Source organism: Parvimonas sp. oral taxon 393 str. F0440 (assembly GCA_000223315.2).
Taxonomy (GTDB): domain Bacteria; phylum Bacillota; class Clostridia; order Tissierellales; family Peptoniphilaceae; genus Parvimonas.
Genome location: AFUS01000004.1, coordinates 576714 through 692056, shown reverse-complemented (window position 1 = coordinate 692056; position 115343 = coordinate 576714). Strand labels below are relative to the sequence as shown.

Sequence of the window (115343 nt, the reverse complement as noted above, 5' to 3'; positions counted from 1 at the left end):
CCCACTGAGGCTCGCCGATATCACGTCCCTTTACTCTTATCGGTAGAAAAGCATCATGCTGACAATAAGGCAACGGATCATCTATATAAATCCAACCTTTTTCATCAATAAGTTCATTCCAATCCTCATAGACATCTTCAACCGTTTTATACCAATAGTCAAACGAACATTGAACAGCATCCTTTTTACAATACATAAACAAACATACTCCTTCTTTTTTCGTTTGGTACAGCATAATTTTATATAGATAATCTTTTTTGTTTATTTTTACCGGTTCTTTTAAATACGCATATCTTCTAATTTGTCTTCCTCCTTATAAATATTAATTTATCACCCACTATTTCCACAAAAGCCTCCCACCAAAATTATGAAAGGCTTTCTTAAATTTTTTACATACCTTATTTCCCTTAGGTCAATAAGTATCGCTCGTAAAACTCGCTTAATTCAACAACTCCCTTTTGAACCTACTATTTCAGCTTTTAAGTATAAAAATAGTATCACTCAAGAGTTTTTTGCTTCTACATATCGCTAAATCCCAGTGTTTTCAATTGCTTTATAACAGTAACATATCTGCTTTAGTTATTCCCACTCGATATATCCATTGATGTTGTTTTGTATAAATAGCATAAAATCAAGGTTTTTGTTATCAGCTTTAGCCTTATTATCCGTTTTATTTCTGTTTATCCGATTTTTTGCAAGCATATTGCAAGCATGGATATTTTATTGAAACACATTCATGACAGTCAACAAAAGCACACGGTAATCATAATATAAACAACTACTTATTTATTTCTATAGATAGAGAATATGAGCTTTATTCCAAATTTTTTATATTTTGATATAGTTTATGTAACTCAATAATATCCATATCTAATAATGGTTCGTACATAAAAGAATTTAAATGAATATTCTCTGGAGTCATTATATTTACTTCATCAAGTATTTTAACTATGTCCTTTTTTGCAAATTGTTTTATACCATTATATAATTCTCTAGTTTGATTTCCTGAATTATTTATATGAGTTATAAACTCACTTACCGTTCCAATTTTCATATTTCTTTTTATTGACCATGTTAATTGTCCGGTATGTTTACCAATTTCAGAAAACATATACTGTTCTGCTTTATGCCTTATAGCCATCGCCATAATAATTTTATGTTCTAATTCCGCATTTTCTAAGTTTATTGCTTCCGCTTGTTTAATTAACTCTTCTAAGACTATGGTATTTCCATCGACTTCTTCTTTAAATTCTATTGACTTCAGATATTTTTTATAAATATCTTCAATGTCAGAAAATGTAATCAAAGTATTTCCATCCTTTTTATGCAGTAGACTAGTCAATGTCATATAATCTTCATCTTTGTTCAATTCAGATTCCTTGCTTCTATACTCTATTATATTTCTCACAAATGGAATAAGAGCAAGGATATTAATATAACCTAAATTATTTTTCCAAAATTTAAACGGTTGATTTTGATATTTTTCTTCCTTAAGTATTATTTCTCCATTGCTATGTTCAGCACATAATCTTGCTTCTCTTTTTAGTGAAAGTCTACTGGCAACGGTTCTATAAAAATCAAAATTGTGTGATAAAATCAAAAGTCTAAAATTATCAATCGTAGACATTTCATATAAATATTCGACTATAGCATATTTGTTTTTATAGTCAAACGAATCTGCAATATCGTCTACAATAAATAGAATATCGTTGTTAGAGTCCTTTAGTTTTTCAACATCGAAAATAATATTCAGTAAATATAATGCTCTTTTTTCGCCTTGACTTAAAACATCTTTATCCTCCAACTCTCCTCTTTCCAATGTAACAATTTCTCCATTTTTTTCAAAGTAAAAACTAACCCTTGGCACACTCTCTCCAATGATTGCACTCTTTATGTTTGAAATTTTCATTTTATATGGAACGGTAAATCTTTCTTCAAATATTTCTAGCGCATTATTCCATTGTGTATCATCAAAATCTATATTATCAATTTCATTTTCCAATAGACAATATTGTTTCTGTAATTCTTCAAAAGCTTCTTTGTTTTTTTGAATATAAGATATCCATATTTGTTCCTTTAATGTGTCAAGTTTATCAATTTTTAAATATGGTATTATATCAGAATTATTCTCAATTATATCTCTTAGAACTATCCCTTTTGCATCGCTTAATAATTTTTCAATTTCCTGAAATACAGGAACCTCTTTAATTTTTTCTTCTATTTCTTTAATCTTATTAGATAAAGAATTCAAGTCTTTTATTTCAAATCAGCCATCTAAATATATAAAGTTTTCTTTTACAAAAAATCTATCATTCTCTAGTGATTTTGCAATATTTTTCAATTTCGGTAATGTAAACTTTCCTTTATCCAGAAAATCGTACGCTTTATATATTTCATCACTTGCTTTGCAAAACTCTGTTATTTTATTTTGGAATTCATCCGTTTTAATTTTTCTAATAATAGAACTGTCAAATATGCTGCTATATCTAATATGACTACAATCATACTCAACTTTAATATCATTGATTTTATTTATATTTAATAAAAAGCTATCCTCAGGGAACTTCAAATCTTTAACTAAAGTTGGCTCTAATTCATAAATTTTCTTACCGGATGATGTTTTAGATATCTTTAATCCAGAATTTTTTTCAAGTTCTTTCAAAAATCTATCACGTAATTTTAATACATTTTTAATTTGTGTTTTGATATTATCATTTACTAATAAATCAGTTATACTATTTGATTCATAATAACTCTCAAAACTTTTTATAACAAAAATCGAACTTGAATCAAGCGCATTACCGTCTTCCAATATATTTGCGACTCCAGGTTTATTAAATATTTCATCTCTAATTTCACTATTTTTGTTATCTTGAATTTTTTTTAATGTTTTTGAAAATGATGTTTTCATTAAACCATTTCTTGCATAAATTGCTATAGCATTATTCTCTGAAAAATCAAATTCATATTCCATCTTTTCAATGCCATAACAATTTGCTAACTTTACATTTAACTTATTCATTTACTCTATACTCCTTTACGTTTTATTTTATTATTAAACAGATATCTAAATACGATTTGATTGCAAGAAATTATTATAGTTCAAATCATTTACATCGCTATATAGACATTATCAAATAAACTCCTTGTTATTTTTAGGTTTTTTAGCCTATTGAACGGCATTGATACTTCGTCATTTTTATTATAACTTGATAATCTCATGTACAAGATTATCTACTTTCTTCGTAGCAATTACTTCATCTTTCATCATCTGTTTAATTTCACATCCCCAAACTACTATTACTTTAATTCCGATACTTTCAAGCTGAGCATAATTTTTCTTGTCCCTTTTAACATTTCCTTCGAGTTTATTTTTCCAAAAATCATAATTACTCTTAGGGATAGATGAATATTTGCAGTTTTTGTGCATATGCCAGAAACATCCGTTTACAAAAACAGCCGTCTTATATTTAGGCAAATAGATATCGGGGCTTCCCGGTAAATTCTTATAATTCACCCTATATCTGAACCCCTTATGCCATAAAAGTTTTCTCAAAAAAATTTCAGGCTTTGTGTTTTTGCTTTTAACTCTTGCCATGTTTTCACTTCTGGTCATAGGCTTATTTTTCTTCATTATCTGAATCTCACCTGCAAATTAAGTTTTATAAATTCTTCTCCGTTTTCACTGTATACTTCCCCGAAATCATGCCTTGATGTGGATGCCGTTTCATATTTTGTATTCTTCAACAAATATTCTTCAAAGTAGTTTCTGTTATATATATGATATGCAAGAACATTGCCTTCCTTTGTAACTACAATGTATCCTCCTGTAGCCTCATCTAAACCGTCCCAAACCGTAGCAGGCTTCATGCCCAATGCTACAGCTGTCAGGAATTTCTTGAACTTATACTTATAAGCATTTACATTACCGTAGTTCATAGGATTTTCCCGTTCAAGTTTTTCAACCATCTCATCGCAGTTAGTGATTCCGTCTTTATAAAAATATAAAAGAGTTTCGGCGATAATTTTATCCATATTACTGTCAATCAATACCAAATTGTCCTTAAAAATTTGATTGTTCATTTTCCAATATTTAAGAATTCCATTTTCTTCAATTATTTTATTTATACGTCCTCTAACATCTGTATGACTTTTGCCGCCAGCTACTTTATATATTTCATTCGCTTCTCTAACCAAATCAGGATAGCTATGACTTATTTTATAAATAAAGTTTGTAGTTTTTCCTGCATTCAACAAAGTGGGAGATGAGCCTAATTCCGATTTTATTGAAAATCCCACGGTCGGACTATACCCGGTGTTTATGTCAATTATTTTTACTGTGATATCACTTTTATCCGTTGCAGGTGCAGAAAGCTTATAACACAAAATTTTATCCATAAAATTCTGTGTGCTTTCTACTGAAAATGCACCTTTTGAAGCTTTACTGTTAATTTCGTTCAATAGATATTCAGATTCTATTTCAAATTCTGTTGCAAGCAACTCTTTAACTTTTGATCCGTTAATATATATTGATATTATTTCTCCGGCGGCATATTCTTTAATTTCACCTTTGTTTTCTTCTCTAATTATTTTAATAATAGGGAAATATACATCCTCCAATTTATTCAATTCACTGTCGGCTGCATATATCTTTCCGTCAGCCAAAAGTCTTAACAAAACATATATTTCCGACCATTCTCCTTTATTTCCTGTAAGCATAATTACCTCCATGCAACAGCGACCTGTTCAAATATTTCTTCTCTTTTTATTGTTTCCGTCTTTCCCTTTTCAAGTTGTACCTTTATCTGTTCGGCAATTGCACGTATAACCGGTACGGTTACCGAATTACCGAATTGTTTATACAAATGTGTATCGGCAACTACCAACTTAAAATCATTTGGGAATCCCTGAAGTCTTGCCCATTCTCTCGGAGTCATCTTTCGAATATACTCTCTATTAACCTCGCCTTTTATATGAGTAACAGGTGTAAAATCAGTTAAACGTTTATCAATTATAAGATTTCTTTCTCTTCCCATACCTCCACAGACAATAGCACCTGCCACGGAATCAAGTTCTCTAATTTCATATCCGAATCCGTTTCCCTTTGAAACATGTCTCTCTTTGTGCCTTTTTAACGAAGTTAAATAAGCGGTAGATAAATAATATTTTGAAGACACTTCCTTTTCTTCAACAATATCTTTTATAACTTTTGTATCATCGGTTTTTTGAGGGAATACAAAATCCGAAGGTGCTATATCATTCCTGAATGCTACAATATATATCCTTTCTCTGTTTTGTGGAACTCCGAAATCCTTACTGTTTAAAACTTGATAAAACACCGCATATCCCAATTCTTCCAAAGTATTTCTAATCACCTGAAATGTACGCCCTCTATCATGGTTGACAAGGTTTTTGACATTCTCACAAAATACAATTTTCGGTTTATGTTCCTTTATAATCCTTGCAACATCAAAAAACAATGTCCCTCTCGCATCCTCAAACCCTCTTTTATGTCCTGCAAGAGAAAACGCCTGACAAGGAAAGCCGGCAAGTAATATATCGTGATCTGGAATATCTTTTTCATCAACTTTTGTAATATCTCCAACTACATCGATACTGTCATTAAAATTTGCTTTATAAGTTTCTACCGCTTTTTCATCCCATTCGCTTATAAAAACGGTCTTGATATTTTTTCCGAATGCCTGGTCAAATCCAAGCCTGATTCCTCCAATCCCTGCAAATAAATCAATCGATTTATACATCTTTTCTTCCTCTTTCATATTCAATAATGTCTTCTATATTGCAATCCAACTTCTCACATATTCTACCTAAAATTTCAAGTCTTACAGGCTCATTACGTCCCATTCTTGAAATTGTAGACGGTCCTGTTTCTATCAATTTTTGTAAATCTCCTTTATTCATATCCCTATCAATTAACAACTTCCATAGTTTATTATATGAAAATTTCATAACACTCCTCTTTCCTATTTGTTCGCATAGAAATTCTACACAATATTATAGCATATTTTCTTTTAAAATAAAATCCAGTTTTATCTTTAAAGCTTCCCTCATATTCTGATACAATTAATATGAGACCAGGGTACAAAAACCCCCAAATTCTTTGTCCAAATTTAGGGGTTCAAATCAAAATTAAAATTCAACTTTTGATTCAATTAGTTACTTTTCATGTTGTTTAGTTAATTATAATTATTCCCACTCGATTGTTGCTGGTGGTTTGCTTGTTATGTCATAGACAATTCTGTTAATATTTTCTACTTCGTTTACTATTCTTACGGAAACTCTGTCCAATACTTCGTAAGGAATTCTTGCCCAGTCGGCTGTCATAAAGTCTGTTGTTGTAACTCCTCTTAATGCTAGAGTGTAATCATATGTTCTAAAGTCCCCCATTACTCCAACTGTTTTGTTGTTTGTAATAACTGCAAAATATTGACTTATATTTTTATCTTCTCCTGCTTTTGCTATTTCTTCTCTAAATATTGCATCGGCATTTCTTAAGATTTCCAATTTTTCTTCTGTTACTTCTCCCATTACTCTTATTCCTAAGCCAGGTCCCGGGAATGGTTGTCTGAAAACTAAGTATTCAGGCATTTTAAGTTCTAAACCTAATCTTCTAACTTCATCTTTGAATAAATCTCTTAAAGGTTCTATCAAATCTTTAAAATCTACAACATCCGGAAGTCCACCTACATTGTGATGTGATTTTATAACTTTTGCATCTCCAAGTCCTGATTCAATAACATCCGGATATATTGTTCCTTGTGCTAGGTAATCTACTTGACCTATCTTTTTAGCTTCATCTTCGAAAACTCTAATAAATTCTTCTCCGATTATTTTTCTTTTTTGCTCAGGATCTGTTATTCCTTTTAACTTTTCTAAAAATCTGTCTTTTGCATTTACTCTTACAAAATTTAATTCATCATTTTTAAAAGCTTCTTCTACCTCATCACCTTCATTTTTTCTCATAAGTCCAGTATCCACAAAAACACAAGTCAATTGGCTTCCTATGGCTTTTGAAAGTAATGATGCACAAACAGAAGAGTCAACTCCACCTGAAAGAGCTAATAAAACTTTTTTATCTCCAACAGTTTGTTTTATTTTTTGTATTTGTTCATTCATAAAGTTTTGCATTGTCCAATCACCACTTGCATTACAAATATCATAAAGGAATGATTTTATTAATTCTTTTCCTTCTTCTGAGTGATTAACTTCGGGGTGATATTGAACGGCATAAATTTTCTTTTCTTCATTTTCTATTCCGGCATAAGGACATGTATCAGTATGTTGAATACAATCAAATCCTTCTGGAAGTTTTACAACTTGGTCTTGATGACTCATCCAAACTGTTGTTTCAGATTTCATATTTGAAATAAGTTTTGAATTTTTATCTTTGATACATAAAGTTTTTCCAAATTCTTTTTTATCAGCTTTTTCTACTACACCTCCAAATATTTGAGATATTAATTGCATACCATAGCATAATCCTAAGATTGGTATGTTAAATTCAAAAATTTCTTTTTCAATTTTTGGTGCATTTTCGTCATAAACACTATTTGGTCCACCAGTAAATATTATACCAATTGGTTTTTTATTTTTATTTCATTAACTGCTTTATTGTAAGGAATAACTTCACAATATACATTAAGATCTCTTACTCTTCTGGCAATTAATTGATTATATTGTCCTCCAAAATCAACAACAAGAATTAATTCATTTTTCATTTGATAATCTCCTTAATTTTATTTAATAATAATATTATATAATATTAGTAACAAAAGGTAAATATCAATAAAGTTATTTTAAATGAAAAAGGAAGCTTTCGCTTCCTTTTAATTAATAATTTATTTTACTTCTGTTGGTACTGTAATTTTACCTTCAGCAATACTCTTCTTTAATTCTTCAATTTTTTGTTTTAATTCATTTGGAATTTTAATCTTTAATTGATCTTCTTTTCCATATGCAACATCAACACCATTTGTTTTAAGTGAAAATTCAATAGTTTCTCCACCTCTGAATTTTCCTTCATATAAATCTTTACCAACGCTCTTAATAGCTTCATTTACTTTTTTGATTGTAGAAGCTACAACATATTCCGGTGCTAAGTAAGATTGATCTCTATCTACACCGAATACAAATTTTTTATTTTCTTTTGCTGATTCGATAACACCATTACCTGTACCACCTGATGCGTGGAAAATCATATCAACCCCTGAAGAGTACATACTATTTGCAATAGCTTTACCTTTAGTTGCATCTCCAAAACTTTCAGCATATTGAGCAACAACTTCTACTTTTTTATTGTTGTCTTTTGCTGCTTGTTCAACACCGGCTCTAAAACCTGCTTCAAATTTTTTGATTAATGGAGATGTAATACCACCAATAAAACCAACTTTGTTTGAAGTAGTTAATGCTCCAGCTAAATATCCAACTAAAAATGAGTTTTCATTATCTGCAAAAATTGTTCCAATTAAGTTCTTTGGAGTATTTTCAAAAGCAGAGTCAATAATTACATACTTTTGATCCGGATTAGCTTTTGCTGCCGCTTCAATATCTTTTTTTAATGCAAAACCTATACCTGCAATTAAATCATGTTTAGCATCAAGTAAAGTTTCTAAATTTGTTTTGTAATCAGAAGCTTGTTTACTTTCAACATAAATAGGTTTTTCAATTATACCTTCTTTTTGTAATTCTTTTAATCCTTCATAAGCAGATTGGTTAAATGATTGGTCATTAACACCACCAGTGTCAGTTACCATTGCATATTTGATTGGTTTTTTAGTATTTCCCTTATTTTCTTCTGTTTTTTCACTAGGTTTAGAAGAACAACCTGTTAAAATCATAGCACCAACTAAAAGTGCTGCGAAAGCCTTTTTAAATTTCATATAAAACCTCCTAAATTATTTAGTCTAGTACATTATATATCATAATAACTAAAATTTCAATAGTTTTTATGCTAATCTCCTATTAAATTATCATTATTTTCTGAATTATTGTCATTTTGTTTATCTGATTGAATATTTTGACCTGATTCAGCTTTATTATCAATATATTGTCCAACAATATCTCTTACTATAGGTCCACAAAAAGCACCAGCTCCACCTTGAAATATTACTGTCGCTATAGCAATTTCAGGATTATTATAAGGTGCAAATGAAACATTCCAAGCATAGTTATCATACGCTTGACCAGTAACCGGATTAGTTCCACTTTTTTGTGCAGTACCTGTTTTTATACCGATTTCTATTGGTAAATTTTTAAAGATTTTAGCATTTTCTGAAGTTTTAGAAGCCATATTCATTCCTTCTAAAATATATTTCAAATTTTTAGGATTAAAAGTTGATTTTTCAGTTTCAGGATTGTTTTGAAATGAAACAGTTTTATTATCATAACTTACAATCTTTTCAATTACTGAAGTTTTTACTTTTTGACCACCATTAGAAATCATCGCCATATATCTTGCCATTTGAATTGGAGTATAGGCATTTTGACCTTGTCCAATTACAGTATTTAATGAATCCGCATTAGACCAAGAAGCTTGATTTAAATAGTCGAATTTTATCATATCAGCTAAAGAAACTTTTGAATTACCAATTGGTTCTTCAGCATTTAATTCCATTTGTTTTAATCTTTTAATTACTTCTGTTCTTGATGGAACTGATTCTTCTTCAGTCCAATTTACTATAGTATCAATTATTTTATTAAAGTCATAATCTTCCTTGTTTTTATCATCTAAAATATACTTTTCGATTTCTTTTTCCAATTTATTTTTTAACATAATTTTCGTTAAAGATTTTTTTGTATTAGAATCTGGTACAACCCCTTTGCTTTCTCTAGGTACATTAATTTCTATACCTGTTCTTTCTCCAAGACCTAATTCCTTTACAGTTTTGGATAAATCTTCAATAGTTATTTTTGTTCCAGTTTTCTTATTTGATTTAGGATTTTCTCCTAAAGCCAAAGCATAGAAATAATAGTTACAACTATCTCTTAATGCCGTTCTCAGATTTTCATTACCATGTGTTCTTTGATACTGATTCCATATCCAACATCCAAATTTAGTATCTCCAACATCCATAATCCCTTGACAATTAATATTTTCATTAGGATTTAATCCTTTTTCAAGGGCTGTTAATGCACTTGCGAGCTTGAATGTAGAACCAGGTTGAGAAACACTTTGTGTTGCGATATTATACAGCGGTCTAGGAGCAAGAAAATCTCTTGGATCTTCAGGAAATAAACTTATCCAATCGCTGTTTGAAATACCTGTTACAAAAAGATTTGGATCATAAGACGGATAACTTGCAAGTGCTAAAACTTTTCCAGTTTTAACATCAAGAACTACTACCGCCCCACTTGTTGCATTTCTATGTCTTTCATGCGGTGTATAGCTTCCCCATTTACTCTTGTACTCACTTCCATTTCTTATAGATTCCAAAGTATTCTTTAAAGACTCTTCAGCAACTTTTTGTAAATTCGAATCGATAGACAAATAGACATTTTTTCCCGGAACTGCCTGAGTTTCCGAAATTGTTTCAGTCCTATTTCCTCTATTATCCACCATTACTTTTTTAAAGCCATCTTTTCCTTTTAGTGAAACTTCTTGACTTTCTTCAACTCCAGTTTTTCCAATAAAACTATCTGATGAGTATCCTTTATCTTTTGTATATTTATCAATTTCATCCTGTTGTGAAATTTTCCCTATATATCCTAAGATATGTGATGCTAATTCACCATTAGGATAGTATCTTATGGGCTCCATAGAAACAGTAAATCCATTATTATTTTCAAATTTTTCTTTTATATGAGATATACAAGGTTCAGATATTCCATAAGTTAGAGTAATAGGAATATATGCCTTATCACCTTGCAACTCAACTTTTCTATTTAAAACTAAATAACTATATGCAATATAATCATCTAAATTATCAATAGAATATGTCTTTTTTAATGTTGAAAATAAGCTCTCAGCTGTATAATCTTCTTTTATTTTATATCTATTTTTTATTTCTGTCCTATTGATATTATAAACATAGTCAAATGATTTACTCGTTATAGAAATTCTTAAAATAATATTATTTTCAGTATTTACTTCTTGAGCAACAAACTTAATATCATCAGATAGAACAAAATCATAAAGTAGATTATTTTCTTCTGCAATAGAAATTAAATGAGTTAAAGGTTCAATATCTTTTTTCTCATTATCTTTATAATTAAATTGTACTGTTTCTTTGTCTTTTTCATCTTTAACTAAAGTATATTCAACATTTGCATCTATATTCTTTTCTTCTAATTTTTTTAATAAAACCTCTGCCGGAATTACTTTATTTCCATTTTTATCAACTTTAACATAACTCAATAATTTATCCATAGTAAATTTTCTTACCATATTATAAAAATCATCTTTTGCATCAGTTTCCAAAGTTACTTTTGAATTCTGTTTATTTAATTCCGACTTTATTAACAACAAATTATATCTATTTAAATCTACTAATGGTCTTAATTCAATATTTTTCAAAAGGTTTCTACTTTTCAATTCCTCATAAACCAATTTTCTAGCCAAAGGTTGATCTAATATTTTTCTTATTATTGACTTATCGTCTTTTACTAAATTTGCGACATGTGAATAAATCCCTTTAGAAAGATCTTTATCCTTTGCGTATTCATTATATTTATCTCCTTTAGTAAAGGTGATGTCTCCACTATCTACATCAAAGAAATCACTTGGAACATATATTCCTTTAAGTTGTAAATCTCTTATAACTTTTTTTATGATATAGTAGGAAAATTAGAAGAAGAATTTTTTTCAATTCTTAGTTTTAAAATATCTTCGACTAATTTGTTTTCCAAAATTATATCCAAAACTTTTTCTTTAGGAGATTTTAATTCTGTGAAATAATCAACATCTGAAGAATATACAAAGTAATTAATTCCTAAAAAATAATCATCAGTATCCCAACTCGCTCCATCTTTATTAAGTATTTTAGTTAATTCTTCAATTTTTTCAATCTTTTCATCTTTACTCAATCTATTAAACTCATCTTTTAAAATTTGAACAGCCGGACTTGTTTTTACTCCCGCTAATAATTTACCGTTTCTATCATAAATATTACCTCTCGGAGCAGTTATTTTTACATCTTTAAGTCTATTATTATCTGCTTTATTTCTATAATCATCTCCATTTATTATTGTTAAATGGAATAATTTTAGAACAAGTGCACCCATCAAAAAAAATAAAATAGAATAAACTATCTTATATCTCAATTGTCTATCATTAATTTTCTCTAATTTATTCTTATCAAAAATTTTCATATAATTACCTACTAAAATCTAAATTTTCTCTTTTTAAATACTTTTTTCAAAGCATAATTACATACCAAATATAATAAAACATTTAAAATCAACTCTATAACTATTGGACCTTTTAAATATTTTATAAGAACATTTACAGAAGAATTTTCCAAAAACATATAAATTATTGTATTCATAATCCAATAAAATAATGTTGCTACAATAGTAATTATAGAACCTGAACGTATATCTCCTTTATTTATAGAATCTTCACTATACCCGACTATGAAGCCTATCATATAATATATCAACGCTCTTATTCCAATTACTCTAGAAAATAGAATATCTTCAAAAAATCCAAGTACAATTCCACAATATCCAGAAACATAAGATCCAAAATTCATAGCTATCGCTACAACAAGTGCTATACTCATATTAGCTTTAGAGTTAAATATACTAAAATTTGGCAATATAGCTGTTTGTATCATTATACTTGCAAAAAACATCAATACAACTTTTAATCTATTCATTAGCTCCACCATTTCCTTTTAAGACAAATACTCTGAATAAAGTTGTAAAATCAACAGGAGATTTAACACTAACCTTTTTTTCCAAATTATTATCTGAAGATTTTACTTCTGTAACTTCTCCAATATATAAATTTCCGGGAAAAACTCCGCCTCTACCGGAAGTAACCAACTTATCTCCGACTACAACATCTGCATCCGATTTGTACATAAAACCTGATAAAAAATTGTTTTCTTGACCATTTATAGCTCCATATGATTGGGTTCTCACGACATTAAAAGAAACATTACTCGTTGAATCCAGTAAACTTGAAACTTTACTCCAATTATAACCAACCTCTACAACTTTTCCTACAACAGCAGTTATATAAGTATTTTCTTTATCACCAACAGTTCCCTGTACTATAATATCTCCAACTTTTACACCATCTTTACTTCCTTTATTAATATTAAATCTTATTAACAAATTATTATTATCTAAAGCAATAACATTAGCACTCAACAAATTTTCTTTGTTTTTTAAATACAAATTATATTCATTTTTCAAAAAATCTTCTTTTGCTATTATATTTTCCATACTTACATTCTTTTCTTTTAGTTCTGCATTTTCAATTTTTAATTTTTCATTCTCTTCTCTAATAGTTCTTGATCCAAAAATGTTTTTAAAAACTTCTTTTGAACTTGCAATAGAAGAATATACAATCCTTGAAATTGAACTTGTAACAGTCCCTATCGCATTTTCTCCTATATTCATAATAGAAGAATTGTTACTGAAAAAAATTATAGAACTTAAAATTATTACTGTTGTAAAAAAAGAGATTTTCTTTTTACGGGATTTAATATTTCTAAATCTATTCATTATTCTTTCTCCTATTACTTTTACCTTTCATATTATTAGTTAAAATACTTGCTCCTTCACAGGTACAAGTCAGTGGACTTTCGGACACATTAATCCCTATTCTTAACTCATTTTGTAAATATTCAACACAACCATTTATTTTTGAGCAACCTCCAGTTAAAAATATTCCATTTCTTAAAACATTTCCTGCCATTGAAGGTGGTGTTTTCTCCAAAATAACTTTTATTGCATCAGATACAGCATTAAAAAGTGGAAATAATGAAGATGTTATATCTTTACCATATATCATAGCATTTCTTGGCATTCCACTGTTTATATCTCTGCCAAAAATTGATAGATTATTACTGATATTACTACTAATAAATGAAGATAAATTTATTTTTATAAATTCGGCAGTTTCTTTATCAATCATTAACTCATATTTATTTTTAACAATATTTACGATATCATAATCAATAGAATCTCCCCCAATATCTACAAATTTAGATGCAACGACCCCACCTAAACTAACCAATGAAACATCTACAGTTCCTCCACCTATATTTACAACAATATTTCCTGAAGGATCTAAAGCAGGAAGTCCCATTCCTATTGCAGATGCAACTGCACTGGGAATAAATTCAACACTTCTAGCTCCAGAATATATTACACAATCTTCAATAGCCCTTCTATCAACTTCAGAAATTCCACTTGATATTGCAATATGCACCTTTGGATGAAAAATTGAAAAACTTGACTTTGCTTTTTTTAATAAATTTGTAAGCATTACTTGAGCAATCTCAAAGTTTATTATTTTTCCTCCCTTAATAGGTGCTAATGTTATTATATTATCAGGAGTTTTTCCCTCCATACTTTTTGCCTTTTCCCCAACTGCAACTATTTCATAATTATTCAAATCGACAGCAACAACAGAAGGTTCAATAACTTTACCGTCTTTTCTTTTTGAGTATATCAGAGTGTTAGATGTACCTAAATCTAAAGTTAAATCTTCCCCTAAAATCCACGAAAAACCCATTTTTCTACCTCTCTTATCTCATTAATCCCTTTTCTTTTAAACTTATATATTTATTATATCCGATTATAATATGATCCAACAATCTTATTCCTACCAAATCTCCGACCTCTTCCAATCTTTTTGTTATATCTATATCTTGAGAACTTGGAGTTGGATCTCCACTTGGATGATTATGCAAACAAATAATACTGTTTGCACTGTATTTCAAAGCATATTTAAAAACTTCTCTAGGATGAACTATTGATGAATTTAAATCACCTTTTGATATTTCGTCCCAAGAAATTATTTTATTCTTAGTATCTAGCAAAAGAACATAAAAATGTTCTTTCATTTCATCCCTTAATATATTCATAAAAATATCTGCAACACTTTTTGGAGAACAAAATGAAAAATTATCAACACATTCTCTCATATTCAGTCTTTTAGAAAGCTCCAATGCAGAAATTATAGAACATGCCTTAGACAATCCTATTCCGTCTATTTTCATCAAATCATTAATTGTAATTTCACTTATCCTATGAAATTTATTCATATATTGCCATAATTTCTTTGAAAGAGTTAAAACATCCTCTTTTTTTGATCCGCTACGAATTAAAATTGCTATAAGCTCGTATTCACTTAATTTTTCAGATCCGAATTTATAAAGTTTTTCTCTTGGTTTATCAGTTTCTTGTAATTCTTTTATAGAAATAGTAAAAGTATCTATATCTTTATATTCTATATTTTTTACACTATTAACTTCATTTACAGTTTTATCTACAAAAGACAACCCTTCTTCTTTGATTTCTTTTTCAAATATTTTTTTATCTTTTAGTTTCTCATCATTCAAAAATATTTTTAAATCTTTTAAAAAATCTTCATAATTATAGCTTGACATAATTACCTCTTAAAATTTTATACATATAATTAGAAATAATCCCAACTAAAATTCCGGTAAAAATTCCTATTATACCTAGGAAAGGAATAAAATTAACCAAAGTATTTGTATTTAAAAGTATCATAGAAACTAATATTTGAACCATAACATGAGAAACAGACCCTAAAACACTTATTCCTATTAAACTTAAAAATCTACTACAAAACTTATTTGATATATACATAGTAACAATGCTTGTAAATCCCGCTGAAAAATTGTATATAAAACTTACCGGATTACCTAATATTATTACCAATAAAACCGCCTTTAAAAACGAAATAAAAAATGTTTCTTTAAAACCGAAAAGTATAATTGAGTTTATAATTATTACATTTGATAAGCCCAATCTTACATTTGGAATGGGTATTGGAATATAATACTCAAGCAAAGATACAACTAAAGCAATTGAAACAAACAAAGAAATTAAAATAACTTTTTTTACATTCATTAATTTACCACATCCAAATCATTATTTTGTCTTGATTTAATTTGTATAACCAATCTATTAGGCATACAAATAATTGCCTGTCCAACTTTACTAATTTTACCAAACTTAACATCCAGTTTATCAGGACAATTTGCCTCAATAACTCTAACCCCGTCATTGTCAACTTCTAAAACATTAATTCCAAAAGATGTTCTTATAGGGTAAACTTTCTTTTCGTTGCCAAATGTTATCTGTTTAATTTCCTCTCCGTTTACTTGAACACTTATATATTTATCTTCAGTTGTTATAAAACTTTTATTTATATATACAAATGAAAAGAAAAAATAATAATCAAACTAAAAATAACAATAATATCTCCTTTTTTCATATACACTTCCCTATTTTTATTATAAAATCACAAAATTCTTTAATTACATACTTTATAAAACATATCTTAAAAAGGTATACTTTTCACCTTGACATTAATTTTATCAAAAATTTATCCATTTTTCAATGTTTTAAAAATTTTTTCATAAAACATAGTCCATTTTTATTAAAATATTACTTTTTACTTAATACCGGTTTTCCATATTATAAGTAACTAATTGTTTTGTTATCATTCAATAAAAAAAGTAGTATTTAAAATTTTAAAAATACTACCTTTGTATTAGTTAACTGAATTTATATAATGGCCTTTAAAAGCATTTGTATCTTTTATTTTTTTGAATATTTTATACATTCAATACATTCTTTTAAAATTTTATAGAGCATATCAGAATCTTCATAAGTAAAATCAAGTCTTACTCTGTCAACTCCCAATTCAAATATTTCTTTTATATTTTCTCTTAAATCCAGCGCAATATGATTTCTTATTTCAGTTCTGCAAAACATATCTTGAAATAGTCTAAATTTTCTATTCTCCATATCTTTTAAAACATAATCACTTCTTGCACATTCAGCACAACGTCTATCTTTATGACAATCTTTTGTCAAAACTCCCATTGCACAATATTCTGTAAGCATTGATCTTGTATGTCCATAAATAATCATATCGACATTTGAATTTCTTTCTTTTGACTTATCCAACAAGTTTTTTATTTCAAATTTATTTATTTCTTGTGAAATTGTTATATCTTCAGCATCAAAATATTTTTCAAAAAATTTCAATGAATATGAATTATAGATATTAAAATATGTGTCTATATTAAATTTTTTAGTACCAAATTTTGATTTAAAAAAGTTTTTTGAACCCCAAGTTGATATTTGAACTTTATTAAAAATTTCATCATTTATTTTGGATAAATATTTTTCTAATAGAGAATACTCTTCGTTTCTTATAACACCTGGAGCACTGTAAATTATATTTATCCCCATAGTTTTAAATTTATTATAATATTTTTCAAGCAAAGTAAAATCTTCAGTGTAAATTTCTTTTATAAATTCTGATATATTTGGATTTTCAATAATTTTTTCCAGTTGAGTATTTTTACGTACTTTTAATGTAATCTTTTTATTAAATACCTTTTTACCATTTTGATAACTAAAATTTTGAGAAGGACATATAATTCTTTTTGTTGAAAAATTCAGTTTATATTCCTCATATTTTTCAACTGCTTTTCTTCTCATATTATTTAATACTGAAACCGGAATAAAGGCATCTTTATCGATACAAATATTCTTAAAAACAAAAATATAAGGTGTTCCTCCAGTTTTAGATAATTTTTCAATAATCTTATCTATTTCAACTTCTTTATTCTTTGATTTTTCTATTTTTTCATCTGAATAAACTTCGATATTTTCTAAAACAAACCTTGCTTTTTCACCAACTTTTATAAAAATTTCACATTTTAAATTTATTTTTTTATTTTCAATTCCTTCTCTAAATGATTTATTAGCACTATCTACTAGTAATTTATCGGAAGTTTTGTAAACTGGAGTTTTTGGCTTTATATCTTTTAAGAAATCAATTTCTATTATTTCTCCAGCTACTCCAAAGTCAAAACTTTCTCCATTTTTAATTATTCTACCAATATTTCCTCCACCTAAATTAATGCCGTCTCCCTTTGAAAGTTTACCGGATAATATTATTTTCAATTTCTTTTTTTGGTATTGAAATTTAAAACTTCTCCTACTTTAACTCCAACATTATTAGGCTTATCTAAATTAATAATATCAGAACCGTTTTTACTCATAAGGTATCCTGATGTGAATTTTCTATTAAAAATAGCTTCTAAATCTTCTTTTAAAGCCTTTTTATCATCTGTAATTTTATTATTTATGTAATTGTCTATAGTTTTTCTGTATCTTGATGTAACAACTGCTACATATTCTGGTCTTTTCATTCTTCCTTCAATTTTTAAAGATTTAACACCCGTATCTAATATTTTTTCGATATTTTCTATACTACATAAATCTTTTGGACTCAATAAGTAACTTCCATTTACATCAATTGCCTTTCCTGTTGTTTTGTTAATCAATTTATAACTTTGTCTACAAGGTTGAGCACAACGACCTCTGTTTCCTGAACGATCTCCAATCATTGAGCTCATAAGACATTGTCCTGAGTAACTTACACAGATAGCTCCGTGAATAAATACCTCAATATCTATATCAACATTATCACAGATTTCCTTAATCTCTTCTATACTAAGTTCTCTTGCAAGAACTACTCTATCAAATCCAACTTTTTTTAATTCTAAAACGTCATTTAATGAATGTGCAGATATTTGAGTTGATGCATGAAGTTCCATATTTGGATATCTTTTTCTTAAAACTTCTGCAACTCCAATATCGGATAAAATTATTGCATCCACACCAATTTTATATAAAAAATCTGTATAAGAAATCAATTCTTCAACTTCAGTTTCTTTAATAGATGTATTAACAGTAACAAATATATATACATTCCTAAGTTTTGCATATTTTACAGCTTCTATAAGCTCATCATTGTCAAAATTTGTTGCAGAAGCTCTTGCTCCAAAACTGCTACCACCTAGATAAATAGCATCTGCTCCATTTTGAATTCCGGCTTTCAAGGATTCCATAGAACCCGCCGGAGATAAAAGTTCAAACATAAAATCCCTCACAATAAAAAATATATCTTCATAAAATGTGTAAAGATATGATTATTATACCACATTTTTTGCAATATAAAAGGAGAAATTAAAATTCCTCCTTTTAAAATATTCAATCATAATTAAATTTTATAAGAAATGTATTAATAAAAATCAAAATAAAATGAATTATTATTATAATTATAAACAAGAATATTGATTTAGAGCCTAATAATTCGACTTTCCCGAATACAACTGGATACAATATTACTAATAATTGAAATATTAAATAGCATAAATTTATAATTAAAAATTTATAATTTATCTTATACAAAATTGAAAATGTCATATATAATAAGAGTATGACAATGAATGTCCCTCCATTAAGTTCATCAATTATCGGCAAAACCATTAGAAATAAATATTTATCAACACTGTATATATACTCATTATTTAAATCGACATAATCCAGCATAAACATCAGAACAATAAATATAACAAAATTTACAATCCATAAATATTTTATAAAAAATTTTTAGCAATATTCATAACCAACACCTCAATATAAAATCTGTTATTTATTAAAACTTAATTTTTAAGATGTTTAAATTGGTATAAATTAATAAGATGTAGCAAAATTATTATCAATATATTTGTAAAAAAATACATCATTGAAATATTATCTTCAAAACCGGCACGTCCTATAGTTATTGGATATATATTGAGAATAAAATATATACTCAAAAATATTTGATTTATAATTAAATATATTTTGTTTGAACAGAAAATTAAATTTAAAATCGAATAAAGTAATATGCTGTAAAAAATATATGAGTCAAACCATATTCAGGTGGTGACAATATCTTATTCACTCTAAAAATATTAATTAATATATATCTATAATAATTAAATGTAAACTCTTGATTTAACATTATATTTTCTAAAAGAAAAAATGATATTATAAACAAAAATATGCTTAAAACAGAAATTGTTCTCGATTTCATAATAATTTCCTCCTATTTCACTGTACAATGTATACTTTATAAAAGTATTATAATACAGCAAATTAAAAAAGTCAATCATTTAGAATTTATTTTAAAATTGGAAAGTGAGTTGCCATATCTTAATTCTTTTCTTAAATCTTGAATAACATTATCCATTTTTTCAAGTTCTAAAAGTAATTCCTTTTCTTTTTCAGTTGTTTTATGTATCGCAACTATAGCTCCATTATTTATTACAATTCTCTTATCAGCAATCAAAGCTAATATCGGGTCATGTGTTGCCATTAAAACAATTTTATTTTCACTTACTAGTAAATCTAAAGCTTTTTTCCTATCAATTCCTGCATTTTCAATCTCATCAATCAAAACAATCGGAGATGAACTTAAAATTGCTGTATCTGCAATCATTAATGCCCTTGACTGCCCACCACTTAATGAAGTAATAGGAGTATTTAAGTCAAATTTTTCTCCTGCTAATTTATTCGCCTCTACAATGATTTTATTAATAACTTCTTCTTCATTTTCAACCATTCTACTTTTAGCGTGAAGTTCTATAAATTCATAAGCGGATAAATCCATAACAAAATTCATATTTTGAGAAAGTTGAGATACTAATTTATTATTAGCACTTAATCTCCATTTCTTATCAGCGTCTTTCCCATTTATTAAAATTTTTCTATTAGTGGGAGTATCTCTATCTGCTACCCATTCAATATCTCCTAATAGTCTTGATTTTCCACTTCCTGTTGGTCCAACTATTGAAACTATTTCTGATTTATTAATTTTAAATTCATCATAGTTTTCTCTATTACCGAACTTATCTGTACCGGCAAGTAGAGTTATTGAATTTACTTCATCATCTTCTAGTCCTAAAAAACTTTTCATTTGATTTATATATATTTCTAATGAATCACAAAGCAGTTCTTCGTCTATCGCAAGTTCTTCTTTTTCTTCTTCAGAAAATGAATGTAAATACTCTGCAAATGATAAATGTTTACTATTTGAAATATCAAAGTTATTTTCTTCAAAAAAAACTTCAACAAAAGGATATTTTTCAATTAATTTTTCAATTTTTAGATTACGCATTTTTATCCTCCAATTTCATTTTTTTGATATTTCCCATTTGATATTTTGCTCCTATTTTCTTCTCTCCCAAGCAGTAAGAACACAATGCAGTCGGCATCGCAAATTTTAATTCCATACCATTAACTGTATTTATTGAATTCTTTTCATCATACAATAAAGTACTTAATTCATAAGTTCCTTGTCCTGTAAGTCCATTTATATTCATAACTATAGAACTTGGATTAACAGAAGCAACTCTTGAAGAAAAAACTTCTCTTTCAGCCTGGGAAACAATATCTCCTTTTGTTATAACAACATAATCCGCACTTTTTAACATTGGACCAATTTTTTTAGGTGTATTTATACCAGATAAATTATCAATAACACAAACAGCTTTTATATTTTTAATATATGGTGAACATCTATTGCAAAGTCCAGCTGATTCTGTTATTAAAATGTCCAATTCATTACTAATTCCCCATTGAACAACCTCTTCAATATTTGAAACAAAGAAGTGATCCGGACATAAGGCGCCCGAAAGACCTTTTCTAACTAAAATATTATTTTTTTTATAAATTAAATCGTCATCAGTATATAAACAGTCAAACTTAACTACTCCTGCTTTAATACCTCTATTTTTTAAGTTTTCAATTGTCTTTACTATTACACTGGTCTTCCCTGATGAAGGAGGACCTGAAAATACTACTAAATTCATATAAACCTCTATTTTAATATTTCTTCATTAAAAATCCTTTCAGATTCTTCCATAACCTTTACTATATCATTATTATGAATATAATCCCAACCACAGAATAAAAATCCATAGTCTTTATTCATCATATTATCTACACCATAAACTGTAGTAGGAAATTTTCCATTTGAAGAAAGTAATTTTCCAACATCTTCATTTCTAAAAAATTCAACAACTTTTTGAGCTTTTTCATTATCCTTTTTAGCCATTATAAACACAGGGCTGACAATTGCACCATCTTTTGGCCAAACAACTTTTAGTGCAGAACTTCTTGATACCATTTGTGTAAAAAAATATGGTGTTATACTAACAAGTGGATTATTTTTTGAATCTCCTTTTTTCTTAACCATTTCTGCAGGATGTAAACTTTTCTTATATATTTTTGCCAATGCCTTGATTCCTTTAATTCCCCATTTTGCATAAATGTTTACAACTAAAGCATTAAACATATCTAAATCAGATAACGGTATCGCTACACTATCAATATAATCTCCGCTAAAAAGTAAATCTTCCCAAGAAGTAGGAATTTTTCTTCCATTAAGATTATTTTCATTCACTAAAAATACACAAGGAACTACTGCAATAATATTGTAGATATTTTTTGGATCTCTTAAACAGATTTTTTCATTATCAAAGTCTTTATTCATCTGCTTATTTTCTATATAAAATTTATCCTCTTCAAAAAATTTCCCAAATTTATCTTTATCAAAAAATAACTCAAAACCTGCTGAAATCATAATATCTGCAACCTTATTAATATCTCCGGAATCAATATCATTTTCAATCCAATCTAAACCTAAATTTGCTGACTTTAGTTCATATCCAATTGTTAAATCTTTCGTCTTTTCATCTTCAACAAATTTATCAAGAGCATCTAGAATAGGAATTTTTAAAGGACATGGTAAAACACCTTTTACAATAACATCCCCTGTTAATGAGTTTTCTTCTTCAAGTGATTTATCAACAGAACTATGTTCGTCATTCAAAAACAAATCTAGCTTTTCTTCGAAAGCAGCTTTATTAATTCCTCTAACTTTTAAAGCCATATTTAAAGAAACCATTTTACCCATTGTTTTTAACATTTTTTCATTTTTTAATTGATCAAAACCATTATTAATAAAAAATTGTAAAAGTTTTTCATTTCCATTTAAAATATTATATAATTTATCATCAAAATTTATTTTATTCATATTTACCTCCTTATAATATATTTATATTACTATATTTTTTACTTATTTTATGTTGCAAATGCAATAAAAAGAAAAAAAATCGAAAATGAATTTCGATTTTATCTTTTTCTTCTATTAATTTTTTATCTTTAAAATACATATTCTTTAAATACAAAACTCCAACCACTTCAGAAATTCCTAATATGATTAATGCATAATTAGTATAAGATTTTGCATCTTTTTCACTAATTCCTTTTACATATTTTTCCTTATAAATTAAGTTTGTAATAAGTTCTAAATTAGACTTTTTTAATGTTATTTCTGAACCGTTTTTAGTATTAATATATTTTGTATTTGAATTTATAATATACTTGTAATCATCATTACCTAAAAATTTATATTTAAAACTTTTAAAATTATCAAAAGTAGAAAGTGAAGAACTTTCTAAATTTAATTTCATTACATTAATATTATTTACAGTTGTAAGAGTCGCTGAAATTGGATATTCAACACTTAATTTTTTTTCAACTTTAGGTTCAATTGAAGTTTCAAAAGTTACAACAATTTGTTTATCTGCAGTTGATTTCAAAACTCCTAAACTGTCATATCCACTACCACCTAAAATTTTATCAAAATTTTCAACAAATATTTCATATAAATTATCCTCTGAAAATCTTTGTCGAACATTTTCAGGAACTTCTCCTAAAAAAATAGTCTTTAAAAAATTTTCAACATTAATTGTTGATTTTTCAATATTTTCTTTATATCCTGAGTTAACTTGTTTATCTCCTAAAAATACCTTTGTTGTTATATTTACATCATTTCCAATTGTATATAAAATAGGAGTTTTGCTTTTACCGCTAAACTCATGCGTTAATATTAAAGTTTTATTATTTTTATTTTCTTCAACTTTGACATCTTCACCACCTGACAAAAACAACTTTGTTTTATCAGTTGAATATTTAATAGTAATCTCATATTTTAAATTTTCTGCATTGCTTGACTCTAAATTAAATTTTCTAAGAGTTCCAACATCTTCTTTTTTAAAATTAACAGGTTCATAAATTGGAGAATCTATATTACTAACTATTTCTTTATAAAATTCACTTCCTGTTGGCGTCTTAAATTTATCATTTAAAAATTTAAAAGAATATGGTACCTCTGCTCCATCTATTTTAATTGAAAAATTACTTAGCTTTTCGATGCTACTATTAAATGTTAATCCCATTTTTAAAGTTGAATTTCCATTATTTGTACTTTTAAGAGTATAATTTGCTTTATATATTCCATCTAATTTATTTTCATTTGAATTTGCATTTGAAAAATCTATTATTGAATCTCCAGTTAATTCTAAATTTTTAGTATCAGATAAATTAAAGGGTTCATAAATTCTATAGTTATCAGTTAAATTACTTCCTTCAGCTTTAGTTATGTAAGAATTGCTCAATAAAAAGCAAAGTAACGTTATCATGAGTAAAAATTTATTTTTCATATTTTCCTCCAGTCCTATATACGAGTATTATACCATTAATAAATACTATTGTAAAGATTAAAACATCTTATAAAAAAATCACAGAATATTTTATCTGTGATTTTTAAATTTATAATAATTCAATTGTATGAAACTGTTTTATATTCTTATCAACAGCTAAATTTACGGTGCATATTTTATTTGCAAGATTAATTACTCTATCAAGTTGATCGATGCTTGCATCTGTTTTCAAAGAATATTTTGTTCTTATTTCTGAATATTCTTGATTTTTAAATGGAGTATCTCCTATATTATCAGTACTTACAACATAAGCTTCAACTTCAATATTTAAATCTTCAAATTTAATTTTATAATACTTTGCAGATTTCATAAAAGTTAAAACCTTACAGCCTGCAAGGGCTCCCATAAACATAGCACCCGGTGACATATATCCGGAATTTATTTCTTTACATTTTAAACTATGTGTTATTATCTCCTGTCCATTACTGGATAAAATCATCTCTCCATTTTTATCTAATCCTATATTACAAATCATAACTAGAACAACTTCAATATGTTACCAATAAATACACCGTAATAGTTACCGATAACATATCCTAAAATACCAACTAACATTGCAGGAACAACTAATTGATTCCAGCCTCTCGCTATAGCAAGTGCAGCAGCTGTTGTTGGGCCACCAATATTAGCATTTGATGCAATACAAACTTCCTCAATTGAAAATTTGAAAATCTTACCGAAAATAAATGAAACAAGCATATTTATAACTACAATAAGAATACAGAATACTAATAACCAAGGTGCTTTCTTTAAAATAATTTCAATTGAAGCAGGTGCTCCGATAGCTCCAAAGAAAATATGAATTAAAAATGTTCCAATTTCTTCGGCACCGGATACCTTAGCTAGAACTTTAGTATAAGTAGCTAAAAGAACAGTAATTGTAGTCATTAACAGATATTTACTACCTATTAAACCAAAGAATAAATCAACTATAAATTTCAATCCTGTACCCATACTATTAGTATCAGGCTTAAATCCTGAAATATATGCACCTAATTCTGTAGAAATTGCAACTATTGCAAATGAAAAAGATACTACTTTTGCAACATCCAACAAAGAAACATCCTTTTTTGACCAAAATTGAGCTGCCTTGTTTTCTCCGGCTGAGCCTAATTTTTCCATTTCATCTTCATAAGGATGAGAATAGTGTTTTCTAAAAAATTTCATTGTAGGAATAATTGTTAAACTCACAAAGTAAATTCCCATAAACAAGTTATCAGCTACAACTGCAGAACCAAGTAATCCTTTATCATCTAAAGGAAATGCATCTGCCATAGCAGTTAAGTTCATACTACCACCGGTATAAGTACCAACCATCATTGCACTTAATTTATAAAGTTCCGGAATAAAGTTTTTTAATAGGAAAAATGCAGCAAATGCTCCTAAAATTGTTCCAAGACCACTAAGTAAATAAATCCATATAAGTCTTCCGGATTCTTTCCAAACTTTCTTCAAGTCCGCTTTAAATAGCAACATAGGAATTGCAAGCGGAACTACCCAACCCCATACTATATCGTATGCTTTTGTATCTTCTGCCGGAATAATTTTAGCATTTGATAAAACCATTGTAAAAGCTAATGCCAAAATACAACCTGTAATTTTACCAGCCCAGCTGTAAGTTTGTTCAAGATAAATACTGAAAGCGGCTATTGCACATAAAATAGCTAATAACACCAATGTATTATCTGTCTTAATAAGTGACCAATATTGTTGTTTTGTCACTTCTTGAGCAAAATATAACATATAAATACCTCCTTAAAAATATATGGAATGCTTTTCACATCCTTCTTTATTATATACTCATCTATTATATTTGTCAAACTCAAATTTTTAAGATATATAGTATTCTATAAGTGTTTTTTCTCTTATTTTTAAAGGTTTCAAAATCTAAAATATCTGAAATTTTAAAATTATTTTTCTCAATTAATTTTAATATATCATTTTCTGAATGGATGTACTGTCTTTGTCTTTCTTTAATTTTTTCATAGATATTTTTTCTTTTTTATAAAAAATCAATTTCAAAATTTATATATTTTTTATAAAGAGAATTTCTCCAAACATAATAAATATCATCTTCTTCAACTACAAATGTATTGTTTCCTAAATATTCTCTAAGTTTATATTCTGAATTCACATCAAACATTAAAATAGAATTCTCATTCATCTGTTTTTTTGCATTTTGTAAGAATAACTCAATTTCATCCAGATTTTTTATATAATTTAAAACATCAAAAAACAACATATTAAATTATATTTTTTATTAGATACAAAGGTTCTTATATCCCCCTTCAGAATATTAACATTATTATAATCTATCAATTTGTTATAAGCGATGGATAACATATTATCTGAAATATCAAATCCATCAACATCAATTTTTCTTTCTAAAAATTGTTCAGTTAAATTCCCGCTACCCATTCCGCATTCTAAAATATTTTTTACATCAATATTATTATCATTACATATTTGTATAACATTAGAGGCAAGTAGATTATAATCTACTTGCCTTTTCATAAGCTCATCATAAATATAAGAAAATTTATCGTACATATTTAATCCTCATAAGAAAAAATGTAAGGAATATTCCTATACTTATTTCCATAGTTAAGACCGTATCCAACTATAAACCAATCTTCAATTTCAAATCCAAAATAATCCGGAACTATATCTACTTCTCTTCTACAAGGTTTATCAAGCATTACACAAGTTTTAACACTTTTTGGATTTTTCTTTAATAGATATTCTTTAATATTTTTTAAAGTATTTCCTGAATCCATAATATCATCCACAATAAGAACATCTTTTCCCTCAATATCTTCTCTAAGATCAGAAATAATATTAACTGTACCTGTTGAAATTTCAGAATGTTCGTAAGATGAAGTTGTTATAAAATCAACTACTATCGGATTGTCTATCTCTCTGACTAAATCCGCAAGAAAAACGAAACTACCCCTCAAAAGACCTATTGCAACTAACTCTTTTTCAGCATAATCTTTAGAAATTTGTTTTCCAAGTTCTTTCACCCTATTTGCAATTTCTTCTCTTGTAAATCTAGTAACCTCTCTTTTGTTCATCAAAATAGTCCCCCTTAGCAATTTTTTTATTATTTTTATTTTTTTCAAATTCTATTTTTTCTTTTCAGTATCCTTAATTTCCTTTAAAATTATCAATATTTTATTTAAAGTATATTGAATACTAACAAGTATTACAATTAAAAAAGTCATAAATATAACATTAAAATCTATATTCATAAAATCACCTAATTATTCTTTATTTTTTCAATACTTGACAATATTTCATCATAAATATTTTGATATTTTTTCAGTTTTTCTCTTTCTTCATTTACAACCTTTTCAGGAGCATTATTAACAAATTTTTCATTTGAAAGCTTAGAAGATGCTCTTTTTATTTCTGATTCATATTTTTGTAAATCTAAATTTAGTTTTTCTAATTCTTTTTCATAATCTACAAGCCCATCTAATGGAATATAAATTTTTTGATTATTACAAATCACAACCATAGAATTTGTAATTTCTTCATCTTTATCCATTACTATAACTTTAGAACAAGAAGCCAAAAATCTATATAAATGTTCTAATGATGAAGTATATTTTTTTGTTACTTCGCTACTTGAAACAAAATACAAGTCGGATTTCTTTGAAGGTGGAATATTTTTTTCGCTTCTCTTATTTCTAATTGCAGTAATTGTTTCTATTAAGTTTTCAACTTCTGTTTCTTCTTCTATAAACATACTATTTTCATTATATACAGGAAAACTTGCATTAATCAATTTTTCATTTACATTAGGCATAAAAGAATAAATTTCTTCTGTTATAAATGGCATAAATGGATGTAATAGTTTTAAAATATTATTTAAAACATAAACTAAAACAGATTTCGCAACTGTTTTTTTGTCAATATTATCTCCATATAATCTAGTTTTAGAAAACTCAATATACCAGTCACAGAACTCATTCCAGATAAAATCATAAATTTTTGCAGAAGCTAATCCAAATTCAAATTTTGTAAGATTCTCTGTTAATTCTTTGATTGTTCTATTCAATCTTGTCAAAATCCATTTATCTTCTATTTCTATCTTACTAAAATCAATTTCATAAGACTCATCATCATTTAAATTCATAAGAACAAATCTAGATGCATTCCACAATTTATTTGCAAAGTTTCTATTAGATTCCACTCTCTTTTCATAGAATCTCATATCATTTCCTGGAGTATTACCGCCAACTAATGTAAATCTTAAAGCATCTGCACCATATTTATCTATTATTTCAATCGGATCAATTCCATTGCCTAAAGACTTACTCATCTTTCTTCCAAGTTCGTCTCTAATTAATCCTGTAAAGTAAACATTCTCAAAAGGAACTTCTTTAAGATTATATAAACTTGAAAATATCATTCTAATAACCCAGAAAAATAAAATATCATAACCAGTAACCAAAGTATTAGTTGGGAAAAAATATTTTAAGTCTTCTGTTTCACTAGGCCATCCTAATGTTGAAAAAGGCCATAAAGCTGAAGAAAACCAAGTATCTAATGTATCTTCATCTCTAACAAAAGTTTTGCCTTCTACTTTTGGTTCTGTTCTACTTACAACAACTTCTCCTGTTTCTCTACAGTAATACACAGGAAGTCTATGTCCCCACCATAATTGACGTGAAATACACCAATCTTTTATATTATCTAACCAATTTATATAAACTTTTCCAAATCGTTCTGGAATAATATTTAACTTTCCATCTAAATAGGCTTGTTTAGCAGGTTTTGCTAAATCTTCCATTTTTACAAACCATTGTTTTGAAATAATTGGCTCTATGATTGTCTTACATCTTTCGCAATGTCCAACAGCATGATTATGTGGTTCTATTTTAATTAAATATCCATTTTCTTGAAGTTCTTTTATGATTTCTTTTCTTGCAATATTTCTATCTAAACCAGAAAACTTACCAAAGCCATCAGCAATCTTACCATCATAATCCATAATTAACTTTTGACCTAAATTATGTCTACTTCCAACTTCAAAGTCATTTGGATCATGAGAAGGTGTAATCTTAACACAACCTGTACCAAATTCCATATCTACATATTCATCTGATATCAAAGGAATTTCAATATTTAAAATAGGTAAAATTAAAGTTTTTCCTACCTTGTCTTTATATCTCTCGTCATCAGGATGAACAGCAACTGCAAGGTCACCTAACATTGTTTCAGGTCTTGTAGTTGCAATCGTTAGATATTCTTCACTATCTTTAAAAAAGTATTTAATATGATAGAAATTTCCATCTTCATCATTATGTTCAACCTCAGCATCAGAAATAGCTGTACCACAATTACAACACCAATTAACTATTCTATCTCCTCTGTAAATTAATCCATCATTATACATTTTTATAAAAACTTCCTCAACTGCTTTAGATAAATTTTCATCTAAAGTAAAAGCATCTCTTGTCCAATCACAAGAAACTCCTAAAGTTTTTAATTGATTTTTAATATTTCCACCATATTTAGCAGTCCAATCCCATGCTTCTTTTAAAAATCCATCTCTACCAAGTATTTCTTTAGAATTTCCATCTTTTTTTATTTTTTCAACAACTTTCGCCTCTGTAGAAATAGATGCATGATCAGTGCCAGGCACCCAAAGTGCTTCAAAACCACACATTCTTTTCCAACGAATTAAGATATCTTGAATCGTATTATTAAGAGCATGACCTAAATGTAAATTACCTGTTACATTTGGAGGTGGCATAACAATTGTATATGGTATTTTATTTGGATTTACTTTAGCAACAAAGTCTTTATCATTTAACCAACTATCATAGATTTTTTTTCAAAATCTTTTGGATTATAATTTTTTCTAAATTTTTCATAATACCTCCTATAAAATAATAATATAGATATAATCATTTTATTTTTATAACAATATTTCATAGTAATAAAAAAACTTCATCCAATAAATAGGACGAAGTTATCGCGGTACCACCTAATTTTCATAAAATGACTCTCTAAATTTATAACGAAATTACCCGTTTTTCAAAGCTAAAAAGCTACCTTCACAAAAAACAAACTGAATTTTTACACCAAACAAATTCTCTCTTAAAATTCCTTTTAAGTTACTCCTCTTTTATATGCCTATATTTAATTTTTTATATTCATAAAAATATTAGATATATTATAACACGAAAATAATTAAATTTCAATAAAATAGTGTCATTAATTTGAATGTTTTCGTATAATTATAATCAAACTATTTCTAAAAAATTAGTATTATATAATAAGAACCCCACCCTTCCATGATGCTTCGCATCAGGTGAGTACCCGGGAACCTTGTTGCTTCGCAATAAAAAAGATCGAAATTAAATTCCGATCTAAAGTAATTTATAATTATAATTTACCTACTAAGTCTAATCCTGGAGTTAAAGTTTCATCACCTGGTTCCCATCTTGCAGGACACACTTTATCACCATGTTTAGCAACAAATTGTGCAGCTTGAACTTTTCTTAATAATTCTTTTGCATTTCTTCCAATACCATTAGCATTTACTTCATAAAGAACTATTTCTCCTTGAGGATTTACAACGAAAGTTCCTCTTAAAGCTTGTCCTTCGCCTTCAATTAATACGCCAAATTGTTCTGAAAGAGCTAAAGCTCTATCTGAAATCATTGGATATTGAATTTTTCTAATAGTTTCAGAAGCATCCCACCAAGCTTTATGAACAAATTCAGAGTCAGTAGATACTGAATAAATTTCACAACCTATTGCTTTAAATTTATCATAGCTTAATGCTAAATCTTCTAATTCAGTTGGACATACAAATGTAAAATCTCCTGGATAAAAGAAGAAAAGACTCCATTTGCCTTCTAAATCTTTGTTTGATACTGTTATTATATCCCCATCATAATATGCAGGAACTTGAAATTCTTCAATTTTTTTTCCAATTAAACTCATTTTAATACCTCCTATATTTGTCTTTTTTACTAAGACATATTTATTATACCACTTTTAAATATTTTCAAACAAAAAAGAGAGTAAAAACTCTCTTTTTATTTTTTATTAAGCAATATAACCTTCTTTTGTTAAGATTTCTTTGGCTTTTTCAAGATTTGCATCATTAACCATTACAACTGGTCCAGTACAACCCATTCCAGTTTTTGCAAATATATTATTTTTCCATAAAGCAACCTTAGCATCTTCAAGTTTAAGAATGTCAATACCACCAATTGTAGCAGTAGCTTGTTCTTCAGCAGGACATTTAACTTCTTCTTCTGGTTCAGCTTTTTTAGCACCAGCAGAAGTTATTTTTTCTAAAATAGCCTTTAAACCAGCTTTGTTTGCTTTTTCAAACTCTTTCTTTGAAACTTCTTTGATATTACCTTTAACTAATTGTCCGGCATAAGTCATTGCGTTAGCAATTACTGGGAAACCTGAAGCTCTTGATACTATAAGAACTAATCTTTCGTATCCTTCACCAATTCCAGGTCCATATCCATAACCCATAGCTTCAAATCCACCACCAGTAGTGTATGATGAGAATACTTTCATCAATAGATTTCCTGTTAAAGTATCATTAACCATAACATCAGGAACTCCTTGTAATAAGTCATTTCCTCTCATTAAAACTCCACCGTCAGCTCTATTAGATTCAGCAAAGTTCATATCATATCCATTTTCTTTTAATTCTTTAAATGCTCTTTCAACTGAAACTGCATTATCAACATTCAAAATTCCAACTGTTGGATTTTGAATTCCTAATGCTTTAGCAACTATAATTCCATAAATACCATTTTTAACCATACCTTCTACTCTATGTGCAGAAGAAGTACCAGTAGTAGTTGCAATAATCATTTCTTTCGCAGCAGCCGGAGTAACAACTCTACCTACAGTAGAAACTCCAATTGGAAAACTATAATGCATTGTAACGCAGCCATCAATTTCTCCACTATCTAAAAGTGATTCCATTTTTTTGTAACCTTCTTCTTCATTTGCAACAACATATTGTTTTAATGAAGTATTAACTTCAGGTCCAATTATACAATATTCAACACTTTTATCTCTTGATTGAGCTAATTCAGCTCCTTTAACAACATTATCTAATCCATGTTCACTGCCTAAAGTTGTAACAGCAATTCTTGGTCTTTTTCCAAATGCTCCAGTTTCTAAACCAGTAGCTATTTCTTCAAAGACATTACCAATTACTTTTTTAATATCAGACATGAAATCACCTCTATTCTTCAATTAAAGAAGATGCAAAATTTCTCATTGCTTCAGCAACTAATTTCTTAACTTCTTCCTTAGAAACTCCAGAGTTGTCTTCTAATTTACCTGAATTTCTTTCTAAAACAATTGATACACCGTCAAATAAGTTAGTCATTCTTCCTAAGAATAAAGAACCTTTACCAATAATCATAGCTCTATTTAGTTCTCCTGTAGTTAAGTCTTCACGACAGAATCCTAAATAAGGAACTCCTGAAGGAATATGTCCTTGTGTTGGAGCCCATCCTTCCATACCATGATTTTCAATAAAACTTGCAATTTCAGCTTTTTCTAATTGTTTTTTCATTACTCCTAATGCACCAATCATCTTGAAGTTTGCGTTTGGAACATCTCCTGCTCCTGCAGGTTTAGTAATATCAGGATTTTGCATTTCTGCTGAATATTTATCAACATCTTTAACTGTTAAATTAGCTTTTTCTAATGGTGCAGTAACTAAAGCAGACATTACAGCTTGTGGTGATGAACCAGTTCCTACTGTATGTCTTCCAACTATATCTGTTCTTAATACAGGGTTAACTCCATCGTTTTCAGAAATTAATGCAGCAAATCCTCCGATACAATCTTCTAGTATTGGTAATCCTTTTTTAAGATGGTCTTTACCATTCATACCCAACTTAGCTGTACATCCTCCAGCAACAATAACAACATTCTTAAATGTTCCAGCATGAACATGGGAAGATGCAGCAATTAAAGTATGAGTTGGAGCAGCACAGAATCCTCTTAAATCAGAACCTGAAGCACTATTAAATCCAGCTAATTCAGCTATAGATTTTGCAAAGTTACCACCACCTCTTTGGTTCATATCTCCGCATGCTTCTTCTGAACATTCAATAATATATTCAACATCATTAGGATCTAAATCATTTTTATCTACTAAATGTAAAGCAGCTAATAATCCAGATGCTTTAGTAACTAAATTTTCTAACATAACATGTGCTGACAAGTTAACATCAACATCATGTGCTCTAGTAACTACACCTACTAATTTATCTTCAAAATATAAACCTTCAGCATGGTTATCCATATGTCCTTCAAGTACAGATTGTTCAACACCTTCTTTTAATCTAGCTACTAATGCTTCACTTACTAATGGGTGTTTTTCCAAATCAGCTTTTACAGATTCAGTAAATTCTTTGTTAAGATAGACCAAATCAAAAGCATCACAAATCTTCATAAGGCCAATGAATTCATTTTCAGGCATTATTTCACCATATTTACCAACTCTTGGAGAATCAGTCAAATATTTTTCTTTATCTGACCAAGGTTGTGGTACAGCCTTTAAATCTTCAGGTCTTTTATTTCCAATATAAACTTGATTTGGTAAATAATTTAATACTTCTTCATATTTTCTAATATGTTTTGGTATTTCTTTTAGATATTCTGAATTAGGATTTAAAGCCTTTTCAGTAGTTTGAGTTGTTCCATTTTGAATTATCATGTCTGGCGCATGAACTAATACGTAAGAAGTTCCTTTTAATACAGGAAAATTCATCTTAATTACCTCCTTTAATATAAAAAACAGATAGCACAGTATGTATTGCATATAAGCCAACTACCCTTACATAATAGAATACCACTAAATTAAAAAGGTGTCAATACCTGACACCTTTTTTTACTTAAAAATTATTCAAATATTGTTTGTCCATCAACTTCAGTTGATAAAGCTTTTAATGCTTTTTTAACAATACCCATTCTTAATGCATATTCTTCTTCATGGCTCAATTTAGGATTACCTAATGGATGAGGAATTGCTATAGCAGGAACAATTCTGTTAGCTCCTACTGTTAATGAAATTGGAGTTACAGTACATACATGTACTACTGGAATTCCAGCTCTCTCAATTTCTTTTACCATCGTTGCACCGCAACGTGTACAAGTACCTCAAGTAGATGTTAATATAACTGCATCTACTCCATCAGCAACCAATTCTTTGCTGTATTTTTCTGCAAATGCTTTTGCAGAAGCTACAGCTGTACCATTTCCTACTGTAGTATAGAAATATCTATGAAGACTTCCAATTTCACCCTTCTTTTCAAGTTCTCTTAAAACATCAACAGGTAAAACTCTATCTGCATCTTGGTTAGCATAAACAGGGTCATAACCACCATGTGCTGTTTCCCATTCGCCTTCTTTAAGATCCATTACACCTTCAATATCATATTTACCATATTTTGAAGCTGATGAAGACTCAATATGATCCGGATTTCCATGTGGAACAATACCACCTGATGTTACCAAAGCAATCTTAGCTTTTGTAATATCTTTAACAGCTGGATTTGGATCTACTCTGTCAAAGTGTGGCATTGGAAATTCTGTTTCGAATTCCTCACCTTTTAACTTTTTAATCATCATATTTACAGCTCTCTTACCACCAAAATCTTCTCTAAATATGTTCTTTCTAACTCCTCTTTCAATGTAACCTTCTTCAGCTGGAGAACCAATTTCTTCTCCTTTAACAAGTTTCATTGCAAGTGGAACCATTTTGCTTACAGCATCTTTCATACCTGCAGCACTATTTTTAGTTGAAACTATATATATGCTCTTTTTGAACATATCTGCACCTGGGTTTTCAATATACATACCAGTTAAAGCCGGAATACCCAATTCATTTTGAACAGCTTCAGTAATTGTACCAGCAGCAACTCCATAACGACCAGCATTAAATGCAGGACCTGCTATGAATAAATCTGGATTATACTTTTTAACCATTTCTAAAACTTCTGCTTTAGCTTGGTCCATATTTTCACCAAAATAGCTGTCTCCGCAGATAACTGTAGCAACTATTTCAGCTTCACCCTTAAAACCGGCATTTAATGCTAAACCAGGTCCAATTTTTTCTTCTCTGACTTCTGGTTTATAATCTGCCTTTTCTTCTCCACCTATACCAGCAAAGAATTGGTTTATATAGTGAACTACTCTTAATTTTTCCACACTAATCACCTCTCTATCATATATTTATATATGATTTTTTTCTTAATTACAAATTATAATGAATTTCTAATTTCACTTACAGCTTCAATGATAGCATCACAGTCAAGAACCATTTCCATCATACCAATTTGGTCATCATAAACTGATTCATCAACTTCTGCTTTAAATTCAGGTTCAACTGCGTGATATACTTTAAGTCCTAACTGAACTCCTGCTAATGGACCTGCAAAAGTAGGGTCTCCTGTAGTTACAGTTTCAGCTGCTAATGCTGCTGATTCTGCTTCAGATGCTCCTAAAAGAACTAAACAATTTTCTGCACCGTATTTTTCTGCTAATTCTTTTACCCTTCTTTGATTTTCTAAGTCCATTGCTCCTGCTGCAGTTCAGACAAAACATTCAGTTGCTGAAAATACTATTTCTGCAGGAGTTGTAGCGACACATTCTTCCATAGCTGGTCCTGGTATACCATCTCTATCACCGATTATGATTACTTTTGTATTTTCTGTAAAAAGTGCCATATCGCTAACACATCCTTTCTATATATTTTATTTTCGTTTAATTTTATATAATATTCCGTGTATTTAATAAATTTTAATAGCCAGTAGCTGATAATCTATTAAATCCTAATTCATTAGTTGCTCCAGTTATTGCTTGTAATTCAACCATGATTGAACCATCTTCTCTTAATGATCCATCAAATCCACCAGCAATAATGTCAACATAGTCTAAAGTTCCGATAACTTTATCCATCTTAGGTAATACGATAGTTTCGTTAGCATTACCACCTGTTACTACTGCATTTGCAGCTACGTCAGCATCAGCTAATGATTGGCTAGCACCGTCTCTTCCTGCATATTCGTCAGTGATAATAACAGTTTTAACGCCCTTACCTTCAATTTTCTTACAGTTCATTATTAAGTCTGTATCTGGGTTACCGAATCCTTCTTGAGATACGATAGCTCCATCAAGATTTAAAAATTCACATAATTTAGCAGTCCAGTTTGATGATCTTTCTTTATCTGCTAAATATACATTTTCGTTAGTGATAATAACACCAACAAAGTTAATTTCTTTTCCATGTTGTTCATACATTGCTCTAACAACAGGGTTATTTAAGTGATGATATGTTGTATTCTTATCACAAGCAGATACACAATTACCACTTAAGATAGCTCCATCCATTAATTCTGTTGGATATAATATTGTTGGAACTATTTGTTTTGCATCTACACCGTAAACATATGTATCATGTAATAATCCTTGTGATTGTAACATTTGTACATAAGCTACTTTTGGTAAATGTTTTAATTCTTCAGCTTGTTCAAATAATGGTTTAGTTTCAAATACTTCTACTTCATCCGGTTCAACTTCTTTTCCAGCTAATCCTAAATAAGTAGCAGCCTTTAATCCAGCCATTCTAACAGCCTTTTCATAAGCATGAGTTGCAACTCCTTCAGCTGGTTCCACAATCAATACTATATTATTAGTTTTTGAGAATGGTGTATATTCAGCCCCCGGTCCTTGCATATCAACAATACCTTCTTGGAAACCAACTATTTTACCAACTGTCATTACTGCTGCTCCCTTAAGAACATGAGTTCTTCCTGAACCAACTACATCAACTTTTGAAATCATTCCAGGGAATACTCCACCTGCTCCGTTAACCTTTACTCTTGGTTCTACAACATCCTTAATTGGAGTAATTCTTACACTTTCACCTGGTTTTGCAAGATCTACGTCTACTGATTTTAAGTGTTCATCATCCATTAAATGAGCTATTAACTCTTCTTTATTAATGTATAAAACACCTTTGTCAACTTTTGTTTCTGAACAAAATTTAACATCGTTAATTAAGATTTTTCCTAATTCTAGACGCATATACTCACCTCCTTAAAATTTATATATTTAATCCTTTCGGAATTAAATTCAATTATTCTAAACTCTCGACATATTTTCTAGCATTAATTGCTGCTATCGCTCCATCATTAACCGCTGTAACAACTTGTCTTAGTTCTTTAACTCTAACATCGCCAGCGACGAATACACCTTCAACACTAGTTTTCATTGTTTCATCTGATATAATATAATTTCTATCAGTATCAATCTTTCCGCTGAAAATTGTACTTTCTGGAATGTAACCTACAAAAATAAATACACCGAATATCATGTCACCTTCTCTAGGAACAATTTTAGTCTTTTCACCAGTTTTATTATTCACTATGTTCATAGCTCCCAACAAACCAGTCCCCTCAAAACTTTCAACTTCAACATTCCACATGATATTTAATTTTTCACATTTTAATGCTTTTTCTTCAATTGATTTAGCAACAGATAATTTATCTTTTCTAGCCAACAAAGTAACAGTTCTTCCGAATTTTGTAAGATACATTGCTTCCTCAACAGCTGCTTCTCCAGCACCAACAACATAAATATCTAAATCTTGAAAAAATGGTGCATCACAAGTTGCACAATAAGCTATACCTTTACCTGTAAACTCCTTTTCTCCAGGAACATTTAATAATCTTGGATTAGATCCAGTAGCAATAATTACTGATTTTCCTTCATAAGTTTTATTTTCACCATAAACCACTTTATTAGTTCCCGAAAAATCAACATCTATAACAGTATCAGTAATAAATTCAGCTCCAAAAGATTTTGCTTGTTTAACCATTCTTTCAATTAACTCTGGTCCTGTTGGTACGTCTTCTGCTCCGGGATAATTAGCTATCTCATCAGTTTTAGCAATTAAACCACCCGGTGTACCTCTCTCTATTATTATAGTCTTCATACTAGCCCTTGCTGCATATATTCCAGCACTAATTCCTGCAGGGCCTGCACCGATTATTATACAATCGTACATAATTTACCTCCAATTACAGTATAAAAATAATAAACTGTAATGAAACCATATCCGTTTATTATTATATATTATGTTTACCCAATTGTAAAGCATTTTTTGGTAAAATCATAATAAAACTTTTTTATAACTTTAAGTATTTGTATATAAATTTAACAATCTTTTATAATTCCTTTCCTAATGTGTAATTTGCAATATTTACACCGTGGTCTGCAATTCTTTCTAAGTTAGATAATATATCCAAAAATTTTACACCTGAATTTGTATCACATATACCTCTATTAATTCTATCCATATGATTTCTTCTATAACTTTCTTCCAAGATATCCACTTCTTCCTCTATATTTATACAATTTTTTGCCAATTCAAGATCATTATCTTTATATGCATTTGTTGTATCAACAACTATTTTCATTACATCTGATGATATTTTATCATATTCATCAAAAGCGGTCTTACTGAATACTGAATTTTCATCTTTTATTTCCTGAATCAACTCAATAATATTCTCACAGTGATCTCCAATTCTTTCATAATCATTTATTGAATACATCATCACAAAGACTTTATGCTTTTCTTCATCAGATAAATTTTTATCTGCTAATGGAACTAAATAATCAATAATTTCTTTTTCAAGTCCATTTATCATCTTTTCCCTATTGAGAACAAACTCTATATTCTTACTACTCTTAGTTTTAAATGCATCTATAGTTTTTTCAAGAGATTCTATTACAATTTCACCCATTCTTATAACTTCTTTTTGTGCTTGAATAATTGCAATACTTGGTGTTTCAAAAAATCTCTTGTCCAAATGTTCAGAATAGCGTTCTTCAACTATATCATCACCCTTAATAACTAATTGAGAAATTTTAACTAAAAAATTTGAAAAAGGCAATTGAATTAAAACATTAATTATATTAAAAAATGTATGAGCATTAGCAATCTGTCTTTGAACATTTCCTGGCGAGATATATTCCACTAAATATTGAACAGGTATTCTTAATACAGTCATAAATATTAAAGTTCCAATTAAGTTAAATAGAAAATGTATAAACGCAGCCCTTTTAGCATTTTTGCTAGCTCCTATACTTGAAATCATAGCGGTTGTAGTTGTTCCTATGTTATCTCCAAATAGAATACCAAATGCCTGATTTATATTTATTGCTCCCTGCATTCCTAACGCTTCCAATAAACCTATTGAAGCTGATGAAGATTGTAATATTGTAGTTAACATCAGACCGGCTAACACTCCTACAAAAGGATTATTCAATTTCATAAGTATCTCTTTAAACCATTCTTCTTGAGCAAGTGGTGCTAAACCATTACTCATAATGGACATACCTAAAAATAAAATACCAAATCCAATTAAAATTTCAGATATATCTTTTTTTCTATCGTTTTTAGCTCTCATCCATAGAAAAACTCCTATGGCTATAACCAACGGTGCATATTTTGCAATATCAAATGCAATAATTTGCGCAGTAATAGTTGTCCCTACATTTGCACCTATTATTATTCCAACAGATTGAGCTAAAGTCATAAACCCTGCATTTACAAAACCAATTGTCATTATTGTAGTTGCTGAACTTGATTGAATAATCATTGTAACAAAAATACCAACCAAAACAGCATAAATTCTATTTTTAGTTATTGCAGCAATTATTCCTTTTAATCTTTCACCACAAGACTTTTGTAGTCCTGATCCCATTAGATTCATTCCATACAAGAACAAACCTAAACCTCCTAAAACAGAAATGAAAATAGACATATTTCCTCCATAATTGTTAAAAATAATCAAAATATTAGCTCATATATTTTATATAAACATATCAATAATAGTATACCATAAAACCAATTAAATTTATTATTTATTTAAAATAATTTTATGAAATAATCCTAGCATTTATATAAATAATGAGCTAAATAAAGTTTATTATTTTCTATCAATATTATAGAATGCAGACAATCCCAAAAATTTAGAATTTTCCCCTAATCTATCTTCAATTCTCAATAGTTGATTATATTTACAAATTCTATCGGTTCTAGATGCTGAACCAGTTTTTATTTGTCCTGCATTTACAGCAACAGCTAAATCTGCGATAGTAGTATCTTCTGTTTCTCCAGATCTATGTGAAATTACACAAGTATAACCATGAGTCTTAGCAAGTTCTATTGCATCTAATGTTTCAGTTATTGTTCCTATTTGATTTAATTTTATTAAAATTGAATTAGCAATTCCTTTTTCAATTCCCATATTTAATCTTGAATAATTAGTAACAAATAAATCATCACCAACTAATTGTACTTTATTTCCAATTTTTTCAGTTAAAAGTTTCCATCCATTCCAATCATCTTCTGATAATCCATCTTCGATAGAAATAATAGGATATTTTTCAACCAAATCACAATAATAATTTACTAATTCTTCTGAAGAATAAATTTTTCCTTCTCCTTTAAAATTATATTTTCCATTTTCATACATTTCACTTGATGCCACATCTAAAGCTAAAAATATGTCTTTTCCTGCAATATATCCTGCTTTTTCAATAGCTTCCATAATTGTTTTTAAAGCTTCTTCATTAGAATTTAAATTAGGAGCAAATCCACCTTCATCACCAACAGCTGTATTATATCCCTTTGATTTCAAAACAGATTTTAGATTATGAAAAACTTCAGTTCCCATTCTTAGAGCTTCTTTAAATGAGCAAGCTCCTGCAGGCATAACCATGAATTCTTGAATATCAACATTATTATCAGCATGTTCTCCACCATTTAAAATATTCATCATTGGAACAGGTAAAGTTTTTGCATTAACTCCACCTATATATTCATAAAGAGGAGTATCTGATTCAATAGCTGCCGCTCTTGCAACTGCCATAGAAACTCCTAAAATAGCATTTGCACCTAATTTTGATTTATTATCTGTTCCATCAATTTGAATCAAAGCTCTATCAATTCCAACTTGATCAAAAACATCAAATCCAATCAATTCTTCAGCTATAATTTCATTAACATTATTAACTGCATTTAAAGTTCCTTTTCCTAAATATCTTGTTTTATCACCATCTCTAAGTTCAACAGCTTCATGAACTCCTGTTGATGCTCCTGAAGGAACTATTGCACTTCCAACCGTACCATTTTCAGTTGTAACCTCAACTTCAACAGTAGGATTTCCTCTTGAATCTAAAACTTCTCTTGCATAAATTTCAACTATTAAGCTCATAATCTTCTCCTTATAAATTATAATTTATTAGTGCACAAAAACTTGTACTTTCTAAACATGCTCCACCAACCAAAGCTCCATCTACATTTTCTTTTTGCATTAAATCTTTTATATTATTCGGTTTAACACTGCCTCCATATTGAATTCTTACATTATCAGATACTTTTCCATAAATATCAAATAAAATTTCTCTTATAAATTTAATCATATTTTCGGCATCGTCAGAAGATGCAGTTAGACCAGTACCTATTGCCCATATTGGTTCATAAGCAATTATTACTTTTTCAATGTCAGTTTCACTGATACCCTCTAGAGTATTTCTTATTTGTTTTTCAACAACATCCTTTTCTACTCCTGAATTTCTTTCTTCAAGAGTTTCTCCGCAACACAATATTGGAATTAATTTATTTTGTAATGCAGATTTTACTTTTTTGTTTATAATTTCATCAGTTTCGTTAAAAATAGTTCTTCTTTCGGAATGTCCTAATATTACATATGACACTCCACAACTTTTCAACATTACAGGAGAAATTTCACCTGTAAATGCGCCTTTAGTTTCAAAGTACATATTTTGAACTCCTAAGCCTACGTCTGTACCTTCTAATAATTTTCTAACTTCAGTAACATAAACAAAAGGAACACATACTACTTTCTCAACATTATTATCTAACTTTTCTGATATAATTTCTTTTACTAAAATTTTGGCTTCTTCCAAATCTTTATTCATCTTCCAATTTCCAATAATAACAGGTTTTCTCATATTACCTCCAACTATTTATTATCTATAGAATCAATTCCAGGTAAAATCTTTCCTTCTAGAAATTCTAAAGATGCACCCCCTCCGGTTGAAATATGAGTAATTTTATCTTTATAACCGGATTTTTCTGCAGCGGATGCACTATCTCCTCCACCAATAATACTAATTGCATCAGTTTCTGCAATAGCCTTTGCAATTTCAAATGTACCCTTTGCAAAATTTGACATTTCAAAAACTCCCATAGGACCATTCCAAACAACAGTTTTTGCATTATAAATTTCATCTGAAAATAGTTTAACTGTTTTTTCACCAATATCAAGACCCATATAATCATCTCCAATTGAATCCATACTAACCGTTTTAAATTCAGAATCATTAGAAAATTCCTTACTAACAACCACATCTATTGGTAATAATATCTTAACACTTTTACTTTTTGCTTTTTCAATCAACTCTTTTGCCAAATCAACTTTATCTTCTTCCAATAAACTTTTACCTACTGAATAACCTAAAGATTTTAAGAATGTAAATGCCATTCCTCCTCCGATTATTATACTGTCAACTTTTTCAATTAAATTTTCAATTACAGTAATTTTATCAGATACTTTTGCTCCTCCTAAAATTGCTATAAAAGGTCTTTCTGGATTAGAAAGAGCTTTTCCCATTATAGAAATTTCCTTTTCTACTAAAAATCCCACAGCTGATGGTAAAAATTTGCAAAGTCCAACATTTGAACAATGTGCTCTATGGCTTGTTCCAAAAGCATCATTAATATATAAATCACCAAGTTCAGCCAATTCTTTAGAAAAATCATCGATATTTTTTGTTTCTTCGTTTCTAAATCTTGTATTTTCTAATAGAGCAACTTCTCCATCTTTTAATTTTAAAACTTCCGTTTTTACATTATCATCTACTACTAAATTACTTTGTAAAAATTTAACATCTTTATTTAAAAGTTTAGATAATTCTTTAGCTACAGGTGCTAATGAAAATTCTTTCTTAGCTTCTCCCTTTGGTCTCCCCAAATGAGATAATAATATTACTTTTGCATTGTTTTCAATTAAATATTTAATAGTTGGCAATGCTGCTACTATCCTAGCATTATCAGTAATTTTACCTTCTTCTGTTTTTGACATTGGAACGTTAAAATCAACTCTTACAATAACTCTTTTTGAGTTTACATCTAAATCAGTAATAACTTTTTTATTCATAATTACTCCTTACTATACAATATGAGGTGAAAATCTCCACCTCATATTATTATGAAATAATAAGATTCCAAAGCATCATTGGATGCAAAAATAATTAAATTTTGGAAATTCTTATTTATAAACTATTTTGAAAGATTAACTAAATATTGGAAAGTACGAATTAGGTTAGCAGTATAAGACATTTCATTATCATACCATGCAACTGTTTTAACTAATTGTTTACCGTCAACTTCAACTATTCTAGTTTGAGTAGCATCAAATAAAGAACCGTATTTTATTCCGATTACATCTGTAGAAACTATAGGATCTTCAGTATATCCAAATGACTCACTTGATGCTTCTTTCATCGCATTATTAATTTCTTCAACTGTAACAGGTTTTTCTAAAACTGTTACCAATTCAGTCAATGAGCCTGTAGCAACAGGTACTCTTTGAGCAGAACCATCTAATTTTCCTTTTAATTCAGGAATAACAAGTCCAATAGCTTTAGCTGCCCCTGTTGTATTAGGAACTATATTTATTGCTGCTGATCTTGCTCTTCTCATATCACCTTTTCTATGTGGAGCATCTAAAGTATTTTGATCTCCTGTATAAGCATGAATAGTAGTCATAATACCTTGAACAATACCAAATTTATCTTGTAACACCTTAGCCATTGGAGCTAAACAGTTAGTTGTACATGATGCTCCTGATAAAATTTGTTCTGTTCCATCCAATATATCATGATTTACACCATAAACTACAGTTTTCATATCGCCTTTTCCTGGAGCAGATATAATAACTCTTTTAGCACCGGCATCAATATGGAATTGTGCTTTTTCCTTTGCAACAAAGAAACCTGTACATTCCAATACTACATCTATATTCAATTCTTTCCAAGGTAAATTCTTAGGATCTGCATCTGAGAAAACTTTAATTTCTTTTCCATCTATAGAAAAGCATCCTTCTTTTACAATTACTTCCTTTTCAAATCTTCCTTGAGTTGAATCATATTTTAACAAATGAGCTAACATATTTACATCTGTTAAATCATTTATAGCTACAACTTCAACTCCTTCTAAATCATGCATTAGTCTAAATGCCAATCTTCCTATTCTTCCAAATCCGTTAATCGCAACTTTCATTTCGATTCCTCCTTAAAATTTTATAAAAAGCTTTCGCTTATAATATATTTAAAATCTTTTTAGCTGTTTCTTTATCTGTAACTAAAGTCATATCTTTTCTGATATTACAAATAGAAACTATCGCCTTATACTTTTCTCCATAACCTGCTATTGCAATTACTTCTTTGATTTTTAAATATTGTTCCATATCTAATCCTATAGTATTTGAACTATATACTATATTTCCATCAATATCAAAGTAATTTCCAAACGCCTCGCTTACCGCATTTTTTTCATTTAATATATTTATTTCATCTTCAGTTAAAGAACGTCGTTTTGCCATAGCATCAGCTCTTCCTATCCCAAAAACTAATATATTTATTTTATTTAAATACTCAATTAATGTTTTTACTTCTTCTAAATCCTTTAATCTATCAAATGTTAAATCATCTAAATAATCTGGTAAAAAAGTTCCAAAAAAATTCGCACCAAGCTTTTTTGATAAATTATTAGCCACAACATTTGACTGATATTCCAATCCATTACCTAGACTTCCTCTAGCTGGAATAACAGAAATATTTTTAAAGAATTTTTTTACATTCATTATATCGACAAAAGATTTAACTGTAGTTCCTCCTGATATTCCAATAACGTCATTTTCAGAAATGATATTTAAGAAATATTCAGATGCAACTTTAGCAATTTGTTCTTTTCCAAGAAATTCGTCCTCATAGGAATCACAAATTATAACTTTCTTTATTTCTAATTTTTTTCTTAAATCATCTGCAATAGCTTGATTTTCATTGAAAATATTAATTATTTCTCTAAGTTCTTCTAGCATAGATAATCCAAGATTAGTTATAAATGTTCCTGATTTTATTACTTCAACAATTTTTTCATCAGTAAAAAAATCCAGCTCATTTCTAACTATACGTTCTCCAACTCCTAAATAGGCTGATATATTTCTTCTCCCGACAGGGGCGTTTAGTGAAATATATTCTAAAATTTTATATCTAAAAATAAATTTATCTACTAAGTCAGGAGCAAACTTTTTTATATAATCTATATCTTTTTGTCCCATCATTTTTTTTGTCCCTATATTATATTTTTCATTAATTTTACAATATCTATAATATGATTATACTCCTATTTTTTAAAAAATGCAATAATAAATAATATTTTTATATATATTACTAAATATTTATCATACTATTCATACAATGATTGATCTGTTAAAATTAAAGGACCATTTTTTGTAATAACAAATGTATGTTCATATTGACAAGAAAGACCACCATCAATCGTTCTTGCTGTCCAACCATCATCATCAATAGTACATCTCCAATCACCTGTATTAATCATAGGTTCAACAGTTATCACCATACCTTCAACAAGTCTAACTCCTCTTGTAGCAGTAATATAATGAGGAACTTGGGGATCCTCGTGCATTTCTACTCCTATTCCATGTCCACAAAAATCTCTAACTATTGAATATCCTTTAGGCTCAACAAAACTTTGAATCGCTTTTCCTATATCAACAATCCTATTACCAATTACAGCAGCTTCAATTCCTCTATACATTGCCTCCTTTGTAACATCCATAAGATTTTTAACTTCATCAGACACTTCTCCAACTGCATAACTCCATGCACTATCTGATAAATAACCATTTAAATCTACAACCATATCTACAGTAACTAAATCTCCCGATCTCAAAACTTGTTTACTTGGAAACCCATGACATATTACGTCATTAACAGATGTACAAGTTGCATAAGGATATCCGTGATATCCTATTTGTTTAGGCTTGGCTCCATGTTTTAACATAAAATCATGGCAAAATTTATTTATTTCTAAAGTTGTAATACCAGGTTTTATTATATCTCTTAGACCAATATGAATTTTTGACAAAATTTCACCTGATTTTTTCATACCTTCTATTTCATGTTTACTTTTTATTGTTATCATAATTATCTCCTTGTTTTTATAAACTATATATAATTTTTATTAAATACAAATTTTATATAAATATAAACATTTATATTTCACAACAAAAAGACATACCGAACAGTATGCCTTTCTTAATTAATCTTCCAATTTTATATATGGAACTCCCGCTGAAGAAGGTCCTTTTGACTTTCCAACGAAGAAAATAAGTACCAATAATGTACTGATATATGGAACCATTGGTAAAATCGGCTCCGGAATATTAATATTTAATCCAGGCAATAAAATCGCCAATTCTTGAGCTGCACCAAAAAACAGGCATGCTCCTAAAACACCATATGGTTTCCATTTCCCAAAAATAACAGCAACTAATGCTATAAATCCATGTCCTGAAACAAGTGACTGTGAAAAGTTTGAAACAGTAGCCAAACTCATAGTTGCACCACCAAATCCAGCTAATAGTCCAGAAATTATTACGGCAAAATATCTATACAAATAAACATTAACATTTAATGTTTCTGCAGCTTTTGGATGTTCTCCAACTGCGATTAATCTCAAGCCGAATTTTGTCTTATATAAATATATTGATATTAATACAACCAATCCTAAAGCTATATAAGTAGTAACATATTGTCCTAATATTTTATCTATAAAGTCAACACCTGTTAAATTATCAAATATTTTTAGCATTTTTCCTTCACCTTCAGCTACAGGAATAGTTTGCTTTGCCCCATCAAATAGAAGTGAACAAATAAATAATGCAACTCCTGGACCAATGAAGTTTATAGCAATCCCCGAAACTACTTGATCTGCACCAAATGTTATACTAACAATAGCATGAATAAGAGCAACTAATGATGCTGCAATTCCACCTGCCAAAAATCCTAATAATGCACTTTTTGTGAAATATCCAACCGCAGCTCCAGCAAAAGCCCCTATCGTCATCATACCTTCCAAACCGATATTAGTAACACCTGCTTTTTCTGTAAACATTCCACCTAAAGCAGTAAATAATAATGGAGTTGCAAATAATAATGTATCAGATATAAATAAAGCTATTTTTAATAAACTCATTACTTTTTACCTCCAATTTTTTTAAATTTACTTGATATAATTTTTATAACTAAAGGCATTGAAATGAATAAAACAATAATACCTATAATAATTTGAACAATTTCATAAGGAACACCTAATAATTGTTGAACCCTGAATCCCCCTCTTTTCAAAACGCTAAAGAAGAAGCCTGAGAATACTGATCCTATCGGATGACTATTTGCTAAAAGAGCAACTGACATTGCATCAAAACCATTACCTTCAGCAACAGTCAATCTTGCAACATTTCCCGCAAATCCAAGTACTTTAACCGCTCCCGCTATGGCACATAATGCTCCAGATAACCCCATTGATAAAACTAAATTGCTTCCAACATTTATACCACCAAATTCTGCAGCATTTGGATTTAAGCCTACAGCTTTTAATTCATAACCTTTCGAAGTTTTATTTAATAGATAATAAACTGCAAAAGCTAAAATAATAGCTAATATAATTCCAAAATTTATATCAGCTGAAAAGAAATCTTTTATAAACGGAATAGAAGAATTCTTTAAACCTTGAAACATTTTTATACTTGCAGTTGATTGAATATCATTTGAAGTTTGTCCTGTTTCATTATAAAACTTCCCAAAAGTTACAACTAAATTAGAAAAATATAATGCTATCCAATTCAACATAATTGTAGTTATTACTTCATGAACTCCAAATTTTGATTTAACCCAACCAGCAAATCCACCCCAAGCCATACCTGCTAAACCAGCTAATATAATACATACTATAGGATGAATAATTGGAGGTAATTTCAAAAAGTAACCAAAGAATGCAGCTGTTAAAGAACCAATTATAAATTGACCTTCTGCACCGATATTAAAGGCACCAGTCTTAAATGCCAATGAAACACCTATACTACCAATTATTATAGGTACAGCATCTACTAATGTTCTAGCAAAAAATTTTGGTCTTGAAAAAGTTGTTTCTATCATTATTTTATAATATTCAATAGGATTAAATCCGGCTATCATAATAACAATAGATCCTACAACAAATCCAATCAATACGGAAAATAAAAGCATTAATATCTTTTTTCTACTGTTCATTATTAATAACACCTCCAGCCATCATAAGTCCTAATTCATTTTCGTTGGCATCTTTTGCTAATCTTTCTCCAACTATTTTTCCCTTGTAGATAACAGCGATTCTATCTGATAAGTCCATAACTTCATCCAATTCAAATGAAATTAATAGAACAGCCTTACCTTTATCTCTTTGTTCTACAATATATTTATGAATTATTTCAATAGCTCCAACATCAAGACCTCTTGTAGGTTGTGCAGCTATTAATAAGTCGGGATTGTTATCAATTTCTCTTGCTAAAATTACTTTCTGTTGATTACCACCAGATAGTCCTCTTGCAGTAGCATGAATATCATTCGGTCTTATATCAAATTTATCAATCATTTTTTGAGTATATGATTCAATTTCTTTAAAATTTAAAATTCCTTTTTTAGAAAAAGGAGCTTTACCTCTTTTTTCTAAAATCATATTTTCAGAAACAGAAAAATCTAATACTAAGCCATGTTTATGTCTATCCTCAGGAATTGTACTAATTCCACTTTCAATAATATCATAAACAGATTTGTTTGTTATATCTTTTCCAAGAATAAAAATATTCCCAGACTCTACTTTTCTTAAACCAGTTATAGCTTCAATAAGTTCTGATTGACCATTTCCATCAACCCCCGCTATTCCTAAAATTTCACCTTTTCTTACATTTAAACTCAATCCACTTAAAGCTGGTAAATCTCTATTGTTAAGAACATTAATATCTTTAACATCTAAGACAACTTCCCCTATTTCAGTTTCTTTTTTATTTACACTGAAACTAACTTCTCTACCAACCATTTTTTCAGCAAGTTCTTTTTGTGAAGATTCAGAAACAGTAACTTTATCGATAAACTTTCCACGACGAATAATTGTACAATAATCTGCCATCTTTTTAATTTCGTCCAACTTATGTGTAATTATTATAATAGATTTTCCTTCATTTCTTAAATTATTACAGATATTTATAAATTCCTCAATTTCTTGTGGTGTAAGAACAGCTGTAGGTTCATCAAAAATAATAATTTCAGCACCTTTATAAAGAGCTTTTAAAATTTCAACTTTTTGTTGAGAACCAACTGTAATATCCTGAATTTTAGAATCTAAATCTATATTAAAACCATATTTTTCAATTATAGAAAGAACTTTTTTACGTGATTTTTCAAGGTCAATAAACAAACCTTTAGTATCCTCTGTTCCTAAAACGATATTTTGGATAACAGTAAAAGGCTCTATTAGCATAAAATGTTGATGAACCATTCCAATACCATTTTCAACTGCAATCTTCGGTGTCATATTGGTATATTTGTTTGACTTAATATAAATTTCTCCAGAATTTGGTGAATATAAGCCATAAAGAATATTCATTAAAGTAGTTTTACCGGCACCATTTTCTCCTAGAAGAGCATGAATCTCTCCTTTTTTTAATTCAAAATCAACTTCATCTAAAACTTTGTTCTTGCCAAAAATTTTAGTAATGCCTTTCATAACTACAATGTTGTCATTTGTTTTGTTATCAGACAAGTCAAAACCCTCCTCAAAATAATATTCAAATTTTATATCATTACTAGATATTATACAATAAAAGTTATTTTAATACAAGGAATAATAATGTAAATCTTATTAAATAATATATAACCAAACACTTGTTTAATCAACTTGTAAAATATTTATATATAATTAGATAAAAACTGAGCCATAACTTTCTCCATTAATCTTTATAATACAATTGTCCGATGTTTCATTAGTAATAATATTTTTTAACCTTTTAAAATTTTCTTTTTTAACCGACAAATTGATTTTAACTTGTTCAAGGTATTCAATATTTATAATTTCAAGTCCGAAATTTTTTAAAATATTTTCAATTTTCCCCCAAAAAACATAATCTAAAATTATGTCTATATTATAAAAAAGTTCTTTTTTTACAATTATTGATTCTTCCAGTGCCCCAACAGTGGATTTAGTATATGCTCTAACAAGACCTCCTGCACCAAGTAAAATTCCACCAAAATATCTTGTAGAAATTACCAAACAATTAGTTAGGTCTTTTTTTCTTAAAACTTCCAGCATTGGAATCCCTGCTGTTCCTGATGGCTCTCCATCATCAGAATATTTTTGTATTAACTTATCAACTCCAATTATATATGCAAAACAATTATGAGTTGCATCTTTATATTTATCTCTTATTTCAGAAATATACTTTTCTGCCTCATCAACACTTTCAACATAAAAAGCATGTCCGATAAATTCTGATTTATTTACTATAAAACTATATGATTGATTACTATAAATACTTAAAAAAGTTTCGTTATTTTCCATTTACTTCATATCCTTTATAAATTGAATAGTCTTCCGCTTTTAAAAACACTTCTAAAAAACTACCATTTTCCCCATGCTCAACAAACTCCGGTGTATAAACATTTAAAATATTACTCATAATTTTTTGCTTATCATAAGGAATCAACAATCTTGTTTTAACTAATGATGAAAACAAATTTTTCTCGATTTCTTTTAGAAGCAAAACAATATCTTGTTCTTTTTTTGCACTTATAAATACCTTATTTTCAATATTCGCATATTGTAGTTTAATATTTTCATCTATTAATTTATCTACTTTATTAAAAACATAAATTACATTTTTATCTTCACATTCAAGTTTTTTTATCATATCATTGGTTATTTTAATTTGCTCATCCACATTAACATTTGAAATATCAACAACATGCAAAATCAAATCTGAATATTTTATCTCTTCAAGTGTTCCTTTAAAACTTTCAACTAAATTATGTGGAATATCTGAAACAAATCCTACAGTATCTACATACATTACTCTTGAACCATTTAAAAGTGAACCTTCTCTAACAAAAGTATCCAGTGTTGCAAACAACATATCCTTAACAAAAACTTCTTTAATTTCAGAATTTTCATCTTTACCATATGAAATCAACTTATTTATCAAAGTTGACTTTCCAGCATTTGTATATCCTACTAGAGAAATAATCGGCTCTTTTGAATTAATTCTTTTTTTTCTAATTTCATTTCTATTTTTCTCAATCTCTTTAAGTTGCGAAGTGATACTTGAAATTTCTCTATTTATAGTTCTTCTATCCAATTCTATTTGTTGCTCGCCTATACCCTTACCACCAATTCCACCTTGTTGTCTTGAAAAGCCACTTCTAAGTGCAGATAATCTAGGTAAAGTATATTTTAATTTTGCAAGTTTAACTTGAAGTTTAGCCTCTTTAGTCCTTGCTCTTTCACTAAAAATATCTAAAATTAAATTAGTTCTATCAATAACTCTAATCCCTATAATTTCTTCAAGATTTTTTACTTGAGAACCTGTTAATTCATTATTAAAGACTACAAATTCTGCCTCTAATTTTTCGCAATAGTCTTTAATCTCTTCTACTTTTCCTTTTCCAATATAAAAAGCCTTATCTACATAGGATTTATTTTGAGTCAAACTTAAAACCACTTCCCCATCTAACGCTTCAACTAATTTTTCAAGTTCAATGACTTTATCTTCTAAAGTCTTTTCATTCATATCTATATTTACAGTAACAGTAATAACTTTTTGATTCATAAAAACTCCTTAATTTATACTAGTTTAATTGTATCATAAAATAATATATAAAAACAAATATAATCTAAGCTATTTATCAGAGACACTTTAAAAATTATTATTATATAAAAAATACACTCATGCGAGTGTACTTTAGTTAAAATATTTTACAATCAATATTGAAGAAGAAAACCTCTCCAAATTTTTTATTTAATGCAGTAGATATGGTAAGAGCAAGTCTTATGTCAGGAATTAAACTTCCATTTTCTATTGAAACGATAATATCAGTTGAAACTCCAATCAAATTAGCTAATTCCCTTTGTGAAAATTCCTTTTCAACTCTAAATTTTTCAACATTATTCTTTACGGATAATTTATTATTCATAAGCTCACCTCTTTCTCAATAAGCATATTATCAAATTAAAGTCTTATTATACATTCATTTTATCATTAATAGTTTTAAAAGTCAATTGATTTAAATATCAATATATTTATAAGCTAAAAATAAAAATGAAATTCCGCTTAGTGATAGTGCAAATCCTAATCCTGTATAGAAGAATTCAAAGAAAAAATTTGGTAACAAACCACTAAATCTTAATACCATTCCAAAAGTCATCATTGAGATCATCAAAATATAACTTGTTTTATCAAAAAACTCCCAAATTTTCATTAGTTCTCTTTTATCATTTAAAATCCTATTTTTGTGCTTATGTACATATTTTGAAAATATCATTATGTAAAATATTAAAAATATAGCTATTGCTCCCAATAATCCAAATATGAACATTTTATCATCACTAACTAAAAAAGGTATTCCAACTTTCATAACCATTATTCCTGCAAATAACCATAATAGTCCTGCAATAATAAATAAATTTCTTTTTTTCGTATTCATAACTTCTCCTAATAATATTAAGTGCCATTATCACAATAAAAAAGGGAGACTTCATCTCCCCTTAATATCTATTATTCTGCACTATATGGTAATAGCGCAACTTGTCTAGCTTTTTTTATAGCTGCTGTAATTTCTCTTTGTTGTTTAGCAGTAGCACCAGTCACTCTTCTTGGTAAAATCTTACCTCTTTCGCTAATAAATTTCTTTAGAGTGTTTACATCTTTATAATCAAGTGGTTTACTGTTATCTGAGAAATATGCAACAACTTTTTTTCTTGGTCTAAATTTTCTTTGCATATTTTTGTCTCCTTTAAAAATTAAAATGGAATTTCTTCATCTGATGCATCTTGAAAAGGTAAATCGAATCCATCATCCATACCTGTATCAAATGAACCAAATCCTTGTGTTGTAGCAGATTTTTGAACTCTATCTCCCCAGTCAATAAACTGAACTCTTTCAGCCCAAACTTCTGTAACAAATCTTCTAGTTCCATCTTGAGCAGTAAAACTTCCAGATTGAAGTCTACCTTGAATTGCTACATTTCTACCTTTTTGCAGATATTTTTGGCAATTTTCAGCTTGTTTTCCCCAAACTACTATATTTATAAAATCAGCAGTTTGTTGACCTTTAGCTTCTAATTCTTGTTTTTTTCTTTAGACATTCCCTTATCTACTGCAATGGTAAATCTAGCATAACTGCTACTAGATGTTTGAGTATATCTTAATTCTGGATCCTTAATTAATCTACCTATTAAAATTACACTATTCATAAAGTTCCTCCACTAAGCTTCTTGCTTAACAACCATATATCTAATGACAGCATCAGATATTCTTGATCTTCTTTCTACTTCAGCAACTACTTCAGCAGCAGCTTCAAAATTAACTATAATATAATATCCTTCTCTAATGTAGTTAATTTCATAAGCAAGTTTTCTATTTCCCCATTCGTTAATTTCTGTAATAGTTCCATTAGCTTCAATAGCAGCTTTAATTCTATCAAATGCTTGGTTTCTTACTTCATCTTCTAAATTTGGTTTGAAAATAAAAACTCCTTCATATTTTCTCATTACATTCACCTCCTTATGGTCTCTGGCTCTTTTTATCGAGCAAGGATTTACCGATATATTATATCACAAAAAAAATATATGTAAAGTTTTTACTTAAAAAATCACATATATTTTTTAGAGATTTATAGAATGCTACATTTTTCCGATATCTTTTCTATATTGTTTTGTTTCAAATGATATTTTTTCAATGTTTTTATAAACTTTTTCTCTGATTTCATCATAGCTGTTACCAAGCGCAGTAACTGATAAAACTCTACCTCCATCAGTCAATATTTTACTTCCATTAACCTTAGTATTATTATGATAAACATAAATATCTTTGTCAACTAAATCTATTCCAGATATCTCTTTTCCTTTTTCATAATTTTTAGGATAACCTCTAGAAGTTAAAATAACTGTTAAGCATTTTTCTTTTTTCCATTTTAAATCTTCTTTTTCTAAACTGCCATCTAAAGATTTTTCTATAGCTAAGAGTAAATCACTTTCCATTCTAGGTAAAACTACTTCCGTTTCAGGATCTCCAAACCTTACATTAAATTCCAATACTTTAGCATCTTCATCAATCATAAATCCAATAAAAAGTATTCCTGAATATTCTAAATGCTCGTTTTTTAATCCATTTGAAATTTTTTCTAAAGTTTTTTCAATTTTTAATTTTAATTCTTCATTAAATAACTCACTTGGCGAATAACAGCCTACACCTCCTGTATTTTCACCTTCATCATTATCAAAAATTCTCTTATAGTCTCTTGCACTTTCCATAGGAATTAAATTTCCTTTAGATACAAAACAAAGTAAAGAAGCTTCTTTCCCTTTTAAAAATTCTTCAATAACAACTGTGGTTCCTTCTTTTCCAAAAATCTTATCTTCAAAAAGTTCTTTGAAATAATCTAAAACTTCGTCTTTAGTATTACAAATTCTAACACCTTTTCCTGCACAAAGTCCATCAGCCTTTATAACTATTGGATATGAAAAATTCTCAATAGCTTTTTTTCCTTCTTCTATCGATTTTATAGTTTCATATTTTGCAGTTGGAACATCATATTTTTTCATAAATTCTTTTGCAAAATCTTTACTACCTTCAAGTCTTGCACTTTTTTTATCAGCTCCAAAAACTCTTATATTACTACCTTTAAAAAAATCAACAATACCTTCACAAAGCGGAGCTTCCGGTCCTACAACTACTAAATCAATATCATTATTCTTTGAAAATTCAAAAATTTCTTCATTTGTATTTAATTCGACATTTTTAGCATATCTAAGAGTTCCTGCATTACCTTTTGAACAAAAGAGTTCAGTACATTTATTACTTTCAGATATTTTTTTACAAATAGCATCTTCTCTTCCACCATTACCAATAACTAAAACTTTCATGACTTCCTCCTAATGTCTAAAATGCCTTGTAGATGTAAGTACCATTGCTATGCCGTATTCATCACATAATTTTATTACGTTCTCATCCTTTATAGAACCCCCCGGTTGAATTACTGCTTTAATTCCATTCTCTTTTAATAATTCAACAGTATCTTCGAAAAAGAATGCATCTGATGCTAAAACTGCATCTTTAAGATTTTCTTTTGATCTTTCCAATCCTTCTTCAACAGCCCAAGAACGTCTAACTTCTCCTTGTCCTATTCCAATAGTAGCATTATTTTTTACTATTACTATTCCATTTGAAGAAACTGTTTTACAAGCTTTAAAACCGAAAATTAAATTTTTTAACTCTTCTTCAGTTGGTTTTCTCTTTGTAACAACTTTTAAATTTTCTTTAAATAAAATATTATCATAGTCTTGAACAACAATACCATTTAAAACTTCTTTTATTGTTGTTTTTGGAAGTTTGAAATCTGAAATATTTCCTACTTCAATTAATCTAATATTTTTCTTTTGAGTTAAAATTTCTATAGCTTCTTTAGAAAATTTATTTGCAATTACAATTTCTACAAAAAAACTATTAATCTTTTCTGCTATATATTTAGTCACTTCTCTATTTAAAGCAATAATTCCTCCAAAAATCGAAACTGAATCACAAGCATAAGCCTTATCGTAAGCATCATCAATATTATCTGAAATTGCAAGTCCACAAGGATTGTTATGTTTGACCGCAACTACACAAGGTTCATCAAATTCTTTAACAATTTTAATAGCTGAGTACATATCAGTTAAGTTATTATATGACAATTCTTTTCCATGTAATTGCTTGAAATCAGCTTTTTCATCATCCTTAACATATACTTTTTCGTAAAAAGAAGCATTTTGATGCGGGTTTTCCCCATATCTCAAATCATTAACTTTTTTATAAGTCATTGTTAATTTTTCTGGAAAATCAATATTCAATAAATCATTGAAATAAGATGAAATCAAAGCATCATAGTATGCAGTATAATTAAAAGCCTTACAAGATAGATACAATCTAAAATCTTTATCCAATTTATCTTCCTTCAATCTTTCAATAATCTCAGAATAATCTTTAGGATCAACAACAATAGATACATCGTTATAGTTTTTAGCAGCAGCTCTAATCATTGACGGTCCACCTATATCAATATTCTCAATTAAATCTTCATGTGTTTTATTTTCACTATTTAAAACTTTTTCAAAAGGATATAAATTGTTTACAACCATATCTATTGAAGAAATACCAAGATTATCAACCGTTTCAACATGACTTTGTTCATTACGTTTATATAAAATTCCACCATGTATAAATGGATGTAAAGTCTTAACACGACCATTTAAAATTTCCTTGAAATTAGTTACTTCATCAACTTCAATAACATTAAGTCCACTTTCTTTTAAAATTTTATAAGTTCCTCCAGTTGAAATAATTTCCCATCCTAATTTTACAAGTTCACTTGCAAATTCAACAATATTTTCTTTTTCAAAAACACTTATTAACACTCTTTTTGACATCTTATTCCTCCACTATGAATGCTCTATTATCTTTAAAAACAATCTTATTATCACAAAATGCCTTTACTGTCTTCACCAATATTTCATGTTCTATTTCTAAAACCCTTTTAGCAACAGTTTCAAAGTCATCATTTATAAAAACCGGAACAACATCTTGCAATATTATAGCTCCGGTGTCTACATTTTCATCAACAAAATGTGTTGTAGCTCCGGTAAATTTAACACCTGATTTTATAACTGCCTTATGAACATTTTCTCCATAAAATCCGTCTCCGCAAAAAGAAGGAATCAAAGATGGATGAATATTTATAATTCTATTTGAATACTTTGAAACCAACTTTGAAGATAAAATATTCAAATAACCTGCAAGTACAATCAAATCAATGTTATTTATTTCTAGCTCTTCAAGTATTCTTTCATCATATTCTTCATTACTAAAAAAGTTCTTTCTATTCAAATAAAATGTATAGATACTTTCACTTTGTGCTCTTATTAGCCCATAAGCATTTTTTCTGTTTGAAAAAACCAATTTTATCTTTCCATTAATTTTATTTTCTTTGACAGCATCAATTATGGCTTGTAAATTTGTTCCTCCACCGGAAATAAAAACAGCTATATTCAACATAATTTACCTTTCCTTAAATTATTTAAAATTATTTATTTTTTCTTTCTAAAATTCTTCTTTGAATATCAGTTAAAGAATTATTAAAATCCTCTTCATAATCGTACAATCCTGCAGGATAGTCTCCATTAAAGCAATCCATACATAATCCATTATATGGAGCATCAAATTTAAGACCTATTGAATCTACAAGTCCTTGCTCACTCAAATACCCTAATGAATCAGCTCCTATTATTTCTTTTATTTCTTCCAATGTTTTATTAGCTGCAATAAGTTCTCTTGAAGTAGAAATATCTATTCCATAAAAACTAGGAAATGCAAAAGGAGGAGATGCAATTCTAACATGAACTTCAGATGCTCCTGCATCTTTTAAAAGTTTAACAATTCTTTTACATGTTGTACCTCTAACTATTGAATCATCAACCATAACAACTCTTTTTCCTTTAACAACCCCTTTAACCGCAGATAATTTCATTCTTACACCTTGCTCTCTAAGCTCCTGAGTAGGCTGAATAAAAGTTCTTGCAATATATTGATTTTTAATCAATCCCATTTCATAAGGCAAACCACTTTCTTCTGCAAATCCACTTGCTGCAGAAAGTGAAGAATTAGGTACACCAACAACTATATCTGCATCTGCAGGGCATTCTCTTGCAAGAGTTCTTCCTGTATTTTTTCTTGCAGTATGAACATTAATTCCTGCAATATTAGAATCCGGTCTTGCAAAATAAACATATTCCATAGCAGCAATTGAAATTCTATCAGGAGTAGTGTAATTTTCTATTCTAAGACCATCTTTATTTATAATAGCCAATTGTCCTGCTTTTACATTGCAGACAAATTCAACACCAATATTATCAATAGCACAAGTTTCGCTCGTCATAACATAAGTTCCATTTTCTGTTTTACCAATAACTAGAGGTCTTAAAGAATTTGGATCAACTGCTCCATATAAAGTATCCTTAACTAGAACTAAATAAGTAAAACCACCTTTAATTTTACTCAAACTTTCTTTTAGTTTTTCTTCGAAAGATTCTTTTTTACTCCTTCTGATTAAGTGAATTAACACTTCAGTATCTGATGAAGAATGAAAAATTGCTCCTTTTTTTTCTAACTCTACTCTCAAGCTCTTAGCGTTTACTAAATTTCCATTATGACAAATAGCAACACTCATATCATAAAAATCAAATAGAAATGGTTGAACATTTCTTACACTATTATCTCCCGCTGTTGCATATCTTACATGTCCTATCGCAGATGTCCCAACTAAACTATATAAAAGCTCTTTATCTTTAAAAACTTCAGAAACCAATCCTAAATTCCTATAACTATATAATTTTTCTCCATCAGAACTAATTATTCCTGCCCCTTCTTGTCCTCGATGTTGTAAACTATGAAGTCCAAAATATGTTAACTTTGAAGCATCTTTATGATTCCAGACACCAAAAACTCCACATTCTTCATTTATTCCACGCACTTGTTATTCTCCTTAAAAATCTTTTTTATTATCAATATTTTTATATAAAAATATTAATTTTATGCTAATATATATTATTTATTTCCTTTAAAATAGTTTACACCATTTTCAAATATATTTTGAATTTCTTTTATAGTTTTATTTTTATATAAACCGGTTCCATAACGCTCACTATGTCCCATTTTCCCTAAAACCAATCCGTCTTCACTTATCATACCTTCAATGGCATATAATGAACCATTAGGATTAAATTTTCCATTGCTACTTGCATTACCTTCAAAATCACAGTATTGGAAGGCACATAAATCCTTAAATTTCTCAATATTGTTTCCAACAAGTTTTCCTTCACCATGACTAAACATAATTTCATGCAATTGTCCAATTTCAAAATCTTGAGTCCAAGGAGAATTCACATTTGCAACACAAGTTATAGCACTTGTTGAAATATGATGATAACTGTCATTTCTGTATAATGTCAAGTCATCTTCAGTTAAAGACTTTATTCTTCCGTAAGGTATAAGTCCTGACTTAATTAATGCTTGAAATCCGTTACAAATACCCAAAATTAATTTTTATCATCTAAATGTTTATGAATTGCATCTTTAACTTTTTCGTTTTTTAAAACATTTACTATGAACTTTGCACTTCCATCAGGCTCATCTCCACTTGAAAATCCGCCTGGTATCATAATAATGTGTGCATCTTTTATTCCATTTACCAATTCATCAATTGACTTTTCAATATCATCTTCCTTTTTGTTTCTAAATATAACAGTTTTTGTTGTAGCACCTACGTCAATAAATGCTTTTTCTACGTCATATTCACAATTAGTTCCAGGAAATACAGGAATTAAGACATTTACATTTTCAATATATTCTTTAAAATATTTTTTTTCAATTTTATAATTAGATAAATTTTCACAATTTCCACAGTCTAAATTTTGATATAAAGGATAGATTTTATCTAATGTTTTTGTATATGCATTATATATTTCATCATAATCAAATTTAATTCCATTTATAGATATTTCTTCACTAACCATTCCAATTTTTTCAAAATGTAATTCACAATTTGATTCTACAACAATTGATGCAGGATCAAAATTTAAAATATTTTCCTTATTAACTGTAAAACCTAAACCATTTCCAACTGCCATTTTTACTAGAGAACTTACTACACTACCTTCTTCCTGAACATATGCTGATAAAATTTTACCTGATTTTATAAGTTCATTTATCAGTTCATAGCTTTTTAATGTTTCCTTAATTTCAGGATATCCTTTCGAATTTTTTACAATAGGAACATAATATATATAATTTCCAATTGTTTTTAATTCCGGAGAAATTACATTCTTAATTTTAACAGGAGTACATGCAAAAGATATCAATGTTTCAACGACATTTAATTCGTTAAATGTTCCAGACATACTATCTTTTCCTCCGATACTTGGACATCCTATCTCATTTTGAGCATAGATAGTTCCTAGTAAGCTTTGAGTAACTTTTCCCCATTTTTTACTGTCTTTTCCAAGTTTTTCAAAATATTCTTGGAAAGAAAAATATAAATTACTTTTATCTCCACCAACAGCATAAACTTTGGCAACAGATTCTAAAACAGCATAAATAGCTGATAAGAATGGTGAGTAATGAGATATCTTTGGAATAAATCCATAACTCAAAATTGTAGCTGTATCACTTGTTGAATGAATTGTAGGTAATGCCTGAATACCAGCTTGAACAGGAGTTAATTGATTTTTACCTGAGAAGGGCATTAATACGGTTGTTGCACCTATTGAAGCATCAAATCTTTGAGCAATTCCTTTTTGACAAGCTACATTTAATGATGATAATTCATTTAATACATTTTCTTTAGAAATAAGCTTATTTTCAAAAGGATTGCTTCCATTATTATCGCATAATAATGCTTTTGAGTGTTGTCTTACTCCACTTGTTGCCAAAAAGTCTGCGCTTAAATCCATAACCTTATCATCATAATAATACATCTCTAGTCTTCTTCTATCGGTTATAGTTGCTACTTTAGAATATTCTATATTTTCTTTTTCACATTCTTTTATAAAAATTTCATAATCATTTGGTGATATTACAATTGCCATACGTTCTTGTGACTCACTTGTGGCAATTTCTGTCGGATTTAACCCTTCATATTTCAATAAAACTTTATCTAAATGAATTTCAATTCCATCAGATAATTCTCCGATTGCAACACAAACACCACCCGCACCAAAATCATTACATTTTTTAATCAATTTTGTAACTTCAGGTTTTCTAAATAATCTTTGAATTTTTCTCTCTTCAATGGCATTTCCTTTTTGCACTTGACTTGATGCTGTTTCAAGAGAATCATTTGTATGAATTAAACTTGAACCGCTTGCTCCTTGAATACCGTCTCTACCTGTTCTTCCTCCAATTAAGATTACAATATCATCTTTAACAGGAGTTTCTCTTTTGAAATCTCCGTATTTGACTGCTCCAACAACCGCTCCAACTTCCATATGTTTAGCAACATAAGAGTCATCATAGAGTTCCTTTACATAAGTTGTTGCAAGTCCAATTTGATTACCATAAGATGAGTAGCCACTTGTGGCTTTTGTAGAAATATCAACTTGAGGTAACTTATGCTTCAAAGTTTCTTCTCTTTTTTGTAAAATATTACCACAACCTGTTACTCTCATTGCTTGATAAACATAACTTCTTCCGGACAATGGATCTCTAATTGCTCCTCCAACACAAGTACTCGCTCCACCAAAAGGTTCAATCTCTGTAGGGTGATTATGTGTTTCGTTTTTAAATTGAATTAACCATTTTTCTGTTTCTCCATTATTTTCAATATCAGTAAAAAATGAACAAGCATTAATTTCTTCACTAACCTCTATATTTTGATCATTTAATACTCTTTTATGATATTTACCGAATATACTTGCCATATCCATTAGAGTTATAGGCTTAGTAATATTTAATTCTTTTCTAATATTTAAATAAATATCAAAAGCATTTTGCATTTCTTTTTGGAAAAGCTCAGATTCAATTTTAATATTATCTAACACAGTTTCAAAAGTTGTATGTCTACAATGATCACTCCAATAGCAGTCTAAAACGTAGATTTCAGTTTCAGTAGGTATTCTTCCTTCATTCCTAAAATAATCTTGAATGAAAATTAAATCCTCAATATTCATCGCTAGAGACATTTCTTTTTTAAATCAATTAATTCATCTTTTGAAAAAGAAGAAAAGCCTTTTAAGTCTTTCATTTTTTTCATTTCTGAACTCATTGAAAAACTCAAAATATTCATATCTTTAACTCTTGATTCAATAGGATTAACCAAATATTTTTTACTTTATCCATTTCATCTTGATTTAAAACTCTATCAAAAATTATAAGTTTTCCGCTTCTTACAGTAATTTTTGAATTATTATCTAAAAGAGATACACATTGAACTGCACTATCAGCTCTTTGATCATATTGAGCAGGTAATGTTTCATAAGCAAAATATCTTCCATCTTGTAGTATTATGTTTTCAACTACTTCATCAATCATTACTTCTGAAAAACTGAATTTTTAGCTAATTCATATGTTTTTCATTGATATTGTAAATGTCATATATAATATAAAGTTCTAAATCTTTTATTCCTAAATTATATTCTATATTTAAATTGTTTTTAAGATCTAAAGCTTCCTTATTATATCCATCTCTCTTCTTAACAAAAATTCTCTTATCCATAATTCCTCCAAAATTTACTAACATAAAATTACTTTAGAATTTCCTTCTACAACTTCTCCAACTTCGTAAATTTCCTCATTCATTTCTTTAAATAAGCCTTTTATTCCTTCAACATCTTCTCTTTCTACAAAAATTAACATTCCTATTCCCATATTAAAAGTGCCATACATTTCTTCTTTTGAAATCTCTCCCCATTTTTGAAGAAGTGAAAAAATTTCTTTTTGCGGAATATTTTTTTCAATAATTTTGGCATCAACATCATCACCTAAAACTCTTGGTACATTTTCATAAATTCCTCCACCTGTTATATGACAAAGACCATTTACCTTAAATTTTTCTAACAAATTAACTATTGATTTCGCATAAATTTTAGTTGGAGTCAAAAGTTCTTCCCCTAAAGTTTTTCCTGTTTCTATCATATCGTTTAATGAAAAGTTTTTATAATCAAAAATTATCTTTCTGACTAAAGAAAAACCGTTACTATGAACCCCTGAAGATGGTAATGCTAAAATAACATTTCCTTTTTTACATTTTTCTTACCATCAATTATTTTATCTTTTTCGACAACACCTACACAGAAACCTGCAATATCATAATCTTCTTCTTTATATATTCCTGGCATCTCAGCAGTTTCTCCGCCAATTAAAGCACTTCCTGATTGAATACATCCTTCTGCAACACCTTCAACAATACTTGCCATTTTTTCTGCAACAAGTTTTCCGGTAGCAATATAATCTAAGAAGAATAAAGGTTTAGCACCTTGACATAAAATATCATTAACACACATTGCAACACAATCTATTCCAACTGTATTATGAACATCCATCATTTGAGCCAATTTTACTTTCGTTCCAACCCCATCAGTTCCGGAAACCAAAACAGGATTTTTAAAATCTTTTCCAAGTTCAAAAAGTCCTGAAAAACCGCCTAAATCAGAAAGAACACCTTTTGTATATGTGTTTTTAATAAATTTTTTTATTAAATTTACTTCATTATATCCTTCATGTTTATTTACTCCTGCAGATTTATATGTTAATGCCATTAAAATATCCTCCATTTATATATCTAAATCATTATCCATTTTTTTTACTTGTTCTTTCATCTCAAGCTTATATTCTTTAAGTTTAACTTTTAACTCATCATATTTTAATGATAAAATTTGTGTTGCTAAAATACCGGCGTTTTCAGCTCCATCTATTGCTACAGTTGCAACAGGCACTCCTTTAGGCATTTGAACAGTTGAAAGTAGAGCATCTAATCCATCAAGTGTTGAAGCTTTAACTGGAACACCTATAACAGGTGCCGTTGAAATTCCAGCTAAAACACCTGCTAGATGAGCTGCTTTACCTGCAAATGCTATAATTAATTCAATCTTATTTTCTTCCATTTTATTAACAAAATCTATTGCAAATTCTAAAGAACGATGAGCAGAGATAACTCTTGCATCATATTCTATCCCAAATTTTTTTAAAATATCACAAGTTTTTTTAGCAATATCTTTATCAGAAATACTGCCCATAATAACTGCCACTTTCATAATTACCTCCAAATTATTTTAAATATTAATCCCTTTCTCAATTCTTATCACCTGGTTGGCATCTAAAAGCCTTGTAGTTTCACAATATAAAAAGCCGGAATATTCTCCGGCTATGATTATTTAAGCAAAAAGAATATAAATCAGTTGGTGCAACAATTTTATCTCCATTATAGACTCTCATATTGCCACCAGATATTTCGTCAATTAATACAACTTCTCCATCAACTTTACCAAATTCCAACTTAATATCGTATAAAGTAAGTCCCTTTTCTTTTAAAACATCTCTAATAATAGTACAAATTTCTTTAGTAAGTGCTACTAAGTCTTCATATTCCTTTTCAGTTAATATATTTAACATAATAAGTGCATCCTTAGTAATTAAAGGATCACATCTTTCATCATCTTTTAATGTAATTTCAACATAAGTATCTAAATCATCATTAGGTTTTGCATATAAACCATATCTTCTTATAAAACTTCCTGCAGCTTTAAATCTACAAATTACCTCTATACCTTTACCAAAAACTTTGCAAGGTTTTACGGTCATAGTATTCTCTTTTAAATCACAATCTATATAATGAGTTCTAATTCCCTTTTCCTTTAAAATTTCGAAGAAATATTTAGTAATCTTTAAACCTTCATGTCCTACACCTTCAATTGATAAACCAACAGTGTTAGCACCAGGATCAAATACTCCATTTTCTCCTGTAACATCATCCTTAAACTTTAAAACGTAATTTCCATCTTCGCTCTTGTAAATATCTTTTGTCTTTCCAGTGTAAATTTTTTCCATAAAATACCTCCTAAAATTAAACATAAGAAATAAATAAGCCCAGCAAGTAGGCTTCAAGCGAAACCTACCTCCTGGGCTTTTCTCCCTTAGGTGTAATACTTAAAAAGTATTCGTATCGCTCGGACCAGCAAATAGATTCGGAACCCTAGATACTCTTTCTCTCATTAATTTTATTTCATTTAAGTTATCATAATTAACTTACAACTAAATGATAGCAAGAAAATTGTATTTTGTCAATATGATTTTTAAAAATAATTTTATCATAAATTGTTCTACATAATTTATTATTTATAATACTTTAAATAAAATATACTTTCTTCAAATTCAGATAAAATTAGTTTAAATCCACATTCTTTTGCATGATTTTTTATCATATCAATCGTTTGTATTTCATTTCTTATTACTCCATAAGTTGTATGAACTTCATTATTTTCAAAACGAATATCCAATTCAACTAAAAATGGTTTAGGATAAATATTTTCTATCTCTGTATCCCATATACATAAAATACCACCTGTTTTTAATACACGGAAGGATTCAAATATAGCTTTTTTCTTAGTTTCTTCATTCATATACATCAATGAATAAAAAAATGTTACAACATCAAATGAATTTTCTTTAAAATTTAAATTGGTAGCATCCATCAAAATTTTATTACAAAAATCAGGAGCTTCATCAAGCTCTTCTTTTCTATTGTCTATTGAAATAACCTGATTGGTATATAGACGTCCTATTATTCCTTCTCCTCCACCACCAATATCTAAAATATCACCTTCTAATTCTTTTTTTAAATTAATTCTCATAGCATCCTCCAAATCAATTATACCATAAATAAATTCTTAAAACATTATTTACTTTATAATTATCTCTATTTATGGTATTATTATCTATATATTTTTTAGAAAGGAGATAATATGTTTAAACTGTTAAAAAAGAAAAGTTTTAGAAATTTATTAGTTTTTGACTTATTATATCAACTTGCTTTTATTGTTATTTTATTACCTTTTGCAAAAGAATTTTTTTCATATATTTTAAAATTAACTAAATTTGGCTTTTTCTATATAGAAAGTCCTAGTATTTTCGCAAAATCTCCGGCAAAAATATGGTCTGTTTTAATAATTATTTTTTCATTTTCTATAGTTAAATTATTTGAAGTAAGTAGTTTTATATTTACTGCAAATCAAATAAGACTAGATAATGAAGTTTCAATTTTAGAAATTTTTAATAATTCATATAAACAAATAAAATCAAAAATAAGTTATATACAAAATTATTTGATTCTAATATTGGTGTCCATAAACATACCTGTATCAACTTCAATTCACAAAGGAATAAAACTTCCTAATTTTGTTACAGATTATATTTTAAATTCAACTGCAGGAATAATATTTTTTATTATAGTAATACTATTAGCAATTGTTTTTTCAATACTTTTATTATTTATTTACCATATATTTTTTTAGAAGATAAAAATTTTTTTGAAAGTATAAAGATAAGTTTTAGTAGGATTAGAAAGAATATTTTTAAAAGTATAAAAGTATTAATTATATTAGGAATAAAGAATTTACTAATTCAAATTATAAAATTTATATGTTTAATTTCAATAATACTAATATTTTATATGCATACAAATAATAAAACATTAAGTAATGCCGGAATAATTGCTTATTTATGTATTGCAACATTTTTAAAAGTTTTACAAATGTATTATCAAATTTTATTACTTTTTACGATTTATCAAAATTTTATTTTAATTCTTCTAGTAATATAGAATTATCTAAAAATATTTATCCTACAAACAAAATTAAATTAAAAGTGGCACTTGTAATGGTATTTTTAATTTTTGCCGGAATTTTTAGTAAATATAGAAATTCAAATGAAGAAATAAAATTCTACCATACTTTCAGGAATCTAAAGCCGGATATTATGGCCCACAGAGGAAGCACAAAAAATTCTGCTGAAAACACATTAGAATCTATAAATGAAGCTATTCATAATGGAGCTGAATTTGCTGAAATAGACGTAGTATTGACGAAAGACAATGTAGTTGTTTTATCACATGATCATAATTTAAAAAGACTTACAGGAAAAAAAGTTAATATTGAAAATTTAAATTTTGAAGAATTAAAAAATTACAAAATAATTGATGAAAAAAATTCTAAAGAATATAATTTTATCGATTTAAAAACTGTGCTTGAAAAAACTTCAGGAAAAATAAAATTAAATATAGAATTAAAACCATTTAAAAACAACGAGAAAATATTAGCTCAAGAAGTAGCAAAATTAATTAAGGATAAACCATATGATGTAATTGTTTCTTCCTTATCTCCAAAAGCCTTACAAGAAATTAAAGATATAGAGCCTAGTATTTCAACAGGACTAATATTAGCTTTTAGTTATGGTAATTTTTACAATGCAAAATTTGTTGATTTTTTCTGTATTGAAAAAGAAATTGTTACAAATGAAATGATAAGAAAAATACAAAAAAATGGTAAGAGAGTTTATATATGGACTACAAATACTAATGATGAAATTGTAAAAGCATTCACGAGTGGTGCAGATGGAATAATAACTGATGAAGTTTCTCTTTCTAAAGAAATTTTGGAATTAGAAAAAAATAATTTTAATTTTGAGCAAATAATAATTAATAAAATATTTTCTTTAGTTCCATAAAAAAACGTCAGCATATTTTACTTGACGTTTTTTTAAATTTAAATAACTATTTTAAAGGTATCTTCTTAGTTAAATCTTCAACTATTCTTAATGCCTTCGCTTTTCCTTCTTCTCCATTCTTTATAACTTCTGCAATTGCTTCAGCTACTAAATCCATTTCTTCTTCTTTAAATCCTCTAGTAGTGATAGCAGGAGTTCCAAGTCTTATACCACTTGTAACAAATGGTGATCTAGGATCATTTGGAATTGTATTTTTATTACAAGTAATATGAACTGAATCCAATGCTTTTTCAACTTCCTTACCACTCATATCACAATCTCTTAAATCAACTAACATTAAGTGGTTATCTGTACCATTAGATACAAGTTTAATTCCTCTGTCCATCAATCCTTTTGCTAATGCTTGAGCATTTTTCAAAACTTGTTCTTGATATTTTTTAAAATCAGGTTCTAAAGCTTGTTTGAAAGCAATAGCTTTAGCAGCAATTATGTGTAATAATGGTCCACCTTGTGATCCCGGAAATACAGCTCTATTGAAATTAAACTTTTCATTTGCAGCAGCACTTGCTAAAATAAGACCACCCCTTGGTCCTCTTAATGTCTTATGAGTTGTAGAAGTAACTACATCAGCATAAGGAATTGGAGATTCATGTAATCCTGCAGCAACTAAACCGGCAATATGAGCCATATCAACCATTAATACTGCTCCTACTTCATCACAAATTTCTCTAAATTTCTTAAAATCTATTTTTCTTGCATAGGCAGAAGCACCTGCAATTATCATTTTAGGCTTACATTCTTTAGCAATTCTTAAAACTTCATCATAATCGATAAATCCATTTTCATCAACTTCATAAGGTACTGGATTATAAATATTACCTGAGAAATTAATAGGATTTCCATGTGTTAAATGGCCACCATGATTTAAGTTCATACCCATATAAGTATCACCAGGTTTTAAAACTGCAAAAAATACAGCGAAGTTAGCTTGTGAACCTGAATGAGGTTGAACGTTTGCATACTCACAACCATAAAGTTCTTTAACTCTTTCAATAGCTAATTTTTCTGCTTCATCTACTACTTCACAGCCACCATAATATCTCTTTCCAGGATATCCTTCAGCATACTTGTTAGTTAATATACTGCCAGCTGCTTCTAAAACGGCATCATTTACCCAGTTTTCAGAAGCTATCAATTCAATATGACTATTTTGTCTTTCTAATTCTTTGTCAATCACTTCAGCTATAGCTGGATCAACTTTTCTTATATTATCATTTGAAAACATTTCTAATACCCCCTATCACAAATATATTATCATATTTTAAATATTTAGTCAATATGTTTTCTAATATAGGCATAATTGTTAAAAAAATTCTTCTCGTTTAAATCATTTTAAATTTATAATATTTTATTTATATTTACTTTTTGTTAAAAAAATGTTATAATATAAAAAATATATAAAATATACATTTTATAGTTAGATTTATACATATTTGGAGGATTTTATGGACTTTAAACAATTAGAAACATTTATAACTATTGTAAAAACAAAATCTTTTACGAAAACTGCTGATGTGTTATATATAACTCAGCCATCTGTTACAAATCATATACAAGCTCTTGAATCTGAACTTAACACTTCTCTTTTTGTCAGAACAAGAAGAAGTGTTACTTTAACTCAAGCAGGAAGTATTGTATACAAACATGCTTTAAATATTTTGGCTTCTTATGATGAAATTATAAGAGATTTAGACATATATTCTCAAAATTTAAAAGGAACTTTAAATATTTGTGTTTCTTCCGTTCCTAGAAAAATCATATTACCAAATTTAATTGAAAAATTCTCAAATTTATTTCCTGATATTTCTTTTAATATTAGTAATGATGATTCTAGAACCGTTATTGATAGTATTCTAGTTGGAGAAACAGATTTTGGTATTGTAGGACTAAAAATATCTAATCCTAAATTGATTTATACTCAAATTATGGATGATCACATTGTATATGTTGTTAATAAAGATGCATATCCCGACTTAAAAAACTATTCGGTTATTAATATTGAAGATTTAAGTAATGATAAAATTTTACTTAGAGAAATTGGCTCAGGTACTAGACAAATAGTTGAAGATGAGTTAAAAAGAAATAACTCATTGAATGTCATTTCTAACAGTGTTGCAACTATACATGATACTAATACTATTTTAGAACTTATTACAAAAGGAGTAGGAAGTGGCTTTATCTCCCAAAGAATGTTAAATATATCTCCTTTTAAAGATAAAGTAAAAATACTAAACATAAAAAATCTTTATCTAAATAGAAAATTTTATTTTGTTTATAATAAAAATTTACAATTTTCAAATATAAATAAAATATTTAAAGATTTTATGATGGATGAAATTAATGAATTAAAAAAAGAATTAGATATTAATTTAATATAAATATATTTGATAATAAAAAATCTCTATGGTTTTCATAGAGATTTTTTGTTACGCTAATTTATTTGTTTAATCTTCAAAAACTCTGTATATGTCAATTCACTACTAATTGAATTAGTCCATTGAAAAGTAACTACTTCTCTTCTATTTTTTAAACTAACTGTAAAAATTGGTAATGTTCCTATATCCTGATTTTTTATTTCATACATAGAAATATCATCTGCTGTTAAAATTACTATTAGATTCTCATCTGGAGAAACAAAATAATCTAATACATTTTGAACTTTTTCTTTAACTTTCAATTTAGAAATTTTGCTAGATTTATTAGAAAAGATGTCAACATTTGGAATTAAGTCTAAATCAATTTCACTCGACACAAAATTATCATGTGAATAATTACTCAATATTCCTTTAAAAATCCAGTTAAAATTACTTCTTTTAACGCCAAAATTTTTCATATCATACAAATTAATGTTATCACTTGAATATCCAAGTTTTCTTATATTATTAAAATACGCTTTTTCTCCTCTATCTCCAGCAATATCTTTAATCGATATTTGCTTTTCATCTGATAGTCCATCAATTTTATATATTGAATAATTTTTTTATTTGTCTCCGAATTATATGATTCAAGACTAATATAATTTTTACTCAAAAAATTGATTGTTGCATTTTTTATAGCTAACTCAATTCTATTAGAATTATTTATATAGTCATTACTGACATAAATCCCATCATTTGTTGAATTTACAAGAAAAAATTTATTCTTATTGTTTATAAAAAGTCCCTCTATCTTGTTAAATGTTGGTTTTTCATCTCCGTTTTTTCTAAATAGAAAAGTTTCATAATCAACATCTTTTGTTCCTACACTTTTTACTCCTATTAGAAAACTAATATCTTTTTTTGAATTTTGTGAATTGTCATTAGAATTTAGTTCACCGATATTATTTTTATCAACATCATCTGAAATTTTTTCATACATATAGTATTTTTTATTATGAATTGTAGCAATTTTATTTTTGTTAATAATTATAAATTCTTTATAAAAATTTCTTTCATCTCTTATTGAAACTACGATTACGTCCTCAGAATCAATGTTAATCTTATCAGTTACGACTCCATTATATAATAAATAATTTTTAAAATTTACTTGTCTAAATTTAAATTTAGGATTCGTTGTTTTTGTTTTTTCAAAATAAATTATTTCTTTATTTATATATAATTTATCATCTGTTATTTTAGACTCGCTACCATCGCTTAATGATGTTATAGAAGTCAATTGCCATGTTCCCGATACTAACAATGAATTCGCTTTTGGTTCTGAAATCATTGAATTTATATCAGTATATCTAAAAAAATTACCTCTTAATACAAAAAATAGTAAAATTGTCAAACAGAATAAACTAATACCAATACTACTAAATATTAATTTCTTATATTTCATTTTTAAGTTCTCCTTTTTCAAGTGGGAGTTCAACTCTAACTACAGTCCCTTTTTCTAGAACACTTCTTATAATTAAATTTCCATTATGAGCTTTTACAATTTCTTCACAAATAGACAATCCAAGGCCTGTATGTGAATTACTATTAGAGCCTTTATAAAATTTACCCGTAACTAACGAGATTTCATCTTCTGAAATTCCACAACCATTATCTATTACTTCAACAACAGCTATATCATCTTCAATTTTTATATCAGTTAAAACAACTCCACCTTCATCAGTAAATTTTAAAGCATTATCTAAAATGTTGATAAATACTTGTTTAATTCTATCTCTATCAGCAATTACCATTACTCTTTTAGTTTCATCATAATTTAAAATCATATCAATTTTTTTGGAACTAGATTTTGGCATTAATTGTTTATTTATAAAAATTCCAAGTTCATTGAGATCAAAAAGTTCCTTATTCATTATAAGTCTTCCACTACTAAGCTCTGAAAAATCTAAAAGTTCTGTTACCATATTACCTAATCTGTCACTTTCTTTTTCTATAATACTTAATCCATCTTCCAAAAGTTTATTTCCCTTAGCCTCCGGTTGAAGTGTAAATGCCCAGCCCTTTATTACAGTAAGTGGAGTCCTTAATTCATGAGAAATACTTGAAATAAAATCTTTCTTTAATTGTTCTTTCTTTACTAAATTCTCACTCATTAAATTCATAGTACTTCCTAGTTTAGAAATTTCATAATCTCCTACTTCATCAGCTTTCTCATTTAGCTGTCCATCTGCTAATTTTAATGCAACATTAGTAAGCTTTTCTATAGGATTAACAATCTTAGTATTCATAAAAATACTAATACTCACACCTATTACAATCACAAAAAAACCAAATAGGAAAAATACTAGATATCTCTGTGCAATAATTCTATCAATATTTTCCAAAGATATTATAAATCTAGCAATTCCAACTTGTTCATTTCCATTATTAAGAGGAATAGATACGGCCAATTCATTTTTATTTGAAATAGAATTTTTATACACATAGGATCCATTACTACCATTTTTAGCTGAAATAACATCACTTGAAGACAATACTTTACCTACATGATTCCCATTAACAGTATCCAATAATACTTTACCTGAATTATTTAAAATTTGCACTTCCGAATTTACTTCACTATAAAATTCTTCTATATCATCCAAAACAAGTTCAGAAAGACTTGAATTAGCTAAATAAGTTTCATAAAGTTTTGCACTATATTTTGCTTGGCTTTGGATTACACCTGTTACTCCTGAATAATAATAATTTTTTATAGTAAATATCAGAAAAATTTCAAAGAATACTACAATTAAAAGAATTACTAATAAAAATTGAATCATAATTCTTGTTCTTAAGGATTTTTTCAATATAAAATCTTTAACATCTTTAAATTTTTCAACTAATTTATCATACTCTAGTTTGAATTCCATCTATATCCAGTCCCCCAAACTGTTTCAATATACTTTGGTTTACTTGAATTGTCTTCAATTTTAGCTCTAAGTCTTCTTATATTAACATCTACAATTTTAATATCTCCATCAAACTCTTCTCCCCATGTCATATTTAAAAGTTCATTTCTTGAAAAAGCTCTTCCTGGATTTGACATAAAAATTGTTATAATTGTAAGCTCTGTTGGTGTAAGCTCAATTTCTTTTCCTTCTTTATAAAAATTTTTAGAATACAAATCTAATTTAAAAGGATATATATTAATTAAATCACTATTGTTTTGAATTGAATCTAAACGTCTAATCAAAGACTTTATTCTCAATATAAGTTCTACAGGGTTAAATGGTTTACTTAAATAATCATCTGTTCCACTTTCAAGACCATTAATTCTATCAACATCTTGTGTCTTTGCAGTAAGCATTATTATTCCAATTTTAGGAAGTTTTTCTCTAAGAATTTTACAAACTTCAAAACCATCTATTCCAGGTAACATTACATCTAGAATAACAACCTGAGGATTATATTTTAATGCAAGTTCAACTCCTAATTCTCCAGTTCCTGCTTCTAAAACTTCAAAACCTTCTCTTTCCAAATTTATTTTTGTAAATAATCTAATATTTTCTTCATCTTCAACTAATAATATTTTACTCATCTTTTCCTCCTTAAATACTAATAAATAAACTACTAATAGTATATATTAAATTAAGATAAGTTTCAAGAATAAAAATAAAATTGCAAACAAAAAGATTGGAAAGTGTTTTAACTTTCCAATCTAAGTATAAAATATTTTCTCATTAAACTATTTCATCAACTAATTCATTTAAGTCAACAAATTTTTCACTCTCTAATCCTTTATCAAGTTTATTAACTTTCTTAATATTTACAGCTGTTACTTTATATTCAGCTGTTTTTGTTATAGGGTCATAATGAGCACTTGTCAATTGGTTAACTGGTGTTTCAGCAAAGTGGAATGTCATATAAATTAATCCAGGTTTTACTTTTTCAGTAATCTTAGCTCTACCAACTACACTACCTCTTCTAGAAGTAACTCTCATAAAATCTCCATCTTCTAGACCGTGTTTTTTAGCATCCTCTGCAGAAATTTCGATTAACTCATGTGGAAGAATTCCATCAAGAGCATCTGAATATCTTGTCATTACATTATAATGATACAAAGTTCTTCCCGTTGATAAAATTATTGGATATTCTTCATTTTCTAATTCCTTTGGTCCCTCATACTCAACAGGTACCATAAGAGCTTTATCGCCTCTTGTAAATTTACCTTCATGAAGATATTTTGTTCCCGGATGTTCTGCTGTAGGACATGGCCACTGAACTCCATTCAATTTTTCTATCTTATCATAAGTAATTCCTCTATAAGTAGGCATACATTTTCTTATTTCATCGAAAACATCTTCTGATGTTTCCCAATCAAAGCCTTTACCGCCAAGTCTTTTAGAAACATCTGCCAATATAGCCCAATCCAATCTTGCTTGTCCAGGCGCTTCGACAGCTTTTCTAACTCTTTGAACTCTTCTTTCAGATGCCGTAAATGTACCATCTTTTTCTGCATAACAAGTAGCAGGTAAAACAACATCTGCAAGTTTTGCAGTTTCAGTTAAATTAATATCTTGAACTACTAAGAAATCTAAATTACTTAAAGCATGTTTAACATGATTTGCATCTGGGTCTGAAAGTACGGGATCTTCTCCCATAATATACATAGCTTTTACTGAACCTTCTGCAGCTCCATCAAGCATTTCCGGAATTCTAAGTCCCATTTTTCTATTTAGTTTACAATCCCAATGTTGTTCAAAAAGTTTAACATTTTCTTCTTCCAATACTTTATGATAACCAGGGAAATAATTTGGTAATGCAGCCATATCACAAGCTCCTTGAACGTTATTTTGTCCACGAAGCGGATTAATACCGCCACCTTCAATACCTATATTTCCACATAGCAAAGCTAAATTAGAAAGATTCATTACATTTGAAGTACCTGTTGTATGCTCAGTAATACCTAAAGTATAGAATATACCAGCTCTTTCAGCTGAAGCATATGTTCTTGCAGCTTCATAAATTTGTTCAACAGGAACTGTAGTAATTTTACTTACAAGCTCCGGAGTATATTTTGAAACAAGTTCTTTAACTTCCTCAAATCTTTCTACTTTATTTTCAACATATTCTTTTGAATATAATCCTTCAGTAATTATTATATTCATAATACCGTTAATTAATGCAGCATCAGTTCCGGATTTTAATGAAAGATGTAAATCCGCTTCCCTTGCTATTTCAGTTTTTCTAGGATCTACTACTATTAGTTTTTTACCTTGTCTATGAGCTTGTTGCATCTTATTTCCAATTATCGGATGAGCTTCAGTTGTATTTGAACCTATTACAAACATTAAATCTGTTTTAAAAACTTCATTAACAGAGTTTGTCATAGCTCCTGAACCTAATGTTGTTGCAAGACCTGCAACTGTAGGAGCATGTCAGGTTCTAGCACAGTGGTCAACATTGTTTGTACCAATAGCAACACGCATCATTTTTTGAAAAGCAAAGTTATCTTCATTACAAGTTCTTGCTGAACTTAAACCTGCAATTGAATCTGGTCCAAAATTTTCTTTAGTTTCTTTTAATTTAGAAACAACCAAATCCAATGCTTCTTCCCAAGTAGCTTTTTCAAATACACCATTTTTCTTAATCAATGGCTCTGTAAGTCTACCCGGACTGTTAATTAAATCAGCATGGAAACGTCCTTTTACACAAAGTTGAGTTCCATTAATTGGAGAATCTTCATTTGGTGTAACACCAATAACTTTTCCCGTTTTAACATTTACATTTAAATCAAAATTACAACCTGTACCACAGAAAGGACAAGTTGTTCTAACTTTTTTAACTTCCCAAGGTCTAGTTCCCATTAATTGTTTATTGAGTAAGGCACCTGTTGGACATACGCTTATACATTGTCCGCAGAATCTACAATTATCAGTACTTAAATCTAAATTCTTATGAGTACCGATATGAGCTTCAAAACCTCTATCTACAAAGTCAATAGCCCCTGTAACTTGAACATCTTGACAAACTCTAACACATTTACCACATAAGATACATTTATTTTGATCTCTAATCATAACCGGATTGTTATCATCAATTTTATGATTTTGAACTTCACCAATCCAAGTACCTTTTTTCATTCCATATCTATAACAATATTCTTGTAATTTACAGTTACCAACCATATCACAAGTTAAACAATCACTTGGGTGATTAGAGAACAATAAATCTAAAATATTTCTTCTTATTTTTGTTAATTTGTCACTTTCAGTATTTACAACCATACCTTCTTTTACAAGTGTGGAGCATGCAGTTTCTAACTTTCTACTTCCTTCTATTTCAACAACACACATTCTACATCCAGCAAAGGCGGTAAGGCTTTTTTCATAACATAAGTTTGGAATATCAATTCCAACTTTCTTAGCGGCTTCAATGATAGTAGTTCCCTTTTCAACACTAACATTTTTGCCATTTATAGTTAAATTAATCATATTAGCCATAATAAACCTCCGGAACCTATCTTCTAATTATAGCATTAACTGGACATGCAGCTTCACAAGATCCACATTTAATACATTTAGATGGGTCAATAACATGTAATTCCTTTTGAACTCCGGTAATACAATCAACCGGACAAGCTTTAGCACATTTAGTACATCCAACGCACTTATCTGTAATAAAGAACTCAAGAAGTGATTGACAAACACCTGCCGGACACTTCTTATCATAAATATGAGCTTCATATTCATTTCTGAAATAATGAAGTGTACTAACAACAGGATTTGCTGCAGTTTGTCCAAGACCACAAAGAGATGCAACAGTAATAGTTTCTGAAAGATCTTCCAATCTTTCAATATCACCATCTTCACCTTTACCGGCAGTTATTTTTTCCAATAGTTCCAACATTCTCTTTGTACCCTCTCTACAAGGAACACATTTACCACAAGATTCTTCAACAGTAAAGTCTAAGAAAAATCTAGCGATGTCAACCATACAGTCAGTCTCATCCATAACAACCATACCACCTGAACCCATAATAGATCCAATTCTAGCAAGAGAACCGAAATCTACAGGTGTATCAAAATAATCAGTTGGAATACATCCACCTGATGGACCACCGGTTTGAACAGCCTTGACTTTTTTATCATTACCAGTACCACCACCGATATCATATACAATTTCATTAATAGTCGTTCCCATTGGAACTTCTACAAGACCGGCATTAGCAACCTTACCTACAAGAGCAAATACTTTAGTTCCTGAACTGTCTTCAGTTCCTATTGATCTATACCAATCTGACCCTTTATACATAATTTGCGGAACATTTGCAAAAGTTTCAACATTATTTAAAACAGTAGGTTTTTGGAAAAGACCTTTAACTGTTGTTCTATAAACTTTAGTTCTTGGCATTCCACGTTTACCTTCAATAGATTCTATTAAAGCAGTACCTTCTCCACAAACAAATGCTCCTGCACCAAGTCTTAATTCTACATGGAAACTAAAATCAGTTCCCATTATATGATTACCAAGAAGATTTTTTTCTTCTGCTTTTTTAATTGCTTCTCTTAAATTTATAACAGCCTTTGGATATTCAGCTCTAACGTAAATAAAACCTCTATCAGCTCCAATCGCATAACCACAGATAGCCATTCCTTCTAATACAGAATGTGGATCTCCCTCAAGTATGGATCTATCCATAAATGCACCCGGATCTCCTTCATCCGCATTACATACTACATATTTTTGTCCTGCAGGTTGTTGCATAGCACCTTCCCATTTTCTTCCTGTTGGGAAACCTGCACCACCACGTCCTCTAAGTCCTGAATTTTTCATTTCATTAACTACATCTTCAGGAGTAAGACCACTTATTACTTTAGCCAAAGCGTAATACCCACCTAATGCAACATATTCGTCAACACTATGTGCATCAACAATTCCAAAATTTTTTAAAGCTATTCTAGTTTGCTTTTCAAAAAACTCTCCTTTTAGACGAATTCCATTTTCGTCAATTATGTACTTATCAGGTTCTTGTTTTAACCTTTCAATTAATAGAGGATAGTTTTCTTCTTTGATAGAATCAAGCACTTTAAAATCAACTTTAGTTTTTATCATAAAATCACCCCTATTTATATTTTCTTAATATTCTTCTGATGTCCGCTTTTTTTATATGAGCATATACATCTTCATTTATTGTAACAACAGGTGCTAAATTGCATTCCCCGATACAACGAGTTTGAGCAACGGAAAATTTCAAATCTTCACTTGTTCCACCAACTTCTACCCCTACTTTATCACAAAACTCATTTAAAATTTCTTGAGCTCCTTTTACATAGCAAGCAGTTCCCATACAAACAGAAACTTGATACTTACCCTTAGGAATAAATGAAAATTGTGAATAAAAAGTAGCTACACCAAAAACTTTAGCAGGAAATATTTTCATTCTTTTTGCTATCAAATCCATTATTTCTTCAGGAAGATATCCAAAAATACTTTGTGCTTCCTGTAAAACCGGCATCAATGCTCCCGGAATGTCTTTTTTCTTATCAATAAACTCACAAAGCTCATCTATTTTGTCTTGATTTTCTTCAACATTAAAAACAAAAGCCATAATTTGCCTCCTTTTAAAAAGTTTTAGAAAAACTCATACAATTATATAATAAAAAATATATAGTATATATTTAAAAACATCAATATTAAATTGTAAACTATAAAAAATATAAATATGTAATTATTTTAGTATATAACAAATATGTAGTTATTCTATATAAAATATAGCGAAAAACTATGCTACATCATAATTAAAGTATATCAAAAATATCAATATTTTTCAAGCATTTTAGCTTTTAAGCATTAAAAATTTTTATACATTTTTTAAAAAAATATTTTATTTAACATCTAATTATATATAAATTATTAACATTCTAATTTAACAATTAATCTTGTTATTTATATTTAAATAATTATTCACAAAATAAAAAATCTCCTATACCGATAAGAGATTCTTTTATAATTATTTTTATATTAAATTGTATAGAATTCTTTTAAGTCTTGTTCAAAAAATGATTTTAAACACTCCATAGCTTCTATTTCATCCTCACCCGTTATTTCTATTTCTATCTCTTCTTTATTTCGAGCTTGCATTGACAAAATACTCAAAATACTTTTTCCATTATATCTGTTATTATCTTTAATTAATATAATTTCAGAATTAAATTTTACTGAATTTCTTAAAAACATAGAAGCTACTCTGGCATTAAGCCCAATTTCCGAATTGACTATAACCTTTTCCTTTAACATAACTGCCTCCTTTATTTTTATTTCTTTTATAAATTATATCAAATATATACAGAAAAGTCCACATAATGATATGATAATCTAAATTTTTTATTATTATTTTTAGAATAGTATATTAAATAATGTTTTCATTTATACTTTCTATTACGATTAAAGATAGTTTATCTAAAGCTAATAATATAAACCTTTCCAATTTTTAAAAAATTACAACAATTTTTTTTAGAAAATTTCATAGTTTTTCAATAAGAACCCAACTCTTCCACGATGCTTCACATCGAGTGGACTCCCGGGAACCTTGTTGTTAAAAAATAAAAAACTGATTAATTCAAAAAATTAATCAGTTAAAATTTATATATTAAATATTTTTACCCTCAGTAATTTTACCTGAAGACATTGTATATACTTTATCTGCATAATCAAGACATGCTAGGTCATGAGTAACTAGTATAATTGTTGTATTATTTTTTTATTTATCTCTTTTAGTGTTTTTAAAACTTCCTTTGTATTTTCTACATCTAAATCGGAAGTAGGTTCATCAGCAAGAATTATTTTGGGATAATTCATTAAAGCTCTTGCAATTGTCACTCTCCTAAGCTCTCCACCAGATAATTCTCTTGGATATGATGTTTCTAAGTTTTCAATACCCAATTCTTTTAATAGATATTTTCCGCGACCAACAGGATCACCTTCTCTTTTACTTAGAAAAAATGGCAAACAAATATTGTCAAGTACATTTAAAGTAGATAATACAACTGTTGATTGTGGAATAAATCCTATTAAATCATTTCTTATAAAAGATTTTTCATCATCCGAAAGAGAACTGATTTCTTTATTATCAAAAAATATTTTTCCACTTGTTGGACTTAATATTCCTGAAATTATATTTAAAAGGGTTGATTTTCCACTTCCTGATTTCCCTATAATAGCAATAAATTCTCCATCATTTATTTCTAAATTTACTTCATCAACTGCATTAAACTCTTTTGCTCTAACAAATGTTTTACATAATTGTTCTATTCTTAACATTCTAATCATTCTCCCTCATTGTTAAATAAGCATCTGTTCTACTTATCTTTCTAGTAGCATTTAGTGATGATAAACAACCTACCAAAGTTCCAACACACAAACTAAATATTGAAACCAACACTAAATTATAGATTGAAGGAGTTAAAAATGGTAAATTCAAATTTTTTTGAATAATTGGTATAATAGAAAACACCGAAATTATACCAACTATTATTCCAAGAACCGATCCGTAAAATCCAATATATATAGATTCATACATAATTATTTTTGATAATTTTTTCTTGGAAGCTCCTAAAACTCTTAAAATACTAAGTTCTTTCTTTCTCTCATTAACTATAATTGAAAATACAACTGCTAAAAGAACCATAGACATAACCCAAATTACAGCTATTGAAATATAAATATAACTAGAAATAACTTTTAAATTTGAGGAAACTTCATTTACAAATTTTTTGCTGAACATAGCAAATATTCCATCTTTCGCGTATTCTTTCATTATTTTATTTGACACTTCTGATGCACTATAATTAGGCTTTAATTTTATTAAAATTGTTGAAACTTTTTCACCCTCAGATGCCGGATTTTTTTGTATTCTTTCACTTGCTCTTGCTAGTTTTCTGGCAGTTTTCATATTTACAAAAACAGTAGCATCAAATCCCATTCCTGTTTGTTCAAGTTTTCCAGCTATATCTAACTCTTCTTCAAAAAATTTAACTTTTGAATTTTTTTCTCCGATAATATTACTTCCAACTATAACTTCATTATCTTTTAATTCTCTATTCAAAGTTTTTTGTAACCAAGGCTTAATTAAAAAATCTGAATCATAATCTATACCAATTATTTGAACAGGATATGAGCAACAAGATGCAGAAAGTGTAGCTACATAAAGTTGAGGAGTTGCAGATTCTATACCCTCAATTTTTTTTATCTTTTCCAAAGAATTATCAGGAAGATAAAATTCACTTGGCTCACCTTTTAACAAAACACTTTCGATATTTGCCTTGTACCCTTCTGGTACAACTATTATATCAGCTCCTAGTCTATTTGAAAGATTATTAACTCCACCGGAAATACTTGATGATAAAATTGTTCCACAGAATAAAAATAGTACAAAAATAGCAATTATACTTACTAATGAAATACTTCTAAGTGGTTTTTTTCTAATATTTTCCTTTGCCAAGAATTTAATATCTATTTTTTTATTACTCATCTTTTAACTCTTTTCTATACAAACTAATTTTCTTTTTTTATAAAAATATAAACTATATATACAATTGAAATAATTGCAATTAAAATTCCCAAAATAGAAACTATTGTAAATGTATGATGTTTTATACACTCCATATTGTCTTTCATACAATATCCCATAAATCTAGGAGCACCATCTTTTCCCATACCAATAGAAAGCTTTATAATTTTATTTGGTATCAAATGAACACTAATTCCCGCAATTATATTAATAATAGAAAAAATAATATTTATAATTTTATTTTCAACAAAAATAGAAATTAATGAAATTACAACAATACCCATTCCAACATAAGTAGCCAACAATCCACTATAATAACAACTCATTCTCATTCCATTTGCCATTGCAGGACAAACCGGTGCAATTATAAATGGTGTTAGAGACAAAATTAATCCTAAGAATAAAACTAAAATATTTACACATTTTTTCTTCAATATTTTCACGAAAATCCCCCTTAAAAAATATTATTTATTTAAAGCGTCCTTAACTGCACTTTTAAATCTCTTATAAGATACAGTAGCCCCGCTAACTGAATCAACTTTCTCAATATCTTGAACTTCAACCAGCTTTTTAGCATATCCTTCGCTATTTTTTACAGCCTTTTGAGCTTGTTTATAGTTAAAATCAGCATCATCTTTACCATAATTTTCATCTTTTATCTTATTATTTTTATTATCTCTTTCTTCCCTAACACAGTTTACAATCTTTTTATCCTTTATAGTTATTACAACTTTAACAGTAGCACTTTCATCTTTATAGTATCCTTCAAACACTCCGTCTTTTAATTCTTTTTTAGAACTGCAAGCTGTAACAAATACCATAGAAATAATTAGAATAATAAAACTTTTAAAATATTTTTTCTCATATATACCACCAAACATATTATAATATAAAAATTTACGTTGTCAATAATTTATCATCTATAATTTTTCCATAATCTAAAGTTATCTTTCTCATAGCTTCATCTCCAACTTCAGGGTCATGAGTTACAACAATTATTGTAGCACCTTCTTTATGAAGTTGCTTTAAAATTTCTATAACCATAATTTCATTAGCTTCATCTAAGTTTCCTGTCGGCTCATCAGCTAAAATAATCTCCGGATTATTTATTAATGCTCTTGCAATACAAACCCTTTGTTGTTCTCCACCGGATAATTGACTTGGCAAGTGTTTAGCTCTATCAGCTAAGCCTACTTTTCTAAGAGCCTCCATTGCTTCTTTTTCATCAATCATACTATGATAATATTGTGCAACCATTACATTTTCAAGAGCAGTTAAATAACTAATCAAATGAAATTGTTGAAATATAAGTCCTATTTTTTCTCGCCTTATATTTGTTAGATTTTTTTGACTTTCTTTAGAAATATCAACACCGTCAATTAAAACTTGTCCATTCGACGGTCTGTCCATACAGCCGATTATATTCATCATAGTTGTTTTTCCTGAACCGGATGATCCCATTATAGCAATCCAATCGCCTTTTTTTACTTTTAAATTTATATTGCTAAGAGCGTTAACCGACTCATAAATTTTGGAAACATCCCTAAGTTCTAATATTACTTTATCATTATCCATAGTCTATTCTCCTTTTAATACTAAAGCAGGATCAATTTCAACAGCTTTTTTAACAGGTAATATACAACCTGCAGTAGTTACTAATACTGAAATAACAACAATTACAGGAATCAATAAATATTGGAATGTAATTGTCCTACCGAAAACACTAAGGCTTACTCTTTGCGCAAATACAAATCCAAATCCTACTCCGATTAGTCCTCCAATCAAGCCAAGCAATACACTCTCTCCAATAAAATCCATTATTATTTCTTTATTATGAGCACCGAGCGCTTTCTTTAATCCTATCTCTTTTCTTCTTTCAGCAATTATTGCCATCATAGTTGTTGAAACGGAAATAGTTGTCAATACTAAAATTACAACATTTACCAGTAATATGAGTGCTGTTAATTTATTTAAAACAGTATCTTGAGATTGAGTAACTCTCTTTACCGCGGTCCCAAAAACATTCGGTAATTTCCCATTCAACTCCTTGGCAAAATTATCCAACTCACTGTGATTAGCTTCTATACTGCATTCAATAGAATCAATTTTGGTAGTATCTTCTACAATTTCATTAAGTTTTTCAAGACTTAAAAATATAAAAGATTCTTCCTTCCCACCTGTAGTAATTATACCTTTTACGGTTAAAATCACATCATAAAAATCATCGCCCGTATCTTTATTTTTACTTTTTTCCGCAGAATCATTTACATCCGATGCAACAGCACTTTTACCATGCTTTACTCCACCAACTCTAAATTTATCTCCAACAGAAAGTCCCAAAGTATTGGCAATTTCTTTTCCTACCATAACTTCACTTGAATCACTATTAGTTGCCCATTCTCCTTCAATATACCAAAATGGACTGTTCTTTTTTGCCCCCTCCATGTCAGTTCCTGCAAGAATATAAGGCTTTTGATTTATTTTTGTTGTCTCATATCTATAAGGAGCAACTCCTACAACGTTCTTATTTTTTACAAGTTCTTTGAATTTATTATATTCTTCTTCACTTATTTTTCCCTCATTAGGTAAACATATAAAATTTGCTCCATAAGATCTAAATTCTTTCCCCAACTGTCTTGGAATATCAAAATATATTGTAATAAGCCCTGACATAATTGTAGCTCCAATTATAACCGCTAAAAGCGCTACTACCATTCTTGACTTTCTTCTAATGAAAGAACTTAAAATCATTTTTAAATACATTTTTCTTTTGCTCATTTTAATCCTACCTTCCATGAAGAACTTCTGTCGGCTTAAGTTTAAATAAATAATGTATAGCAGGAATACTTCCTATTAAGGAAACCCCTATTACCAAAGCAATATCTATCGGAATAACCATAACAGCCGGTTCAATATACGAACCGAATACTGTAATACCAATGATTTGCGTAAATCCAAGTCCAATGAAATATCCTGCTATACCTCCAATAATTCCGGTAAGTACAATCTCTGTAAGTATAAGCAACATAATTCTTAAATTGGAACCTCCAATTGCTTTTATAAGACCTATCTCTTGACTCTTCTCCATTACAGTTGCTGTAACAAGATTTGAGATTCCAAGTGCTGAACCTATTGAACCCAATGCTGTAATTAGTATCATAAGTAATTTAGTTTTATCCAAAATTTTTCCCTCTGACTCAGCAACCTGTCTTATAGGTTTTGCAACACTATCTTCAACAACTTCCTGGATTTGATAACAAATGGAACTTACATATGCAGTACAATACCAAGTTTCATACTCGGTTGGTGTTAAACTGTTTGGATCTCTTGTTGCCTTTTTAGCCAATTCATTATCAGGAGTTGTAAGTGCAGAAACTTCTATATTTGAAATTTTACCTTTAGCATCATATAATTCTTGAGCAGTCTTTAAAGTAGAAAATATATTTAAGTCTTCATTACCGCCTGATTCAAATATCCCTTTAACATTATAAACCTTGGTTTGTTTACCACTACTAACTTCTATTTTATCTCCAACCTTTATTCCATTTCTTCCTGCAAATAAACTTCCAACCATAACACTGTCATTATCATCTTCATTTAACCATTCTCCATTAATCTTCCACCAATTTTTCAAATTTTTCATTCCGGTATCAATTTGTTCACCTGTTGTTAAATCCATATGTTTGGCAAACCATGTACCTATAAATTTAGTTTTTTGATTATTAACTTTTGCAGTTTTTTCAAGATAGGGAGTAAAATCCACAATCGAAAACCCCCAAAATATTTGTTTAATTTTAGGTAAATCTTCTTCTTTTAAATATTTATCCTTCGTTGCAGTTTCTGAATTTTCCAATTCATATAAATCAGAAATAAGTGAAGCATCTTTAGAAACTACATTTATATTTGCTCCATAAGTTTTAAGTTCTTTATTTACTTTATCTCCAACCCCAAGCATTACATTTAACATTCCGGTTGCAAGCGAAACGCCAAGTGCAACAGTAAATGCTATCATAAACATCTTTTTTCGTTGTCTGATTAAAGTTCCAAAAACCATTCTCCAAAACATATTATTCACCTATTGGAAATCTTTCTTTTTCTTTATCTAAAACTTTTTTATCAATTATTATCCTTGAATTTTCAATTTTATACTCAAAAGGTATAGGATTACATCCACCCTTAAATCCTATAGTTGCCTTATTCATAACAACGTCACATCTTTTACATACTATATCATTTTTTCTTTCAAAATAACCTGCAACACCACATATCTGACAAGCATCTAGTCCTACGCCATAAGAAGTGCTGTTAGGCTTTCTAACTACTATAAATCTTATGTCATGTCCATCTTTTTTATAAGAAAATCTATGCAAATGTCCATCATCAACATCAGATAGAGGAATTACAATATTATTTCCTTCTTCTTGGTAAGGCTGAGCAGCAGTTAGTTCAACCGGCTTTGTTAGTTGATAATTTAAATATGTTGCAGAAAACAACATAACAAAAGATAAGACAGTTGTAAAATATGCCCATCTTCTATTTACAATTAATCTCCATTTTTCTTTTCTTAAACTTGCATTGGTTTCAAAGTTGCCATTAACTTTTAAATTATTATAAACAAAGAATATTGCTCCCAATAATATTATTATAAAAGCTATTCCAATGAAATATGCTTCGCTTTTATCTTCAAAAATCATCAAATCAAAAACTTTTATTCCAAAGATATTACTCTTTTCAGTCAAAATAGGAGCCATATTGAAATCTTTTTTTAAATATTCTTTGAGTCTAACAATAGCTGTAATTCCCCTTAGAGCATATTCTAGAAAAGTATTGATAAATACTGCAATAAACATTATAGTATATTGTCTTTTACTACATCTTATTAAGAATTTATAAAATGCCAATACAAGTAAAATTCCTGTTAAAATTCCAAGTATATACCCACTTATTCTAAACAAAGTCATTGTACTTACAGAATCTTCTCCAAACGCAACAAATTCCATTGCTTGAGTTAATAGTCTAGGTATTATTAAATAAAGCATACAGGAAATTGCAATAAGCATAAATGCTAAATTTAAAGAAATAAATACTTTGTAAATTCGCTTATGTTTTTTTACTAGAATACTCAAAATTAAAAAATACTTAGTAAAATAAAAATAAATAAACATAATGCAAAGACATATCTATTCAATTTTGTTACTGTATGTATCATTTCTTTTTTATTTTTAACTCTAAGTATATGTATATATAAACCTAAAATAATTCCTAATCCTAAAATTGAAAAGGAAATTATTTTATTTAATAAAGATATATTTTTCTTTAAAAAAGACAAAACTAATGCAAAGAAAAAGAAAATGTACATATAGTAAAAATTACATCAACATAAAATTTTCCCAAAATAAAACCTCGCTCCTAAAACGTGGCAAAACCTCCCTTAAAATTTTAAGAGAGGATTTACCTATTTGTCATATATTAAATACTAATAATATTTATATTACTATTATTTGTTTTGCAATTGTTGACCTGTATAATCCCATTCGAACTCAACAGTTTGTTTTTCATAATATTTTGATGCTTCAGCTTTTCCACCATCTTTAATTGCAGGAACACCTGTTTCTTCATCAGTGTGTAATAAATAGTCAGCTGACGGTTGAATTTCAATAACTAATTTATACTTACCAACCTTAAGCACATTCTTTTTGATATTTGTTCCATAATGTGCTCCATCATCAGCGTTCATAGGCATCATTGATCCGGAAGTAACTTCTTTTCCGTCTGTTGATAATACTTTATAGTTTACTGTTAAATATGCAGGCCAAATATCCTTTCCACTACCAAAACCGAATTTTTTACCCGCTTCTTTAGTTAAATGGATATCTGCTTCTAAGTGCATATCTGATTCAGCTGCACTTGGTTGTCTTCCTTCAGGAACCATATCAACCCCTTGGAAATATACTGTAGCAACTTGGAAAGGTCCTACTATTTTTTCTTCTCCGATTTTAATTTCTTCAAATCCTGATTCACCAGGTTTTTCAGCATCTTCAGCTTTTTCATCTTCAACACCGGCATCTTTTAATTTTTCAGTTAATTCAGAGATTTTTTTATCTTTCTCTTCAATTGACTTTTGTAATTCATTTAATTTAGCTGTGTCATTCTTTTGACAACCAACCAAACCTACTGATGCTAATAATGCTAATGTTACAACCATTTTTGACTTTTTCATAAAATAAATCCTCCTAATTTTTGTTTTCATAAAAATAAATAACTAAATTTGATAAGTAAGAAAAATTAATTTGATTTTTTAATTTTTCTTAATTTGAAATAGTGTCCCAACAATATCCAAACACTAATTATTACTAACATAATTTGCGGAATTAGTGTTTCAGCTCTATCATAAATATTCAAAATTGGAATAGTCCAACCTTGCATTGCGGGTATAATTGTTGAACCGGAAATAACTCCTGCTTCTGTCAACTCTATAACCCCTTTTCCCATAAATGAGATACACATTAAATATAATAATATACTTGTAAACAAGAAAAACGGTTTAAGCGGTAATTTAACTGAAGTAAATCTAAAAAGCAAGAATATAACAACTAAAATGACTGAAGCTGCAATAAGTCCTCCCATAGGATATAAAATTTTACTTCCTCCTGAAAATGAAGCTTTATAAAATAATATAAGTTCCGCTCCCTCTCTCAATACCGCTAAGAAAGCTGCAAAAACTAAAGTCCATTTACTTTTATTATCTATTGATTTTTGAACTTTAGATTGAATATAATTTTCCCATGCCTCTTCTTCAGATTTTGATAAAATCCAGTTACTAACATAGAATAAAACTATAACTGCTAGGAACATAGTCCAACCTTCAAGTAACTCCTGTCCAACTCCGCCTAATAAGTAATTTATTATTATTGCTAAACCGAAACTACATATAACGGCAGCACCCATTCCCAAGTAAACTGATTTACAAAGATGTTTATTACCCGTCTTAACAAGATAAGCAATAATTGCAACACAAACCAAAATTGCTTCTAATCCTTCTCTAAGCATTAATCCGAAAGATGTTAAAAAATCTTGAATATTTTTAGCTTTTTCATCCCCCTGTTTAACCTCGGCATTCCCAAAAACAATCTTTCCTTCCGAATCAGGGGCACTTTTTGGAATCACCTTATCCAAAACAAGTGCATCTTTGTAAACTTTCATATCAAGTTCATCTATCGATGCTTTTATTTTTTCAACCGATTCGCTTGTATTTCCTAAAAAAGCATGCTTGATTTCTCTAAATAATGCTTCAATTTCATTTACTCTGTTATTAGAAATCGCAACCATAACATTTTTTTCAAAGCCTTGAACCTCATAGTAATCAAAATATGCAGAATCCATTGCCTTATAAGCACTTTTGAAATCCTTTTTATCAGCATACTCTTTTGCTTCTGTAAATTTTATATGCATATCTTTAGCAACTTCTTGCCAATTTGAATACTTTTTCTTTTCAACTTTGGCATCGACGTTTCCAATATTACATACAAATAAAACACTACAAAATATTAGAAAAAAGATAATATTTTTTTATAACTTAGCACCTCCCTAAAAACAATATATGATAAAGATAATATATATCACATAAATAGCGAAAAAGTTAAGCATCAATCACACAAAAATCAATGCTTTAAACTCAATATTAAATCTATCAGATATATATTATCATATTCAATAAAAAATTTCAAGAAATTAATAAAAATTTTCATTTAATAAAACCCTTATAACAATATATATTAGTGTAAAAATAAATGATAGATTATTATTATAAAACAAATTATTTTATTTGATAGAAAAGACTATTGCATTTTACTTTGCAATAGTCTTTTTTTATCTTTGTCTATTTTTAGTTATCAAATATTTTCTAAACCTAAGAATTGTATATGACATATAAATAACAGTGTATAGTACTATTGATAGCATATGTTTTTCAGGCTTAATCATAAATAGAATCATCAAGTGTACATATATTAGATAAAAAAACGGGTATGCTAACTTTTGCAAATTTTTCCAATTTTTAGCTTTCATTTTCTTTCTCACACACTTGAATGAAGTTATCATAAGCGGTAACATCATTGATATAAGGATTAAACTTATTATAGTTGCCGTCTTAGTATAAACATTCATTTTTGATGCATTTGTAAAAAATTCTACAAAATATCTTATCCCAAATGCTACATTATGACAAATCGCTGCAAAACAACCTATAATTGACATTTCACCTCTTATACTCATAAGTTTTCGTGTATATTTGTTATGAGTTGTAATAACTCCTAAAAACATTACTATCATAAATGTTACTGTTGAAAATATGCCTCTTTGAAAAATATCCATAATATATTTTGTAAACCAAATTGGCATATTTTTATAAAACTTTGTTTGATAATACAATACAACCGGAATTATTAATATATAAGTCGCCATATAAAATAGAATTGGATACTTTTTTATAATATTTGCAAATAAAATATAAAATAATGTTATTGCAATTAATCCTACTATTAAATTCATCTAATCTTCCTTTTCATTAATTTTAAAATTTTGTTTTTGGACTGAGTCATCGGATGGTTTTCCTAAATTGTTCGAATCTGTTTCAGATACTTTTTCTTTAGTTGTATATCCTGTTTCAGTAATTTTATTTTCTGCAGAAGCATTCTCCAATTCATCAACATTTTTAGTTTCTTTTTTTGAATTCATAACTTTTTCTGAATCTTGATTCTTATTGCTTTCTACACTATTTTTTATTTCTTTATTTTCTTCCAGATTTTTTTCAGGTTCTTTCCATTCATCAATATTTCTTATTTTTATATTGAAAATTTCAACCAATTTATTTCCACTTTCATAATCATTTTTTTGAATTAAATTTTCACAGTAAGCTCCAACTGATAATTTTTTATTCTTAATCAGTGAACTTATAATACTGTCATTTTCTATTTCTTTCTTTGAATCTAAATCTACAACTTTAATTCCAAACAAGTGAAAATCTGAATAAGGTATATTTAAAATAGGTGTTCCGGTAGTTGCCCAATCGGATTCATTTTCCAATTTGTTAGACATAAATAATGTTACTTTTAAATCATTTAAATTGAACTTATCTTGTAAATCATATTGTGTCTTATTTGACATTAATCTGAATATTCTATATACAGGATACGGAACTATTTTAACTGAAATTTCTAATTCAAGTTTAGATCCATCATTAAAGCTTAATTTTATCTTTCCTTTTTGATTTCCTAGTTTCGATCTGTCCGGTTCTTGTATTACTTCAATACGTGAAATATCTGAAGAACGAGATTTCAATTTTAAATCTCTATTTATAGCAAAGTCTGAAAATGCACCCCATTTAACTGTTTCCGCAAAATTTTCCTTATCTCCATACTTAGGGTCTTTTACTACTACATTTACTATTTCATTTTTTATTTCAGGATATAAAATTTTAAATTCCTCTGCTTTGTTTGGAGCAGTATCTTTTACTATAACATTTATTGATATATCTTTTGTACTTTTATCTGTAAATTCAAGCCTTACTTTCATTAAAGTACCTGTCTCATTTACTTCACTTACATTTGCATTTTCAATAATCTCTATCTTAGTACCTTCAGGTAAATCATCAAAAAAGTTATTTAAATGACTCAATTTTACTTCCTTGCCTTTAATTGTAATTAAGTCTTTTTCTTTGTAAACATATTTATCTGCCATAGTATTAACTTTTTCTTTTACAATAACATCTATCTCCAATTCTTTTTCACTACCATCATCAAATGATAATTTTATTAAAAGTTTTTGTGGAATAGTGTCATTTGCTTTGTTTATATCAACTTCTTTCAAAATTGAAATATTAGTTTTATCAGGTAAATTTTTTAGAACACTTCTTATTTTAGAATCAGTTATTTCAGCTCCTTTAGATATAATCAAAGTTTCCGGTATTTCTTTGTACAAAAATGCCTTAGGAATTTCTCCTTCAACTTTTGTTTTTATACGGAAAGTATTATTAAATAACACACCTTTATACTTTTCAATAACATCTAGTGTGTATTCTCCACTAACAAAATCTGCAATTAAAGTCTTATTTTGTGATTGAATTAAAGGAATTTCTATTTCTTCAGAAGTTTTTTTGTCTTTAGCTATTATCTTAAACTCAATTTCTTTATTATTAAGTTTTTTAGCAACCTCTTTTGAAACTGTAATATCTTGAATAAAGTCTGTAGTATTATAACCATTAGTATCATACCACTCAGAACCATCCTTAGCTTTTATCTTAATTCCAGATATTTCAAAATTCTTATTCATATTTTTAGATATGAGAATTGTATTTAAAAATTTAAAACTATTACTCTCTTCATGAACTATTCTAAGCTTCAATCCATCAGATACATTATGTCCTAAATTTTCCTTATTTAAGACTAATCCGTCTTTTATTTCTTTCTTATGGTCATTAATTACTTTTAATCCATATTTATCAAAATCCGAATAAGAAACTGTAATTTTCTTATTATTTTTTTTATAAATAGTGACTTTTAAATCTTTTAAATTAAGCTTATCTCCTTCTTTATAAGAAGTTTTAAAACTACTGTCATCAACTCTCATATCATAAAAATTAAATTTTTTAGCTTTCAATAATGCATTTTTAATAGAAGTTGCTGTTCCAGTTGCAGTGAAAGTAGCACCACTTACTGCATCATAATCTTCCCCATCATACCCTAATTCTTCTCTAACATATATTTTTAGCAATGTGAATATCCTGTCATGAATATTTCTCTCTCCTGTTAAATGAGATTGATCTATAGTAAGTCCCCATTTACCAAAATTATGTTTTCCAACAACTTTATCCAATGCAGCTCTATAAACTTCAACCGTTTGCTCTTTTCCTTGAGCTTCTTTCATAACCTCTCCGGCAGCAGTCCTTAATACTTCAAATTTATATATCAGAGATTCAATATTTTGCATATTTTTAATTCTGTTAATTACAGTATAGAATTTATCTTGGAATACCCCACCATCATCTATTTTTCCCGGTGCAGTTAATCCTTTTAATCTATCCAACTCTTCTTGAACAAGTTCTATATCTTCAATTTTATTGTTCTTAATAGTAACTTTTACAGGAATAGGTTTATTAGAAACAAATCCGTAACTATCTCCATAGTAAACTCCATCAGGATAATTTATATTTTTATCAAGATTTTTAACTTCTTCAGCAGATAAAAACTTAAAGATACCATCAGCTTTATCATTTACTAATACAGGGATCTCTACTACTTTCTTACTCTTGTCCTTGAATATAAGTTCAACTACAATTTTCGTATTTCCTGTAGAACTTGTATCTGCATTATTTTTTATATTAATTTGAACGTCTTTAGGCAATTTTTCCAATGAGTTTCTTATTTTTTGTAATCCGATAGTTTCTCCTACTTCTACAATTATAGTCTTAGGAGAATAAATATATTTATCAGCATCACTTCCATTAGAATCTACCGCTTTTTCTAAGGCATTAACAACTGCATTTATAAAACCTTTTGATGACGTTGTAGCTCCGGAAATTGTATCAATATTTGTTGATTGATTAGAAATAATCCTACTCTCCAATAATCCTGCTTTTTGATTATCAAAATATGACTTGTCATCATTATTTTTAATTAATTCTATTTTTGTTATTTTACCACCACTAACAGTCACTTGAACTTCAAGTGAATTTGTATAGTATCCACTTGATTTTCCAATATAAACGCCGTCTTTTAAACCTTTAAAATATTTTTTTATTTGTTCGATTTCACGGCTATTTTGCCTTGGAATGTTTTGTTCAGTTTCTTCAGATATATTAATATCAGGACTGTTATTTCCATTACTTGCTTTTCTTAAAGCATCTTTTACAGCATTCAATATTCCCCTACTAGAAACGGTTGCCCCCGATACTGTATCAATATTGCTACTACCATTTATAACTTTATTTAGCACACTTTTTGCCCAAGTGAAATATGGATAATCATCACTATGACTTATAACTCTTGCATCATATATTACTCCATTTTTTATGGAAATTGAAACCTTGATTGGTCCATTATATCCATATCCTACACCGATAAATGTACCGTCTTTTAAATTATTTCTGTTAAATCCGACTTTACCAGCAATGGCTGAAGTTTGTTTTGCAAACAACTTTGCTTTTTCTCTATCTCTTAATTCTTTATTTTCCTTTTCAAGATTCGTAGCTACATCACTTGTTTTTGCTCCAGCTTGAACAAGAGCTTTATAAACAGCTACTTTAATCGCATCGGAAGTAACTGTTGCTCCAGAAATTGAATCAACATTAAATGTGTTTTTTTCTACAATGGTTTTTAAAATTTTTTTGCCATTTCATAATATTCATCTGTTTCACTATGTGAAAGCACCTCAACTGAAAAAATTTTACCTTCTTTAATTACAACTTTTACTGTTACAGTACCTTCATAACCTTCGGCACTGGCAGTATATTCTCCATCTTTCAATTCATTTGGAGACTTTACACTATCAAGTTTTGTAGTTTCATTTATTCTGTGTCTTTGTTTATCAGAATAAACACTATTATATACAGTGTAACCTATTCCGGCTGTTGTAATACAAAAAACAAATAAACCGGCAATAATACTATTTTTTTTCATAAATTCCCCCAATATTTATTTTGTTAAATTTATAAATTTGTCACTTATTTATAAATATAACAATAGACATTATCAATTCTACTAAAATTAATAATTTTTTTCAACTAAAAACAACAATTTTAATATTAATTTTTCTTATTAATAAACTCTAATTAGATATATTTAATAACTAATTTCATATTTTATTCTATTATTTTTAAAAATTTATTAATTATTTAAAAATATTTTTCATAGTTATTAAAGATATTTATTACAATTATATATTATTAAGTGAATTTTTACATAATTTAACGAAGTTTTTTATGTATAAAAAATTTTTATTAAAAAATAAACAATTTGTGATTTTATTAATGATATTTTTCAAAAAAATCATTAATTCTGCTACTACATATATTTTTAAAATAATATCTTCTTTAACCTAATTACTTAAATTTTGATTTTACAAAAAAAGACATATCTTCAATTATTATTTGAAAATATGTCATAAAGTTTAAATATATTAATTACAAATTATTTTTTATAAAAGCATCATTTATAAATGCCAAAATAAAGTCTAATATTCCAAAAAATATAATATAGTTTGATGATTTCTTTTGGGCAATTTCCCAATTTTCATTGATTTTTTAGTTCTAAAACCATATATTCCCGAATCAAACTTTAGAGGAAATATCTTCATAATAATCCCTCCTCTAATAAATACTATAGCTACAATATACATCATATAAAATCTCCAATATATATTGATACTGTAAAATATATTTACTGATATCTAATCGTTCTTTGAAATAATTTCTTCCATATACATTGCTTTTGTAGCTAAATATGCGTATTTTTTATCCACAAATTTTATTATTAAGAATGCTAAAAACATTGTAAACAATCCAACTACAAAGCCAATTATATCAATTCCTTTTAAATTCGATAAAGTAATATTCACTAACAATATTGAAAGAATAAACATTAAAATAGGAAAACCATATAAGAAAATAGAATATTTTAATATAATATTACTATCAACTCCTATCTTTACACGATCTCCAACTTCAGCATCCAAAGTGTTTTTCATAACTATATGCATAGTAGGTGTTGAACAGCCTCCACAAGTTTTACAGGTTCCTTTACACCCACTTATCCTTGAAATCAAAACCTTGCATTTATCTTCAGGTAAAATTTTAGTTATATATCCTACTTGTTCCATAATATCAAATCCTTTACTACTTCTGATGTAATAATAAGTCCCATAGTTGAAGGAATAAAACTTATACTTGAAGGAGATGATTTTCTTATCATATCAGATTCAATTTTTTCTCCAATTGAAATCTCATCAGAATAAACACATTTTAATTTTTTTACTCCAATTTTTTTTAATTCCCTTCTCATTACTCTTGCAAGCGGACAACCAGACGTTTTATAAATGTCAGCTACTTTAAATCTTGTAGGATCCAACTTATTTCCTGCTCCCATTGCACTAATTACCTTTATATTGTTCTCAAAACAATATTTTATTAAATAAATTTTTGAAGTAATAGTATCTATTGCATCTACAACATAATCATAATATTTCAAGTTAAATTTTTCAATATTATCCTTTTCCAGTTTTTCTTTGAAGATATTTACTTTTATATCGGGATTTATAAGCTCTATTCTCTTTTTCATTTCATCTACTTTGTATTTTCCGATATTATTTAACATAGCGTGAATTTGTCTATTTACATTAGTTATGTCAATAGTATCAAAATCTACAAGTGAAATCTCTCCTATTCCGCATCTACAAAGAGATTCAACTGTAAAACTTCCTACTCCTCCAATTCCAAATACTATAACTTTAGAATTTTTTAGAATATTTAGAGAATCTTTTCCGATTAAAGTTTCTGTTCTTGAATAAATATTATCTTCCAATTTTTAAATTTAACTCCTCAAGTTGTGCCTCTGATACTATACAAGGTGCATCTGTAAGTAAATCGGATGCGGATTGTGTCTTTGGAAATGCTATTACATCTTTTATATTGTTTGTACCCGCAAGTAACATAATCAATCTATCAAGTCCGAACGCAAGACCTCCATGTGGTGGTGTTCCATATTTCAATGCCTCAAGTAAAAATCCGAATTTTACTTCTGTTTCCTCTTTACTAAGTCCTAAAGCTTTAAACATTTTGTTTTGTAAATCCGAATTATTAATCCTAATAGAACCTCCTCCAAGTTCATCACCATTTATTACTATATCGTAGGCTTTTGCATAAACTTTTTCAGGATTGCTTTCCAAGTATTTAATATCTTCATCTTTTGGATGAGTAAACGGATGATGTTTTGAAACATATCTTTTTTCTTCTTCATCATATTCAAAAAGTGGAAAATCTACAATCCAGCATAGATTATATTCATTTGGATTTAGTAAATTCATTTCTTTTGCAATTACACATCTTAAAGCTCCTAATGAGTTTAAAACAATATCATTTTTATCTGCAAGAATTAAAATTAAATCATCATTTTCAGCTTCCATTTTTGCTTTTATATTACTAATGATTTCTTCGTTTAAAAACTTTGAAATTGAAGATGTAACTTCTCCATTTGCAATTTTTATCCAAAATAGATTTTTTGCACCATAATCTCTAATTGAATCAATTAATTTGTCAATTTTCTTTCTTGTATATTCCTTTGAATATTTTCCGATTGAAATTGCTCTTACACTTCCACCTGAAGCAATTGCATTTTTAAATAAATCAAATTCAACATTTTTAACACAATCAGTAATATTTCTAATTTCAAAACCGAAACGTAAATCCGGCTTATCACTTCCATATTTTTCCATTGCATCATCATATTTCATTCTTTTTATAGGTAATTCAATATCAATTCCTTTAATTTCTTTGAATAGTTTTTTTAACATTCTTTCATTTACATCAATAACATCTTCAACATCAACAAAACTCATTTCAAGGTCAACTTGAGTAAATTCAGGCTGTCTGTTTGCTCTTAAATCTTCATCTCTAAAACATTTTACTATTTGAAAATATCTATCCATTCCTGAAATCATCAAAAGTTGTTTCATAATTTGTGGAGATTGTGGAAGAGCATAAAAATTTCCTGGATTTACTCTTGAAGGTACAAGATAATCTCTTGCTCCTTCAGGTGTAGGTTTATTAAGGTATGGAGTTTCTATTTCCACAAAATTATTTTCAGTATAAAAATCTCTTATAACCTTACATACTTTAGCCCTTAACTTTAAATTATTTTGTAAACTTTCTTTTCTTAAATCCAAGAATCTATATTTTAATCTTAAACTTTCAGAAACATTATCATCATCTTTTATATAAATTGGCGGTGTTTGTGCAGTATCTAAAATCACAAGTTCACTTACTTCAACTTCAATATCACCAGTAGGTATTTTTGGATTTTTACTTTCCCTTTCAGAAACAATTCCTTTAACAGCCAAAACAAATTCAGATCTTATCTCTTTAGCGCTATTAAATATAGTTTCTCCTAAAGTATCTCTCACAACTATTTGTGAAATTCCTGTTGTATCTCTCAAATCCATAAAAATTAATGAACCCAAATTTCTTTCTTTAGCAACCCAGCCCATCAAAATTACTTCTTTACCAATATCCTCTTTTTTAAATTTCCACACATATGTGTTCTTCTTAAATTTCCCATTTGTGCCATATTTTCCTCCTTATAAAAAAATCCCTGCAAAAATGCAGGGACGAATTAAATCCGCGGTACCACCCTAATTATAGGTATCTCTCTTTAATATAACAGCTCCAGATTGTCCCATTTTGTATTAATTAGCAACTTTCACCAAATGTTACCTCTCTAAAAATCTTAACAAAACTTTTTTCCTTCATCGCTTACTATTTTAATTTTTATTAATTATAACAACAAAACAAAAAAAAGTCAATAAAATTAAATATAAACATTTTATAACTAAAAATATAAAAGGAGCAAATAATAAATTATTAACTCCTTAATTTTTAAATATTTTTTTCTTTTACTCAATAGATTTATCTTCTTTTACAACATCTTCGCTGTCATCTTCAACGTCATCTTCAGCATCATCTCCAAAGTCATCGTCTTCAATAACTTCTTCACTTTCTTCTGCGTCATTATCTATAAGTTCAACATCATTTTTGTTTTTACCAACTAAATATCCAAATCCACCTATTAAAACAAATGCACATGCTATAACCGGATATATCCAAAATGAAAACTTATTAGTTATTTTAGGATATATCTTTAAAAAGTTTTTAAAAACTTCAAAAAACGGGAAGTGATAGCGATTAGCTATATGAATAGAAGTTACAATCACCTCTGCTAAAACCATGGATGCACAAGAAACAATAATTGATATAACAACTCCAATTTTTGTTAATTTTCTTGAAAATAAAGTATACATAAAAATTGCACAATATAGAGCAACAAATCCTGACCATGAACTGAACACTCTTAACATAGCCACTCCTACATATAGTGCTACTCCTGCTAAACTACCAATTATTGCACCAATCGTTCCAAATAAAACATTTCCTTTTTTCATAATTTCTCCTTTCATAAATTATTTATATTTTTAATTTTTTAAAATAACCTTTAAAATATCCAATGCTTGTCTAGTTCTAAGTAAAACTGAAACAATTGCATAAGTTAAGCCTGCAAACAAAAGTGCAATTATAAAGCTTAAATTTGATGATAATTTCATATTCAATGCAATAAATATTAACCTAGATACAATTGCCATTGCTAAGACAGATATTAAGACTTTTTTTCCGTTATTTATAATTCCTTTAGTTTTTATCTTTCCTATCTTTTTTTCAAGCTTAAAATATAAATTTATAGCACCAAAAATAGTTGCAATACTTGAGCCTAATGCAAGACCGTTAAGTCCCATAAATCTTGAAAGTATTATTGATGTAATAACATTTAAAATTACCATTTCAATAGAATTTATAAGCGGTATTCTAGTCATTTTTAATGCATAAAATGCATTTGACAGTACATCTCTGATTCCTAATCCAATTAGACCTATCGCATAATAAAACAAAACTCCAGATACTAATATAACGTCATTTTCATCAAATTTTCCTCTTTTAAATATTAAAGTTACTATTTCCTTAGAAAAAATTAATATCCCTATACATGCTGGAGTTACTAAATATATAATAGTGGAAAGAGTTTTAGCAATCTGTACTTTAAACTTTTGTTTTGACTCTATAGCTAATTTACTAAGTGTAGGAAAAATAGAAGTAACAATTGAAACTACTAAAATCCCCCATACAAATTCATTCAATTTAACTGAATATGATAAAACCGAAATTCCTCTCACAGATATAAATGAAGCCAAATTTTTATCTATTAGTTGATTAATTTGATTTACAGCAACACCAAAAATTATAGGCAGTGCTAGAATCAAAAGTTTCTTTATATTTTCATCTTTGTAATTAACGAAAAATCTATGTTTATATCCAGTATTTTTAATTGCCCAAATATATGGTATATACTGAAAAATTGTAGCAACTGCAACCCCTATTGGTGCTAATATCGGATTAATTTTATAACTAATAATTAAAAATATAATTATTATAATATTATATAAAAAACCTGTTGATCCCGGAATTAAAAAATTTCCTTTTATATTTAAGTATCCTTTTAAAATTGAATTTAATAGTTGAGCAAACATTCCAAGTATAGTAATTCTTGTAAATTGTACGGATAATTCAAAAATCTCACCTGAATAACCCATAGCAAAAAGAAATACTATTTGTCTTGCAAATATATAAGCTAAAATAGTTGCAAAAATTGATATTAAAAAAATTATATTTATAATATTGCTTGTAAATTTTTCAGAGTCTTTTTTCCCTTTATTTCTTTCTATTGATGTATATGTTGGAATAAAATTAATTGAAATACCTGACATCACAAAACCTAAAATTGTATAGGGAACTAAAAGTGAAATTTGAAAAGCTGTTGCTATTTCACCTGTACCATAAAAATATGATAATAATATTTCTCTAAAAAATCCAAATATTTTAGATAAAATATTTATAACCATAAGTAAAAAAGCTGTATAACCCATAAAAATCTCCTATCATAAAAAAGGTCAAAAACATAAGTTTTTGACTTTAGTTTTTATATCTACTTGTTACTTTATCATTAAGTCCATACCATATAAATATTCTTGAAGTCTTATGTAAATGTTCCATAAAAACTTTATTTATATGATTATAAAGTTCTTCCAAATCTTTTTTTGTTAAGAATTTTTCTTTTTGTAAAACATAATAATTATTACCTTTAAATTCTAATTTTAATTGTTTTACAATATAATTATTAAGATTAAAAATATAATCTTTTATTACATTTTCAAAAAAGTCATTAGTCTTTTCTTCAAACTTTTTATTTAGATTATAATAATCTATAACATTATTTATAAGTCTGTTTCTAAATCTATAATCTTTAGAAGATAATTTTCTAACTATAAGTTTTTGCTTTCTGCTAATTTTTAAACTAGGATAATTGACTAAAAAATAATTTTCCAATTCATTAGCAAAAACATTTGATTTTTTACCATAAATATAGGAGTCAACCGCCAACACTATTTCTAAACGATTTATATCATCATAAACAAGTTTTTGAACGGCATTTTTTATATACTCCTTATCAGATCTGTTTTTATAAAAAACATCTAAACTTTTTGAAATTTTATTAAAAATCGCCTGTCTAAATCTTACATTAAATCCACGTTGTTCTATTGAAAGTGAGGAGACAAAAATATCAAAAGCTACTGAATCTTTCAAATACAAAAAATTATACTCTAAAGCAATTCTAGTATCTTTATCTAATAAAGCATTCATTTTTTTCTCCCCCTTCTTAAAATCTAATATATTTCACAAAAATTACATAAAAATATAGTCTTTAACCTATTTACACATAAAAACTACAATATCATCATTTATATTTCTTAAAATTTTTTAAAAATTTCACTATGTTTAAAACTATAACTATTTGAAAGTCTTGTTACATCAACTGCAACCGTATTAAACCCACGACTATTAATTTCGTTTAATATATTCAAAAAATTTTCCTCTAAAAATTTTTCGTCTTCTTCAGTTTCTATTTTTTGTGGGATTGAGCCTATAACAACATAAGTTGCTTTGAGATTAAATGCAGGAACAATTTTAAACTCTCCGGTCGCAAAAGAACTTATTTTGCTAAAAACATCAAGTAGCCTGTTACCTGCTTTAGAGACAATTTCCATAGTATCATCATTTGAAAATGCATTATCAACAAAATAAACAATACAGTCAGATTCTATATCAAAAATACTTTCACTAACTACTCTAATGTCCATAACAAACCTCCAAAAGCATATAATAAAAACAGTACAAATATTATATATTTTTTTAAAATTTAGTCAATAATCACAAGTATATTAAATTGATAATTTTCTGATTAATAAATTTATAAATAATATTACAATATGATATAATAATTACGAGAGAGAATTATTGATTAAATCTTATTAACATAAAAATACATTATAAAATTTTACTTAAATTTTAAAAAGGAGTATATATGAAAATTTCAGGAATAATAGCTGAATATAATCCATTTCATTTAGGACATAAATATCAGTTAGATACTCTAAAAAACGAATTAGATACCTATGTAATTGCAATAATGAGCGGAGATTTTGTTCAGCGTGGAGAATGTGCTGTTTTAGACAAATATAAAAGAGCTGAAATTGCAGTAAAAAATGGTGTTGATCTTGTAATAGAACTACCTTTTTACTACAGTTTACAAAGTGCTGAAAATTTTGCAAAAGGTGGAATTTCTATTCTAAATAAATTAAATATTGTTGACTACCTTTGTTTCGGTTTTGAATGTGAAAAAAAAGAGAATATAATAGAAATAGCAAAATTTCAGCTTCGATATAAAAATGAAATTGAAGAAGTCTTGAATAATGAAATGAAGCTGGGAAAAAGCTATGCTGTTGCATATAAAAACGCTTGTATGAAAATAAATAAAAAATATAAGGCTTTAGAAATAGAAGATGATTTTTTTATATCTAATAATATTCTATCAATTGAATATGTCAAAAACTTAATTTTATCAAAATCAAAAATAACTCCTTTCCCTATAAAAAGAAAAGGTAGAAATTATAATGATGAGAATTATAATACAGAAGAACAATTAAGTGCATCAGCAATAAGAAAGGCGATTTATGATAATAATTTTGAAAAATAAAAAACTTTATAGATAAAAATACTTTTGATGAATTAAAAAATTCAGTAAAAAATAATATTTTACCTAATGAAAAAATAATCTTAGAAATTTTAAAATACAATATTTTAATAAATCAAATAAATCCTGAAAATATTGTAAATTATGAAAATGGAATCTTAAATTTAATTAAGAAAAATATACATTCAGTAAACTCTATAGAAGAATTAGCAGAAAAACTACAAAGTAAAAGATATAAAAAAGTTAGAATAAAAAGATTTATTTACAACTATTTGTTAAATATAAATAATGATATAAAGGAAATTTACTCAAAAGACCCTGAATATATAAATATTTTAGCATTTAATGAAAATGGACAAAGTTTAATCAAAGAAATAAAAAATAAATCCAACCTAGAAATTGTAACTACAAATAAAAGTGCTCAGAATCTATCTGCTTTTCAAAAAAACAAATTTGAAATTGAACAAAACTCAAGGAAAATTTATAAACTGTTTACAAATACTAAAAATCAAACAAAATTCATTTCTTTTTTACAAAAATAACTGTTTTAATAATCGTTTTATATAAAAAGATATAATCATTAAATTACGATTTTTTCCGGTATTTATCTACTTGTTTTCACAATAAAAAGCTGTTATAAAGTAATAAATATTACTCTTTAACAGCTTTTTTTCTAAATAAATTTCAAAATTAAAGGTATTAAAATAACAGCTAAAATTCCAGAAATTGAAATTGAAACGGTAGAAATAGAACCTTCGATTTCTCCGAGTTCCATTGCTTTTGCAGTTCCTAGAACATGACTACAAGACCCAAGTGCAACGCCCCTTGCGACTTTATTATCTATTTTAAAAATCTTAAAAATAAGTTCTCCTACACTATAACCTATAATTCCACATATAACTATAAATACCATAGAAATTTCCATAATTGCCCCTATTTTTTTAGAAATTTCATATCCTATAGCAGATGTTACAGACTTTGGTAACATAGAAAGCAAAATTTCTTTATTTATTCCAAAAATATTACATAATACAATTCCTGTAATAGCTCCAACCCCAATTCCAACTAAGCATCCAAGTAATATTGGAAGAAAATATTTTTTTATTATATCTAAATTTTTATACAATGGTACAGCCAGTACAACAGTTGCAGGAGCAACAAAAAAAGTTAAAATATCTGCCCCCTTCTTATAATTAGAATAAGGAATTTTAAAAAATAAAAGAACTAGGATAATTAAAACTGAAGAAGTAACCATTGGACTTAAAAATTTCAATCCCATTTTTACTTGAATTTCATATCCTATAATAAATGTTATAATTGTTAAAAATATCCCAAAAAGGGGACTATTAATTATTAATTCCATTTTTTTCTCCTTTTTCAAAAATTTTTACAAAAAAAGTTGTAGCAAAAGCTGTAATAAGCATAGATACAACTACACTTACAAATAAAATAAAAAATATCTGTAAAAATTTCCCGTTAAAATAGTGAAATTTATCTATAACTCCAATAACTAATGGTGTCATAAATAATGTAATATTTTCGAGTAAAAACTCTGAAACTTTTTCTATTTTCTTTAATTGAATTGCTTTATAATATAGCAACACAGCCAAAATTAACATTGACAAAATAGTAGCTGGTATCGGAGATTTAAAAACTACTTCTAAAATCGTTCCAATAAACAAAAACATTAAAATAATTAAAAATTCATAGATATGTTTAATAATAATTCATCTCCTAAAATAATTTAAGGGTTATTTCTAACCCTTAAATTTCAAATTTATCATACTTTCCATATAATTCATCAAGAAAAACAATAGCTAAAACAGTAGGACCTGTATGACAACCTATAACTGCATCTACTCCTGAGATTAATATATCCTTATTATCAAATTCTTCCATCAATAATTCTTTTAAATCATTTGCTTTATCCTCACAATCACCTTGTAAAATAATAATAGTTTGTTTATCTAAAAACTCAGATTTATTCTTTATAATATCTATAATTTTTTTCTTAAAAGCTTTATGTCCTCTTACTTTGTCAAACAAGTTTAGCTTCCCTGTATCCTTTACAATATCTAATATAGGACAGATATTTAATAAATTACCTATTATAAATTTAGCTTTATTTAATCTACCACCCCGATAAAGATATGTCAGTTCATCAACAGTAAAAATATAATTTATATGTTTTTTATAAAAATCAATATATTTTAAAATTTCTTCTGTACTTTCGTTTTCTTCAATCATTTTTGAAATCTTAATAGCAAGAGCTCCATAACCAAAACTCGCACCTAAACTATCTATTATATAAATTTTCGCATCAGGAAATTCATCTAATAAATCATTTTTAACCATATTAGCTGTATTATAAGTTCCAGAAAGTCCAGAAGATAGAGAAATATAAATAATTTCATTTTTAGCTAAAATTTCGTCCTTAAAAGCATCATAGAAATCCTTATATGACACCTGTGAAGTTTTATAATTAACCCCTTTAGACATATTTTCAAATAATTTATATTTATCTATATCATAATTTAAAATATATTCATTTTCTCCGTCAGTAACAACCATATTAAAAATCTGGATTTTATATTTTTTTGCAATTTCTACAGGAATATCTGCTCCCATATCAGAAAATAACTTTATCATATCTACCTCCATTTTTAAAAACTTACCTGAATTATATAATATACCATTTTTGATATTTTTGCAAGAAAAAATAGTTTTAAAAATAAAACTATTTTAAAAAATTATATTTAGTTAGTTATTACTAAATCAACAGGTAAATCAAATTCATTTGTTGGAACTTTTTGAATAATTTGTTCTTTAAAAGCCAAGGATATTGTATATCCCTTAAAATCATTAAGGTATCTATCATAATACCCACCGCCAAAACCTATTCTAAAATTATCTTTATCAAATCCAACTCCCGGAACTAATATTAAATCAATCTGATCTTTTTCAACAATGTTTTCATCTATTTCAGGAGGTGTTTTAATACCATAATATCCTTCAATTAATTCATCTAAAGAATTTATTTTATAAAAAGTCATTTTCCTACTTTCTTTTTCACAAATTGGAGCACAGACTTCTTTTCCATTTTCTAATAATTTTTCAATTATCGGATAAGTATTTATTTCTGTACCGAATGGAATTGTAAGTGCAATACATTTTGCATTTTTAAAATTTTCGTTTTCAAATAACTTTTTATATAAAATTTCTTCAAAACTCTTTCTATCTTCATCAGATATATTTTTTAGCTTTTCTTGAATTTCTTTTCTTAAAATTTTTTTATCCATTAATAATCACTCACTCCTAAAAGTTTACGAACCTCTCCCACAAAATACAAAGATCCAAATGCTGAAATAACATCATCTTTATTTGAAATTTCAAATGCTTTATCAATAGCATCTTGATAGTTTTCAAAACTATAAACCTTTTTTTCAGTTAGGGCTTCAATTCTCTCCTTTAATTCCAATGCTTTCATTGCTCTATCGGAATCCGGTCTTACAGTTAAAAACATATCAAAACAAGGAATAATTCTTTCAAGCATTTCGTTGTAATCTTTGTCTGCCAAAACTCCAAAAATAGCAATTTTTCTATTATTTTTGTAATAAAAATTCATATTTGAAATGAATTTTTCAATCCCGTCAATATTATGGGCACCATCTAAAATAAAATCAGGATTTTTTGAAACAAGTTCAAATCTACAAGGCCAAGTAACGGTTGAAAATCCATTATAAATACTTTCATCAGAAATTTCAAAGCCCATTTTTCTAAGTTCTAAAAGTAATTCAAGAGAAATTGTAGCATTCTTAACTTGATGTGAACCAAGTAAATTAATTTTTAAATTCTTAAATTCTTTATAGTCTATAACTTGTCCTGATCTATTATTTTCCAATACTTTAATTTTTGATAAATCATTTAAAATAATTTTAGAATTCTTATTTTTTGCAACTTCTATAATGCTGTCCATAACATCATTATCTTGTGAATATAGAACTAGAGGAACACAATCTTTAATTATTCCCGCTTTTTCCAACGCTATTTCTTTTATTGTATTTCCCAAAAATTGTTGATGATCAAAGCTTATAGATGTAATTAAAGTAATTAAAGGATTATTTACTACATTTGTAGCATCAAGCCTTCCACCTAATCCTACTTCCATAATTGCAAAATCACAATTTTCTCTATAAAAATATAAAAATGCTAAAGCAGTTACAAGTTCAAAATCAGCAGGAAAAACTTCAAGAGTGTTTGCAATTTCTCTTACCTCATCCATTAATTCTATTAACTTATCTTCAGGAATATTTTTGTTATTTATTCTAATTCTTTCTTCAAAATTGTAAATAGAAGGAGAAGTAAACATACCAACTTTATATCCTTGTGAAACTAAAACAGAGTTTACAAAAGAAGTACAGGAACCCTTTCCATTGGTTCCTGCAATATGAATAATCTTTAATTTATCTTGTGGATTTCCTAACTTCTCCATAAGAATTTTTATATTTTGTAAACCTAATTTAACTCCACTGCAAACCTCTCCTCTGAGTTTTATCATTGCAGTTTCATAATCCATATTATTTTACCTTTTTTCTAGCGGCGATTAAACATTTTTCAGCTAAAACTGAAGTTGTTATTGAGCCGATACCACCCGGTACAGGATTAATATAACTTGCAATTTCAGAAACTTCATCAAAATGAACATCCCCTGTTACCTTTCCGTTTTCGTCATAATTTGTTCCAACGTCAACTACAATAGCTCCTTCTTTTACAAATTCCTTTGTAACGAAATGTGCTTTACCAATAGCTGAAACCAAAACATCTGCATTCTTACAAACTTCTTTTAAGTTTTGAGTTCTACTATGACATACAGTAACTGTTGCATTTTTTGCTAATAATAACATTGCAACAGGCTTTCCGATAACATTACTACGACCTAATACAACTGCATTTTTACCTGTTAAATCTAAATCATAAAATTCTAACATCTTTATAACGGCTGCAGCAGTACAAGGAATAAAACTATCTTCTTTAGGATAGAAAACTTCTCCAATATTATATGGACTAACTCCATCAATATCTTTTTTAGGATTAATTTTCATACCAACCAAATCATCGTCAATATGAGCAGGTAATGGTCTTAAAAGTAAAAAACCATCAACACTTTCATCATTTCCAATTTTTTCAAGTTCTGATATAAAATCAGCTTCAGTAATATCTTCCGGATAATGGAATTGAACACATTCAATTCCCAATGAAGATAAAACTTTTATAGCAGCATTTTCATAACCTATAGAATCACTTCTATCTCCAACTCTAATAAAACCACAAGTAGTAACTTTTCCCTTTTCCTTAAGTTCAGCAACCCCGGCTTTAATTTTTCTTTTAAAGCTATTGCTACTTCTTTACCTTTCATTATTGTTGTCATAACAATCTCCTTATTTTAAAAATCCATTAAATATTTCTTCAAATGCCTTATTCGCAAGTTCAGTTCCGTCTTTTAATAACTTCATGGATTTTTCATTTATTATCTTAATATTTTCTTCATTTTTCATTGAAGAAGTATTTGCAAATACACTTAAACTTGCACCTTTAAGAGCAGATTCTAAAAATACAGCTCCGGTTGCAACATCTCCAATAAGATTTTTATTCCCAATTCTAATAAGTCTGTCTACTAGACAAAGTGCGTCATAAGATTTTTCCATTATTTGTAAAGGAATCATAGCTGCATTATAAAGATTTATTTCTAATGCCTCTCTCTTTAATCTCTTTTCTTCATCAGTATTTCTTGGCATCTTATAACATTGAGAAAGTGGATAGAAAGCATCCGCATCTCCTTGAACTAATTCTTTTAAAGAAGTAATTAATTCGTTATATTTTTTTATTTGCTCATTAATTTCTTCTTCAACATCTTTAAATTTTTCATTACCAGTAGTATAAATTGCATCCATATTTAATAGAGCAACTCCCAAAGCACCTACAAGGGCGGATGCTCCTCCGCCCCCTGGTACAGGTTGTTTATCTGATAATTCTTGAATAAATAAATTTATGGTTTTATCACACATTTTTTGTTCCATAAATTCCTCCTATTAACTAGAATAATCCAACAATCTTTCCATCTTCTGTTATATCAATATTATTTGCAGCAGGAACCTTTGGTAATCCCGGCATAGTCATAATATCTCCACTGTAAGCTACTGCAAATCCTGCACCAGCTGCAATTTTAATATCTTTAATATTTACCTTAAATCCTTCAGGTCTTCCAACTTTATTCTTATCATCAGAGAATGAATATTGAGTTTTTGCCATACAAATAGGAACATTTTTAAATCCTAATTCTTCGATAGTTTTAATTTTCTTTTTAACTCCCGGAGAGAATGTTACTCCTAATCCACCGTAAACTTTTTGAACAATTTTATTTAATTTTTCTTCTAAAGAATCTTCAATATCATAAACTTGATTAATTGGTTTGTTATTTTCAGCAAGTCTTACAACTTCATGTGCTAAATCAACAGCACCTTCGCCACCTTTTGCCCAAACATCTGATAGAACAACATTAACACCTAATTCTTTACATTTAGTTTCAATTAATTTAATTTCAGCATCAGTATCTAATGGGAATTTATTAATTGCAACAACACAAGGAATACCAAATAAATTTTGCATATTTTCAACATGCTTTAATAAGTTTGGAAGTCCTTTTTCCAATGCAACTAAATCTTCATTTCCTAATTCAGTCTTAGCAAGTCCGCCATGCATCTTTAATGCTCTTACAGTAGCTACAACTACAACAGCATTAGGATTTAAACCTGCAAATCTACATTTAATATCTAAAAATTTTTCAGCTCCCAAATCAGCTCCGAAACCTGCTTCAGTTACAACATAGTCTGAATATTTTAAAGCTAATTTTGTAGCAATTATACTATTACAACCATGAGCTATATTAGCAAAAGGTCCTCCATGGATAAATGCAGGAGTATGTTCTAATGTTTGAACAAGATTTGGTTTAATAGCATCCTTTAATAATGCAGCCATAGCTCCATGAGCATTTAAGTCTTTTGCAGTTACAGGCTCACCTTTTCTATTATAAGCAACAATTATTTTTCCTAATTTTTCTTTTAAATCTTTTAAGTCATTTGATAGGCACAAAATAGCCATTACTTCAGAAGCAACTACTATTTCAAAACCATCTTCTCTTGGAACCCCATTAGCTTTACCATTTAAACCATCAACAATAAAACGAAGTTGTCTATCATTCATATCAACAACTCTCTTTAGAGTAATAGTTCTAGCATCAATTTCCAATTCATTTCCGTGATTAATGTGGTTATCTAACATTGCAGCTAATAAATTATTTGCTGCTCCAATAGCATTAAAGTCTCCTGTGAAATGTAAGTTTATATCTTCCATAGGAACTACTTGTGCATATCCACCACCTGCAGCTCCCCCTTTAACTCCAAAAACAGGTCCTAAAGAAGGTTCTCTAAGTGCAAGAGCTGTTCTTTTTCCTATTTTATTTAATCCGTCACCAAGTCCAACAACAGTTGTTGTTTTTCCTTCTCCGGCAGGAGTTGGAGTAATAGCAGTAACCAAAATTAATTTTCCATTTGGTCTTTCATTATAATCTTTTAATTCGTGTATATTTAACTTTGCTTTATAGTTTCCGTAAAGTTCTATAGCTTCTTCCGGAAATCCTAAGTAATCAGCTACTTCTCTGATAGGTTTCATTTTTGCTTCTTGAGCAATTTGCACATCTGTTTTCATAAAAGTCCTCCTTTTTATTAACAAAACATTTATAGGGAATCGCTTTTTCCCCCCATTCAGTATACAATTTATTTAATAATATGTCAATATCTTTTATTGAAAAAAATCTTATATCTATTCAAAAAAACTATAAAATACCCTTATAAATAAATTATAAAACATTTTTCACTTTTGCTTTTTATACTTATTTTGAGTAAAATTAAAGATTTATAGTACTTAATAGCAATAATTATAATAATAAATTATAAGTAAATTTAATGTATATTATAAAAAAGTTTATATTTTAAAAATAATTTATATAAAAAAACAGCCTAATTATTATAAAAAACAATTCGACTGTTTAAAAAATTTTTCTATTAATTATTTTTTTCTTATAACTTTTGAAACTTCAGCAACTATAAAAGGTAAAAATGCAAGTGGAATCGCCACTGCCAATTCTTTTAAGCCCAATGAAACAGTATCAAAATATGGTTGTAAAAATGGTATATACACAACTATTAACATCATAAAGAAAGATAAAGTTGTTCCGTAAACTAAAGTTTTATTTGAAAATACTCCAATATGGAATAGAGTAAATCTACTGCTTCTAACAGAATAACTTCTTAAAAGCTCTGCAGTTATAAGTGTAAAGAAAGCAACTGTTCTTGCTCCTTCTATATGATTAGGATAATGATACATTCCATAGAAATATGCTCCAAGTGTTGCAACTGTAATTGCCAATGATTGAGAAATTATACTATAAATCATTTCCTTATCTAAAATTGGTTCATTTGGATTTCTAGGTGGAACTTCCATAATATCTTCATCACCTTTTTCAACTCCAAGTGCGAGTGCAGGGAAACTATCTGTAACTAAATTTAACCAAAGTAATTGTATTGGTATAAAAGGTACAGGTATATTTAATAATATAGATATTAAAACTATCAATATCTCCCCAACATTACAAGATAACAAGAAAGATACGAATTTTTTAATATTGGAATAAATTATACGTCCTTCGTGAACGGCTGAAACTATAGTAGCAAAATTGTCATCTGTTAATATTACATCTGAAGTATTTTTAGCAACATCAGTTCCTGTAATTCCCATTGAAACCCCAATATCAGCTCTCTTAATTGCAGGTGCATCATTAACTCCATCACCTGTCATTGCGGCAATATGTCCATTTTTCTTTAAGGCACTAACTATTTGTACTTTGTTTTCAGGACTCACCCTTGCAAAAACTCTTGTAGTTTTTACAACTTCACAAATTTCTTCTTCAGTCATTTTATTTAACTCACGACCCATAATAGCCTTTGAATTATCATCCAAAATCCCTAAATCTTTAGCAATGGCAACTGCAGTTTCAAGATAATCTCCAGTAATCATTATAGGAATTATTCCTGCTTTTTTACATTCTTTGATTGCTTCTTTTGCTTCTGGCCTTGCAGGGTCAATCATTCCCATAAGCCCAACAAAAACCATATCTTTTTCAATATTTTCTGAAGTTTTTTCTTCAGGTAATGAATCAAATTTTCTATAAGCAAAAGCTAATACACGAAGTGCTTGTTTAGCAAATTGACTATTTTGTAAAAGAACTTTTTCTTTTAATTCAAGAGTAAATTCTTCTTCTTTTCCATTTATTAAAATATATTTACAATTATCTATTACAATATCAGGAGCACCCTTTGTAGCAGATATAACATTTGATGAAAAAATATTTTCATTAAATGTTGTCATCATCTTTCTAGTAGAATCAAAAGGTATTTCTGCAATTCTTTTATGTTTATTGTTTAAATCATCTTTAGAAATAGCAACTTTTTCTGAAAGAGTAAGCAATGCTCCCTCAGTAGGATCTCCTGCTATTCTATACATATTTTCGTCTTTAATAAGTTTTGCATCATTAACAAGAGTAGAAATTTTAGAAATTGAAATGAAATCTTCTATTTCTTTAGCATTAACTTTTACTCCGTCTAAAAGTACATCTCCAACAGGTTCATAGCCTGTTCCTTCTACATCATAAACTAAATTATTTACGAAAACTTTTTTAACAGTCATTTCATTTTGAGTAAGAGTTCCCGTTTTATCAGAACAAATTACTGTTGTAGTTCCCAATGTTTCAACTGCTAAAAGTTTTTTTACGATTGCATTCTTTTTAACCATTTTTGTCATACCAAGTGATAATACTATTGTAACTATTGCCGGTAATCCTTCAGGAACTGCTGCAACGGCAAGTGAAATTGCAGTTAAAAGCATAAGTAAGAATTTTTGTTTATATAAAAGTCCAACTATAAAAACTACAATGCAAACTCCTATCGTTATAAGGCCTAAAGACTTTGAAAGTCCTGCAAGTTTCTTTTGAAGTGGAGTATCTTCATCTTCAAAAGAATCCAGAGTTGTTGCAATCTTTCCAATTTCTGTATTTTCTCCTGTAGAAATTACTATTCCCATTCCTCTACCATAAGCAACAATTGTTGATGAATAAGCCATATTTTCTCTATCACCAATTTCAATTTCACCATCATAAATCTTATCAGCAAATTTTTCAACAGGCACAGATTCTCCGGTTAAAGATGCTTCATCAATTTTTAAAATAAAACTTTCAATCAGTCTTAAATCTGCAGGAATAATATCCCCTGTTTCAAGCTCAACAATATCTCCAACAACAAGTTCCGGAGAAGGAATATGAACTAATTTTCCATCTCTATAAACTTTAGCCATAGGGCTTGCCATTTTTTGTAAAGCTTCTATTGCCTTTTCAGCTTTTCCCTCTTGATTAAGTGAAAGAATAGCATTTACAATTACAATTGCAATAATTATAAAAGCATCCGTTATTTCACCTACAATTGCTGACATAATACAAGCACCAATTAAAATTAAAATCATCGGATCTTTAAATTGGTCTATAATTTTTGAAAGAAGTGATTTTTTATTTTTTGTTTTAACTCATTTCTTCCGTTTTTTTCTAAAAGCTCAACGGCTTTTTTGCTTGAAAGTCCATTTTTCACATCACTTCCAAGCTCTTTGATACATTCATCAACACTTTTGTTGTACCAAGACATAGATTTTCCTCCTTAAATTAAGGCTTTTTTTGCATAAAAAAAACCTTGTTTAATAAAATTAAACAAAGGTCTTGCTTCCTATTGAAATAGTTAGGTGTTTAGCCGGGATAAACCGTATTGACGACTAAACAAAAATAGCTACTCCCCTTTATCGAGTATATTATACTAAATTTCAAAAAATTTTTCAAGTAAAAATAATTAAATTTCCTTTAACTTTTTCTATTAAATACTCAATATTTATAAAATTAAAATAGAGCAATTTATTATTGCTCTATTTTTAACTTTTCTTGTAATATAATAAGATTCAAATATTCATACTCAAAGCAAAGTATCTTAAAATAGTGAGTTATAATTTACTCAGCTAAAAATACTTGAACTGTATATGTTTCGTAATGGAAGTTTCCGTCACCATCTTCAACTCTTAACTTGAAGATTGCTACACCCACTTTTGTATAAGCACTTTTTAACATATTTCTATTATGTGCCTTACTCTTTTTAAATTGGTCTAAAGTTTCTTCTGCCCCAACATCTTCTGATGTCATTGCAATATTTTCACCTAGCAATTCTCTTAAAGTATCTAAAGATTTTCCGTCAACTCTTGTATGTTCGAAAAGTTGAGTGATTTCTGCTGCTCTAATTTTAGCAATTCTCATTAAATCTTCATCAATTTCTAAGTCTTTTTCGTAGTTTCTATATTTGTTTAATAATTTTATATGTTTTAAAGCTTCTTCATCTTCATAGTGACCTTTGATTACTGTATTTTCTGTGTCAGAAACTCTAACAGTTACGTCTTTATCTCTTTCATTAGCTTCTTGAACAACTTTTTCATAAGTTTTTACTAAATTATTAGTAGCACCCATTAATTTTGTCTTAGCTTCTATAAATTCTGCTTCTGTTAATTTTTCTTTGCTATTTGCCAAAACAGATGCATTATCTCTAACAGTATCATATAATGCTTGTGCTTTAACAACTTCTTTATTATTTTCAAACATTAAATTACTATTTACTACTCTCATTACAGTAGAGTCGCAATCATCTATTAATTTCTTTAATTCAGAAGAACTTACATATTTAGTATTATCTACTTTCTTTGTACCTTTTACAACAATTCTTTTTTTCATTTGTTGCTTAACTTCTTCTTTAATTTTTTCTTTAGAAACTAAAACTTTACCATTTTTCTTAGAAACATTATAAGTAATCTTATAAGTTACTTCAGTAATTCCATCTTGACCTTCTGTTACTTGTTCTTTTCCTTCTT

107 protein-coding genes, 5 pseudogenes and 1 other annotated feature (2 of these 113 cut by a window edge) are annotated in these 115343 nt (G+C 28.1%); of the genes and pseudogenes, 5 read left to right on the top strand and 107 right to left on the bottom strand.

Features of this window, described 5'->3' with window-relative positions:
• The 67 genes and pseudogenes from HMPREF9127_RS04355 to HMPREF9127_RS04045 all read right to left on the bottom strand — a co-directional run.
• Window positions 1–196, bottom strand: partial view of a hypothetical protein gene (locus HMPREF9127_RS04355; RefSeq protein ID WP_009447998.1) — the 5' portion only. 53 nt of this gene lie to the left of the window's left edge; 196 of the gene's 249 nt are visible here — the first part of the coding sequence; its start codon is at window positions 194–196; the stop codon falls past the left edge of the window.
• A 618-nt stretch (window positions 197–814) separates the two neighbouring features.
• A complete protein-coding gene (locus HMPREF9127_RS04350; protein ID WP_009448264.1) occupies window positions 815–2251 on the bottom strand; it encodes an ATP-binding protein in 1437 nt (478 codons plus the stop codon).
• A gap of 15 nt (window positions 2252–2266) precedes the next feature.
• Window positions 2267–3022 (bottom strand): hypothetical protein, encoded by a 756-nt coding sequence (locus tag HMPREF9127_RS09075; RefSeq protein WP_009448207.1) that lies wholly within the window; start codon window positions 3020–3022, stop codon window positions 2267–2269.
• Between the two features lie 180 nt (window positions 3023–3202).
• Entirely contained in the window at window positions 3203–3634 is a 432-nt protein-coding gene (locus tag HMPREF9127_RS04345) for a very short patch repair endonuclease (RefSeq protein WP_009448287.1), read from the bottom strand.
• Entirely contained in the window at window positions 3634–4719 is a 1086-nt protein-coding gene (locus HMPREF9127_RS04340; protein WP_009447774.1) for an HpaII family restriction endonuclease, read from the bottom strand. The genes HMPREF9127_RS04345 and HMPREF9127_RS04340 overlap by 1 nt, the downstream gene beginning before the upstream one ends.
• A 2-nt stretch (window positions 4720–4721) precedes the next feature.
• Window positions 4722–5780: a DNA cytosine methyltransferase gene (locus HMPREF9127_RS04335; RefSeq protein ID WP_255261687.1), complete on the bottom strand. Its 1059-nt coding sequence runs from the start codon at window positions 5778–5780 to the stop codon at window positions 4722–4724.
• A complete protein-coding gene (locus HMPREF9127_RS04330; RefSeq protein ID WP_009448049.1) occupies window positions 5755–5970 on the bottom strand; it encodes a helix-turn-helix domain-containing protein in 216 nt (71 codons plus the stop codon). The genes HMPREF9127_RS04335 and HMPREF9127_RS04330 overlap by 26 nt, the downstream gene beginning before the upstream one ends.
• 237 nt (window positions 5971–6207) lie before the next feature.
• Window positions 6208–7739, bottom strand: a pseudogene (gene guaA / locus HMPREF9127_RS04325) (glutamine-hydrolyzing GMP synthase).
• A gap of 120 nt (window positions 7740–7859) precedes the next feature.
• Window positions 7860–8900: a BMP family ABC transporter substrate-binding protein gene (locus tag HMPREF9127_RS04320; RefSeq protein ID WP_009447814.1), complete on the bottom strand. Its 1041-nt coding sequence runs from the start codon at window positions 8898–8900 to the stop codon at window positions 7860–7862.
• Window positions 8901–8971: 71 nt separating this feature from the next.
• The gene (locus HMPREF9127_RS04315; protein ID WP_009447822.1) at window positions 8972–11578 is read right to left on the bottom strand and encodes a penicillin-binding transpeptidase domain-containing protein; all 2607 of its coding nucleotides are present in this window, start codon (window positions 11576–11578) and stop codon (window positions 8972–8974) included.
• Window positions 11579–11784: 206 nt separating this feature from the next.
• On the bottom strand, window positions 11785–12327 hold the full coding sequence (locus HMPREF9127_RS04310) for a penicillin-binding protein (protein ID WP_009447761.1): 543 nt from the start codon (window positions 12325–12327) through the stop codon (window positions 11785–11787).
• A gap of 11 nt (window positions 12328–12338) precedes the next feature.
• On the bottom strand, window positions 12339–12836 hold the full coding sequence (mreD, locus tag HMPREF9127_RS04305; protein ID WP_009448456.1) for a rod shape-determining protein MreD: 498 nt from the start codon (window positions 12834–12836) through the stop codon (window positions 12339–12341).
• Entirely contained in the window at window positions 12829–13692 is an 864-nt protein-coding gene (mreC, locus tag HMPREF9127_RS04300; protein ID WP_009448064.1) for a rod shape-determining protein MreC, read from the bottom strand. Before mreC ends, mreD begins: the two co-directional genes overlap by 8 nt.
• On the bottom strand, window positions 13685–14707 hold the full coding sequence (gene mreB, locus HMPREF9127_RS04295) for a rod shape-determining protein (protein ID WP_009448217.1): 1023 nt from the start codon (window positions 14705–14707) through the stop codon (window positions 13685–13687). The genes mreC and mreB overlap by 8 nt, the downstream gene beginning before the upstream one ends.
• Before the next feature lie 13 nt (window positions 14708–14720).
• The gene (gene radC / locus HMPREF9127_RS04290; RefSeq protein WP_009448311.1) at window positions 14721–15584 is read right to left on the bottom strand and encodes a RadC family protein; all 864 of its coding nucleotides are present in this window, start codon (window positions 15582–15584) and stop codon (window positions 14721–14723) included.
• Window positions 15571–16071, bottom strand: coding sequence for a Gx transporter family protein (locus tag HMPREF9127_RS04285; protein WP_009448428.1), 501 nt, complete (start codon window positions 16069–16071; stop codon window positions 15571–15573). The genes radC and HMPREF9127_RS04285 overlap by 14 nt, the downstream gene beginning before the upstream one ends.
• Window positions 16071–16337 (bottom strand): NusG domain II-containing protein, encoded by a 267-nt coding sequence (locus tag HMPREF9127_RS07775; protein WP_255261709.1) that lies wholly within the window; start codon window positions 16335–16337, stop codon window positions 16071–16073. The genes HMPREF9127_RS04285 and HMPREF9127_RS07775 overlap by 1 nt, the downstream gene beginning before the upstream one ends.
• Before the next feature lie 427 nt (window positions 16338–16764).
• Window positions 16765–18144 carry a U32 family peptidase gene (locus HMPREF9127_RS04280; protein ID WP_009447736.1) on the bottom strand — a complete coding sequence of 460 codons (1380 nt, stop codon included), beginning with the start codon at window positions 18142–18144 and terminating at the stop codon, window positions 16765–16767.
• A complete protein-coding gene (locus HMPREF9127_RS04275; RefSeq protein ID WP_009447859.1) occupies window positions 18141–19124 on the bottom strand; it encodes a peptidase U32 family protein in 984 nt (327 codons plus the stop codon). The genes HMPREF9127_RS04280 and HMPREF9127_RS04275 overlap by 4 nt, the downstream gene beginning before the upstream one ends.
• 1058 nt (window positions 19125–20182) lie before the next feature.
• Complete coding sequence (locus HMPREF9127_RS04260; RefSeq protein WP_009448158.1) at window positions 20183–21190, bottom strand: ATP-binding cassette domain-containing protein; 1008 nt, start codon at window positions 21188–21190, stop codon at window positions 20183–20185.
• Window positions 21183–21884, bottom strand: coding sequence for a GTP-binding protein (locus tag HMPREF9127_RS04255; RefSeq protein WP_009448096.1), 702 nt, complete (start codon window positions 21882–21884; stop codon window positions 21183–21185). Before HMPREF9127_RS04255 ends, HMPREF9127_RS04260 begins: the two co-directional genes overlap by 8 nt.
• Window positions 21885–21892: 8 nt before the next feature.
• Window positions 21893–23110: an ABC transporter substrate-binding protein gene (locus tag HMPREF9127_RS04250; RefSeq protein ID WP_009448427.1), complete on the bottom strand. Its 1218-nt coding sequence runs from the start codon at window positions 23108–23110 to the stop codon at window positions 21893–21895.
• Between the two features lie 10 nt (window positions 23111–23120).
• Window positions 23121–24581 (bottom strand): hypothetical protein, encoded by a 1461-nt coding sequence (locus HMPREF9127_RS04245; protein WP_009448312.1) that lies wholly within the window; start codon window positions 24579–24581, stop codon window positions 23121–23123.
• 109 nt (window positions 24582–24690) lie between these two features.
• A complete protein-coding gene (locus tag HMPREF9127_RS04240) occupies window positions 24691–25116 on the bottom strand; it encodes an OsmC family protein (RefSeq protein ID WP_009447771.1) in 426 nt (141 codons plus the stop codon).
• 2 nt (window positions 25117–25118) lie between these two features.
• Window positions 25119–26384 (bottom strand): DUF819 family protein, encoded by a 1266-nt coding sequence (locus HMPREF9127_RS04235; RefSeq protein WP_009448004.1) that lies wholly within the window; start codon window positions 26382–26384, stop codon window positions 25119–25121.
• 259 nt (window positions 26385–26643) lie between these two features.
• Window positions 26644–26883: a hypothetical protein gene (locus HMPREF9127_RS09070; RefSeq protein WP_009448338.1), complete on the bottom strand. Its 240-nt coding sequence runs from the start codon at window positions 26881–26883 to the stop codon at window positions 26644–26646.
• Complete coding sequence (locus HMPREF9127_RS09065; protein WP_009447871.1) at window positions 26862–27191, bottom strand: class I SAM-dependent DNA methyltransferase; 330 nt, start codon at window positions 27189–27191, stop codon at window positions 26862–26864. The genes HMPREF9127_RS09070 and HMPREF9127_RS09065 overlap by 22 nt, the downstream gene beginning before the upstream one ends.
• A 2-nt stretch (window positions 27192–27193) precedes the next feature.
• On the bottom strand, window positions 27194–27715 hold the full coding sequence (hpt, locus tag HMPREF9127_RS04225; RefSeq protein WP_009448192.1) for a hypoxanthine phosphoribosyltransferase: 522 nt from the start codon (window positions 27713–27715) through the stop codon (window positions 27194–27196).
• A gap of 51 nt (window positions 27716–27766) precedes the next feature.
• The gene (locus HMPREF9127_RS09060; protein WP_009448257.1) at window positions 27767–27892 is read right to left on the bottom strand and encodes a hypothetical protein; all 126 of its coding nucleotides are present in this window, start codon (window positions 27890–27892) and stop codon (window positions 27767–27769) included.
• Between the two features lie 8 nt (window positions 27893–27900).
• Window positions 27901–30563 (bottom strand): annotated as a pseudogene (locus HMPREF9127_RS04220) (valine--tRNA ligase).
• Between the two features lie 48 nt (window positions 30564–30611).
• Window positions 30612–30794: a binding site (T-box leader), on the bottom strand.
• 246 nt (window positions 30795–31040) lie between these two features.
• Complete coding sequence (ahpC, locus tag HMPREF9127_RS04215; protein ID WP_009447951.1) at window positions 31041–31604, bottom strand: alkyl hydroperoxide reductase subunit C; 564 nt, start codon at window positions 31602–31604, stop codon at window positions 31041–31043.
• Window positions 31605–31709: 105 nt separating this feature from the next.
• A complete protein-coding gene (gene grdD, locus HMPREF9127_RS04210) occupies window positions 31710–32870 on the bottom strand; it encodes a glycine/sarcosine/betaine reductase complex component C subunit alpha (protein WP_009447995.1) in 1161 nt (386 codons plus the stop codon).
• A gap of 10 nt (window positions 32871–32880) precedes the next feature.
• Window positions 32881–34422 (bottom strand): glycine/sarcosine/betaine reductase complex component C subunit beta, encoded by a 1542-nt coding sequence (gene grdC / locus HMPREF9127_RS04205; protein ID WP_009448335.1) that lies wholly within the window; start codon window positions 34420–34422, stop codon window positions 32881–32883.
• Window positions 34423–34553: 131 nt separating this feature from the next.
• A complete protein-coding gene (gene grdB / locus HMPREF9127_RS04195; protein ID WP_081446159.1) occupies window positions 34554–35861 on the bottom strand; it encodes a glycine reductase complex selenoprotein B in 1308 nt (435 codons plus the stop codon).
• 53 nt (window positions 35862–35914) lie between these two features.
• Window positions 35915–36379 (bottom strand): glycine/sarcosine/betaine reductase complex selenoprotein A, encoded by a 465-nt coding sequence (grdA, locus tag HMPREF9127_RS04190; protein WP_081446160.1) that lies wholly within the window; start codon window positions 36377–36379, stop codon window positions 35915–35917.
• A gap of 73 nt (window positions 36380–36452) precedes the next feature.
• Window positions 36453–37739, bottom strand: coding sequence for a glycine/sarcosine/betaine reductase component B subunit (locus tag HMPREF9127_RS04180; protein WP_009448457.1), 1287 nt, complete (start codon window positions 37737–37739; stop codon window positions 36453–36455).
• Between the two features lie 52 nt (window positions 37740–37791).
• Entirely contained in the window at window positions 37792–38721 is a 930-nt protein-coding gene (locus HMPREF9127_RS04175; RefSeq protein ID WP_009448307.1) for an NAD(P)/FAD-dependent oxidoreductase, read from the bottom strand.
• 160 nt (window positions 38722–38881) lie between these two features.
• On the bottom strand, window positions 38882–40486 hold the full coding sequence (locus HMPREF9127_RS04170) for a Na/Pi cotransporter family protein (protein ID WP_009447896.1): 1605 nt from the start codon (window positions 40484–40486) through the stop codon (window positions 38882–38884).
• 165 nt (window positions 40487–40651) lie between these two features.
• Window positions 40652–41941, bottom strand: a complete 1290-nt coding sequence (gene eno, locus HMPREF9127_RS04165; protein WP_009448015.1) for a phosphopyruvate hydratase — start codon at window positions 41939–41941, stop codon at window positions 40652–40654.
• A gap of 10 nt (window positions 41942–41951) precedes the next feature.
• Window positions 41952–42701, bottom strand: a complete 750-nt coding sequence (gene tpiA / locus HMPREF9127_RS04160) for a triose-phosphate isomerase (RefSeq protein WP_009447786.1) — start codon at window positions 42699–42701, stop codon at window positions 41952–41954.
• An 11-nt stretch (window positions 42702–42712) separates the two neighbouring features.
• On the bottom strand, window positions 42713–43909 hold the full coding sequence (locus HMPREF9127_RS04155) for a phosphoglycerate kinase (RefSeq protein WP_009447894.1): 1197 nt from the start codon (window positions 43907–43909) through the stop codon (window positions 42713–42715).
• Window positions 43910–44031: 122 nt separating this feature from the next.
• On the bottom strand, window positions 44032–45033 hold the full coding sequence (gene gap, locus HMPREF9127_RS04150) for a type I glyceraldehyde-3-phosphate dehydrogenase (RefSeq protein WP_009448301.1): 1002 nt from the start codon (window positions 45031–45033) through the stop codon (window positions 44032–44034).
• A gap of 37 nt (window positions 45034–45070) precedes the next feature.
• Window positions 45071–46096: a sugar-binding transcriptional regulator gene (locus tag HMPREF9127_RS04145; protein WP_009448435.1), complete on the bottom strand. Its 1026-nt coding sequence runs from the start codon at window positions 46094–46096 to the stop codon at window positions 45071–45073.
• 125 nt (window positions 46097–46221) lie between these two features.
• Window positions 46222–46980: a type I methionyl aminopeptidase gene (gene map / locus HMPREF9127_RS04140; RefSeq protein WP_009448194.1), complete on the bottom strand. Its 759-nt coding sequence runs from the start codon at window positions 46978–46980 to the stop codon at window positions 46222–46224.
• 117 nt (window positions 46981–47097) lie between these two features.
• Entirely contained in the window at window positions 47098–48033 is a 936-nt protein-coding gene (locus HMPREF9127_RS04135) for an ABC transporter permease (protein WP_009447907.1), read from the bottom strand.
• A complete protein-coding gene (locus HMPREF9127_RS04130) occupies window positions 48033–49109 on the bottom strand; it encodes an ABC transporter permease (RefSeq protein ID WP_009448360.1) in 1077 nt (358 codons plus the stop codon). Before HMPREF9127_RS04130 ends, HMPREF9127_RS04135 begins: the two co-directional genes overlap by 1 nt.
• Complete coding sequence (locus tag HMPREF9127_RS04125) at window positions 49099–50637, bottom strand: ABC transporter ATP-binding protein (RefSeq protein WP_009447892.1); 1539 nt, start codon at window positions 50635–50637, stop codon at window positions 49099–49101. Before HMPREF9127_RS04125 ends, HMPREF9127_RS04130 begins: the two co-directional genes overlap by 11 nt.
• 156 nt (window positions 50638–50793) lie before the next feature.
• Window positions 50794–51432, bottom strand: a complete 639-nt coding sequence (locus HMPREF9127_RS04120) for a YigZ family protein (RefSeq protein ID WP_009448000.1) — start codon at window positions 51430–51432, stop codon at window positions 50794–50796.
• Window positions 51422–52696, bottom strand: a complete 1275-nt coding sequence (hflX, locus tag HMPREF9127_RS04115; protein ID WP_009448032.1) for a GTPase HflX — start codon at window positions 52694–52696, stop codon at window positions 51422–51424. Before hflX ends, HMPREF9127_RS04120 begins: the two co-directional genes overlap by 11 nt.
• A 136-nt stretch (window positions 52697–52832) precedes the next feature.
• On the bottom strand, window positions 52833–53060 hold the full coding sequence (locus HMPREF9127_RS04110; protein ID WP_009448256.1) for a helix-turn-helix transcriptional regulator: 228 nt from the start codon (window positions 53058–53060) through the stop codon (window positions 52833–52835).
• Window positions 53061–53150: 90 nt separating this feature from the next.
• Window positions 53151–53570 (bottom strand): hypothetical protein, encoded by a 420-nt coding sequence (locus HMPREF9127_RS04105; RefSeq protein ID WP_009448341.1) that lies wholly within the window; start codon window positions 53568–53570, stop codon window positions 53151–53153.
• Between the two features lie 71 nt (window positions 53571–53641).
• On the bottom strand, window positions 53642–53866 hold the full coding sequence (gene rpsR / locus HMPREF9127_RS04100; protein ID WP_004833472.1) for a 30S ribosomal protein S18: 225 nt from the start codon (window positions 53864–53866) through the stop codon (window positions 53642–53644).
• Window positions 53867–53886: 20 nt separating this feature from the next.
• Complete coding sequence (locus HMPREF9127_RS09055) at window positions 53887–54168, bottom strand: single-stranded DNA-binding protein (protein ID WP_255261707.1); 282 nt, start codon at window positions 54166–54168, stop codon at window positions 53887–53889.
• A 35-nt stretch (window positions 54169–54203) separates the two neighbouring features.
• Window positions 54204–54338, bottom strand: coding sequence for a single-stranded DNA-binding protein (locus HMPREF9127_RS09050; protein WP_009447762.1), 135 nt, complete (start codon window positions 54336–54338; stop codon window positions 54204–54206).
• 12 nt (window positions 54339–54350) lie between these two features.
• A complete protein-coding gene (rpsF, locus tag HMPREF9127_RS04090; RefSeq protein WP_009447852.1) occupies window positions 54351–54635 on the bottom strand; it encodes a 30S ribosomal protein S6 in 285 nt (94 codons plus the stop codon).
• Between the two features lie 132 nt (window positions 54636–54767).
• Entirely contained in the window at window positions 54768–56009 is a 1242-nt protein-coding gene (purD, locus tag HMPREF9127_RS04085) for a phosphoribosylamine--glycine ligase (protein ID WP_009447976.1), read from the bottom strand.
• Window positions 56010–56018: 9 nt separating this feature from the next.
• Complete coding sequence (gene purH, locus HMPREF9127_RS04080) at window positions 56019–57548, bottom strand: bifunctional phosphoribosylaminoimidazolecarboxamide formyltransferase/IMP cyclohydrolase (protein WP_009447958.1); 1530 nt, start codon at window positions 57546–57548, stop codon at window positions 56019–56021.
• 1 nt (window position 57549) lies between these two features.
• On the bottom strand, window positions 57550–58173 hold the full coding sequence (gene purN / locus HMPREF9127_RS04075) for a phosphoribosylglycinamide formyltransferase (RefSeq protein ID WP_009448059.1): 624 nt from the start codon (window positions 58171–58173) through the stop codon (window positions 57550–57552).
• Between the two features lie 28 nt (window positions 58174–58201).
• Window positions 58202–59647, bottom strand: coding sequence for an amidophosphoribosyltransferase (gene purF / locus HMPREF9127_RS04070; RefSeq protein WP_009447759.1), 1446 nt, complete (start codon window positions 59645–59647; stop codon window positions 58202–58204).
• A gap of 74 nt (window positions 59648–59721) precedes the next feature.
• Window positions 59722–60210: a phosphoribosylformylglycinamidine synthase subunit PurQ gene (locus HMPREF9127_RS08370; RefSeq protein WP_009447874.1), complete on the bottom strand. Its 489-nt coding sequence runs from the start codon at window positions 60208–60210 to the stop codon at window positions 59722–59724.
• A gap of 2 nt (window positions 60211–60212) precedes the next feature.
• Window positions 60213–62840: a phosphoribosylformylglycinamidine synthase gene (locus HMPREF9127_RS09045; RefSeq protein ID WP_255261686.1), complete on the bottom strand. Its 2628-nt coding sequence runs from the start codon at window positions 62838–62840 to the stop codon at window positions 60213–60215.
• A 112-nt stretch (window positions 62841–62952) separates the two neighbouring features.
• Window positions 62953–63201: a hypothetical protein gene (locus HMPREF9127_RS08360; RefSeq protein WP_009448373.1), complete on the bottom strand. Its 249-nt coding sequence runs from the start codon at window positions 63199–63201 to the stop codon at window positions 62953–62955.
• Between the two features lie 25 nt (window positions 63202–63226).
• Complete coding sequence (locus tag HMPREF9127_RS08355) at window positions 63227–63385, bottom strand: hypothetical protein (protein WP_009448467.1); 159 nt, start codon at window positions 63383–63385, stop codon at window positions 63227–63229.
• Between the two features lie 17 nt (window positions 63386–63402).
• Window positions 63403–64427: pseudogene (gene purM / locus HMPREF9127_RS04060) on the bottom strand (phosphoribosylformylglycinamidine cyclo-ligase).
• A 15-nt stretch (window positions 64428–64442) separates the two neighbouring features.
• Window positions 64443–64922 (bottom strand): 5-(carboxyamino)imidazole ribonucleotide mutase, encoded by a 480-nt coding sequence (gene purE, locus HMPREF9127_RS04055; protein WP_009447968.1) that lies wholly within the window; start codon window positions 64920–64922, stop codon window positions 64443–64445.
• 79 nt (window positions 64923–65001) lie between these two features.
• Entirely contained in the window at window positions 65002–65715 is a 714-nt protein-coding gene (locus tag HMPREF9127_RS04050) for a phosphoribosylaminoimidazolesuccinocarboxamide synthase (RefSeq protein WP_009447703.1), read from the bottom strand.
• Between the two features lie 284 nt (window positions 65716–65999).
• Window positions 66000–66518, bottom strand: coding sequence for a class I SAM-dependent methyltransferase (locus HMPREF9127_RS04045; protein ID WP_009447925.1), 519 nt, complete (start codon window positions 66516–66518; stop codon window positions 66000–66002).
• Window positions 66519–66629: 111 nt separating this feature from the next.
• Here HMPREF9127_RS04045 and HMPREF9127_RS04040 point away from each other — a divergent pair, with 111 nt between their 5' ends.
• Window positions 66630–67178, top strand: a complete 549-nt coding sequence (locus HMPREF9127_RS04040) for a glycerophosphoryl diester phosphodiesterase membrane domain-containing protein (RefSeq protein ID WP_009447973.1) — start codon at window positions 66630–66632, stop codon at window positions 67176–67178.
• A gap of 208 nt (window positions 67179–67386) precedes the next feature.
• On the top strand, window positions 67387–68388 hold the full coding sequence (locus HMPREF9127_RS04035) for a glycerophosphodiester phosphodiesterase family protein (RefSeq protein ID WP_009448118.1): 1002 nt from the start codon (window positions 67387–67389) through the stop codon (window positions 68386–68388).
• Between the two features lie 46 nt (window positions 68389–68434).
• Here HMPREF9127_RS04035 and glyA read toward each other — a convergent pair whose 3' ends face one another.
• On the bottom strand, window positions 68435–69673 hold the full coding sequence (gene glyA / locus HMPREF9127_RS04030) for a serine hydroxymethyltransferase (protein ID WP_009447807.1): 1239 nt from the start codon (window positions 69671–69673) through the stop codon (window positions 68435–68437).
• Between the two features lie 220 nt (window positions 69674–69893).
• On the opposite strand from glyA, the gene HMPREF9127_RS04025 reads away from it, so the two are divergent.
• Window positions 69894–70826 carry a selenium metabolism-associated LysR family transcriptional regulator gene (locus tag HMPREF9127_RS04025; RefSeq protein ID WP_009447702.1) on the top strand — a complete coding sequence of 311 codons (933 nt, stop codon included), beginning with the start codon at window positions 69894–69896 and terminating at the stop codon, window positions 70824–70826.
• Window positions 70827–70879: 53 nt separating this feature from the next.
• Here HMPREF9127_RS04025 and HMPREF9127_RS09040 read toward each other — a convergent pair whose 3' ends face one another.
• The 29 genes and pseudogenes from HMPREF9127_RS09040 to HMPREF9127_RS03885 form a co-directional block, all read right to left on the bottom strand.
• A complete protein-coding gene (locus HMPREF9127_RS09040) occupies window positions 70880–71281 on the bottom strand; it encodes a hypothetical protein (protein ID WP_255261685.1) in 402 nt (133 codons plus the stop codon).
• Window positions 71282–71322: 41 nt separating this feature from the next.
• Window positions 71323–72267 (bottom strand): hypothetical protein, encoded by a 945-nt coding sequence (locus HMPREF9127_RS04020; RefSeq protein WP_009447982.1) that lies wholly within the window; start codon window positions 72265–72267, stop codon window positions 71323–71325.
• Window positions 72257–73735: a sensor histidine kinase gene (locus tag HMPREF9127_RS04015; RefSeq protein WP_009448154.1), complete on the bottom strand. Its 1479-nt coding sequence runs from the start codon at window positions 73733–73735 to the stop codon at window positions 72257–72259. The genes HMPREF9127_RS04020 and HMPREF9127_RS04015 overlap by 11 nt, the downstream gene beginning before the upstream one ends.
• Window positions 73720–74403, bottom strand: a complete 684-nt coding sequence (locus HMPREF9127_RS04010) for a response regulator transcription factor (protein WP_009448255.1) — start codon at window positions 74401–74403, stop codon at window positions 73720–73722. The genes HMPREF9127_RS04015 and HMPREF9127_RS04010 overlap by 16 nt, the downstream gene beginning before the upstream one ends.
• A gap of 142 nt (window positions 74404–74545) precedes the next feature.
• Entirely contained in the window at window positions 74546–77299 is a 2754-nt protein-coding gene (gene fdhF, locus HMPREF9127_RS07750; RefSeq protein ID WP_083814279.1) for a formate dehydrogenase subunit alpha, read from the bottom strand.
• Between the two features lie 25 nt (window positions 77300–77324).
• Window positions 77325–78920: an NADH-ubiquinone oxidoreductase-F iron-sulfur binding region domain-containing protein gene (locus tag HMPREF9127_RS03995; RefSeq protein WP_009447866.1), complete on the bottom strand. Its 1596-nt coding sequence runs from the start codon at window positions 78918–78920 to the stop codon at window positions 77325–77327.
• Between the two features lie 10 nt (window positions 78921–78930).
• On the bottom strand, window positions 78931–79416 hold the full coding sequence (locus HMPREF9127_RS03990) for an NADH-quinone oxidoreductase subunit NuoE family protein (RefSeq protein WP_009448332.1): 486 nt from the start codon (window positions 79414–79416) through the stop codon (window positions 78931–78933).
• Between the two features lie 413 nt (window positions 79417–79829).
• A complete protein-coding gene (locus tag HMPREF9127_RS03985; RefSeq protein WP_009447775.1) occupies window positions 79830–80105 on the bottom strand; it encodes an HPr family phosphocarrier protein in 276 nt (91 codons plus the stop codon).
• A gap of 438 nt (window positions 80106–80543) precedes the next feature.
• Window positions 80544–81137: an ABC transporter ATP-binding protein gene (locus HMPREF9127_RS03980; RefSeq protein WP_255261684.1), complete on the bottom strand. Its 594-nt coding sequence runs from the start codon at window positions 81135–81137 to the stop codon at window positions 80544–80546.
• Window positions 81130–82338: an ABC transporter permease gene (locus HMPREF9127_RS03975; RefSeq protein ID WP_009448007.1), complete on the bottom strand. Its 1209-nt coding sequence runs from the start codon at window positions 82336–82338 to the stop codon at window positions 81130–81132. Before HMPREF9127_RS03975 ends, HMPREF9127_RS03980 begins: the two co-directional genes overlap by 8 nt.
• A gap of 23 nt (window positions 82339–82361) precedes the next feature.
• A complete protein-coding gene (locus HMPREF9127_RS03970; RefSeq protein WP_009448091.1) occupies window positions 82362–82820 on the bottom strand; it encodes a DUF4418 family protein in 459 nt (152 codons plus the stop codon).
• Window positions 82821–82841: 21 nt separating this feature from the next.
• Complete coding sequence (locus HMPREF9127_RS03965) at window positions 82842–83258, bottom strand: FMN-binding protein (protein WP_009447955.1); 417 nt, start codon at window positions 83256–83258, stop codon at window positions 82842–82844.
• Window positions 83259–83274: 16 nt separating this feature from the next.
• On the bottom strand, window positions 83275–83952 hold the full coding sequence (locus tag HMPREF9127_RS03960) for an ABC transporter ATP-binding protein (protein WP_009448273.1): 678 nt from the start codon (window positions 83950–83952) through the stop codon (window positions 83275–83277).
• Window positions 83953–83955: 3 nt separating this feature from the next.
• Entirely contained in the window at window positions 83956–85155 is a 1200-nt protein-coding gene (locus tag HMPREF9127_RS03955) for an ABC transporter permease (protein WP_009448454.1), read from the bottom strand.
• 7 nt (window positions 85156–85162) lie between these two features.
• Window positions 85163–86443: an ABC transporter permease gene (locus HMPREF9127_RS03950; protein WP_009448321.1), complete on the bottom strand. Its 1281-nt coding sequence runs from the start codon at window positions 86441–86443 to the stop codon at window positions 85163–85165.
• A gap of 1 nt (window position 86444) precedes the next feature.
• On the bottom strand, window positions 86445–87416 hold the full coding sequence (locus HMPREF9127_RS03945) for a Fe-S-containing protein (RefSeq protein ID WP_218015492.1): 972 nt from the start codon (window positions 87414–87416) through the stop codon (window positions 86445–86447).
• Between the two features lie 458 nt (window positions 87417–87874).
• The gene (locus HMPREF9127_RS03940; protein ID WP_009447747.1) at window positions 87875–88597 is read right to left on the bottom strand and encodes an iron transporter; all 723 of its coding nucleotides are present in this window, start codon (window positions 88595–88597) and stop codon (window positions 87875–87877) included.
• A gap of 65 nt (window positions 88598–88662) precedes the next feature.
• Complete coding sequence (locus HMPREF9127_RS03935; protein WP_009447836.1) at window positions 88663–89829, bottom strand: FTR1 family iron permease; 1167 nt, start codon at window positions 89827–89829, stop codon at window positions 88663–88665.
• Window positions 89830–90246: 417 nt separating this feature from the next.
• A complete protein-coding gene (locus HMPREF9127_RS03930) occupies window positions 90247–90927 on the bottom strand; it encodes a ferric reductase-like transmembrane domain-containing protein (protein ID WP_009448316.1) in 681 nt (226 codons plus the stop codon).
• Window positions 90928–94569, bottom strand: a complete 3642-nt coding sequence (locus tag HMPREF9127_RS03925) for a Rib/alpha-like domain-containing protein (protein WP_009448170.1) — start codon at window positions 94567–94569, stop codon at window positions 90928–90930.
• Between the two features lie 179 nt (window positions 94570–94748).
• Window positions 94749–95051, bottom strand: a complete 303-nt coding sequence (locus HMPREF9127_RS03920) for an FMN-binding protein (RefSeq protein WP_009448057.1) — start codon at window positions 95049–95051, stop codon at window positions 94749–94751.
• A 553-nt stretch (window positions 95052–95604) separates the two neighbouring features.
• On the bottom strand, window positions 95605–95727 hold the full coding sequence (locus HMPREF9127_RS09035) for a hypothetical protein (protein WP_009447974.1): 123 nt from the start codon (window positions 95725–95727) through the stop codon (window positions 95605–95607).
• 93 nt (window positions 95728–95820) lie between these two features.
• Window positions 95821–96249 carry a SoxR reducing system RseC family protein gene (locus tag HMPREF9127_RS03915; protein WP_009447881.1) on the bottom strand — a complete coding sequence of 143 codons (429 nt, stop codon included), beginning with the start codon at window positions 96247–96249 and terminating at the stop codon, window positions 95821–95823.
• Window positions 96237–96950 carry a tRNA threonylcarbamoyladenosine dehydratase gene (locus tag HMPREF9127_RS03910; protein ID WP_009447714.1) on the bottom strand — a complete coding sequence of 238 codons (714 nt, stop codon included), beginning with the start codon at window positions 96948–96950 and terminating at the stop codon, window positions 96237–96239. Before HMPREF9127_RS03910 ends, HMPREF9127_RS03915 begins: the two co-directional genes overlap by 13 nt.
• Window positions 96940–98711 (bottom strand): annotated as a pseudogene (gene aspS / locus HMPREF9127_RS03905) (aspartate--tRNA ligase). Before aspS ends, HMPREF9127_RS03910 begins: the two are co-directional and overlap by 11 nt.
• Window positions 98712–99036: 325 nt before the next feature.
• Window positions 99037–99582: a hypothetical protein gene (locus HMPREF9127_RS03900; protein ID WP_009447990.1), complete on the bottom strand. Its 546-nt coding sequence runs from the start codon at window positions 99580–99582 to the stop codon at window positions 99037–99039.
• 30 nt (window positions 99583–99612) lie between these two features.
• Window positions 99613–101115, bottom strand: coding sequence for a murein biosynthesis integral membrane protein MurJ (gene murJ, locus HMPREF9127_RS03895; RefSeq protein WP_009448122.1), 1503 nt, complete (start codon window positions 101113–101115; stop codon window positions 99613–99615).
• A gap of 46 nt (window positions 101116–101161) precedes the next feature.
• A complete protein-coding gene (locus HMPREF9127_RS03890) occupies window positions 101162–101890 on the bottom strand; it encodes a hypothetical protein (protein WP_009448227.1) in 729 nt (242 codons plus the stop codon).
• A 107-nt stretch (window positions 101891–101997) separates the two neighbouring features.
• Window positions 101998–102387: a macro domain-containing protein gene (locus HMPREF9127_RS03885; RefSeq protein ID WP_009447811.1), complete on the bottom strand. Its 390-nt coding sequence runs from the start codon at window positions 102385–102387 to the stop codon at window positions 101998–102000.
• Window positions 102388–102611: 224 nt separating this feature from the next.
• Between HMPREF9127_RS03885 and HMPREF9127_RS09030 the strand changes: the two genes are divergently transcribed.
• Window positions 102612–103283, top strand: coding sequence for a nucleotidyltransferase family protein (locus tag HMPREF9127_RS09030; protein WP_009447946.1), 672 nt, complete (start codon window positions 102612–102614; stop codon window positions 103281–103283).
• Complete coding sequence (locus HMPREF9127_RS09025) at window positions 103280–103822, top strand: nucleotidyltransferase family protein (protein ID WP_482198152.1); 543 nt, start codon at window positions 103280–103282, stop codon at window positions 103820–103822. Before HMPREF9127_RS09030 ends, HMPREF9127_RS09025 begins: the two co-directional genes overlap by 4 nt.
• A 131-nt stretch (window positions 103823–103953) precedes the next feature.
• Here the strand turns inward: HMPREF9127_RS09025 and HMPREF9127_RS03875 are convergent, their stop codons facing one another.
• The 10 genes and pseudogenes from HMPREF9127_RS03875 to HMPREF9127_RS07450 form a co-directional block, all read right to left on the bottom strand.
• Complete coding sequence (locus tag HMPREF9127_RS03875) at window positions 103954–104643, bottom strand: LrgB family protein (RefSeq protein WP_009448381.1); 690 nt, start codon at window positions 104641–104643, stop codon at window positions 103954–103956.
• A complete protein-coding gene (locus HMPREF9127_RS03870; protein ID WP_009448177.1) occupies window positions 104627–104968 on the bottom strand; it encodes a CidA/LrgA family protein in 342 nt (113 codons plus the stop codon). The genes HMPREF9127_RS03875 and HMPREF9127_RS03870 overlap by 17 nt, the downstream gene beginning before the upstream one ends.
• A gap of 76 nt (window positions 104969–105044) precedes the next feature.
• Complete coding sequence (locus HMPREF9127_RS03865; RefSeq protein WP_009448258.1) at window positions 105045–105929, bottom strand: DegV family protein; 885 nt, start codon at window positions 105927–105929, stop codon at window positions 105045–105047.
• 107 nt (window positions 105930–106036) lie between these two features.
• Entirely contained in the window at window positions 106037–106579 is a 543-nt protein-coding gene (locus HMPREF9127_RS03860; RefSeq protein WP_009447916.1) for a 5-formyltetrahydrofolate cyclo-ligase, read from the bottom strand.
• On the bottom strand, window positions 106579–107856 hold the full coding sequence (locus HMPREF9127_RS03855; RefSeq protein WP_009448021.1) for a bifunctional folylpolyglutamate synthase/dihydrofolate synthase: 1278 nt from the start codon (window positions 107854–107856) through the stop codon (window positions 106579–106581). The genes HMPREF9127_RS03860 and HMPREF9127_RS03855 overlap by 1 nt, the downstream gene beginning before the upstream one ends.
• Window position 107857: 1 nt before the next feature.
• Window positions 107858–108658: a bifunctional 5,10-methylenetetrahydrofolate dehydrogenase/5,10-methenyltetrahydrofolate cyclohydrolase gene (locus HMPREF9127_RS03850; RefSeq protein WP_083814276.1), complete on the bottom strand. Its 801-nt coding sequence runs from the start codon at window positions 108656–108658 to the stop codon at window positions 107858–107860.
• 60 nt (window positions 108659–108718) lie between these two features.
• Window positions 108719–109357 (bottom strand): cyclodeaminase/cyclohydrolase family protein, encoded by a 639-nt coding sequence (locus HMPREF9127_RS03845; protein ID WP_009448041.1) that lies wholly within the window; start codon window positions 109355–109357, stop codon window positions 108719–108721.
• Window positions 109358–109373: 16 nt separating this feature from the next.
• Window positions 109374–111044 carry a formate--tetrahydrofolate ligase gene (locus HMPREF9127_RS03840; protein WP_009447831.1) on the bottom strand — a complete coding sequence of 557 codons (1671 nt, stop codon included), beginning with the start codon at window positions 111042–111044 and terminating at the stop codon, window positions 109374–109376.
• 360 nt (window positions 111045–111404) lie between these two features.
• Window positions 111405–114085 (bottom strand): annotated as a pseudogene (locus HMPREF9127_RS03835) (calcium-translocating P-type ATPase, PMCA-type).
• 353 nt (window positions 114086–114438) lie between these two features.
• Window positions 114439–115343, bottom strand: partial view of a CAP domain-containing protein gene (locus HMPREF9127_RS07450; RefSeq protein ID WP_009448212.1) — the 3' portion only. It continues 859 nt past the right edge of the window; only the last 905 of its 1764 coding nucleotides appear in the window; its start codon lies beyond the right edge, outside the window — the gene reads right to left on this strand; its stop codon occupies window positions 114439–114441.

Coding starts and splice junctions, on each gene's coding strand:
- HMPREF9127_RS09075 (WP_009448207.1), bottom strand. CDS start 3,022: ATGAATAAGTTAAATGTAAAGTTAGCAAATTGTTATGGCATTGAAAAG.
- HMPREF9127_RS04345 (WP_009448287.1), bottom strand. CDS start 3,634: ATGAAGAAAAATAAGCCTATGACCAGAAGTGAAAACATGGCAAGAGTT.
- HMPREF9127_RS04340 (WP_009447774.1), bottom strand. CDS start 4,719: ATGCTTACAGGAAATAAAGGAGAATGGTCGGAAATATATGTTTTGTTA.
- HMPREF9127_RS04335 (WP_255261687.1), bottom strand. CDS start 5,780: ATGAAAGAGGAAGAAAAGATGTATAAATCGATTGATTTATTTGCAGGG.
- HMPREF9127_RS04330 (WP_009448049.1), bottom strand. CDS start 5,970: ATGAAATTTTCATATAATAAACTATGGAAGTTGTTAATTGATAGGGAT.
- HMPREF9127_RS04320 (WP_009447814.1), bottom strand. CDS start 8,900: ATGAAATTTAAAAAGGCTTTCGCAGCACTTTTAGTTGGTGCTATGATT.
- HMPREF9127_RS04310 (WP_009447761.1), bottom strand. CDS start 12,327: ATGAAAATTTTTGATAAGAATAAATTAGAGAAAATTAATGATAGACAA.
- mreD (WP_009448456.1), bottom strand. CDS start 12,836: ATGAATAGATTAAAAGTTGTATTGATGTTTTTTGCAAGTATAATGATA.
- mreC (WP_009448064.1), bottom strand. CDS start 13,692: ATGAATAGATTTAGAAATATTAAATCCCGTAAAAAGAAAATCTCTTTT.
- mreB (WP_009448217.1), bottom strand. CDS start 14,707: ATGGGTTTTTCGTGGATTTTAGGGGAAGATTTAACTTTAGATTTAGGT.
- radC (WP_009448311.1), bottom strand. CDS start 15,584: ATGTCAAGCTATAATTATGAAGATTTTTTAAAAGATTTAAAAATATTT.
- HMPREF9127_RS04285 (WP_009448428.1), bottom strand. CDS start 16,071: ATGAATGTAAAAAAAGTTATTTTAATTTCTTTGTTTGTTTCAATTGCT.
- HMPREF9127_RS04275 (WP_009447859.1), bottom strand. CDS start 19,124: ATGTTTGAACTTTTATCTCCGGCGGGTTCTATGGAATCCTTGAAAGCC.
- HMPREF9127_RS04260 (WP_009448158.1), bottom strand. CDS start 21,190: ATGCGTAATCTAAAAATTGAAAAATTAATTGAAAAATATCCTTTTGTT.
- HMPREF9127_RS04255 (WP_009448096.1), bottom strand. CDS start 21,884: ATGAATTTAGTAGTATTTTCAGGTCCTCCTTCATCAGGGAAGACCAGT.
- HMPREF9127_RS04250 (WP_009448427.1), bottom strand. CDS start 23,110: ATGAATAAAATAAATTTTGATGATAAATTATATAATATTTTAAATGGA.
- HMPREF9127_RS04245 (WP_009448312.1), bottom strand. CDS start 24,581: ATGAAAAATAAATTTTTACTCATGATAACGTTACTTTGCTTTTTATTG.
- HMPREF9127_RS04240 (WP_009447771.1), bottom strand. CDS start 25,116: ATGATTTGTAATATAGGATTAGATAAAAATGGAGAGATGATTTTATCC.
- HMPREF9127_RS04235 (WP_009448004.1), bottom strand. CDS start 26,384: ATGTTATATTTTGCTCAAGAAGTGACAAAACAACAATATTGGTCACTT.
- HMPREF9127_RS09070 (WP_009448338.1), bottom strand. CDS start 26,883: ATGTTGTTTTTTGATGTTTTAAATTATATAAAAAATCTGGATGAAATT.
- HMPREF9127_RS09065 (WP_009447871.1), bottom strand. CDS start 27,191: ATGTACGATAAATTTTCTTATATTTATGATGAGCTTATGAAAAGGCAA.
- hpt (WP_009448192.1), bottom strand. CDS start 27,715: ATGAACAAAAGAGAGGTTACTAGATTTACAAGAGAAGAAATTGCAAAT.
- HMPREF9127_RS09060 (WP_009448257.1), bottom strand. CDS start 27,892: ATGAATATAGATTTTAATGTTATATTTATGACTTTTTTAATTGTAATA.
- ahpC (WP_009447951.1), bottom strand. CDS start 31,604: ATGAGTTTAATTGGAAAAAAAATTGAAGAATTTCAAGTTCCTGCATAT.
- grdD (WP_009447995.1), bottom strand. CDS start 32,870: ATGTCTGATATTAAAAAAGTAATTGGTAATGTCTTTGAAGAAATAGCT.
- grdC (WP_009448335.1), bottom strand. CDS start 34,422: ATGAATTTTCCTGTATTAAAAGGAACTTCTTACGTATTAGTTCATGCG.
- HMPREF9127_RS04180 (WP_009448457.1), bottom strand. CDS start 37,739: ATGCGTCTAGAATTAGGAAAAATCTTAATTAACGATGTTAAATTTTGT.
- HMPREF9127_RS04175 (WP_009448307.1), bottom strand. CDS start 38,721: ATGTACGATTGTATAATAATCGGTGCAGGCCCTGCAGGAATTAGTGCT.
- HMPREF9127_RS04170 (WP_009447896.1), bottom strand. CDS start 40,486: ATGTCTATTTTCATTTCTGTTTTAGGAGGTTTAGGTTTGTTCTTGTAT.
- eno (WP_009448015.1), bottom strand. CDS start 41,941: ATGAGCTTAATAGTTGAAATTTATGCAAGAGAAGTTTTAGATTCAAGA.
- tpiA (WP_009447786.1), bottom strand. CDS start 42,701: ATGAGAAAACCTGTTATTATTGGAAATTGGAAGATGAATAAAGATTTG.
- HMPREF9127_RS04155 (WP_009447894.1), bottom strand. CDS start 43,909: ATGAATAAAAAAGTTATTACTGATTTAGATGTAAACTCAAAAAGAGTT.
- gap (WP_009448301.1), bottom strand. CDS start 45,033: ATGAAAGTTGCGATTAACGGATTTGGAAGAATAGGAAGATTGGCATTT.
- HMPREF9127_RS04145 (WP_009448435.1), bottom strand. CDS start 46,096: ATGATGGGACAAAAAGATATAGATTATATAAAAAAGTTTGCTCCTGAC.
- map (WP_009448194.1), bottom strand. CDS start 46,980: ATGATAACAATAAAAAGTAAACATGAAATAGAAGGTATGAAAAAATCA.
- HMPREF9127_RS04135 (WP_009447907.1), bottom strand. CDS start 48,033: ATGAGTTTATTAAAAATAGCTTTATTTATATCTGATACATTATTATTT.
- HMPREF9127_RS04130 (WP_009448360.1), bottom strand. CDS start 49,109: ATGAACAGTAGAAAAAAGATATTAATGCTTTTATTTTCCGTATTGATT.
- HMPREF9127_RS04120 (WP_009448000.1), bottom strand. CDS start 51,432: ATGGAAAATAACGAAACTTTTTTAAGTATTTATAGTAATCAATCATAT.
- hflX (WP_009448032.1), bottom strand. CDS start 52,696: ATGAATCAAAAAGTTATTACTGTTACTGTAAATATAGATATGAATGAA.
- HMPREF9127_RS04110 (WP_009448256.1), bottom strand. CDS start 53,060: ATGAATAATAAATTATCCGTAAAGAATAATGTTGAAAAATTTAGAGTT.
- HMPREF9127_RS04105 (WP_009448341.1), bottom strand. CDS start 53,570: ATGAATACGAAAAAAAGAAATTTATTTATTATTGCAGGACTATTATGG.
- rpsR (WP_004833472.1), bottom strand. CDS start 53,866: ATGCAAAGAAAATTTAGACCAAGAAAAAAAGTTGTTGCATATTTCTCA.
- HMPREF9127_RS09050 (WP_009447762.1), bottom strand. CDS start 54,338: ATGAATAGTGTAATTTTAATAGGTAGATTAATTAAGGATCCAGAATTA.
- rpsF (WP_009447852.1), bottom strand. CDS start 54,635: ATGAGAAAATATGAAGGAGTTTTTATTTTCAAACCAAATTTAGAAGAT.
- purD (WP_009447976.1), bottom strand. CDS start 56,009: ATGAAAGTTTTAGTTATTGGTAATGGTGGAAGAGAAGATGCTATTTGT.
- purH (WP_009447958.1), bottom strand. CDS start 57,548: ATGTCAAAAAGAGTGTTAATAAGTGTTTTTGAAAAAGAAAATATTGTT.
- purN (WP_009448059.1), bottom strand. CDS start 58,173: ATGTTGAATATAGCTGTTTTTATTTCCGGTGGAGGAACAAATTTACAA.
- HMPREF9127_RS09045 (WP_255261686.1), bottom strand. CDS start 62,840: ATGAATATTGAGGATTTAATTTTCATTCAAGATTATTTTAGGAATGAA.
- HMPREF9127_RS08360 (WP_009448373.1), bottom strand. CDS start 63,201: ATGATTGATGAAGTAGTTGAAAACATAATACTACAAGATGGAAGATAT.
- HMPREF9127_RS08355 (WP_009448467.1), bottom strand. CDS start 63,385: ATGGATAAGAGAATTTTTGTTAAGAAGAGAGATGGATATAATAAGGAA.
- purE (WP_009447968.1), bottom strand. CDS start 64,922: ATGAAAGTGGCAGTTATTATGGGCAGTATTTCTGATAAAGATATTGCT.
- HMPREF9127_RS04050 (WP_009447703.1), bottom strand. CDS start 65,715: ATGGAAAAAATTTACACTGGAAAGACAAAAGATATTTACAAGAGCGAA.
- HMPREF9127_RS04045 (WP_009447925.1), bottom strand. CDS start 66,518: ATGAGAATTAATTTAAAAAAAGAATTAGAAGGTGATATTTTAGATATT.
- HMPREF9127_RS04040 (WP_009447973.1), top strand. CDS start 66,630: ATGTTTAAACTGTTAAAAAAGAAAAGTTTTAGAAATTTATTAGTTTTT.
- HMPREF9127_RS04035 (WP_009448118.1), top strand. CDS start 67,387: ATGTATTGCAACATTTTTAAAAGTTTTACAAATGTATTATCAAATTTT.
- glyA (WP_009447807.1), bottom strand. CDS start 69,673: ATGTTTTCAAATGATAATATAAGAAAAGTTGATCCAGCTATAGCTGAA.
- HMPREF9127_RS04025 (WP_009447702.1), top strand. CDS start 69,894: ATGGACTTTAAACAATTAGAAACATTTATAACTATTGTAAAAACAAAA.
- HMPREF9127_RS09040 (WP_255261685.1), bottom strand. CDS start 71,281: ATGAAAAATTTTGGCGTTAAAAGAAGTAATTTTAACTGGATTTTTAAA.
- HMPREF9127_RS04020 (WP_009447982.1), bottom strand. CDS start 72,267: ATGAAATATAAGAAATTAATATTTAGTAGTATTGGTATTAGTTTATTC.
- HMPREF9127_RS04015 (WP_009448154.1), bottom strand. CDS start 73,735: ATGGAATTCAAACTAGAGTATGATAAATTAGTTGAAAAATTTAAAGAT.
- HMPREF9127_RS04010 (WP_009448255.1), bottom strand. CDS start 74,403: ATGAGTAAAATATTATTAGTTGAAGATGAAGAAAATATTAGATTATTT.
- HMPREF9127_RS03995 (WP_009447866.1), bottom strand. CDS start 78,920: ATGATAAAAACTAAAGTTGATTTTAAAGTGCTTGATTCTATCAAAGAA.
- HMPREF9127_RS03990 (WP_009448332.1), bottom strand. CDS start 79,416: ATGGCTTTTGTTTTTAATGTTGAAGAAAATCAAGACAAAATAGATGAG.
- HMPREF9127_RS03985 (WP_009447775.1), bottom strand. CDS start 80,105: ATGTTAAAGGAAAAGGTTATAGTCAATTCGGAAATTGGGCTTAATGCC.
- HMPREF9127_RS03980 (WP_255261684.1), bottom strand. CDS start 81,137: ATGATTAGAATGTTAAGAATAGAACAATTATGTAAAACATTTGTTAGA.
- HMPREF9127_RS03975 (WP_009448007.1), bottom strand. CDS start 82,338: ATGAGTAATAAAAAAATAGATATTAAATTCTTGGCAAAGGAAAATATT.
- HMPREF9127_RS03965 (WP_009447955.1), bottom strand. CDS start 83,258: ATGTTTGGTGGTATATATGAGAAAAAATATTTTAAAAGTTTTATTATT.
- HMPREF9127_RS03960 (WP_009448273.1), bottom strand. CDS start 83,952: ATGGATAATGATAAAGTAATATTAGAACTTAGGGATGTTTCCAAAATT.
- HMPREF9127_RS03955 (WP_009448454.1), bottom strand. CDS start 85,155: ATGAGCAAAAGAAAAATGTATTTAAAAATGATTTTAAGTTCTTTCATT.
- HMPREF9127_RS03950 (WP_009448321.1), bottom strand. CDS start 86,443: ATGTTTTGGAGAATGGTTTTTGGAACTTTAATCAGACAACGAAAAAAG.
- HMPREF9127_RS03945 (WP_218015492.1), bottom strand. CDS start 87,416: ATGCTTTATTTAATAATACCTAGACTATTAACTCAAGCAATGGAATTT.
- HMPREF9127_RS03940 (WP_009447747.1), bottom strand. CDS start 88,597: ATGAAAAAGTCAAAAATGGTTGTAACATTAGCATTATTAGCATCAGTA.
- HMPREF9127_RS03935 (WP_009447836.1), bottom strand. CDS start 89,829: ATGCATATAAAATTTACAGAAGCAAAAGAGTATGCTGATAAAAAGGAT.
- HMPREF9127_RS03930 (WP_009448316.1), bottom strand. CDS start 90,927: ATGAATTTAATAGTAGGATTAATTGCAATAACATTATTTTATATTTTA.
- HMPREF9127_RS03920 (WP_009448057.1), bottom strand. CDS start 95,051: ATGAAAAAAAATAGTATTATTGCCGGTTTATTTGTTTTTTGTATTACA.
- HMPREF9127_RS09035 (WP_009447974.1), bottom strand. CDS start 95,727: ATGAAGATATTTCCTCTAAAGTTTGATTCGGGAATATATGGTTTTAGA.
- HMPREF9127_RS03915 (WP_009447881.1), bottom strand. CDS start 96,249: ATGGAACAAGTAGGATATATAACTAAAATTTTACCTGAAGATAAATGC.
- HMPREF9127_RS03900 (WP_009447990.1), bottom strand. CDS start 99,582: ATGAAAAAAGGAAATGTTTTATTTGGAACGATTGGTGCAATAATTGGT.
- murJ (WP_009448122.1), bottom strand. CDS start 101,115: ATGGGTTATACAGCTTTTTTACTTATGGTTATAAATATTTTATCTAAA.
- HMPREF9127_RS03890 (WP_009448227.1), bottom strand. CDS start 101,890: ATGAATGCTTTATTAGATAAAGATACTAGAATTGCTTTAGAGTATAAT.
- HMPREF9127_RS03885 (WP_009447811.1), bottom strand. CDS start 102,387: ATGGACATTAGAGTAGTTAGTGAAAGTATTTTTGATATAGAATCTGAC.
- HMPREF9127_RS09030 (WP_009447946.1), top strand. CDS start 102,612: ATGAAAATTTCAGGAATAATAGCTGAATATAATCCATTTCATTTAGGA.
- HMPREF9127_RS03875 (WP_009448381.1), bottom strand. CDS start 104,643: ATGGAATTAATAATTAATAGTCCCCTTTTTGGGATATTTTTAACAATT.
- HMPREF9127_RS03870 (WP_009448177.1), bottom strand. CDS start 104,968: ATGTTTTTGTTTATTGGAACGATTTTAGAAGTAGTTTTTAAATCTCCG.
- HMPREF9127_RS03865 (WP_009448258.1), bottom strand. CDS start 105,929: ATGATAAAGTTATTTTCTGATATGGGAGCAGATATTCCTGTAGAAATT.
- HMPREF9127_RS03860 (WP_009447916.1), bottom strand. CDS start 106,579: ATGGATAAAAAAATTTTAAGAAAAGAAATTCAAGAAAAGCTAAAAAAT.
- HMPREF9127_RS03855 (WP_009448021.1), bottom strand. CDS start 107,856: ATGGATTATGAAACTGCAATGATAAAACTCAGAGGAGAGGTTTGCAGT.
- HMPREF9127_RS03845 (WP_009448041.1), bottom strand. CDS start 109,357: ATGGAACAAAAAATGTGTGATAAAACCATAAATTTATTTATTCAAGAA.
- HMPREF9127_RS03840 (WP_009447831.1), bottom strand. CDS start 111,044: ATGAAAACAGATGTGCAAATTGCTCAAGAAGCAAAAATGAAACCTATC.